This is a genomic window from Micromonospora sp. NPDC023888, from assembly GCF_040639415.1.
Taxonomy (GTDB): domain Bacteria; phylum Actinomycetota; class Actinomycetes; order Mycobacteriales; family Micromonosporaceae; genus Micromonospora.
Genome location: NZ_JBEZZW010000027.1, coordinates 1 through 103,599, shown reverse-complemented (window position 1 = coordinate 103,599; position 103,599 = coordinate 1). Strand labels below are relative to the sequence as shown.

The 103,599-nt window shown below is 71.8% G+C and carries 102 protein-coding genes, 1 tRNA gene and 1 pseudogene; 37 read left to right on the top strand and 67 right to left on the bottom strand.

All coding sequences use genetic code 11. The features are described 5' to 3' along the window. Positions 1 to 252 precede the first annotated feature (252 nt). From AB0F61_RS23180 to AB0F61_RS23170, 3 genes are all read right to left on the bottom strand, one after another. A complete protein-coding gene (locus AB0F61_RS23180; RefSeq protein WP_357812971.1) occupies positions 253 to 546 on the bottom strand; it encodes a WXG100 family type VII secretion target in 294 nt (97 codons plus the stop codon). A gap of 19 nt (positions 547 to 565) precedes the next feature. Next, positions 566 to 901: a WXG100 family type VII secretion target gene (locus AB0F61_RS23175; RefSeq protein ID WP_357080014.1), complete on the bottom strand. Its 336-nt coding sequence runs from the start codon at positions 899 to 901 to the stop codon at positions 566 to 568. 66 nt (positions 902 to 967) lie between these two features. Further along, complete coding sequence (locus tag AB0F61_RS23170; RefSeq protein WP_357812968.1) at positions 968 to 1,828, bottom strand: hypothetical protein; 861 nt, start codon at positions 1,826 to 1,828, stop codon at positions 968 to 970. 60 nt (positions 1,829 to 1,888) lie between these two features. Between AB0F61_RS23170 and AB0F61_RS23165 the strand changes: the two genes are divergently transcribed. Genes AB0F61_RS23165 through AB0F61_RS23155 form a run of 3 tightly spaced genes read left to right on the top strand, consistent with a single transcriptional unit; the run spans position 1,889 to position 3,297 of the window. Continuing rightward, positions 1,889 to 2,182, top strand: a complete 294-nt coding sequence (locus tag AB0F61_RS23165; RefSeq protein WP_357812965.1) for a hypothetical protein — start codon at positions 1,889 to 1,891, stop codon at positions 2,180 to 2,182. 9 nt (positions 2,183 to 2,191) lie between these two features. Then, positions 2,192 to 2,905: a hypothetical protein gene (locus tag AB0F61_RS23160; protein WP_357812963.1), complete on the top strand. Its 714-nt coding sequence runs from the start codon at positions 2,192 to 2,194 to the stop codon at positions 2,903 to 2,905. Positions 2,906 to 2,955: 50 nt separating this feature from the next. Continuing rightward, positions 2,956 to 3,297: a hypothetical protein gene (locus tag AB0F61_RS23155; protein ID WP_357812960.1), complete on the top strand. Its 342-nt coding sequence runs from the start codon at positions 2,956 to 2,958 to the stop codon at positions 3,295 to 3,297. A gap of 25 nt (positions 3,298 to 3,322) precedes the next feature. Here AB0F61_RS23155 and eccD read toward each other — a convergent pair whose 3' ends face one another. Beyond that, a complete protein-coding gene (gene eccD, locus AB0F61_RS23150) occupies positions 3,323 to 4,645 on the bottom strand; it encodes a type VII secretion integral membrane protein EccD (RefSeq protein ID WP_357812958.1) in 1,323 nt (440 codons plus the stop codon). Positions 4,646 to 4,761: 116 nt separating this feature from the next. Between eccD and eccCa the strand changes: the two genes are divergently transcribed. Continuing rightward, the gene (eccCa, locus tag AB0F61_RS23145) at positions 4,762 to 8,784 is read left to right on the top strand and encodes a type VII secretion protein EccCa (protein WP_357812955.1); all 4,023 of its coding nucleotides are present in this window, start codon (positions 4,762 to 4,764) and stop codon (positions 8,782 to 8,784) included. Between the two features lie 52 nt (positions 8,785 to 8,836). Here the strand turns inward: eccCa and AB0F61_RS23140 are convergent, their stop codons facing one another. Together AB0F61_RS23140 and AB0F61_RS23135 are read right to left on the bottom strand one after the other, a co-directional pair. Next, entirely contained in the window at positions 8,837 to 9,679 is an 843-nt protein-coding gene (locus AB0F61_RS23140; protein WP_357812952.1) for a hypothetical protein, read from the bottom strand. After that, positions 9,676 to 10,185: a SigE family RNA polymerase sigma factor gene (locus AB0F61_RS23135; protein WP_357812949.1), complete on the bottom strand. Its 510-nt coding sequence runs from the start codon at positions 10,183 to 10,185 to the stop codon at positions 9,676 to 9,678. Before AB0F61_RS23135 ends, AB0F61_RS23140 begins: the two co-directional genes overlap by 4 nt. A gap of 248 nt (positions 10,186 to 10,433) precedes the next feature. Here AB0F61_RS23135 and AB0F61_RS23130 point away from each other — a divergent pair, with 248 nt between their 5' ends. Further along, a complete protein-coding gene (locus AB0F61_RS23130) occupies positions 10,434 to 12,578 on the top strand; it encodes a M14 family zinc carboxypeptidase (protein WP_357812947.1) in 2,145 nt (714 codons plus the stop codon). Between the two features lie 113 nt (positions 12,579 to 12,691). Beyond that, complete coding sequence (locus tag AB0F61_RS23125) at positions 12,692 to 12,958, top strand: hypothetical protein (RefSeq protein ID WP_357812945.1); 267 nt, start codon at positions 12,692 to 12,694, stop codon at positions 12,956 to 12,958. A 184-nt stretch (positions 12,959 to 13,142) separates the two neighbouring features. On the opposite strand, the gene AB0F61_RS23120 is transcribed toward AB0F61_RS23125, so the two are convergent. Further along, a complete protein-coding gene (locus AB0F61_RS23120; protein ID WP_357812943.1) occupies positions 13,143 to 13,688 on the bottom strand; it encodes a hypothetical protein in 546 nt (181 codons plus the stop codon). Between the two features lie 140 nt (positions 13,689 to 13,828). Here AB0F61_RS23120 and AB0F61_RS23115 point away from each other — a divergent pair, with 140 nt between their 5' ends. Further along, the gene (locus AB0F61_RS23115; protein WP_357812941.1) at positions 13,829 to 14,170 is read left to right on the top strand and encodes a hypothetical protein; all 342 of its coding nucleotides are present in this window, start codon (positions 13,829 to 13,831) and stop codon (positions 14,168 to 14,170) included. 11 nt (positions 14,171 to 14,181) lie between these two features. Here AB0F61_RS23115 and AB0F61_RS23110 read toward each other — a convergent pair whose 3' ends face one another. The 4 genes from AB0F61_RS23110 to AB0F61_RS23095 all read right to left on the bottom strand — a co-directional run bounded on the left by AB0F61_RS23110 (position 14,182) and on the right by AB0F61_RS23095 (position 17,400). Then, the gene (locus AB0F61_RS23110; RefSeq protein WP_357812938.1) at positions 14,182 to 14,649 is read right to left on the bottom strand and encodes a ribose-5-phosphate isomerase; all 468 of its coding nucleotides are present in this window, start codon (positions 14,647 to 14,649) and stop codon (positions 14,182 to 14,184) included. A gap of 88 nt (positions 14,650 to 14,737) precedes the next feature. Next, on the bottom strand, positions 14,738 to 15,937 hold the full coding sequence (locus AB0F61_RS23105; RefSeq protein WP_357812936.1) for a DUF1015 family protein: 1,200 nt from the start codon (positions 15,935 to 15,937) through the stop codon (positions 14,738 to 14,740). A gap of 78 nt (positions 15,938 to 16,015) precedes the next feature. Continuing rightward, the gene (locus AB0F61_RS23100) at positions 16,016 to 16,675 is read right to left on the bottom strand and encodes a hypothetical protein (RefSeq protein ID WP_357812934.1); all 660 of its coding nucleotides are present in this window, start codon (positions 16,673 to 16,675) and stop codon (positions 16,016 to 16,018) included. A 98-nt stretch (positions 16,676 to 16,773) separates the two neighbouring features. Further along, positions 16,774 to 17,400, bottom strand: a complete 627-nt coding sequence (locus AB0F61_RS23095) for a disulfide bond formation protein DsbA (protein ID WP_357812931.1) — start codon at positions 17,398 to 17,400, stop codon at positions 16,774 to 16,776. Between the two features lie 220 nt (positions 17,401 to 17,620). On the opposite strand from AB0F61_RS23095, the gene pepN reads away from it, so the two are divergent. Then, a complete protein-coding gene (gene pepN / locus AB0F61_RS23090; protein ID WP_357812928.1) occupies positions 17,621 to 20,170 on the top strand; it encodes an aminopeptidase N in 2,550 nt (849 codons plus the stop codon). An 85-nt stretch (positions 20,171 to 20,255) separates the two neighbouring features. After that, positions 20,256 to 20,819 carry a Uma2 family endonuclease gene (locus tag AB0F61_RS23085; protein WP_357812925.1) on the top strand — a complete coding sequence of 188 codons (564 nt, stop codon included), beginning with the start codon at positions 20,256 to 20,258 and terminating at the stop codon, positions 20,817 to 20,819. A 52-nt stretch (positions 20,820 to 20,871) separates the two neighbouring features. Here the strand turns inward: AB0F61_RS23085 and AB0F61_RS23080 are convergent, their stop codons facing one another. The 16 genes from AB0F61_RS23080 to AB0F61_RS23005 form a co-directional block, all read right to left on the bottom strand. Continuing rightward, positions 20,872 to 21,279, bottom strand: a complete 408-nt coding sequence (locus AB0F61_RS23080) for a DUF5130 family protein (RefSeq protein ID WP_357812922.1) — start codon at positions 21,277 to 21,279, stop codon at positions 20,872 to 20,874. After that, complete coding sequence (locus AB0F61_RS23075) at positions 21,266 to 21,562, bottom strand: hypothetical protein (protein WP_355032334.1); 297 nt, start codon at positions 21,560 to 21,562, stop codon at positions 21,266 to 21,268. Before AB0F61_RS23075 ends, AB0F61_RS23080 begins: the two co-directional genes overlap by 14 nt. Before the next feature lie 75 nt (positions 21,563 to 21,637). Beyond that, positions 21,638 to 23,101: an amidase gene (locus tag AB0F61_RS23070; RefSeq protein WP_357812919.1), complete on the bottom strand. Its 1,464-nt coding sequence runs from the start codon at positions 23,099 to 23,101 to the stop codon at positions 21,638 to 21,640. Positions 23,102 to 23,150: 49 nt separating this feature from the next. Next, positions 23,151 to 23,585, bottom strand: coding sequence for a PIN domain-containing protein (locus tag AB0F61_RS23065; protein WP_357812916.1), 435 nt, complete (start codon positions 23,583 to 23,585; stop codon positions 23,151 to 23,153). Further along, positions 23,582 to 23,806 carry a type II toxin-antitoxin system VapB family antitoxin gene (locus AB0F61_RS23060; protein WP_357812913.1) on the bottom strand — a complete coding sequence of 75 codons (225 nt, stop codon included), beginning with the start codon at positions 23,804 to 23,806 and terminating at the stop codon, positions 23,582 to 23,584. The genes AB0F61_RS23065 and AB0F61_RS23060 overlap by 4 nt, the downstream gene beginning before the upstream one ends. Positions 23,807 to 23,834: 28 nt before the next feature. Continuing rightward, positions 23,835 to 24,845: an amidohydrolase family protein gene (locus AB0F61_RS23055; protein ID WP_357812911.1), complete on the bottom strand. Its 1,011-nt coding sequence runs from the start codon at positions 24,843 to 24,845 to the stop codon at positions 23,835 to 23,837. Beyond that, positions 24,845 to 25,369: a 3-hydroxyanthranilate 3,4-dioxygenase gene (locus AB0F61_RS23050; RefSeq protein WP_357812908.1), complete on the bottom strand. Its 525-nt coding sequence runs from the start codon at positions 25,367 to 25,369 to the stop codon at positions 24,845 to 24,847. Before AB0F61_RS23050 ends, AB0F61_RS23055 begins: the two co-directional genes overlap by 1 nt. Next, positions 25,366 to 25,791 (bottom strand): RidA family protein, encoded by a 426-nt coding sequence (locus AB0F61_RS23045; RefSeq protein ID WP_357812905.1) that lies wholly within the window; start codon positions 25,789 to 25,791, stop codon positions 25,366 to 25,368. The genes AB0F61_RS23050 and AB0F61_RS23045 overlap by 4 nt, the downstream gene beginning before the upstream one ends. Next, complete coding sequence (locus AB0F61_RS23040; RefSeq protein ID WP_357812902.1) at positions 25,788 to 26,561, bottom strand: fumarylacetoacetate hydrolase family protein; 774 nt, start codon at positions 26,559 to 26,561, stop codon at positions 25,788 to 25,790. The genes AB0F61_RS23045 and AB0F61_RS23040 overlap by 4 nt, the downstream gene beginning before the upstream one ends. 58 nt (positions 26,562 to 26,619) lie before the next feature. Next, positions 26,620 to 27,681 (bottom strand): 4-hydroxy-2-oxovalerate aldolase, encoded by a 1,062-nt coding sequence (dmpG, locus tag AB0F61_RS23035; protein WP_357812899.1) that lies wholly within the window; start codon positions 27,679 to 27,681, stop codon positions 26,620 to 26,622. Next, positions 27,678 to 28,613, bottom strand: coding sequence for an acetaldehyde dehydrogenase (acetylating) (locus AB0F61_RS23030; protein ID WP_357812897.1), 936 nt, complete (start codon positions 28,611 to 28,613; stop codon positions 27,678 to 27,680). Before AB0F61_RS23030 ends, dmpG begins: the two co-directional genes overlap by 4 nt. Positions 28,614 to 28,689: 76 nt before the next feature. Next, a complete protein-coding gene (locus tag AB0F61_RS23025) occupies positions 28,690 to 29,487 on the bottom strand; it encodes a fumarylacetoacetate hydrolase family protein (RefSeq protein WP_357812894.1) in 798 nt (265 codons plus the stop codon). 20 nt (positions 29,488 to 29,507) lie between these two features. Further along, positions 29,508 to 30,989, bottom strand: coding sequence for a 2-hydroxymuconic semialdehyde dehydrogenase (locus tag AB0F61_RS23020; RefSeq protein WP_357813001.1), 1,482 nt, complete (start codon positions 30,987 to 30,989; stop codon positions 29,508 to 29,510). A 23-nt stretch (positions 30,990 to 31,012) separates the two neighbouring features. Further along, on the bottom strand, positions 31,013 to 32,341 hold the full coding sequence (locus tag AB0F61_RS23015; RefSeq protein ID WP_357812890.1) for an NAD(P)/FAD-dependent oxidoreductase: 1,329 nt from the start codon (positions 32,339 to 32,341) through the stop codon (positions 31,013 to 31,015). After that, positions 32,338 to 33,615, bottom strand: a complete 1,278-nt coding sequence (gene kynU / locus AB0F61_RS23010; protein ID WP_357812887.1) for a kynureninase — start codon at positions 33,613 to 33,615, stop codon at positions 32,338 to 32,340. Before kynU ends, AB0F61_RS23015 begins: the two co-directional genes overlap by 4 nt. 14 nt (positions 33,616 to 33,629) lie before the next feature. Beyond that, positions 33,630 to 34,532 (bottom strand): tryptophan 2,3-dioxygenase family protein, encoded by a 903-nt coding sequence (locus AB0F61_RS23005; protein ID WP_357812884.1) that lies wholly within the window; start codon positions 34,530 to 34,532, stop codon positions 33,630 to 33,632. Between the two features lie 147 nt (positions 34,533 to 34,679). On the opposite strand from AB0F61_RS23005, the gene AB0F61_RS23000 reads away from it, so the two are divergent. The 3 genes from AB0F61_RS23000 (at position 34,680) to AB0F61_RS22990 (ending at position 36,647) form a co-directional block, all read left to right on the top strand. After that, positions 34,680 to 35,132 (top strand): Lrp/AsnC family transcriptional regulator, encoded by a 453-nt coding sequence (locus AB0F61_RS23000; RefSeq protein ID WP_357812881.1) that lies wholly within the window; start codon positions 34,680 to 34,682, stop codon positions 35,130 to 35,132. 189 nt (positions 35,133 to 35,321) lie between these two features. Beyond that, entirely contained in the window at positions 35,322 to 35,798 is a 477-nt protein-coding gene (locus tag AB0F61_RS22995; RefSeq protein ID WP_357812999.1) for a hypothetical protein, read from the top strand. Between the two features lie 75 nt (positions 35,799 to 35,873). Next, positions 35,874 to 36,647 (top strand): class F sortase, encoded by a 774-nt coding sequence (locus tag AB0F61_RS22990; RefSeq protein WP_357812996.1) that lies wholly within the window; start codon positions 35,874 to 35,876, stop codon positions 36,645 to 36,647. Here AB0F61_RS22990 and AB0F61_RS22985 read toward each other — a convergent pair. Continuing rightward, entirely contained in the window at positions 36,590 to 37,336 is a 747-nt protein-coding gene (locus AB0F61_RS22985; protein WP_357812879.1) for a MerR family transcriptional regulator, read from the bottom strand. The two genes, AB0F61_RS22990 and AB0F61_RS22985, sit on opposite strands and share 58 nt — an antisense overlap. A gap of 82 nt (positions 37,337 to 37,418) precedes the next feature. Here AB0F61_RS22985 and AB0F61_RS22980 point away from each other — a divergent pair, with 82 nt between their 5' ends. Further along, positions 37,419 to 39,011, top strand: coding sequence for a DUF6194 family protein (locus tag AB0F61_RS22980; protein WP_357812876.1), 1,593 nt, complete (start codon positions 37,419 to 37,421; stop codon positions 39,009 to 39,011). 15 nt (positions 39,012 to 39,026) lie between these two features. On the opposite strand, the gene AB0F61_RS22975 is transcribed toward AB0F61_RS22980, so the two are convergent. Next, a complete protein-coding gene (locus tag AB0F61_RS22975; RefSeq protein ID WP_030333470.1) occupies positions 39,027 to 39,563 on the bottom strand; it encodes an HNH endonuclease in 537 nt (178 codons plus the stop codon). Between the two features lie 186 nt (positions 39,564 to 39,749). On the opposite strand from AB0F61_RS22975, the gene AB0F61_RS22970 reads away from it, so the two are divergent. From AB0F61_RS22970 to AB0F61_RS22960, 3 genes are all read left to right on the top strand, one after another. Continuing rightward, a complete protein-coding gene (locus AB0F61_RS22970) occupies positions 39,750 to 40,889 on the top strand; it encodes a mechanosensitive ion channel family protein (protein ID WP_357812874.1) in 1,140 nt (379 codons plus the stop codon). A gap of 234 nt (positions 40,890 to 41,123) precedes the next feature. After that, the gene (locus AB0F61_RS22965) at positions 41,124 to 42,509 is read left to right on the top strand and encodes an MFS transporter (RefSeq protein ID WP_357812870.1); all 1,386 of its coding nucleotides are present in this window, start codon (positions 41,124 to 41,126) and stop codon (positions 42,507 to 42,509) included. Between the two features lie 113 nt (positions 42,510 to 42,622). Beyond that, on the top strand, positions 42,623 to 43,051 hold the full coding sequence (locus AB0F61_RS22960) for a globin (protein ID WP_357812867.1): 429 nt from the start codon (positions 42,623 to 42,625) through the stop codon (positions 43,049 to 43,051). Positions 43,052 to 43,070: 19 nt separating this feature from the next. On the opposite strand, the gene AB0F61_RS22955 is transcribed toward AB0F61_RS22960, so the two are convergent. The 4 genes from AB0F61_RS22955 to ettA all read right to left on the bottom strand — a co-directional run bounded on the left by AB0F61_RS22955 (position 43,071) and on the right by ettA (position 46,650). Beyond that, positions 43,071 to 43,655 carry a YbjN domain-containing protein gene (locus AB0F61_RS22955; RefSeq protein WP_357812864.1) on the bottom strand — a complete coding sequence of 195 codons (585 nt, stop codon included), beginning with the start codon at positions 43,653 to 43,655 and terminating at the stop codon, positions 43,071 to 43,073. 131 nt (positions 43,656 to 43,786) lie between these two features. Further along, positions 43,787 to 44,518, bottom strand: a complete 732-nt coding sequence (locus AB0F61_RS22950) for a hypothetical protein (protein ID WP_357812861.1) — start codon at positions 44,516 to 44,518, stop codon at positions 43,787 to 43,789. After that, the gene (locus tag AB0F61_RS22945) at positions 44,515 to 44,961 is read right to left on the bottom strand and encodes a thioesterase family protein (protein WP_355029006.1); all 447 of its coding nucleotides are present in this window, start codon (positions 44,959 to 44,961) and stop codon (positions 44,515 to 44,517) included. Before AB0F61_RS22945 ends, AB0F61_RS22950 begins: the two co-directional genes overlap by 4 nt. Positions 44,962 to 44,973: 12 nt before the next feature. Further along, entirely contained in the window at positions 44,974 to 46,650 is a 1,677-nt protein-coding gene (gene ettA, locus AB0F61_RS22940) for an energy-dependent translational throttle protein EttA (protein WP_357812857.1), read from the bottom strand. Positions 46,651 to 46,860: 210 nt separating this feature from the next. Between ettA and AB0F61_RS22935 the strand changes: the two genes are divergently transcribed. From AB0F61_RS22935 to otsB, 4 genes are all read left to right on the top strand, one after another. Beyond that, positions 46,861 to 47,145: a hypothetical protein gene (locus AB0F61_RS22935; RefSeq protein ID WP_357812854.1), complete on the top strand. Its 285-nt coding sequence runs from the start codon at positions 46,861 to 46,863 to the stop codon at positions 47,143 to 47,145. Further along, positions 47,138 to 47,524, top strand: a complete 387-nt coding sequence (locus tag AB0F61_RS22930; RefSeq protein WP_357812851.1) for a hypothetical protein — start codon at positions 47,138 to 47,140, stop codon at positions 47,522 to 47,524. The genes AB0F61_RS22935 and AB0F61_RS22930 overlap by 8 nt, the downstream gene beginning before the upstream one ends. 143 nt (positions 47,525 to 47,667) lie before the next feature. Next, a complete protein-coding gene (locus tag AB0F61_RS22925; protein WP_357812849.1) occupies positions 47,668 to 49,068 on the top strand; it encodes a trehalose-6-phosphate synthase in 1,401 nt (466 codons plus the stop codon). A gap of 26 nt (positions 49,069 to 49,094) precedes the next feature. Further along, complete coding sequence (otsB, locus tag AB0F61_RS22920; RefSeq protein ID WP_357812993.1) at positions 49,095 to 51,674, top strand: trehalose-phosphatase; 2,580 nt, start codon at positions 49,095 to 49,097, stop codon at positions 51,672 to 51,674. 75 nt (positions 51,675 to 51,749) lie between these two features. On the opposite strand, the gene AB0F61_RS22915 is transcribed toward otsB, so the two are convergent. The 4 genes from AB0F61_RS22915 to cobC all read right to left on the bottom strand — a co-directional run bounded on the left by AB0F61_RS22915 (position 51,750) and on the right by cobC (position 56,739). Next, complete coding sequence (locus tag AB0F61_RS22915; protein WP_357812847.1) at positions 51,750 to 53,036, bottom strand: hypothetical protein; 1,287 nt, start codon at positions 53,034 to 53,036, stop codon at positions 51,750 to 51,752. Between the two features lie 115 nt (positions 53,037 to 53,151). After that, positions 53,152 to 54,468, bottom strand: coding sequence for a uroporphyrinogen-III C-methyltransferase (gene cobA, locus AB0F61_RS22910; RefSeq protein WP_357812845.1), 1,317 nt, complete (start codon positions 54,466 to 54,468; stop codon positions 53,152 to 53,154). Positions 54,469 to 54,508: 40 nt separating this feature from the next. Beyond that, the gene (locus tag AB0F61_RS22905) at positions 54,509 to 55,654 is read right to left on the bottom strand and encodes a nicotinate-nucleotide--dimethylbenzimidazole phosphoribosyltransferase (protein WP_357812990.1); all 1,146 of its coding nucleotides are present in this window, start codon (positions 55,652 to 55,654) and stop codon (positions 54,509 to 54,511) included. Next, a complete protein-coding gene (gene cobC / locus AB0F61_RS22900; protein WP_357812843.1) occupies positions 55,654 to 56,739 on the bottom strand; it encodes an Rv2231c family pyridoxal phosphate-dependent protein CobC in 1,086 nt (361 codons plus the stop codon). Before cobC ends, AB0F61_RS22905 begins: the two co-directional genes overlap by 1 nt. 121 nt (positions 56,740 to 56,860) lie before the next feature. Between cobC and AB0F61_RS22895 the strand changes: the two genes are divergently transcribed. Further along, entirely contained in the window at positions 56,861 to 58,990 is a 2,130-nt protein-coding gene (locus AB0F61_RS22895; RefSeq protein WP_357812840.1) for a transglycosylase domain-containing protein, read from the top strand. A gap of 89 nt (positions 58,991 to 59,079) precedes the next feature. Here the strand turns inward: AB0F61_RS22895 and AB0F61_RS22890 are convergent, their stop codons facing one another. Further along, positions 59,080 to 60,483 carry a cobyrinate a,c-diamide synthase gene (locus tag AB0F61_RS22890; protein ID WP_357812837.1) on the bottom strand — a complete coding sequence of 468 codons (1,404 nt, stop codon included), beginning with the start codon at positions 60,481 to 60,483 and terminating at the stop codon, positions 59,080 to 59,082. 182 nt (positions 60,484 to 60,665) lie between these two features. Here AB0F61_RS22890 and AB0F61_RS22885 point away from each other — a divergent pair, with 182 nt between their 5' ends. Continuing rightward, positions 60,666 to 61,487 (top strand): SURF1 family protein, encoded by an 822-nt coding sequence (locus tag AB0F61_RS22885; RefSeq protein ID WP_357812834.1) that lies wholly within the window; start codon positions 60,666 to 60,668, stop codon positions 61,485 to 61,487. Between the two features lie 10 nt (positions 61,488 to 61,497). On the opposite strand, the gene AB0F61_RS22880 is transcribed toward AB0F61_RS22885, so the two are convergent. The 5 genes from AB0F61_RS22880 to AB0F61_RS22860 all read right to left on the bottom strand — a co-directional run bounded on the left by AB0F61_RS22880 (position 61,498) and on the right by AB0F61_RS22860 (position 66,919). Continuing rightward, entirely contained in the window at positions 61,498 to 63,090 is a 1,593-nt protein-coding gene (locus AB0F61_RS22880; RefSeq protein WP_357812988.1) for an ATP-dependent DNA ligase, read from the bottom strand. Positions 63,091 to 63,294: 204 nt separating this feature from the next. Then, on the bottom strand, positions 63,295 to 63,501 hold the full coding sequence (locus AB0F61_RS22875; RefSeq protein WP_030333429.1) for a hypothetical protein: 207 nt from the start codon (positions 63,499 to 63,501) through the stop codon (positions 63,295 to 63,297). A 77-nt stretch (positions 63,502 to 63,578) separates the two neighbouring features. Next, complete coding sequence (locus AB0F61_RS22870; RefSeq protein WP_357812985.1) at positions 63,579 to 64,922, bottom strand: dipeptidase; 1,344 nt, start codon at positions 64,920 to 64,922, stop codon at positions 63,579 to 63,581. A 36-nt stretch (positions 64,923 to 64,958) separates the two neighbouring features. Next, positions 64,959 to 66,092 carry a M48 family metallopeptidase gene (locus tag AB0F61_RS22865; protein WP_357812832.1) on the bottom strand — a complete coding sequence of 378 codons (1,134 nt, stop codon included), beginning with the start codon at positions 66,090 to 66,092 and terminating at the stop codon, positions 64,959 to 64,961. A gap of 143 nt (positions 66,093 to 66,235) precedes the next feature. Then, positions 66,236 to 66,919 carry a hypothetical protein gene (locus AB0F61_RS22860; RefSeq protein ID WP_357812983.1) on the bottom strand — a complete coding sequence of 228 codons (684 nt, stop codon included), beginning with the start codon at positions 66,917 to 66,919 and terminating at the stop codon, positions 66,236 to 66,238. Positions 66,920 to 67,313: 394 nt separating this feature from the next. On the opposite strand from AB0F61_RS22860, the gene AB0F61_RS22855 reads away from it, so the two are divergent. After that, positions 67,314 to 67,715 carry a rhodanese-like domain-containing protein gene (locus tag AB0F61_RS22855; RefSeq protein ID WP_088949799.1) on the top strand — a complete coding sequence of 134 codons (402 nt, stop codon included), beginning with the start codon at positions 67,314 to 67,316 and terminating at the stop codon, positions 67,713 to 67,715. Between the two features lie 97 nt (positions 67,716 to 67,812). Here the strand turns inward: AB0F61_RS22855 and AB0F61_RS22850 are convergent, their stop codons facing one another. From AB0F61_RS22850 to AB0F61_RS22840, 3 genes are all read right to left on the bottom strand, one after another. After that, positions 67,813 to 69,354: a cobyric acid synthase gene (locus AB0F61_RS22850; RefSeq protein ID WP_357812830.1), complete on the bottom strand. Its 1,542-nt coding sequence runs from the start codon at positions 69,352 to 69,354 to the stop codon at positions 67,813 to 67,815. Further along, a complete protein-coding gene (locus tag AB0F61_RS22845; RefSeq protein WP_357812980.1) occupies positions 69,351 to 70,466 on the bottom strand; it encodes a cobalamin biosynthesis protein in 1,116 nt (371 codons plus the stop codon). The genes AB0F61_RS22850 and AB0F61_RS22845 overlap by 4 nt, the downstream gene beginning before the upstream one ends. A gap of 301 nt (positions 70,467 to 70,767) precedes the next feature. Continuing rightward, complete coding sequence (locus AB0F61_RS22840; RefSeq protein ID WP_357812827.1) at positions 70,768 to 71,601, bottom strand: single-stranded DNA-binding protein; 834 nt, start codon at positions 71,599 to 71,601, stop codon at positions 70,768 to 70,770. 304 nt (positions 71,602 to 71,905) lie between these two features. Between AB0F61_RS22840 and AB0F61_RS22835 the strand changes: the two genes are divergently transcribed. Both AB0F61_RS22835 and AB0F61_RS22830 read left to right on the top strand, forming a co-directional pair. Further along, positions 71,906 to 72,346, top strand: coding sequence for an HPF/RaiA family ribosome-associated protein (locus AB0F61_RS22835; RefSeq protein WP_357812825.1), 441 nt, complete (start codon positions 71,906 to 71,908; stop codon positions 72,344 to 72,346). A gap of 141 nt (positions 72,347 to 72,487) precedes the next feature. After that, positions 72,488 to 73,558 (top strand): annotated as a pseudogene (locus AB0F61_RS22830) (alpha/beta hydrolase); the annotation flags it as partial. A 134-nt stretch (positions 73,559 to 73,692) separates the two neighbouring features. Here the strand turns inward: AB0F61_RS22830 and AB0F61_RS22825 are convergent. After that, positions 73,693 to 74,388 carry a hypothetical protein gene (locus tag AB0F61_RS22825; RefSeq protein ID WP_357812822.1) on the bottom strand — a complete coding sequence of 232 codons (696 nt, stop codon included), beginning with the start codon at positions 74,386 to 74,388 and terminating at the stop codon, positions 73,693 to 73,695. Between the two features lie 160 nt (positions 74,389 to 74,548). On the opposite strand from AB0F61_RS22825, the gene AB0F61_RS22820 reads away from it, so the two are divergent. The 3 genes from AB0F61_RS22820 (at position 74,549) to AB0F61_RS22810 (ending at position 76,579) form a co-directional block, all read left to right on the top strand. Next, positions 74,549 to 74,621, top strand: a tRNA-Arg gene (locus AB0F61_RS22820). A gap of 125 nt (positions 74,622 to 74,746) precedes the next feature. Continuing rightward, a complete protein-coding gene (locus tag AB0F61_RS22815) occupies positions 74,747 to 75,367 on the top strand; it encodes a hypothetical protein (protein WP_357812819.1) in 621 nt (206 codons plus the stop codon). A gap of 132 nt (positions 75,368 to 75,499) precedes the next feature. Next, complete coding sequence (locus AB0F61_RS22810) at positions 75,500 to 76,579, top strand: GTPase (RefSeq protein WP_357812815.1); 1,080 nt, start codon at positions 75,500 to 75,502, stop codon at positions 76,577 to 76,579. Positions 76,580 to 76,750: 171 nt separating this feature from the next. On the opposite strand, the gene AB0F61_RS22805 is transcribed toward AB0F61_RS22810, so the two are convergent. Together AB0F61_RS22805 and AB0F61_RS22800 are read right to left on the bottom strand one after the other, a co-directional pair. Next, positions 76,751 to 77,317, bottom strand: a complete 567-nt coding sequence (locus AB0F61_RS22805) for an AAA family ATPase (protein ID WP_357812812.1) — start codon at positions 77,315 to 77,317, stop codon at positions 76,751 to 76,753. A 183-nt stretch (positions 77,318 to 77,500) separates the two neighbouring features. Next, positions 77,501 to 78,103, bottom strand: coding sequence for an HAD family phosphatase (locus AB0F61_RS22800; RefSeq protein WP_357812810.1), 603 nt, complete (start codon positions 78,101 to 78,103; stop codon positions 77,501 to 77,503). Positions 78,104 to 78,324: 221 nt separating this feature from the next. Between AB0F61_RS22800 and AB0F61_RS22795 the strand changes: the two genes are divergently transcribed. After that, positions 78,325 to 78,705 (top strand): VOC family protein, encoded by a 381-nt coding sequence (locus AB0F61_RS22795; RefSeq protein WP_357812977.1) that lies wholly within the window; start codon positions 78,325 to 78,327, stop codon positions 78,703 to 78,705. Positions 78,706 to 78,856: 151 nt separating this feature from the next. Here the strand turns inward: AB0F61_RS22795 and AB0F61_RS22790 are convergent, their stop codons facing one another. From AB0F61_RS22790 to AB0F61_RS22770, 5 genes are all read right to left on the bottom strand, one after another. Further along, positions 78,857 to 79,159, bottom strand: coding sequence for a MerR family transcriptional regulator (locus AB0F61_RS22790; RefSeq protein WP_179780640.1), 303 nt, complete (start codon positions 79,157 to 79,159; stop codon positions 78,857 to 78,859). 678 nt (positions 79,160 to 79,837) lie between these two features. Beyond that, positions 79,838 to 80,728, bottom strand: coding sequence for a discoidin domain-containing protein (locus AB0F61_RS22785; protein WP_357812802.1), 891 nt, complete (start codon positions 80,726 to 80,728; stop codon positions 79,838 to 79,840). Between the two features lie 11 nt (positions 80,729 to 80,739). Next, entirely contained in the window at positions 80,740 to 82,338 is a 1,599-nt protein-coding gene (locus tag AB0F61_RS22780) for an alkaline phosphatase D family protein (protein ID WP_357812799.1), read from the bottom strand. A 299-nt stretch (positions 82,339 to 82,637) separates the two neighbouring features. Next, complete coding sequence (locus AB0F61_RS22775; RefSeq protein ID WP_357812796.1) at positions 82,638 to 83,087, bottom strand: STAS domain-containing protein; 450 nt, start codon at positions 83,085 to 83,087, stop codon at positions 82,638 to 82,640. A gap of 175 nt (positions 83,088 to 83,262) precedes the next feature. Then, positions 83,263 to 84,009, bottom strand: coding sequence for a GAF and ANTAR domain-containing protein (locus AB0F61_RS22770; RefSeq protein ID WP_357812793.1), 747 nt, complete (start codon positions 84,007 to 84,009; stop codon positions 83,263 to 83,265). A gap of 437 nt (positions 84,010 to 84,446) precedes the next feature. Between AB0F61_RS22770 and AB0F61_RS22765 the strand changes: the two genes are divergently transcribed. Continuing rightward, entirely contained in the window at positions 84,447 to 84,770 is a 324-nt protein-coding gene (locus AB0F61_RS22765) for a plasmid stabilization protein (protein ID WP_357812790.1), read from the top strand. A gap of 55 nt (positions 84,771 to 84,825) precedes the next feature. Here AB0F61_RS22765 and AB0F61_RS22760 read toward each other — a convergent pair whose 3' ends face one another. Both AB0F61_RS22760 and AB0F61_RS22755 read right to left on the bottom strand, forming a co-directional pair. Beyond that, a complete protein-coding gene (locus tag AB0F61_RS22760; protein ID WP_357812787.1) occupies positions 84,826 to 85,233 on the bottom strand; it encodes a four-helix bundle copper-binding protein in 408 nt (135 codons plus the stop codon). A gap of 210 nt (positions 85,234 to 85,443) precedes the next feature. Then, complete coding sequence (locus tag AB0F61_RS22755) at positions 85,444 to 86,445, bottom strand: hypothetical protein (RefSeq protein WP_357812784.1); 1,002 nt, start codon at positions 86,443 to 86,445, stop codon at positions 85,444 to 85,446. Between the two features lie 154 nt (positions 86,446 to 86,599). Between AB0F61_RS22755 and AB0F61_RS22750 the strand changes: the two genes are divergently transcribed. The 5 genes from AB0F61_RS22750 to AB0F61_RS22730 all read left to right on the top strand — a co-directional run bounded on the left by AB0F61_RS22750 (position 86,600) and on the right by AB0F61_RS22730 (position 90,967). Next, a complete protein-coding gene (locus AB0F61_RS22750; protein WP_357812781.1) occupies positions 86,600 to 86,995 on the top strand; it encodes a VOC family protein in 396 nt (131 codons plus the stop codon). Between the two features lie 117 nt (positions 86,996 to 87,112). Beyond that, positions 87,113 to 88,288 (top strand): ATP-binding protein, encoded by a 1,176-nt coding sequence (locus tag AB0F61_RS22745; protein WP_357812778.1) that lies wholly within the window; start codon positions 87,113 to 87,115, stop codon positions 88,286 to 88,288. A gap of 55 nt (positions 88,289 to 88,343) precedes the next feature. Further along, positions 88,344 to 89,486, top strand: a complete 1,143-nt coding sequence (locus AB0F61_RS22740) for a hypothetical protein (RefSeq protein ID WP_357812974.1) — start codon at positions 88,344 to 88,346, stop codon at positions 89,484 to 89,486. After that, on the top strand, positions 89,459 to 90,172 hold the full coding sequence (locus AB0F61_RS22735; RefSeq protein ID WP_357812775.1) for a response regulator transcription factor: 714 nt from the start codon (positions 89,459 to 89,461) through the stop codon (positions 90,170 to 90,172). Before AB0F61_RS22740 ends, AB0F61_RS22735 begins: the two co-directional genes overlap by 28 nt. Positions 90,173 to 90,244: 72 nt before the next feature. Beyond that, entirely contained in the window at positions 90,245 to 90,967 is a 723-nt protein-coding gene (locus AB0F61_RS22730; RefSeq protein WP_357812772.1) for a hypothetical protein, read from the top strand. On the opposite strand, the gene AB0F61_RS22725 is transcribed toward AB0F61_RS22730, so the two are convergent. The 10 genes from AB0F61_RS22725 to AB0F61_RS22680 form a co-directional block, all read right to left on the bottom strand. Further along, positions 90,849 to 91,829 (bottom strand): DJ-1/PfpI family protein, encoded by a 981-nt coding sequence (locus AB0F61_RS22725; RefSeq protein ID WP_357812769.1) that lies wholly within the window; start codon positions 91,827 to 91,829, stop codon positions 90,849 to 90,851. The genes AB0F61_RS22730 and AB0F61_RS22725 overlap by 119 nt on opposite strands. Positions 91,830 to 91,833: 4 nt before the next feature. After that, on the bottom strand, positions 91,834 to 92,442 hold the full coding sequence (locus AB0F61_RS22720) for an isochorismatase family protein (protein WP_357812767.1): 609 nt from the start codon (positions 92,440 to 92,442) through the stop codon (positions 91,834 to 91,836). Between the two features lie 79 nt (positions 92,443 to 92,521). Beyond that, positions 92,522 to 93,277 (bottom strand): lysophospholipid acyltransferase family protein, encoded by a 756-nt coding sequence (locus AB0F61_RS22715; RefSeq protein ID WP_357812765.1) that lies wholly within the window; start codon positions 93,275 to 93,277, stop codon positions 92,522 to 92,524. A gap of 84 nt (positions 93,278 to 93,361) precedes the next feature. Continuing rightward, on the bottom strand, positions 93,362 to 95,422 hold the full coding sequence (locus AB0F61_RS22710; RefSeq protein ID WP_357812763.1) for a glycogen debranching N-terminal domain-containing protein: 2,061 nt from the start codon (positions 95,420 to 95,422) through the stop codon (positions 93,362 to 93,364). Further along, positions 95,422 to 95,793 (bottom strand): SCP2 sterol-binding domain-containing protein, encoded by a 372-nt coding sequence (locus AB0F61_RS22705; protein WP_357812761.1) that lies wholly within the window; start codon positions 95,791 to 95,793, stop codon positions 95,422 to 95,424. Before AB0F61_RS22705 ends, AB0F61_RS22710 begins: the two co-directional genes overlap by 1 nt. Before the next feature lie 172 nt (positions 95,794 to 95,965). Further along, positions 95,966 to 96,382: a CBS domain-containing protein gene (locus AB0F61_RS22700; protein ID WP_357812759.1), complete on the bottom strand. Its 417-nt coding sequence runs from the start codon at positions 96,380 to 96,382 to the stop codon at positions 95,966 to 95,968. Positions 96,383 to 96,496: 114 nt separating this feature from the next. After that, complete coding sequence (locus tag AB0F61_RS22695; protein WP_357812757.1) at positions 96,497 to 96,937, bottom strand: PPOX class F420-dependent oxidoreductase; 441 nt, start codon at positions 96,935 to 96,937, stop codon at positions 96,497 to 96,499. Positions 96,938 to 97,057: 120 nt separating this feature from the next. Further along, positions 97,058 to 98,083: an aspartate-semialdehyde dehydrogenase gene (locus AB0F61_RS22690; RefSeq protein WP_357812755.1), complete on the bottom strand. Its 1,026-nt coding sequence runs from the start codon at positions 98,081 to 98,083 to the stop codon at positions 97,058 to 97,060. A gap of 226 nt (positions 98,084 to 98,309) precedes the next feature. Next, the gene (locus tag AB0F61_RS22685) at positions 98,310 to 99,647 is read right to left on the bottom strand and encodes a pitrilysin family protein (protein ID WP_357812753.1); all 1,338 of its coding nucleotides are present in this window, start codon (positions 99,645 to 99,647) and stop codon (positions 98,310 to 98,312) included. Then, on the bottom strand, positions 99,644 to 100,933 hold the full coding sequence (locus AB0F61_RS22680; RefSeq protein ID WP_357812751.1) for a pitrilysin family protein: 1,290 nt from the start codon (positions 100,931 to 100,933) through the stop codon (positions 99,644 to 99,646). The genes AB0F61_RS22685 and AB0F61_RS22680 overlap by 4 nt, the downstream gene beginning before the upstream one ends. 100 nt (positions 100,934 to 101,033) lie before the next feature. Between AB0F61_RS22680 and AB0F61_RS22675 the strand changes: the two genes are divergently transcribed. Continuing rightward, positions 101,034 to 101,777, top strand: a complete 744-nt coding sequence (locus AB0F61_RS22675) for a phosphodiesterase (RefSeq protein ID WP_357812749.1) — start codon at positions 101,034 to 101,036, stop codon at positions 101,775 to 101,777. Here the strand turns inward: AB0F61_RS22675 and AB0F61_RS22670 are convergent. Next, positions 101,744 to 101,962: a hypothetical protein gene (locus tag AB0F61_RS22670; protein WP_357812747.1), complete on the bottom strand. Its 219-nt coding sequence runs from the start codon at positions 101,960 to 101,962 to the stop codon at positions 101,744 to 101,746. The two genes, AB0F61_RS22675 and AB0F61_RS22670, sit on opposite strands and share 34 nt — an antisense overlap. Before the next feature lie 274 nt (positions 101,963 to 102,236). Between AB0F61_RS22670 and AB0F61_RS22665 the strand changes: the two genes are divergently transcribed. After that, entirely contained in the window at positions 102,237 to 103,331 is a 1,095-nt protein-coding gene (locus AB0F61_RS22665) for a 3-deoxy-7-phosphoheptulonate synthase (protein WP_357812745.1), read from the top strand. Positions 103,332 to 103,599: the final 268 nt, after the last annotated feature.

Genomic DNA, 103,599 nt, shown 5'->3' with positions numbered 1-103,599 from the left:
GATCTGCGCCGCGGCCTGCGTCGCCGCCGAACCAAACCCCTGCCAGCGCCCCGCTGACGACCGAATCGCCGACGGATCACCATCCATCCTGAACAAGTGCGCCGGAAACTCAGCCATCGCGCCGGGACCTCCCCGTGTCCACGCCAACAAGCCCGCAGCTCGACGCTGGCCAACCGTTCGCCGGCGCCACGCAGCACCACGACGACGCGCCCGGACCTCGATCGACGCCCGGACGCCGCCACACGTTTGGGATCAGCCCTGCAGAGTCCCCCGCACCTGACCGCGCATCTCCTGCACGGACGTCGTGGTCTGACCGAGAGCACCCTTGACCGAGTCGAGGATCTGCTTGACGGTGTCCGCCGCAGTGTTCCACTGCGTCTGGATGCCGTTGTAGATCTCCATCTCGTCGCCCTCCCAGTTGGCCTTGACCCGGGTGACGAAGTTGGTCAGATCGTCGAGACTTGCCTGGACCCCGTTGGCGACCGAAGCAATGTCGCCCTGCGCCGACCCGGCGGTCGACTCGTCGTAACTGAAGACGTCACCCATGATCCCCGTAACCTTCCCGTCAGCCCCGGAACTTCGCGCTGTCCCAGTTGGCCGACCCCATGGTCGACTGCAACTGGCTGGTCTGCTCCGAGTGGTAGGTGTCGTAGAGCTGGCCCGCCGAACCGACCCGGCTCGTGATGTCGGTCAATGCCTTGTTGAGATCGGCCATCGCCGTGTTCCACCGCTGGGTCAGCTGGTCCCAACTCTGGAACGCGGAACCCTTCCAGACCGCCGGCAGCGGCTCGATCGCACTGATGAACGATCGTGCCTGACTGTTCAGCGCAGCGACTGAAGTGTCTAGATTTGACGAGTGTTGGTTGACCGCATTGTCGGTGATCGAAAATTTCGCACCCATCCGGAGCCCCTCCCGTGAACTCGACCCGCAGTCATTCGAACATAGACACGCAACGACCTTTGGGCGCTACCTGAGTCGCATATCTCGCACAATCTGCGTGGCAAGGTCGAGAATGATCTCCTGCGTGCCGCTCGCGAGATCAGCCCAGCGCAGCGCGCCGGCGGTCCGCAGCGCCGGGTCGAACGGCAGAACGAAGGTCGGAAGGTCGCCGGGCGACTGCCCGGCCGCGGCAACGTCCGACTGCGGGGCCTGGCCGACAAGCACCTGGACGCCGACCCGGTCGAGCGGCTCGCGCAGCAGTGGGGCGATCCAGGACCGGCAGTCGGCAAGCAACCCGGGACCGCGCTCGTCGTTCGGGGCCACCAGCACCACGCGATCGGCCCGGGTCAGCACCGCCGGCACGACCGGATCGTCGGTCAGCGGCGGGGTGTCGACGACCCGGACGGGGAACCACCGGCTCAGGGTGGCCGAGACCGTGCCGTACTCGGCCGCCGTCACCGGGGGCTCGGCGTCGCCCGGGGGGCCGGCCAGCAGCATCGTCCGCTCGGCCAGCGCGAGGCGCTCCCGCAGCCACCGGTGACCCACGGCCGGCCGGCGACCGGCGTTGGCGCCGCGCAGGCCGAGACCGGCCAGCACCACCTCGGTTGACCCACCGGAGCGGATCGCCAGCCGGGCGTGCAGGCCGCCGCCGTGGCCGGTGTCCACGGCGAGCACCCCGGTGCCCTGGTGGCGGGCCAGCGCCGACGTCACCAGTGCCGCGACCGTCGAGCGGCCGGTGCCCGCGCCCGGCCCGACCACGGCGATCACGCCCGGTCGGAGCCGGGCGGAGAGGATTTCCCCCCGGTCCCGCTCGGCCCGCACCCGTGCGGTGAGGCGGGGGTCGAAGGCCCGCACCATCGTTCGGCCGATCTGTCGGTACTCGGTCATCGGGGTCCCCCCGTATAGACGTGAGTTGTTAGCCTTGGTGAGCGATGACGGGGAGGCGGGATGACGTACGTTCAGTATCCTTACGCGACACTGGTGAGCCTAGGTGGAAATTTGACCACCCTTGCTGATCAGTTGGAGACGGACCATCGCGGGGTGGTCGACTGCGCCGGCCTGACCGATGATCATTCTGATATCCAGGGCGCGATCTCCGATTTCCGGGACGAATGGAAGACCAGCCTGCTCGAGCTGATGAACAACATCGGCGAGTGGGGCGGGCTCTCCAGCGCGATCGGCAAGATGGTCTCCGACTTCGACACCCAGACCGCCGCCGCGCTGCGCCCCACCGAATCGTAGGGGTGGCGCGTGAGCGACGTCTCCATGCTCGATCCGCTGCCCGCGCACGACCTGAAGCTCAACCCCCACGCCCCGCACCCGGAGTTCCCGTGGTTCATCGGGGTCCCCTCAGACTGGGTGCTGCTCGACACCAATCCGGAGTCCTGGCAGCGCAGCGCGGCCCGGATGGTCGACGACCGGTTCTTCGGGCAGCGGCTGCGCGCCGGGGAGCGCCGGGCCGTTCTCCAGTTCGTCGAGCAGCTCGTCGCCGACTGTCAACGTGCCGGCGCGTCGCTGAGCCTTGTGCAACTGGGTCGGATGTCCACAGGTGCGGTCGGCAGCGCCGGGCTGCACCTGGGCTGGTTCAACTCGGCGCCCCAGCCGGCCGGCCTCGCCCTGGTCCGGCAGACGTTGCCGCGTACCGGCACGGCCGAGGAGGTCGAGACGCCGGCCGGGCCGGGGGTGCTGCACCGTGACATCGCGTCCACGGTGCCGCCGGGCGGCCTGACCCGGGTCCGTTCGACGGTGTTGCAGCTGTTCCTGCCGCTGCCCGGCACCACCTGGACGGCCGTGCTCAGCGCCGCGACACCACATCCCGAAATGGAGCAGGTGCTCAGCGACGTGATCGTCGCGGTGGCCCAGAGCATCAAGCCAGCCGACCCGGACGACGTGGCGGCCGCCCACGAGGCCAAGCGGGACAACGACGCCGCCCACGAGGCCGGGCGGGACGACGAGGATGACTGACCGCCGGGGCAGCAGACGCACCAGGACTGACGGCCGGGCTGGGCGTGGCCGTGGCTGACGGGCGGGACCGGGTGGTGGTCGAGGCGCACGCACTGCGTACCGCCACGGCCAAGGCCGCGCTGCTGCACGGGTCCCGGCGCGGCCCACGCGACCTGCGCCGCCCCTACGCCACGGTGATCGCGAGCCTGGTCGTCGGCGCCCTGCTGCTCGTCGCGGTCTGGGCGATCACCAGTATCGGCGGCCTGCTCGCCCAGCAGCGCCAGAAGCGAGGGCTGGCCCCGCCCGCCGCCACGCAGCCGGTGTCGGACGCGGCGCGTCCCTTCCTCGTGCGGTCGGCGGGGCCGGCCGACCGGTCCGAGCCGACCACACCCCGCACCACGCTGATCGGCTGATCAGCGGATGCGGTCGGCCCTCGGCTCAGCCCGCCGCCCAGTCGAAGCCACCGAAGACCGCGATCACCAGCGGCGCGAGGCTGACCACCGCGAGCACCTCGGCCAGGTCGAAGAGCTGTCGCAGTCGGGCAGCGCCGACGTCGTCCAACCGGGGACGGCCAGCCCAGAGCACCACACCCGCCACCACCAGGACACCGACCACGGCCAACCAGGCCCGCACCGCCTCGTCGGCATCGGTGAGCCGGACGGCATCGAGCACCGCCACGGTGGCCGCGGTCACCGGCGGGACGAGCATGGGCAGCACCTGACCGAAACGGGTGAAGACCCGCGACCGCAACGCGAACACCAGCCCCAGCACCGCACCGAGCAGCACGCCGACACCGTCGGGGCCGGTCAACAGCACGACGCAGGCGGCGGTTGCGGCAAGCGCGACGCCGACCACGGCACCGGACAGCACACTCTGACCTCGACGGACCGCCGCCGCGACCAGGTGCCGGCCGACCCACTGACTCTCCTCCTGCCGGCGCAGCAGATCGACGAGGCGGGCCGAGCTGAGCGCGAGCTGCGGTGCCAACCCCACCGCGAAGACGACGACGACAGACCCCACGGCCGCCGCCTGCCGCGGATCGAGCCCGGCGGCGAGCAGCGCGGTGCCGAGCCCGCCGAGCACCGTCACCGCGAGCCCGCCGGCCGCGACGCCGTACCAACGCTCACCCGCCAGGACGAACAGGGCGGCGCCCAGGCCGGCACCGAGAGCACCTGCGGTGAACCAGGCCGGCTCGGGCCAATTGGCCGCCCTGCCCACCGCGACGCCGGCGACCAGCCAGGCCGGCACGGCAGCGGTGATCAGGAGTGTGCCGCCGGGCGGGCCGAGCACCCGACCGGCCAGCACCGCCAACGCGGCCACCGTGAACAGCATGGCCGGTGCCGCGGCCACCGGCACCGGCATGGTGGTGAGCGCGTACGTGAGGGTCAGCACCACGACACCGGCCAGTGCGGCACTGCCTGTCATCCGGGCGGCGTCACGCCACTCGCTGCCGTCACCGTCCAGGGTGGTCTGCACCTCGTCCACCACGTCGTCGACGAACGGCGGCAGGGGCGCCTGCTCGGGCGGCGTCAGGTAGAGCGTCTCGGCGTCGATGATGCCGGCCTCGTCCAGGGAGCGGCGTGGGTCCAACCCGCCGGCGGCCACCGTGGACAGTTTCCAGCGCCCGGCGGCCTCGGGCGTGAGCGAGAGCAGCTCGCACATCTGCGGCACGAACTCCAGCACCGGTCGGGCCGCCGGCAGGCTGATGTCGAGGCTTCGCCCGCCGGCTACCACTGTCACTCGGGTGAATCGGGTTGCCATGACCCTCCGTCCCCGCACGGTCGGCTCAGTGTGTCGACCGGTACTACTCTAGGCAGTCGGAGCACTACCGGTAACCCGGCCGAGGCACTGATCGGTTCGGCCCGGAAGGGGTCGCGATGACGCAGCGGGTGATCCACCGACCGGCCCGGGTCCCACCACCGGAGCCGGAGCCGACCGCGCTCGACGTGGTCTCACCACCGGCGGTGCCCGACGGCGGCGGCGGTTTCGCGGGCGTCATGCAGGTCTTCCTCCCGATCATGGGTGGGGCCGGCATGTTGCTCATGATGATGGCCAACCAAAACCCGATCATGATGATCGCCGGGCTCGGCATGCTTGTCGCCACTGTGTTCGGTGGGATCGCCGCGTACATCACCCAGCGCACCGGCGCAGCCCGCCGCTTCGCCCGACAACGGCAGCGGTACCTGGAGTACATCGACCGGATCCGCGACCAGATCCGCGCGGACGCGGTCACCCAGCGGGCCGCGGCCCAACACCGGCACCCCGCCCCGGAGGTGCTGCCGGACCTGCTCCGTGACCCGCACCGGCGGTGGGAGCGACGGCTGGCCGACCCGGATTTCCTGGTGCTGCGGGTCGGGCACGGGCAGGATCGCCTCTGGCGGCGGGTCACCCTCCAGGCCGACGAGAACAACCCGATGGTCGACCTGGACCCGGTCACCCTGGCCGCCGCCCGGTTGGTGGTGGACCGGGACCGACTGCTCGACGGCATGCCGGTCGCGGTGCCGGTCACCGGTGTGGTCTCGGTGGTCGGCAGCCCGGCCGCGACCCGCAATCTGGTGCGGGTGCTGGTGGCGCAGCTCGCCACCCTGCACGCTCCGGACGACGTACGCCTCGCGTGGCTGCTCGGCGGCACCGCCGGGCCGGAGTTCGACTGGCTGAAGTGGCTTCCCCACTGCCTGCACCCGAGCGAGTACGACGGGCCGGCCCCGCAGCGGCTGGTGGCCTCCGAGCCGATGGCACTGGCGTCGCTGCTCACCGCGGAGCTGTCCCGGCGCGTCGGTGAGGTCAACCGGGCCCGACGACTGGGCGATCCGCAGCACCGGTTCCGGGGCAGCCGGTTGGTCGTCGTGGTCGACCAGATCTCCGCCGGGCGGGCTGACCCGCTCGGTCACCTCGAAGCCGGTCTCAACCCCGACGACCTGGGCATGGCGGTGGTGGTGCTTGTCGACGACCAGCAGCACGAGCCGTCCCACGTGGACGTGCGGGTGCTCTGCGAGGACGACCGGGTCACCGTGCAGGATCTGCGCAAGGTCACCGACACTCGGGCGCAGGCGATCCTGGCCGAGCGTGAGCGGTTGCGCGGCGCGCCCGCCGGGACGGTCGACCAGCTCGACCTGGCCGAGATGGAGCTGCTGGCCCGGCGGGTCTCGCCGCTGCGGCTGGTGGCCGACACGGTGGACGACGCCCCGCTGGAGGCGACGGTCGACCTGCGTGGGCTGCTCGGCATCGTCGACGAGGCCAGCTACGACGTGCGTTCACTGTGGACGCCCCGGATGCTCCCGGACTTCCTCACTGTGCCGTTCGGGGTGGGCACGGACGGCAACCCGGTGCACCTGGACATCAAGGAGGCCGCGTTGGGCGGTATGGGCCCACACGGCCTCTGCGTCGGCGCGACCGGCTCCGGCAAGTCCGAGGTCCTGCGGACCATGGTGCTCACCCTGGCGATGACCCACCCGCCCGAGCGGCTGAGCCTGGTACTTGTCGACTACAAGGGCGGCGCGACCTTCGCCGGGTTGGAACATCTGCCGCACACCTCGGCGATGATCTCGAACCTGTCCGACGACGCCGGCCTGGTCGACCGGCTGCACGACGCGATCCAGGGGGAGATGAAGCGCCGTCAGCAGATTCTGCTCGACGCCGGTCAACTGGCGAACATCACCGAGTACAACAGGCGACGTGACGCGGGCCGGCCGTTGCCACCGCTGCCCAACCTGATGGTGATCATCGACGAGTTCAGTGAGCTGCTGACCGCCAAACCCGACTTCATCGAGCTGTTCATCGCCATCGGCCGGATCGGCCGGTCGATCGGGATCCACCAGTTGCTCGCCTCGCAGCGGCTGGAGGAGGGCCGACTGCGTGGGCTGGAGTCGTTCCTGTCGTACCGGCTGGGGTTGCGCACCTTCAACGAGCAGGAGAGCCGCACCGTGCTGGGGGTGCCCGACGCGTACCGGCTGCCGCCGCTGCCCGGATCGGGCTACCTGAAGGTCGACACCACCGTCTTCGAGCGGTTCAAGGCGGCGTACGTGTCCGGCACGTACCGGCCGCCGGCCGGCGAGGAGGTGGTGGACGCCGCACCCGACCCGACTGTCTTCCTGATGTACAACGTGGCCCGGCACCTGCCGAAGCCGTTGACGACCGAGGAGTCGGCGGAGGCCGACGAGAGCGTCTCGGCGCCGAGCACCCTGGACGTCGTGGTCGACCGCTTGCGCGAGCACGGGCGGCAGGCGCACCGGATCTGGCTGCCGCCGCTGCCGGCCGCGCTGCCGCTCGACTCCATCGTCGGCCCGCTGGAGACCGACCCGGCGTACGGCCTGGTGGCTCCTGTGGAACGGCGCGGGCGGCTGCGGATCCCCCTCGGCCTGCTCGATCGGCCCACCGAGCAGAAACAGGAACCGTTCGTGCTCGACATCTCCGGCGCGGGTGGGCACGTCTGTGTGCTCGGCGCGCCGCAGACCGGCAAGTCGACGCTGCTGCGCAGCCTGGTGGCCGGTGCCGCGCTGACCCACACCCCGCAGGACATCGCGTTCTACTGCGTCGATGTCGGTGGCGGCGCGCTGAACGCGCTGGCCGGGCTGCCACACGTCGGTGGGGTGGCCGGCCGGCTGGACCCGGACCGGATCCGCCGGACGGTGACCGAGGTCAGCATGCTGATGGCCGAACGGGAGGAGCTTTTCGCCGCACACGGCATCGACTCGATCGACACGATGCGCCGGATGCACCGGGAGGGCCGGCTGCCCGAGTTGGCCGCCGCGGACGTCGTGCTCGTGATCGACAACTATCCGGTGCTGAAGTCGGAGTTCGAGGATCTCGCCGATCTCGTCCAGGACATCGGCTCCCGGGGGCTCGGGTACGCCGTACACCTGGTGTTGACCGCCGGTCGATGGTCGGACCTGCGGATGCAGCTCCAGGCGGTGATCGGCTCGAAGGTCGAGTTCCGGTTGAACGACCCGCTGGACTCGACGATCAAGCGGCAGGCCGCCGAGAACCTACGCGCCGACACCCCGGGCCGTTGCCTGACCCAGGACGCCCTGACCGCGCACATCGCGCTGCCCCGAATCGACGGCAGCGACGACGTGACCACCCTGCCGAAGGGGCTGGACGACCTGGTGTCCCGGGTGGCGACGGCCTGGACCGGCCCGTCGGCCCCGGCCATCCGGATGCTACCCACCATGATCGGGTACGGGGAGGTAGCCACCGGGCTCCCCGCCGACGGTCGGGTCCGACTCGGGCTGGACGAGGCCGAGCTGCGACCCACCATGCTCGACCTGTTCGGCACCGACCCGCACCTGCTCGTCTTCGGTGACTCGGCAAGCGGCAAGACCTCGCTGCTGCGCCTGCTGGTCCGGGATCTGACCGCGCAGTTCACCGACGAGGAATTGGTCTTCGCGGTCATCGACCTGCGGCGCACCATGCTGGACGCGGTGCCCGACGACTATCTGGCCGCGTACGCCGGCACCGCCACCGCCGCCCAGGGGCTGGTGCAGGGCGTCGCCGCCGAGATCCGCAACCGGCTACCTCCGGACACCCTGACCGTCGAGCAGCTCCGCAACCGGTCGTGGTGGAAAGGACCGGAAGTCGTGGTGCTCTGCGACGACTACGACCTGCTCTCCGGTGGCGGCGCCGGTCCGTTGGCACCGTTTCTGGAGTTCCTGCCGCAGTCGAAGGACCTCGGCTTCCACCTGGTGTTGGCGCGGCGCAGCGGCGGCGCCGGCCGGGCCGTCCACGAGCCGGTGCCGCAGCGGATGAAGGAGGTCGGTTGCGCCGGGCTGCTGCTCTCCGGCGAGCGGCAGGAGGGTCAGCTCTGGCCGCAGGCCCACCTCTCCGTCCAACCACCCGGCCGGGGGCGGCTGGTGCGTCGTGGCCGTCGCACCACTCTCGTGCAGTTGGCATACGTCGAGTAGGACGCGGCGAGCGGTCGTCCCCGCCCGGGTGAGGAACCCGGGCGGGGACCGATCACCGCAGGTGGAACCGTTCGTCGACCGCGAGGGCGGCCAACTGCGGCACGGTGAACGGCAACCTCTTCAACCCAGGGCGGGTGTCGTCCAGCTTCGCGCCCTGCGCCAGGTAGACCACCACGCCGTCCGGGTGCCGGTACGCCGACCACTGGTCGAGCCGGTCGTCGTCGCCCGGTCGGACCACCACGCCGACCTGCACCGCTCCGACCGTTTCCACCTGGCATTCGCCCTGCATGCCCCAGAAGTCGCGGGCGAGGGCGCACGGCTCGGTCGGCAACTGGTTGCCGGCGTCGTGCACCTCGGCGATCACGCGCCCGACGCGGTCGCCCTGTGCCACGGCGACCGAGGAGAGGTAACTCCACCTGTCGACGCCGTTCACCTTCTCCTCGAACTGCGCCTGGTGGGTCCGCAACGTCCGCTGGTCGGCGGGCTGGTTCGCCGGGTCCTCCGGCGCGGTGTAGCCGGCGGGCACCACGGAGACGACCTCGTTGAGCAACTGGACCCCCCGGTCGTGCTGGGACCCGGCCCGCGCGGTCCGGTCCTCCTGCGGTTGACCGTCCGGCCCGGTCGGCCACGGCTCCTTGGTGTCCCCCGACCCGTCCGGAGAGGCCAGTGGCCCCTGACCCGCCGGTTGGTAGACGTGGTCGTCCGGAGTGGCGACGGCCGCGAAGCCGCTCACCGCCAGCACGACAGCCGCCGAGCCGAGCGACGCCCACAGCGCGCGACGACGGACGTGTGCCCGCCGTGCCGCTCCGAGCGTGGCTTCCGTACTCAACGGTGGCGGCGGGGTGGTGCTCGCCATCTCCTTGCGCAACGCGTCGCGCAACTCTTCTCCGTTCATCGCTCCCCCATCTCGATCCCGCTGTAGGTGGGTGCCAGGAGGCCGCGCAACGTGTCGAGCCCGCGGGCCGCCTGGCTCTTCACCGTCCCTGGAGAGCACTCCAGCAGCGCCGCGACGTCTTCGATCGACTGGTCCTCCCAGTAGCGGAGAACCAGCACCGCCCGCTGGCGCGGCGCGACCCGGGCCAGGGCTTGGAGCAGCACCAGCCGACTCTCCGGCGAGTCGGGAGCGATCACCTGCTCGGCGTCCTCGCCCCCCACCCGTTCGCGCCGCCACCAGCCGCGACGCCGCTCGTCGAGGAACGTCCGGACCAGGATCTGCCGGACGTAGCTGTCGAGCACCTCGTGCCGCGAGATCCGGTGCCAGACCCGGTAGAGCTTGACGAACGTGGTCTGCACCAGGTCTTCGGCCCGGTGCCAGTCGCCGCACAGCAGGTACGCCGTGGCGCGCATGGCAGCGGACCGTGCCGCGAAGTACTCGGCGAACGCGTCGTCGCGGTCGCTCATTCAGGCCTCCGATCCCCGTTTCGAGATAGTCACGCGGGGTCTGCCCCAGCGGGTTGCTCCGAAGTTCGCGTGCGTCTCACCGGATCAACGCCGAACGGCGTCCGGAGGCGACAGTCCCGGCGACGGGCAGGCGGCGAAACCCGCTTCGGCTTCGCCGCGAAGACGCGAGGCGCGCTTCTTATCTTGACAGGTGTCGATCTATGGACTGGTGTAAGGACCAGGTACACCGATGTCCGTCAGGAGGGCACATGATCGTCCGACGACGGTGGACAGCTGCCGCCAGCACAGCGATCCTGTTCAGCGCAGTGTTGTCCCACCCAGGCCAGGGAAGCGCGGCACCCGCCGATCCCGCTCCACCGATCACAGTGAACGCCACCGAAACCGCAGTGGTCCGCGTACAGCTCCGCGACCAGGCACAACTCGACCGGCTGGTCGCCGCCGGCGCTGATCTCGCCAACCGACCCCGGGCCCGGGACGGTCGGATCCTCGCCGACCTGGTGCTCACCGGCACCCAGCTCGCCGAGCTGACCGCGCAGGGTGCGACCGCTGTGCAGGTCGTGCAGCGCGCCGGGGACGGCAGCCGGCACCACGCCGAGAGCGTCCGCGCGGCGCAGGCGCGCACCGCGGCCGGGCTCCGCGCTCCGGCGGCCGGCCAGCGGACCACCACCGCCACCGCGGTGGACACCCTCCAGGTGCAGCAGGCGTACTGGTGGACCACGGGTGGGCAGACCTTCCTCCAGGCCCAGGTGGCGACCACCGCCACCGACGACCCGGATGTGGAGATCACCGTCAGTTGGCGGACGGCGGACGGCGCCACCGGGTCGTTCCCGCTGTTCCGGTTCGAGGACTCCGGTGAGTACCAGTACCACTACGCGCTCCCCCAGCCGGTGCCGGGCCGGCCGGTGCAGCTGAGCGCCACCTCCAGCCTCGGTGGGGTGAGCCGGGTGATCACCCCGACGCTCTGGCCCAACGCCACGCCGCCGCCCCTGCCGGCCGGCTACCAGAAGGACTTCATCGACGCGTACCTGACGCCTGTCGACATCCAGGCGCGGATCAAGCGGTTGGCCCGCCAGTACCGGGACCTGGTGGACGTGATCGACCTGCCGAACAAGACCCAGGGGTACCGGCGCAACGCCGTCGCGTACCTGGGGGACCCGGCGGTGGCGGCCGTGGTGGTCGAGTCGGTCCGCTTCGGCGACCAGGGCATGAACGGCGTGCAGGTGCGCACCGTCGACCCGGGTCGGCCGAACCGGCCGCTGACCGTCGGCTACCGCGACCGCGTCCTCACCGTGTCACTTGCCACCGACACCGCCGGCAAGACGGTGAGCACCACCGACGAGGTCGCGGCAGCGATCAACGCCCGCCAGCCGAACCGGTTCCGGGCCACCGTCGAGGACGGCTCGGCCGGGCTGCCCATGGCGGTCGCCGGCCCGGCCCGACTGGACGACGGCTTGCAGGGCACCGAGGTGCCGGCCCGGCCGTGGACGGTGCAGGCGCTGCGCCTCGGCGTGCACCGGGACGGCTCCCGGGTCGGCGTGCTCGCGTACTCCCAGGAGCACGCCCGGGAGTGGGCCACGCCGCTTGTGACCCTTGAGTTCGCCGAGCGGATGCTGGCGAACTCCCGGACCGACCCGGCCACCCGTGAGCTGCTGGAACAGGTCGACATCTTCGTCATCCCGACGGTCAACCCGGATGGCGCGAACTACTCGTTCAACGACTTCAACATGCAGCGCAAGAACCTGGTCAACCACTGCGTCGGAGCGGCCCGCGACCCGAAGAACCGCACCTCGTGGGGTGTCGACGTCAACCGCAACTACACCGTCGGGTCCTACTTCGACGGGTACGTGGGCGCCAGCGCCAACTGCCTGTCCGGCACCTACGCGGGCACGGCCGAGCTGTCCGAGGCGGAGAGCGGCAACGTGATCGCGCTCGCCCGGACCCACCCGAACATCAGGTTCGCGATGAACGTGCACTCCTACGGCGGGTACTTCATGTGGCCGCCGGGGGCGTACCGGGCCGACGGCAGGATCACCCTGCCCCGGCCGTCGATCGACGAGTCGACGCTGTTCCTCGGCAGCGCCCGACGGATCGTCGGCGCCATCGCACAGGAACGCGGCACCGTCACCTGGCCGTCGCAGACCGGTCCGGTCGCCGACGTGCTGTACTCCGCCGCCGGCAACTCGGCTGACCAGCTCTACTACGAGCTGGGCATCTTCGCCTGGGACTTCGAGGTCGGCAACGACAGGTGGAACCCGGCGACCGGCGAGTGGGAGGGCGTCGGCTTCCAACCGCCGTTCGACGAGGCGCACGGCGAGTCCCAGGAGTACGCGGGCGGGCTTGTGGAACTGGTCCGGGTGGCCCGCGACTACGCGGCTGCCCAGCCCGCCCCCTGATCCTCCGGCGGTGCCGTGCCCGCGCCGGGCACGGCACCGCGCCGGGAGCCATCGGAGAGCGCGGCGACATTTCATCTGTTTCCGCCCAGCGGCCCGCGGGTAGGGCCTAGTCCATGGACACGAACACGACAGCCCACCTGATTGGCGGCCCCCGCGACGGCAGCACCCACGACACTGGCGGCGACGCCCTCGTCGAGGTGGAGATCGACGGCATGATGCACCGCTACATCAAGACCACCAAGCAGCACGACGACGGCCGACCGCTGTACAACTACGACGGGATGGTGGCCCCCGACGGCGGCGAGCCCGGCGTCGAGGACCCGGCCGCCCGGGTCGTCTCGCCCCGCGCGGACGCCGAGGGGCACGGCGGCGGCCACTGACGCCACCGCCGTCTTCCCACGGCCCCGAACGGGGTGACAGTCGGATCGGCCGGCCACGGATGAACCGTGGCCGGCCGGGTAAGCAGCAGCCTTGCCTGGTGGGGAGACGACCGGTGTCGCGGCGTGCCGCGACCGGGCGTACGGGCGGGCGGCTGCGAGCCGGCCCGCCCGTACGCGGCCACGATCAGTTCGAGGAGATCCAGTTCCAGGCCGAGACGACCCACTCGGTCTGCTGGAGCCACGCCACGCCCAGGCCGACGAGGAACACCGCCGTCGCCAGGTGGGCGCCACGGGCGCTGCGCCGCACCCGTCCGAGCTGCCGCTCCCACACCACCCGGCCGACCAGCCGGGACAGGGCGAACAGGCCGATCGCCACCAGCAGGCTGAGCACCAGCACCAGCAGCGGGCCGCTCAGGTCACCCTGACCGGAGAGTGCCCAGATCCCCCAGCACACGAACGCGAAGAACCCAGCCGCCGCGCTCCACTCACCGCCGCGCCGTAGCTGCGCCAGCCGCCAGCTCAGCGGCCGACGCGGGGCCGGCTCACCGGGCCAGCCGGTGCCGGTCGGCTCCTGCTCGACCACCGGGAACGGTTCGGTCCGCGGGCTGCGCGGCTGACCCACCGCAGCCACGCCCCGGCGGAACCCGTCGCGCTGCGGCGGCACCCCGACGCCGGCCTGCGGTGGCACCTCCACGGTCCGCTCCGCCCACGGCTGCGTCTGGTCTGCCATCTCGTCCTCCCCCTGACCGACGACATCACCGCCGCCTGAATCCGAGGGTAACCAGCCGACAAACAGGTCGCCGACCCCGCCCGGGACGCGGACCGGCACGACAGTGTCGAATCACCCGCCGGGCAGGGTACGGTCGGCTGATGGGTGACCCCGAGCGACGACGGCGACGGCTGCGCCACCACCCCGACCAGGAGCTGGCCGCTCGGAGCACCGACAGCCCGGCAGCCAGCACCACGGGCGTGCACGACGGCGACGACCCGCCCCCGCGCCGCCGGAACTCCGGCGGCGACGAGCGCGACGGCGAGCGGGGGCTGCGCGGGTTGGTTGGTTCCGGTTCGTCCCAGGTGGGGCTCAGCGCCGCGCTACGGGCCCGGGACGCGGCCCGGCCCACCGACGACGACCTGGCCGAGGCGGAGGCCCGGGTGGTGGTCGTCCGACGCAACTGGGTGCCCCGCGAGGAGCTGCCCCGCTCGCCGCGCTGAACGCCGCACGGTCAGGGCAGGTCGGGCAGCTTCCGGGTCTTCTCGTACTCGGCCACCTGGGTGATCCGACGGGCATGCCGCTCGTTACCGGAGAACGGCGTGTTCAAGAACGCCTCGACGATGCCTGTGGCGTCGTCGAGCGTGTGCTGGCGGGCGCCGATCGCGACCACGTTCGCGTCGTTGTGCTGGCGGGCCAACTGGGCCGTCTCCACGCTCCAGGCCAGCGCGGCGCGGACCCCGGCGACCTTGTTCGCGGCGATCTGCTCACCGTTGCCGGACCCACCGATGACCACACCGAGGCCCGTCTCGTCGGCCACCACCTGGTCGCCGGTGTGCAGGCAGAACGTCGGGTAGTCGTCGTCCGGGTCATAGCTGTGCGGGCCGACGTCGACCACGTCGTACCCCTGCTTGGCCAGGTGGTTGGCCAGGTGCACCTTCAACTCGAAACCGGCGTGATCGGATCCCAGGTAGACGCGCATACCGCGCAGTCTCTCAGGCCGCGCTCTCCGACGCCGCACCGGCGGCGTCGGAGAGCCGGGTTCGTCACACGGTCGGGTGCGCGACCGCTCAGCGCGGCAGCTCCGCGACGACCAGACCGCCGCGCGCCTTCGGGGTGAACCAGGTGCTCTTGCGGGGCATCTTCTCCCGGGCCAGGTTCACCGCGACGAAGTCCGCCACGGTCACCGGCGCGATCAGGATCGCCAGCTCGGCCCGGCCGGCATCGACCTCACCGGTGAGCCAGCTCGCCGGGTAGTCACCGCCGACGTAGGTGATCCGCTTGTCGCCCGGATCCAGACCGAGCGCGTCGCGCAGCAGCAGTCGTTCGACCAGGGCGTGGTCCAGGTTCTCCAGGTCGCCGGAGGCCGTGGCGGGCAGCCGCACCGCGTACCCCTGGTCGCCGAGGCGGAGATGCACGGTGCCGCCGGCCGCCGGGACCTCGACCGGGCCGTCGATCGGCTCGACCTCGGCTCCCGCCGCGCGCAGCCGGTCGAGCAGCTCGGCCGGCGTGGTGGTCAACTCGCTGACCAGCCGGTTGTAGGGCTGGATGGCCACCGACGCGGGCGTGGTGACCACGGCCAGGAAGCGCGGCAGCCCGCCGGTCTGCGCGGCCAGGCTGCGGTGGTTACCGTCGGCGACGACCAGCTCCCCACCGCCGGCGAGGGCGGTGAGGGTGGCCTGCTCCGGGCCGGGGCCGAGCAGCCAGATGGCATGCGTGCGGCCCGCCTGGTCGGTGTCCGTCGCGGCGGGCGCGCCGGCCGTCTCGGTCGCCGCCGCGAGGGCGGCGTGCAGCTCGTCGCCACGCCCGGTCTGCAGCAGGAGTACGGGTGAGAGCAGGTGGCCGAGCGCCTCGGCCAACGCCACCCGCTCGCGCACCTTGGCGATGAAGACGTCCTCGTTGCGGATGACCAGGCCCGGCTCGTCGGCCCGGGTGGAGATCTGGTCGGTGTCCACCATCGCGAACAGCCCGTACGCCGACTCCTCGCCGGGCGCGCTGATCCGGTAGAGCACCACCACCTGCTCGGCGGGGGTGTAGCTGCCGTCGGCCTTCGCCTCGGCGAGGCGGGCCACCGCGTCCGGCAGCGCGTCGAGGAACGACTTGCCCAGGCTCTGCGGGGCACGATGCGGCATCTCGATGCCGAGAGCACTGTGCGGGTTCGCCTCGATGATCGCGGTGATCTCCGCGTCGTCGGCGAACTCGTCGTAGTTTTGCGCGCCGGTGCCACCAGTGGTGACCCACGCCCGGGAGATCGGATGCACGACCGTCATGCCCACTGACGCTACCGGCGGCGGTGTCGCCGCCGACGGGGACCCGCGCGGGGTCCACCAGTTGAAAGTGCCGAGCGGTCAGCTGGCGCGGTCGGATGCGCCCCGGCGGTGCCTGCCGGCGGCCGCCGGTCCGGCGTTGCCCCGTCGACCGGACGCGGCCGGCCCGGTGTTCACCGCGCGGCGGGGCGACGCGGGCGGCGTCGGCACCGGACGCTCGGGAGGCGGGGCCGGGACGGGACGCGGGCTCAGCGGCGGCGTCGGCACCGGACGCGGGGCGGCGGGTGCCGGCGGGGGCGGCGCGGGTTCGGCCGGCGCGGCAGCCGACGACCGGACCGGAGCCGACGCGACGGCGGCAGCCACCACCGCAACCGGCGGTAGGGGCTCGTGAGCCGGTGCCACCGGCGGCGCGGAATCGGCAAGCGGTGCCGCCGGCTCGGCCGGGGTCAGCCGGGAGGTCACCGGGACCCGGGCGACGCCGACCACGATGGGCGGGGCGAGCAGGTCCGCCACGTGGGCGGGAAGGTCGGGGTGGACCGCCGGCCAGCGGGAGTCGTCGACCGACCAGTAGGCCGCGCCGGGAGTCTCGATCACCTCCGGTCGGGTCAGTTGATCGTCACCGGACGCACGGTGCTTGGCCATCGGGAATGCCTCCACGAACTGCGGGGTGCGGCCCTGCGGGTCGCTGCGGCGGACATGCAGGCCAACGACCAGGCAGTCGCCCGGTGACGGGGCGGGCACCGCCGACCCACGACACGCCGAGCGAACACGGCGCGGTGCCGCGCCGCTCGCGGGGCTGCCCCGTCCACGCAGTTGTGGACAGGGCGGCCCCGCGCCGCTCAGTCGAAGATCGGGCCCTGCTCCCGGGTGCGCTTGAGCTCGTAGAAGCCCGGAGTGCCGGCGACCAGCAGGACGCCGTCCCACAGCCGGCCGGCGGCCTCCCCCTTCGGGGCCGGGGTGATCACCGGGCCGAAGAACGCGACAGGGCTGCCGTCCGGGCCGGGCGCGTGGACGACCGGGGTGCCGACGTCCTGCCCGACCGGGCGCATGCCGGCCTCGTGGCTGGCCCGCAGCGCCTCGTCGTAGTCGTTGCTCTCGGCGGCCGCCGCCAGCGCCGGGTCCAGGCCGGCGTCGGTCAGCGCGGCGACGTACAGCTCGTGCCCCCGCTCCTCCTTGCCGAGGTGGATCCGGGTGCCGAGCGCGGTGTAGAGCGGGCGCAGGGCGTCGTTGCCGTACCGCTGCTCGGCGGCGATGCAGACCCGCACCGGACCCCAGGCGGTCTTCAGGAACTCCTTGTACTCCTCGGGCAGCTCGTCCCGGCCGTCGTTGAGCACGGCGAGGCTCATCACGTGGAAGCGGAAGTCCACGTCACGGACCTGCTCAACCTCCAGCAGCCAGCGGGACGTGATCCACGCCCACGGGCAGGCCGGGTCGAACCACATGTCGGCGGTGACACGATCGGTCACGGTGAGGTCCCTTCGCGACGGGGGCGCCGGCCGTCCGGCGTCTCAGGGAAATCCTCACCCCACAGCACGTCGTGCGGCACCGGAATGAGAGCGTGACCTCGGCCACCGCGGGCTGCCCGTACATGGAAGACTCGGATCGGGCTGGCCGCCACGAGCGGTTGGCGAACGGGCGCCGCCGGGCGTACGGCGAGATGTGGGATGGAGACAAACAGTGCCGGGAGTGCGCAACCTGACGCAGGTCGAGGCGACCGAGCGGGCCCGCCTGCTCAACGTGACGGGGTACGACATCAGTCTGGACCTGTCGAGCGCCGTACTGGCGGCCGATGGCCGCACGTTCCGGTCGACGACCGAGGTCCGGTTCCGCTGCGCCGAGCCCGGCGCGAGCACGTTCATCGAGCTGGCCGCCGAGTCGGTGCGGTCCGCGACGCTGAACGGCACGCCTGTCGACCTCTCCGACTGGTCGGCCGAGAAGGGCCTGGTCCTGTCCGCGTTGGACAGCGACAACACCCTGGTGGTCGACGCCGACTTCGGTTACTCGAACAGCGGGCAGGGTCTGCACCGGACGGTCGACCCGGTGGACGGCGAGACGTACCTCTACAGCCAGTTCGAGACGGCCGACGCTCAGCGGGTGTTCGCCTGCTTCGACCAGCCCGACCTGAAGAGCGTCTACACCTGGCACGCCACGGTTCCGGCGCACTGGCGGGCGGTGTCGAACATGCCGGTGCAGCGGGAGGAGCCAGCGGGTGAGGGGCTCAAGACGCTGCACTTCACCGAGTCGCCCCGGATGAGCACCTACATCACGGCACTGTGCGCCGGGCCGTACCACGAGGTGCGCGACAGCCACGACGGCATCGACCTGGGAGCGTTCTGCCGGGCCTCGATGGCACCGTACCTGGACTCCGACGACCTGTTCCTGATCACCAAGCAGGGCTTCGACTTCTTCCACGAGAAGTTCGGCGTGCGCTACCCGCTGCCGAAGTACGACCAGCTCTGGGTGCCCGACTTCAACGCCGGCGCGATGGAGAACTTCGGCTGCGTGACGCACGCCGAGTCGCACTACCTGTTCCGCTCGCAGGTCACCGACTTCGAGTACGAGCAGCGGGCCAACACGATCCTGCACGAGCTGGCCCACATGTGGTTCGGCGACCTGGTCACCATGCGCTGGTGGAACGACCTGTGGCTGAACGAGTCGTTCGCCGAGTGGGCCAGCCACTGGTGCAACACCAACGCCACCCGGTTCACCGAGGCGTGGACGACGTTCCTGTCCATCCGGAAGAACTGGGGCTACCGGCAGGACCAGCTCTCCTCCACCCACCCGGTCTACACCGAGATGCCGGACATGGAGGCCGTCGAGGTCAACTTCGACGGCATCACCTACGCCAAGGGCGCGAGCGTGCTCAAGCAGCTCGTCGCGTACGTGGGCGAGGAGCCGTTCGTGGCCGGGTTGCGGGCCTACTTCGGCAAGCACGCCTGGGGTAACGCCACCTTCGACGACCTGCTCACCGAGTTGGAGGCCGCGTCCGGCCGGGAGCTGCGCAAGTTCGCCGCGCAGTGGCTGGAGACCGCGCAGGTCAACACGCTGCGCCCGGAGGTGACCATCGGCGCGGACGGCACGTACGAGCAGGTGGCGGTCCGGCAGGAGGCGCCGACCGCGTACCCGACGCTGCGGACGCACCGGATCGGCGTGGGCCTGTACGACCTGACCGACGGGCGGCTGGTGCGCCGCGAGCGGCACGAGGTGGACGTGACGGGCGAGCGGACGGACCTCGCCGAGCTGCGCGGCGTCCGGGCCGCCGACGTGCTGCTGCTCAACGACGACGACCTGAGCTACACCAAGCTGCGCCTCGACGACCGGTCGATGGCGACAGTGGTGCAGCACATCGGTGGCTTCGAGTCGTCGCTGGCGCGGGCACTGTGCTGGACGGCAGCCTGGGACATGATCCGCGACGCCGAGCTGTCGGCCCGCGACTACGTCGCGCTGGCGCTGACCGGGCTGCCCGCGGAGACCGACATCAACCTGGTCACCGCGACCCTGCGACAGGCGACCACCGCGATCACCCTCTACGCCGATCCGGCCTGGGCACCGACCGGTTGGGCCGAGCTGGCCCGTACCGCCCGGGACGCGCTCAGCGCCGCCGAGCCCGGCAGCGGGTTCCAGTTGGCCTGGGCTCGTGCGTTCACCTCGGCGGCCCGCTCCGACGAGGACCTGGCGACGCTGCGCGGCTGGCTGGACGGCACCGGCGCGCCGGCCGGGTTGACCGTGGACACCGAGCTGCGCTGGTCGGTCCTCGCGGCGCTTGTCGCCAACGGCGCTGCCGGTGCCGCCGAGATCGAGGCGGAACTGGCCGGCGACCGCACCGCCAGCGGCGAACGGGAGGCGGCGTACGCGCACGCGCTGGTGCCGACGGCGGAGAACAAGGCGGCCGTCTGGGCGCTGCTGACCGGCCCGGACGCCCTGCCCAACTGGCGGCACCGGGCGCTGTTGCAGGGCCTCGCCCACCCGGCGCAGGTGGACCTGATCGCGCCCTACCGGGAGCGGTACTTCGCGGCGGTCGGCCAGGTGTGGGCCACCCGGGACAGCGAGCCGGCGCAGGAGTTCGCGCAGCTCGCGTACCCGATCTACCTGGTGGAGGACGACACGGTGGCGGCCACCGACGCGTGGCTGGCCGGTGACGGGCATCCCGGCCCGTTGCGCCGGCTGGTGGCCGAGGGCCGCGACGGCGTGGTGCGGGCGCTCAAGGCCCGCGCGAAGGACGCTCAGCAGAGCTGATCAGGCAGTACGCGGCCCGGTGCCGGCGTGGACGCGAGTCCTCGCCAGCACCGGGCCATTATGGTTGCGAGAGGAGGTGGACGTGATGGCACAGCCGACCTACGAGTGGCGGCCCCCGGATCGGGGCTGGCGCGAGCAGGATCTGTTCGACCTGCCTGCCGACGGTAACCGCTACGAGATCATCGACGGGAGCCTGCACGTGACGCCTCCAGCCGGACCAGAGCACCATGAGCTGGCGGACGAGATTCGGATGGCGATTCGCCAGTCGGCCCCCGCCGGTTGGCGGGTGATCCGGGAGATCGGGGTGCAGGTCCCCGGCGGCAATCTCATCCCCGATCTGACGGTGTTGCTACCAAGCGCACCGCGCGGGCGGATGTGGGCCGAACCCAAGAACATCGCGCTCGTGCTGGAAGTCGAGTCGACGGGAAGCCGTCGCCACGATCGCTTCACCAAACCCGCCCTCTACGCTGAGGCAGGCATCCCCCATTACTGGCGGGTGGAACGGGGTGACCTCGGCCCGGTCATCTACCGCTATCGGCTCGGCGAGGGCGACCATTACGAGCTGTTGGGCACCGTCGGTCCGGACGACGCGGTGACCGTGGACGAGCCGTGGACGATGAGGTTGGATCCGAGCGCCTGGCCCCGTTGAGACACGAAAGCCCGGCCCGCTGGAACGCGGACCGGGCTTCGTCGCGTGTGGCTCAGCCCTTGCCGGCGTGGCTGGCGAGCTGGTCGAGGCCGTTGATGATGCCGCCGGCCAGGTCCCCGCCGCTGAACGCGCCAGCCATGGAGAGCGCGGCCAGTTTGGCGTACGTGTCGGGGATGCGCTTGCGCGCGTAGCGTCCGGTGATGATCTCCAACTGGCGCTGGTTGGGTGACACGGCGATCAGCACCGACTTGTCGGGGTCGGCGAGCTGGCGGTGCAGCCGCTGGGCGTGCTCCCGGGTCGGCTCGTCGAGACCGCCCACGAAGACCGAGAAGACCAGGCCGGTGCCCTTGTCGGCCAGGCGCAGCGCCTCGTCGATGCGCAGTAGCTGGCGGGTCGAGAAGGGCCCGTCCAGCACCTCGGGCGGATTTTCCGACCCGGTCTGCTTCTCACCAACGGTCACTTGCGCCTCCGGTTCCACCGGCCGGCGCGTCGACGCTGGCCTGCTCAAGCTTGTGGCTGGTCAGCGCGGGCGCCTGCGCCCCCGCCGTCAGCGCGGTGCCGGCCGAGTCGGCCAGCTGCTCCGGGCGGCCCAGGAACCAGACCGGAGTGAAGTCGAAGGGCCGGCCCGGCCGGTAGCGCTTCGCGCCACCGCCACCGCCGGTGGCACCCCCACGGCTACCGGCGTACGACAGGCCGGCGATGACCAGCACCGCGGCCAACGGGATGCCGACGAAGACCAGCAACGTCTCGGTAACAGACAATCCCAACGCCCCCAGGCGGAAGAAGGACGACCTCGAACAACCGGGTCGGATGGACGATCATGATGTCGACCGCCCGACTCCGTCGCCATTCACGTTAGCGGAGTCGACGGCTCGCCAGATTGCGGGGTGCCGATCCCATCCGTCACTGGACTTCTCCAGTTGCGCAGCGGTAGCGATGAGCCGCGCGTCGTCGCCGTACCGGCCGGTGAGCAGCACCCCGACGGGCAGGCCGTCGGTCGTGACGCCCACCGGCAGCGAGACGGAGGGATCGCCTGTGACGTTGAAGATGGCGCAGTAGGGCGAGAAGCGGCGTTGCCTGTCGAAATCGGCAGCCGGGTCGCCATCGGCGGTGAACCAGCCGACGGGTGCCTGCGGGGCCGCGAGGGTGGGACAGAGCAGCAGGTCGTATCCGGCGGTGCGCCGGGCACCGAGACGGACCTGCGCCTGCAACTCGCCGAGGGTGGCGGCCAGGGTGCCGGCGGAGATCTCGGCGCCGCGGGCCCGCAGCAACCGGGTCAGCGGCAGCAGCTCCGCCTCCCGCTGGGCCGGCACCGGGGCGAGCGCCAGCACGTACCAGAGGATTTCGAACAGCGGCCACGCCGCCGGCCCGAGCGGCGGCGGCACCTCGACCACCTCGTGGCCGGCCGCGGTGAGCAGCGCGGCGGCCCGGTCCACGGCGGCCACGCAGTCGGGGTGCACCGGCTCGTCGGCGAGCATCGGCGTGGTGAACCGGCCGATCCGCAGCGGGCCGGGCGCGGCGCGGCGCGCGGCGGCCAGGTAGCCGCCCGGCGGCGCGGTCGGCGGCAGGTAGGGCTCGCCGGGGACCGGCACGGCCATGACGTCGAGCAGCGCCGCGACGTCGGTGACGGTCCGCCCGAGCGGGCCGCTGGTGGGCAGGCCGAACGCGCCGGAGCCGACCGGCCCGCCGGAGACGAGGCCGCGGCTGGGCTTGTAGCCGACGAGGCCGCAGAGCGACGCCGGGATGCGCAGCGAGCCGCCGCCGTCGGACCCCTGGGCGACCGGGACCAGCCCGGCCGCGACCGCCGCCGCCGCGCCGCCGCTGGACCCGCCCGCGGTGTACGCCAACTGCCACGGATTGCGGGCCGGGGGCGCGACCCGACCTTCCGAGTAGAGCGAGCAGCCCAACTCGGAGGTGGTGGTCTTGCCGAGGCTGACCAGGCCGGCGGCCTTGATGAACCGGACCACGTCGGCGTCGACCGGCGGGACGAAGTCGATGAACGCGGCCGAGCCGAAGGTGGTGCGGACCCCGGCGGTGAGCGTCAGGTCCTTGATCGCGGTCGGCACACCGTGCAGCGGGCCGCGCGCCTCGGTGGGCGCGGCGTCGGCGGCGCGGGCGGCCTGCCGGGCGAGGTCCTCGGTGACGGTGACGAACGCGCCAACGGTGTCGCCGAGGGCGGCCACCCGGCGTAGGTGGTGCTCGACCAGGTCGACGCTGGACAGCTCACCGCTGGCGATCGCGGCGGCCTGCTCCAACGCGGTCAGGTCGTGCGGCTCGGCCATCCCGTCATCCTGCCGGCTGCAAGCGGCCGCGAGGTGCAGACACGGCGACTCACAGCCGGTCCAGCGTGCCCGCAGGTGCCACCCATTCACTGCGCGGTCCGCCGATGTCACTGATCAGGTCGAAATCGCGGTCGTAGTGCAGGACGATTGCGGAGTATTCGGCGGCGGCCGCCGCGACCAGGACGTCGACGGGACTGGCCGCCCGATGGTGGCCACGGACTGTCAGCGCCAGTTGCAGGTCGCGCGCCCTAGTCGCCAGGGCCGGAGTGATCGGAAGGTCGATCATCAGCTCTGCACGGCGTGCCCGCACCGTCATGGCGTCACTAAAGTCGCGAGCGCTTCGCCCGTTCTCGAGATCAAGCGGAACGCAGGTCGCCGCGAGCCGTTCCTCGAGAATGGTCGTGATCCGCTTAGCCACCGCCGGCTGGCGGAGGCGACTCCAGGCCGACGTGTCGATGAGGTAGAGCCCGGCCGGTGGGATCACGCGGCGTCCTGCTCGCCGCGCGGCGTCTTGTCGTCTTCGACCAAGCCGGTCCAGTCCTGTTCGATAGAGATCGAAATCAGCTCCCGGATGGCCTCCATCCGTTCGCTGCGCTCCGCGACGAGCCGGAGCGCAGCGTGGATCGTGTCCTTCTTGCTCTTGGTGCCCAGCTCGCGGCGGGCACGTTCGAGCAGCTCATCATCAAGGTCGATAACTGTCTTCATGCCCCGAGTATATATTCGGAGACGAGCTTTATATATGTGACATGCCGAGGAAGCGCCGGGCGTTTGTGGACAACAGCTTGTCGCGTTGGTCGTCGCTGAGGAAGTCGGCCTCGTGGACCACCGCGCCGGCCGGGCGTTCGCCCAACGGGTACGGGTAGTCGCTGCCGACCAGCACCCGGTCCTCCCCCATCGTGTCGACGAGCAGCCGCAGCGCGGGCGGCGCGAAGACCACCGAGTCGACGCTGAACCGGTCGACGTAGCTGCTGGGCGGGGCTGCGGACGCGCCACGGACCAGGTCGCCCCGGCGGTGCCAGGCGTTGTCGGCGCGGCCGAGCCAGAACGGGAAGCTGCCGCCACCGTGCGCGAAGCAGATCCGCAACGTCTCGGGTACCCGGTCGAAGACGCCGCCCAGGATCATCGCCAGCACCGACAGGTGCGTCTCGGCGGGCATCCCGGTGAGCCACCGGGCCATCCAGCGGTCCAGGCGCGGACCGGCCGCCATGTCCCACGGGTGGACGAACACGGGCGCGCCCACCTCGGCACAGTGCTGGAGGAAGGTGACCACCCCCGCGTCGTCCAGGTCCCGGTCGCCGACGTGGTTGCCGATCTCCACGCCCACGTGCCCGGCGGCCAGGCTGCGATCCAGCTCGGCGCACGCGGCGTCCGGGTCCTGGAGGGGCACCTGGCAGAACGGCACCAGTCGGTCGCCGCCGGCCGCGGTGACCTCCAGGGTCAGGTCGTTGAAGATCCGAGCGACCTTGACCGCCTGGTCGGCCGGACGGTCGTAGCTGAAGAACACCGGTGTCGGCGAGACCACCTGCACGTCCACGCCGTCGGCGTCCATGTCCGCAAGCCGGCGCGACGCGTCCCAGCACTCGGCGCCGACCGGGCGGAACTCCGTCTCCCCCACCATGATCATGGCGGCGCGCTCGGAGTCGACCCGCAGCCACGGCCAACCGGACCCGCCGCACGCCGCGCCGAGGTCCGGCCACCCCTTCGGTACGACGTGCGTGTGCACGTCGACCACGCCTACGGGCATCAGCCCCTGCCCGGGTGCAGGGTGCCGCAGTTGGCGCAGGTACGGGCGGCCTCGTCGGCGTAGAACGCCTGGAACACCGGCGGCAGGTCGGCCGCGATGTCGCGGACCTGCAACTCCACCTCGTGCACCTTGTTGCCGCACTCGGGGCAGTACCACTGGAAGGTCTCCAGGGTGCCCTCCTCGCGGACCCGCTCCACGACCATGCCGATCGAGCCGGCCTCCGGCCGCTGCGGCGAGTGCGGGGTGTTGCGCGGCAGCATCCACATCTGCCCCTCGCGCACGTGCACCGTACGCGGCCCCTCCGGGGTCATCAGGTTGATGTGCATGTTGCCCTTGACCTGGTAGAAGAACTCCTCGTACGGATCCACGTGGAAGTCGGTGCGCTGGTTGGGCCCGCCCACCACCATCACGATGAAGTCGTCCCCGCCGGGGAACATCTCCTTGTTGCCCACCGGCGGCTTCAACAGGTGCTTGTTGTCAGCGATCCATCCCGGGAAGCTGAACGGCTCGGCGATCTCACTCACGACTGACCTCCGGAGGACGGCAGAACGGCCACGGCCTGGATCTCGATGAGCAGGTGCGGGTGCGGCAACTGGTGCACGGCCACCGTGGTGCGGGTCGGACCGGACGCGTCGAAGAACTCCGCCCACACCTCGTTGTAGCCGCCGAAGTCGTTCATGTTGACCAGGTACGTGCTCACCTGGACGAGGTCGGTGAGGTCCGCGCCGACCGAGCGCAGCAGATCGCCGATGTTCTCGATCACCGCCCGGGTCTGCACCCGGATGTCGAGGTTCGTCGTACCGAACTCGTCGACCGACACGCCCGCGAAGCTGTTGTCCGGCCGCCGCGACGACGTACCGGAGACGAAGACGAACCCACCCGCCACCCTGACGTGCGGAAAAGCCCCCCGCGGCGTGGCCTTGCCGGCCACCACCCGCGCGGTCACGACGACGCCCGCAGAGACGCGGTGCCGAGCTTCTCCACGACGGCACGGACGTGTGCGCCGGGACGCAGCGGGACGGCGGCGGTGGCCGCGCCGGCCAGGAACACCCAGCCGGACTCCAACCGCACCCCGTGCCGGCCGGCCAACCGGATGCCCTCGTCGAGGGCCCGGCGCGGATCGCCGAGGATCGCCGCAGTCGAACCGACCTGCGCCACCCGACCGTCGACCTCCAGCAGCACGCCCAGGTTGTCCAGCCCCGCCGGCACCGGCGACCACGGCCCGATCACGAACGCGGCGGCCGAGGTGTTGTCGGCGACCACGTCCGGAAGCGAGAAGCGGAAGTCCGCGTACCGGGAGTCGATCAGCTCGATGGCCGGCGCGACCGCGCGGACGGCAGTGGCGAAGTCGCCGACCGGCTCGCCCGGCTCGGGCAGCCGGTCCAGCAGGAACGCCACCTCCGGCTCCACCCGGGGATGGATGTACGCGGCCGGGTCCACCACACCACCGTCGGGCACCCGCATCGCGTTGGTGAGCCGCCCCCAGATCACCTCGTCCACCCCGACCTGGGCCATCTTCGCCCTGCTGGTCAGCCCCATCTTCAGCCCGACCAGCCGCTCGCCGGCGTCGAGGCGGCGCTGGAGCAGCGCGGCCTGCACGGCGTACGCGGTGTCCACGTCGAGGCCGGTCTCGGCGGCGAGCTGCGGGATCGCGGTGGCCGTGTCGGCCGCCGCGCCCAGCTTCTCGGCGATCCCGACGATGTCTACGCCGATCATGCTGCGTCACCTTCCGTTCGCGACTGCGGGGCTCGCAAACCCGGCTCACTCCTCGCGCTCACAGCTGCTCCTTGTCGGCCAGGTCGAGTGCGACGTCCACGATCATGTCCTCCTGACCGCCGACCATCCGCCGCCGGCCCAGCTCGACCAGGATCGAGCGGACGTCCACGCCGTACTTCGCGGAGGCCCGCTCGGCGTGCCGCAGGAAGCTGGAGTAGACCCCGGCGTACCCCAGGGAGAGCGTTTCGCGGTCCACCTGGACCGGTCGGTCCTGCAACGGGCGGACGATGTCGTCGGCGGCGTCCATGAGCGCGAACACGTCGCAGCCGTGCTTCCAGCCGTGCAGCTCCGCGACCGCCACGAAGACCTCAAGCGGCGCGTTGCCGGCACCCGCGCCCATGCCGGCGAGGGAGGCGTCGACGCGGACGGTCCGGCCGTGGGGCGCGTCCGGGCCGACCGGCGCGGACCCGGTGACCCGGCCGTGCTCGACGGCGAGCACGCTGTTCGCCACCCCGAGGGACAGGTTGTGGTGCGCGTGGATGCCGATCTGCGTCTCCGGGGCGAGGACCTGCCGGTACGCGTCGACCCGTTGCGCCACGTCGGACATCAGCAGCCGACCGCCGGAGTCGGTCACGTAGACGCAGTGCGCCCCGTACGACTCCATGAGCTTGGCCTGCCCGGCGAGCCCGGCCGGATCGTTCATGTGCGACATCATCAGGAACCCGGCCACGTCCATGCCGTTCTCCCGGGCCCAGGAGATGTGCTGGGCGGAGATGTCCGCCTCGGTGCAGTGGGTGGCGATCCGCACACTTGTCACCCCGAGCGCCTTCGCGGCCTTCAGGTCGGCGATGGTGCCGATGCCGGGCAGCAGCAGGGTGGTCAGCTTCGCCGTGGTCAGCACCTCGGCCGCTGCGGAGATCCACTCGGCGTCGCTTGCCGCGCCGTGGCCGTAGTTGACGCTGGAACCGGCGAGCCCGTCGCCGTGCGCCACCTCAATGGCGGCCACCCCGGCGGCGTCCAGCGCGGCGGCGATGGTGCGGACCTGCTCGACCGTGTACTGGTGGGCGATGGCGTGCATGCCGTCGCGCAGCGTCACGTCCTGGATGTACAGCTCGGTCATGGCGCGGCCACCTCCGGAGAACGCAGGGCCACCAGCCGCTCGGCGGTGCGCAGCGCGGCGGAGGTCATGATGTCGAGGTTGCCGGCGTACGCGGGCAGGTAGTGCCCGGCTCCGGAGACCTCCAGGAAGACCGACACCTGAAGAGCGGTGAGCCGCCGCCCGAGCGTCGGCAGGTACGCCTCGACCCGGTCGAACTGCACGTCCTGCTTGAGCCGGTAGCCGGGGACGTACTCCTGCACCGTCGCCACCATGTCCGCCACCGAGGCGGCGATGGCGTCGGTGTCCGCGTCGGCGTCCGGGCAGAGGCAGTAGACGGTGTCGCGCATCAGCAGCGGCGGGTCCGCCGGGTTCAGCACGATGATCGCCTTGCCCCGTTCGGCCCCACCGACCACCTCGATGGCCCGCGCCGTGGTCTCGGTGAACTCGTCGATGTTGGCCCGGGTCCCCGGCCCGGCGGACTTCGACGCGATCGACGCGACGATCTCCCCGTACGCCACCGGGGTGACCCGGCGGACGGCGGCGACGATCGGCACTGTGGCCTGCCCGCCGCAGGTCACCATGTTGACGTTGCGCTCGTGCAGGTGCTCGTCGAGGTTGACCGGCGGCACCACGTACGGGCCGAGCGCGGCCGGGGTCAGGTCGACCACGGTCCGGCCGTGCGCGCGCAGCACCTCGTCGTGGTGCCGGTGCGCGCCGGCCGAGGTGGCGTCGAAGACCAGCTCGACGTCGGCGAACTCGGGCATCGCCACCAGCCCGCCCACGCCGTCGGCGGTGGTGGCGACGCCGAGCCGGCGGGCGCGCGCCAGCCCGTCGGAGGCCGGGTCGATGCCGGCCATCGCCACCATCCGCAGGCTGTCACTCAGCCGCAGCACTTTGATCATCAGGTCGGTGCCGATGTTTCCCGATCCCAGCACCGCCACTCCGACGCTCATGCCGACACTCCGCTTCGCTCCGTGCCGCCCTGAGCGCCCACAACCCTGCGCCGATGATTCGCTCGCTGACGCTCGCTCATTGGCCGCCCCTGTCGCTGAAGGATGTGCGTACCGAACCGAGCCCGGAGATCCGCGCCTCGTACGCGGCTCCCGGGGTGACCGGCACCATCGGGCCGAGCGCCCCGGAGAGCACCACGTCCCCGGCGCGCAGCGGGTCACCGGCGCGCGCGAGGGTGCCGGCCAGCCAGTGCAGGGCGTGCAGCGGGTTGCCCAGGCAGGCCGCGCCCGCGCCCACCGAGACCGGCTCACCGGCGTGTTCCAGCACCATCCCGCACAGCCGCAGGTCGACGTCGGCGAGGCGGCGCGGCGTGGTGCCGAGCACGAAGAGCCCGCTGGAGGCGTTGTCGGCGACGGTGTCCACGATGGAGATGTCCCAGGCGGCGATCCGCGAGTCGACGATCTCGATGGCCGGCAGCAGGTGGTCGACCGCGCGGATCAGGTCGACGGTGGTGAGCTGCGGGTCCGGCAGATCCTTGTCGAGCACGAACGCGATCTCCGCCTCGACCCGGGGCTGGAGCAGCCGGTCGGAGGGCACCTCGACCCCGTCGCCGACCGCCATGGCGTCGGTGAGCATGCCGAAGTCCGGTTGGAACACCCCGAAGGTCTCCTGCACCGCCCGGGAGGTCAGCCCGATCTTCGCGCCGACCCGGCGTTCGCCGCGGCCCTGCCAGGCCCGCGCCTGGAGTTGCTGCACCCGGTACGCGGACTCGACGTCCCCCTCCGGCAGCAGCCGCCCTCGCAGCGGCGGGCACGGCTTGCCGGTGCTGCGGGCGTCGGCCAACTCCCGGTTGGCGGCCTCGATGTCAGCTTCCATGCCCGCTCCCTCGCCACGGCTCACGACAGGTCCACGCAGACGTTCGTCAGTTCGGAGTAGAAGTTCAACGAGTGCACGCCGCCCTCGCGGCCGATGCCGGACGCCTTCACCCCGCCGAACGGGGTCCGCAGGTCACGCAGGAACCAGGTGTTGACCCAGACGATGCCCGCGTCCAGCCGGGCACCGGCGCGGTGCGCGACGCCCACGTCCCGGGTCCACACGGTCGCCGCGAGACCGTACTCGGTGCCGTTCGCGAGGGCGTACGCCTCCTCCTCGGTGTCGAACGGGGCGACGTGCACCACCGGGCCGAAGATCTCCTCCCGGTTGGTGCGGGCATCCGGGCCGAGCCCGGTGAGCACTGTCGGCTGCACGTACGACCCGCCGTCGCGGGCGTCGCCGAAGGTGGGCGTGCCGCCGCCGGTGAGCACCTCGGCGCCCTCGGTGCGGGCCAGGTCGTACGCGCCGAGCACCTTCGACCGGTGCTGGTGGGAGATCAGCGGCATGGTGGCGGTGGCCTCGTCGGTCGGCCAGCCGTACGCCAACTCACCGGCCCGCTTCGCCAGCCGGTCGGTGAACTCCTCGAAGACTCCGCGCTGCACGTAGATGCGTTCGGTGCAGAGGCACACCTGCCCGCCATTGGTGAAGCTGGAGCGCACCGAGCCGGCCACCGCGGCGTCCAGGTCGGCGTCGGCGAAGACCAGGCCGGCGTTCTTGCCGCCCAGCTCGAAGCTGACCGCCTTCACCCCGTCGGCGGCGGCCCGCATGATCGCGCCGCCGGTGGCCGACTCGCCGGTGAAGGTGATCGCGTCGACCCCGGGGTGGCGGGTGAGGTGCTCGCCGGCCGAGTCGGGCCCGAACCCGTGCACCAGGTTGAACACCCCGGCCGGTACGCCCGCGGCGGCCATCACCTCGGCGAGCACCGTCGCCGAGGCGGGCGTCTCCTCACTGGGCTTGACCACCACGGCGTTGCCACAGGCCAGCGCCGGGGCGACCTTCCAGGTGAGCAGCAGCAGCGGCAGGTTCCACGGCACGATGACCGCGACCACGCCGACCGGCTTGCGCAGCGCGTAGTTGAGCGCCCGGCCGCCGGTCGGGGTCACGGTGGTGAACGACTCGGTGGGTGCGGTCGCCACGATCTCCGCGAACGCCCGGAAGTTCGCCGCGCCACGTGGGATGTCGAGCGTCCGGGCCTGCGCGATGGACTTGCCGGTGTCGGCGACCTCGGCGGTGACCAGATCGTCGAAGCGGCGCTCCAACTCGTCGGCGACCCGGCGCAGCACCTCGGCGCGTTCCCGCTCGCCCATCCGGCCCCACGGGCCGCGCAACGCGGCCCGCGCGGCGGCCACCGCGTCGTCCACGGTGGACCGCGACGCCTCGACCACCTCGAAGACCTGCTCCCCGGTCACCGGGCTGGCCTTGGCGAACGTCGGGCCACCGTCGACGAACTCGCCACCGACGAAGTTGCGCAACCGCTGCGGCCCGGCCGACGGGTGGCCGGCCATCAGCAGCGGATCCCAGTTGGCGGTCATCCGCGCCTCCCTCGACCGAGTGTCGCGCCGACCAGCAGCAGCACCGCCCCGCCGACGACCGCGCCGAGCACCCGGTGCTGCCGGCGCACCCGGCGGCGCACCTCCGCGTACGGGGTGGTGGAGAAGGACACCAGCTCGTACTGGGAAACGTACCGGCCGGGCAGGGCACGTTCCAGAGCGTGCTCGATCCGGCGGCGGAGCTGGAAGACCGGGGAGGCGACCTTGTCCCGCATCTCCACGAAGTTGGTGAGCGCCATCGTGGCGATCGCCTCGGCGTTCTCCTGGCGGCGTCGCTGGAACAGCGGCAGCGCCGCCAACCAGTCGTCGGCGCACTCGTCCAGGCAGCGGTCCAGCTCGACCACGTCCTCGAACGCGCAGTTGGCGCCCTGGCCGTAGAACGGCACGATCGCGTGCGCCGCGTCGCCGAGCAGCCCGACCTTGCCGAAGACCTGCCACGGGGTGCAGCGGACCGTGCCGAGCACGCCCACCGGGTTGTGCTGGTAGTCGTCGACCAGGTTCGGCGTCAACGGGATGACGTCCGGGTAGTGCGTGGCGAAGTGCTCCTCGATCGCCGCCGGATCGGCAAGGGCCGCGAAGCTCCCGGCCCCTTCGTTGGGCCAGAACAGCGTGCAGGTGAAGGAGCGGTCCGGGTTGGGCAGCGCGATCATCATCGAGGTGCCGCGCGGCCAGATGTGCAGCGCGTCCGGGTCGAGCGCGAAGTCCCCGCCCAGCGGCGGGATCGTCAGCTCCTTGTAGCCGTAGTCGAGGAAGTCCACGCTCTCGTCCAGCAGCCCGTACGCGAGCAACTGCCCGCGCACCGCGGAGCCGGCGCCGTCGGCGCCCAGCACGACCGACGCCTTGGCGGCGACCGGGCCCTGCGGGGTTTCGAAGCTCAGGGTCCCGTCGGTCGGGTCGAGCCCGACCAGCCGGTGGTCGAAGACGACCCGTACTCCGGGCAGCGCGGCGGCCTCGTCCAGCAGGGCGTTGTTCAGGGCGCCCCGGCTGATCGAGTTGATCGCCCGGTCACCGGTCGCGCTGTACGACTGGAACTGCTGCTCGCCCTCGACCGGGTGGATCATCCGGCCGCGCATCGGCAGCGCGTCGGTGAGTACCTGCTCGGCCAGGCCGATGCGGCGCAACGCGTCCAACCCGCGCTCGGAGAGCGCCAGGTTGATCGAGCGACCGCGCTCGGCCGTGCCGGCCCGCGGGTCGGACCGGCGCTCGTAGAGGGCCACCGGGTAGCCGCGCCGGGCCAGGAAGCAGGCGGCCAGGCAGCCGGCCAGCCCAGCACCGATGACCGCGATCTCGTCCCGCCGGGCGGTCATGAGGTCGCCCCCACCGTCGCCGCCAGCGCCGCGGCGGCCCGCCAACAGTCGTGGTACGTGGAGTAGAGCGGCACCGGGGCGAACCGGACGACGTCCGGCTCACGGGCGTCGGCGATGACGCCGTGCTCGTACCGCAGGCGTTTGGTCAGTTCGGCGGCGCTGCCGGCGCCGATGCGGACCGAGAGTTGGCAGCCCCGCCGGGCCGGGTCGCGGGGGGTGATCACGCGCAGCGGCCGGTCGGCGACGACCTCGTCCAGCAGTGACTCCAGCCAGCCGGTGAGTCGTTGGCTGCGGGCGCGCAACGCGGGCATGCCGACCGCGTCGAACAGCTCCAGCGAGGTGCGCACCGGACCCATCGCGAAGATCGGCGGGTTGGAGATCTGCCAGGCCTCCACAGTGGCCGGTGGCCGGGAGACCGGGGTCATCTCGAACCGGGTGGCCGCAGCGGTGCTCCACCAGCCCTCGAAGCGGGGCAGGTCGGGGTCGCCGAGGTGCCGTTCGTGCACGAAGACGCCAGCCAGCGCGCCGGGGCCCGAGTTCAGGTACTTGTAGGAGCACCAGGCCGCGAAGTCGACGTCCCAGTCGTGCAGGGCCAGCGGCACGTTGCCGACCGCGTGGGCCAGGTCCCAGCCGACCACGGCTCCGGCCGCCCGGCCGGCGGCCGTGATCGCCGCGATGTCCAACAGCTCGCCGGTCAGGTAGTTGACCCCGCCGAGCAGCACCAGCGCCACCCGGTCACCCTCGGCGGCCAGGTAGTCGGTCACGTCCTCGGTGCGCAGGGCGTCCTCGCCGGCACGCGGACGCAACCGGACCACCGTCTCGTCCGGGTCCAGGCCGTGGAACCGGGCCTGACTGCGCACCGCGTAGCTGTCCGAGGGGAACGCGGCGTCCTCGATGACGATGCGGGTGCGGGTGCCGGTCGGGCGGTAGAAACTCACCATCAGCAGGTGCAGGTTGACAGTGAGCGAGTTCATCACCACGGTCTCCGCGGGCCGGCCGCCGACCAGTCGGGCGGCCGGCGCGGTCAACAGCTCGTGGTACGGCAGCCAGGCGCGCTCCGCCTCCAGGTGCCCCTCGACGCCGAGCCGCCCCCAGGCGTCCAGGTCGGCCAGGAGTTCGTCGCGGGTGGCCCGGGGTTGCAGGCCGAGCGAGTTGCCGGCCAGGTACGCCGACTCGGGGTGGTCGCCGCCGTCGGCCGGCGGCACGTGGAACAGGTGCCGGTGCCCGGGGTCGGCCTCGTCGAGGCGGCGTGCCTCATGTTCAGGGGTGCACATGTCTCGCTCTCCGGTCACATCGCGGTACGGGCCGACCACAGCTCCGGGAAGACCACCCGGGACATGCTGCGCTGCAACCACGCCAGACCGGCGGAGCCGCCGCTGCCGACCTTGGCGCCCATCGTCCGCTGCACCGCCTTGACGTGGTTCCAGCGCCAGTCACCGAACTCCTCGGCGACGCCGCTGAGTGCCTCGCCGAGCAGGCGCAGGTGGTTGTCCGGGCCGGTGTCGGCGTAGATCCGTACCCAGGCCGCCTCGACCGACGGCTGCGGGTCGTGCTCCACCGCGACGTCCCGGTCGAGCAGCTCGGCGGGGAGGTCGAAGCCACGCCGGGCGAGCAGCGCGACCACGTCGTCCCAGAGGCTCGGGGCGGCCAGCGCGGCGCTCAGCGCGGCGTGCACCTCGGTCTGCCGGCGGAAGGGCCGGATCAGCGCCGGGTCGCGCAGCCCGAGCAGGAATTCCAGGTGGCGGTACATCGCCGACTGGAAGCCGGAGCCCTCGCCGAGCAGGTTGCGGAACCTGTTGAAGTCGGCAGGCGTCATCCAGCGCAGCCCCTGCCAGGCGGCGTTGAGCCCCTCCAGGTGCAGGGTGGCGCGGCGCAGCGGGGCCACCGCGTTCCAGACCTGGTCGGCGCGCAGCAGGCGCTGGGTCTCCCGTAGCTCGTGGCAGGTCAGCCCGAAGTACAACTCCATGATCTGGCTGACCATCAGGAAGGACATCTCGCCGGGGTCGTCGCTGAGGGGCTGCTGCAGCTTGTGCAGCGCGCTGGCCCGCACGTACGCGTCGTAGGGCACCAGGTCGGCGAATTCCAGGGTGGGCTCGCCACCGTTGCGCGCGGCACGGGCGGCCCGCTGTCGTGGGGTCACCGGCCGCACCGAGGCGGGGCGGTTCGGCGCCCGCCGTTCCGTCTGATCCACCAGTCGTCTCCCTCCCCCGGACGTGTCGACGTCATGATCTCGCGGTCGGATCGACCTACGGAATGCCGGATCAACGGCTCTCGCCGCGATGTCTTGACGAACCGAAGGCAACTAGGCGAATCTGCTTCACGAAAGTAAGGTCTGAGCGTGGACGACATGGACTGGGCGCTGCTGCGCGAGTTGCAGGCCGACGCACGGCTCTCCTTCAGCGAGCTGTCCCGGCGGGTGCACCTGTCCCCACCGGCCGTCGCCGAGCGGGTTCGCCGGCTGGAGGAGGCCGGGGTCGTCACCGGCTACCACGCCCACGTCGACCTGACCCGGGCCGGCCGCACAGTGGTCGCGCTGATCCGGATGTCCTGCTACGGCGCGCGCTGCATCCTGCACGACCCGGCGGTGGCCGGCTGGCCGGAGATCCTGGAGATCCACCGCATCACCGGCGACGCGTGCAGCATGCTCAAGGTGGCCGCCGGCTCGATCGGCGACTTCGAGGCGGTCATCGACCGGCTCGCCCCGTACGGCCAGCCGTCGAGCACGATGGTCCTCTCCTCCCCGCTCGACTGGCAACCGATCACTGCCCTCCCCTCCCCCCGCCGCGGCTGAGGCGGGTTTGGCCCCGAGCCAGCGGGAAAGCAGCGCCGTGCCCAGGGGACGCCCTTCCCTCCGTCCGGAGTGCCGCCTCGCGGCGCGGAGGCGGAATGAGGGGCGGAGGTTCCGGCGGTCGTCGCCGGTTGGGGGGAAATCATGCAGGGAATCCGCACGATCAACCGTGCGCTCTCGTCCGCACTGACACTGGTTGCGCTGGTCGGGGCGTTCGTCCTGATGTCGGTGGCGCCGGCGCGCGCCGGCGAGAACATCTTCGTCGAGGTGACGCCGAACAGCGCCCAGGCTGGCAGCCGGGTCAGCATCAAGGCGAGCTGCGACAACGACAACAACAACCGCCAGTCCACCGTGCGCTCCGACGCGTTCGGGAACGTGATGCTCAGACCGGACAAAGGCTTCCTGACCGGGCAGGCCACCATCCCGCGCGACAAGCCGGCCGGCGACTACCCGGTCGACCTGCGTTGCGAGAACGGCCAGACGGCCTCGACCACGCTCACCGTGCTGAACATGGCCTCACCCAGCAAGGGACCGGCGACCGGGGGCGGCGGGACGGCCGGCGGTCGTGGCACCGGCTCGTTGCTGGTGCTCGGCGGCGTGGCGCTTGTCGCCACCGCTGTCGCACTCGGAATGGCGGGCGGCCGACGTCGGACCGGAGCCGGCTCCTGAGCCGGGTGACCAATGACCCGCAGATCCGCGCGTGCGCGGCCGGACCGCCGCGCCCGCTTCCGGGCCGGGCCGCTGCTGCGCGCCTCCGGCCGGCTGGTGGCCCGCGCCTCCGGCCGGCTGGGTCGGGTCGCCGGGCAGGCCGGGTCGGCAAGCGTCGCCACCCCGGATCCGGCCGTCGCCCCGCTGCCGCCGCGCCCGGCCGGATCACGGTCGTTCCGACCCCGTTTCGGTACGGGACCGGGGCTTCCGGTGCTGGCCATCGCCGCGGTGATGGTGCTGATCGTGGCGATGCTCGGCGTCGAGCAGGTGACCGGGATGAGCCTGCTACCCGACCGGCTCAGCGCCGGCTTCCGACCGCCGCCGAAGAAGTTCCCGGTGCTGACGGCCAGCCGCCCGACCGGCCTCGCCATCGAGAAGATCGACCTGCGGGCGCCCGTGCACGACGTGGGCATCGCACCGGACGGCACCATCGCCGTGCCGGACGCGGCCCGCGCCCAGGAGGCCGGCTGGTACGACAAGGGGCCAACCCCCGGCCAGTACGGCCCGGCGGTGATTGTCGGGCACGTCGACACCACGAGCGGGCCGGCGGTCTTCCACCAGCTCCGCGAACTGCGCGACGGCGACCAGATCGAGGTCACCCGCACCGACCGCAGCGTGGCGGTCTTCGAGGTGAACTCGGTGGAGAAGTTCGACAAGGGCCGACTGCCGGTGGACGAGGTGTACGGCGACTTCAGCCACCCGAGCCTTCGACTGATCACCTGCGGCGGCCAGTGGGTCGGCGGCGAGACCGGCTACTCCGACAACGTGGTGGTGTTCGCCTCGTTGATCAAGGCGCGCGATGGTGGTTGACCGTCGTCCAGGTAGTCGGCGAGGCGGGCGGCCCCGGTGAGCATGGCCCGGCCGCGCTCGGTGAGCCGTTCCCGCCACCGGCCCAGCGACGCGGCGAGCGGTTCGGCGCCGCCCGCGCCACGCACCTGACGCAGCACGCCGGCGATGTGGTCGAGCCGGTAACCGCCGCGGCGCAACAGGTGGGCGAGTTCGGCGTCGCGGACGTCGTCCGGGAGGTAGACCCGGTAGTGGGTCGCCGGATCGCGCACCGGCCGCAGCACCCCGGCCCGCTCCCACTTGCGCAGCGTGGCGGGCCCAACGCCGAGGCGGTGGGCCAGCACGCTGACGGACACGGCTTTGCGGGTCGGCGGTTGCGGCCGCGTGGCGGTGAGCGTCGCCACCGCCGTCTCGACCGCGTCCAGGGTCTCCCGGTCGCGCTGGAGCAGGGCATGACCGTCGTCGATGGTGCGCAACGCCGTGTCGATCTCGCCCCGGTTGACGGCCCGCATGATCGTCCCGCTTGCCGCGTAGCCGTGCCCCGCGATCAACGCGAGATAGGCACTCAACGCCCTGGCGTGCACATCGGTGAACCGGCGGTAGCCGTTCGCCGTGCGCTGGGCGGGCGGCAGGACGCCGTCCCGTTCGTAGTTGCGCACGGCCTGCGCGGAGAGACCGTGGGCACGCGCGAGGTCGATCGGACGGCGTACCACCGGGTTTGAGGGTTGTGAGGCTGTCACCCGTGCTCCATCGCTGCTGAGTCTCAACCGCTGGTTCAACGATACGGTTTATGGAATGCCAGCTTTTCTCGACCTGCTCGCGGTATCCCCGGACCTGCTCGCGCTCGGCGAGCCGACGCACGGCGAGTCCGCCTTCCTCCAACTCCGCAACGACGCCCTCATGTCGCTTGCGGAGCACGGCTACCGGTCGATCGCTGTGGAGAGCGACCGGGCGGCCGGGCTGATCGCCGACGAGTTCGTGCAGGGTGGCGCCGTGCCGCTCGACCGGGCGCTCTCCGAAGGGTTCAGCCACGGGTTCGGCGCCCTCCCGGCCAACCGCGACCTCCTGCTGCGGATGCGCGAGTGGAACGTGCGACGGCCGGCCGCCGAACGCCTGACGTTCCACGGCTTCGACGCCCCGTTGGAGCTTGCGAACGCCCCGAGCCCACGGCGGCACCTCACCCGGGTCTGTGACTTCCTCGGCCTCGACCGATCCGCCGAGATCGACGACCTGGTCGGGGACGAGACGCGGTGGAGTGACACGGCCGCGATCTGGGAACCGGGCCGGTCGGTGGGGCGCTCGACCGACGCCCAACGACTGCGGGTGCTCGCCGACGACCTGCTTACCGAGTTGTACCTGCGGGCACCCTGGAAGTCCGCGGGCTGGCCGGCGGCGCTCGTGCACGCCACGTCCGCGGTCGCGGTGCTGCGCTACCACGCGGCGGCCGCCGCCCCGCTTGCGCAGGAGGAACGCTTCGTCCGCTTGGCCGCGGTCCGGGGCGCGCTGATGGCCGAGAACCTGCTCGCGATCCGATCGGCCGAGGCACACCGTGGGCCCACGCTGGTCTTCGGGCACAACACGCACATCCAGCGCCACCCGAGCACGATGACGCTTGCCGGCGCGGAGGTGTCGTGGGCCGGCGCCGGCGCGATCGTCGCGTCACTGCTGGGCGACCGGTACGCGGTGATCGTCGGCAGCCTCGGCGCGAGCCCGGCGCTCGGCATCGGGGCGCCCGCCGCGTCGACCTACGAGGGCAGACTCCAACAGGAGACCGGCATCCCCCGGTACGTGCCGGCGTCCGACATCGAGCCGGCCGAGCAGCGGACGCACGACCACCGCTACTTCCCGCTGGACCGGGCCACCATCGAACACGCAGACGCGGTACTGCACATCCCGACCGGTGTCGACGCGGCAGTGCTCGCCGACCGGATCACCGCGCTGCCCGGCGTCGAGCAGGTCGTGGCGAGCGAGGAGAACGGCTCACCCGAGGCGGCCTGGGGCGACCGGTTCTTCTTCGTCGGCCCGGAGCGCCGTCAGCCGTTCGCCACCATCGTCGAGCACGACGTGCCCGGCTTCGACGAGGCCGCACGGCTGGACCGCCCCGGTGTCTTCCGCCTCAACCTGGACCTGGGCCGAGACGAGTTCGAGCGACTCTTCGGCTTCCCGCCCAAGTCATTCGAGGAGCACCGCGACGTTTTCGACTTCGCCCGGCTCGACACCCTCACGCCGCACCCTGGCTACGCGCTCCACGGCTTCGCCAGCATCGTCATGCCCGGCCCGCAACTGCTGCCCGAGATCGACCGGCTGCTGGCGGTCGCGCACGGTCGAGCAGTCGACCGCCACGAGCGCGCCACACGCCGGGCGACCCACCCGCAACCCGGAGCCTGACCGCGTCGTTCGCCGTCAGGCGGCGGCTTCCGGCTCCCGCAGGTCGAGCCAGTCGGCCCAGCGGGGGTCGGGGGCGCGGTGCCCGAGCACCCGCCAGGCGGTGCCCTTCGGCGCGGCGGGCAGCGCGTGCAACCGCCACCCCATCTCGGCGGGCGTCTTGTCGCCCTTGGTGTGGTTGCACCTGGCACACGCGGCGACCACGTTCTCCCAGGCGTGCCGGCCACCCCGGCTGCGAGGAAAGACATGGTCGATGGTCTCGGCCGGCCCGCGACAGTAGGCGCACCGCCACCCGTCCCGGGCGAAGATCGCCCGCCGGGACAACCCGACGTGCGTCCGGTACGGCACGCGGACGAAGCGGGTCAGCCGGACCACCGATGGCACCGGGAGCGCGTCGCGAGCGCTGTGCAGGATGCCATCGCCGTCGGCGACGCAGACCGCCTTGGCGGAGAGCACGAGGATCGCGGCGCGGCGCACCGACACGACACACAGCGGCTCGTAGGTGGCGTTGAGGACCAACGCGCCGGAGCCCACCGTGGGTCGTATGTCAGGCATCGCGATCACCCTCCCGGTTCAGCGGCTGCTGCGTACCGCCGTCGACCGAGGTCGGGGCATGACCACCCACACGGTCGACGCCGGGCCGATCACCGACGTCCGTTGCGCCAATAGTCCCTGATCGGACCCCGGATTGCACGTACTAATCCAGGGCCGGGTACGAAGCTCTCTCCCGCACCTGTCACGATGGCCGGTTCGCCCCGATCCGGCCACGCCCTCGGCGGCAGGTCACCCGGCCGGTGGGTCGCCCGTGGGCACCCGGGCTCCTTGCGGTACGAAGACAGGGTGAGTGCCGCAAGCGTGACGCCCCTTGCCCTGTCCACCGTCGGGTCGGTGAACTGCCAGGGCAGTTCCTCGTGCGAGTTCCTGTTCAGAATGACCAAATCGGCCTGGTTCGCCGAGGGCAGTTACTGGATCCTGCTCAAGCCGCTACGGGTGCTGCTGATCCTGGCGCTGGCGATGGTGGCCCGCTGGGCGGTGCACCGCACGATCAACCGGTTGGTCCGGACGACGACCGACGGCGCGGTGCCGACGATGCTGCGGCCGCTGCGCGAGCGGGTGCCCAGCGCGGCCGTCGATCCGACCGAGTTCGTGCCCGAGCGGCGACGGCAGCGGGCCGAGGCGATCGGCTCGGTGTTGCGCAGCCTGACCACCGCGTTCGTCTTCGGCATCGCGCTGCTGATGATCCTGCGTGAGTTCAGCTTCGACCTGGCCCCGCTGCTGGCCAGCGCGGGGATTGCCGGCGTCGCGCTCGGTTTCGGCGCACAGAGCCTGGTCAAGGACCTGATCGCCGGCCTGTTCATGCTCATCGAGGATCAGTACGGCGTGGGCGACAACGTCGACCTGGGCGAGGCGATGGGCGTGGTCGAGGCGGTCGGGCTACGGGTGACCACAGTGCGCGACGGTCGCGGAGTGCTCTGGTACATCCGCAACGGCGAGATCATCCGGGTGGGCAACAAGAGCCAGGGCTGGGCACTCGTGGTGGTGGACCTGCCGATCGGGTTCAACAGCACCGAGGAGGCCACCGCCGTCCTGCGGACCGCGGCCGCCTCGGTCGCGATGGACCCGGAGCTGTCACCGGAGATCGTCGAGGCGCCGGAGGTGCTCGGTGTCGAGCAGGTGACGGTGGACGGTGCGGTCATCCGGACGGTGGTGAAGACGACCGCGGACGGGCAGTTCGCGGTGGGCCGGGAATTGCGTCGGCGACTGGCGGAGGCGCTGGAGAACTCGGGGATCACCGCGCAGATCGCCGCGGCCCGCATCTTTCCCGGGCTTCCCACCCGACCCCTGCCGGACGGTGAAACTGGTCAGGGCGGTGCCACCTGACCCACCCGTCATTGTCCTCGGATTCAGGGGTCGCGAGCCGCCCGGCCCCTCAGGTATCGTCCGTTCGTTCAGTCGGGGAAGCGACGAATGACCCGTTCGACCTAGCTAGTTGTCAGACGATCGGGCAGAATCCGGAGCACGCGTTCCCGCCAAAGCGTGATCACAACCTCGCTGATCCGTAGATCTGACGAGCGCTTCCGGCCGGGCTGCCACGAGCGGTCGACCCGGAGGCCGATGGAGGCGACGGTGCCCGACGAGCGACCTTCCGCGGAAGGCCCAGCTACTTTTCGCGAAGTGTTCGCCCAGCACGAGTTCCGCGCCGTCTTCATGGCGGGCGCTCTCTCCTGGGTCGGCGATTACGTCGCGAAGGCCGCCGTCACCCTGCTCGTCTACCAGAAGACCGAATCGGTCGGGCTCTCCGCGGCTGCCTTCGCTGTCAGTTTCCTGCCCTGGCTGCTCGGTGGTCCGGTGCTCGCCGCACTCGCGGAGCGGTACCCGTACCGGCGGGTGATGGTGGCGTGTGACCTCATCCGGATGGCGCTGATGCTGCTCATCGCCATCCCGCAACTGCCGTACCAGGCGGTGCTGGTGCTCATCTTCGCCGCCACCCTGGCCAACCCGCCGAGCCAGGCGGCGAAGTCCGCGTTGATGCCGCAGATGCTCGCCGGGGATCGGCTGGTGCTCGGGCTGTCGCTGAACAGCAGTGTGGGGCAGGCGGCCCAGATCGTCGGGTACGTGCTCGGTGCCGCGGTCGCCTCGATCGACCCGCAGGTCGCGCTGCTGTTCAACGCGGCCACGTTCGGCGTCTCGGCGCTGCTGGTCCGCCTCGGCGTGCGCAACCGCTCGGCGGTGCCGAACCCGGGGCAGCGCAGCCACCTGCTCCAGGAGACCCGCCAGGGCTTCACCATCGTGTTCGGCACGCCGGTGCTGCGGGCGATCGCGGTGCTGGTGTTCAGCGCGATGCTCTTCTCGATCCTCCCCGAAGGGTTGGCCGTGGGGTGGGCCAACGAGGAGGGCCACGGCGACATGAGCGCGAGCACGGCCCAAGCAGTGATCATGGTGGCCAGCCCTGTCGGTTTCATCCTCGGCGGGTTGCTGGTGAGCCGCCTGTTCGGGCCGGCCCGCCGGCTCAAGCTGATGCGGCCGCTCGCGGTGCTCGCCCCACTGGTGCTGGTGCCGACGTTGCTCGATCCGCCCCCGCTGGCGGTGGCACTGCTTGCCGCTCTCTGCGGGTTCGCGGTCGCCGGCATGCTGCCGATGGCAAACGGGCTCTTCGTCCAGGCCCTGCCCAACGGCTTCCGGGCCCGCGCCTTCGGGGTGATGGCGACCGGTGTCCAGGTCATTCAAGGTTTGGCGGTGCTGGCCACCGGGTTGATCGCCGACCACTTCGACAACATCCCCTTCGTGGTGGGGCTGTGGAGCGCCGCCGGCGTGGTGCTGATGGCGGTGGCCGCGCTGCGCTGGCCGGATCGGCAGGCGTTCAACGAAGCGATCGCGGCGGCCACGGCGGCCAACGCCGAGCCGCCCGAGCAAACCGACGACGAGACCACCGGCGGCACGGCGGCAGGCCCGCCCGAGCCGCGTACCGAGGACGGCCACCGCCGGCACGCGGTCACCTGACCGGCACACCCGTCCGGACCCGGGCGGGCTGGGCGCACGGCATCGGCCCGGCGTGATCCGACGCACGGTGCTCGGGTCGGTCTGGCGCACGACGCACCTGGCAGGATGGAACGGTGAACCCCGCAGGTGAATCCGAGCGTCCCGGTGCTTCGACGACCCTCTTCGAAGCGGTCGGCGGCGAGCCCACCTTCCGCAGGCTGGTCGACGAGTTCTATGCCGGCGTCGCCACCGATCCTCTGCTGCGGCCGATGTACCCGGAGGAGGACCTGGGCCCGGCCGCGGATCGGATGACCCTGTTCCTGATGCAGTACTGGGGTGGACCGAACACGTACTCCGCCCAGCGCGGCCACCCGCGACTGCGGATGCGGCACGCGCCGTTCCGGATCGGCGCGGCCGAGCGGGACGCCTGGCTACGGAACATGCGCCGCGCCGTGGACCGGCTCGACCTCGAACCGGAGATCGCCACCACGCTCTGGGACTACCTGGAGCGGGCCGCGTACTTCATGGTCAACGCCGAGGAGGACCCGGCCATCGGCGGCTGATCACCGGGCCGAGGCAGCGTCAGAGCAACGCACCCTCGTCGTGCAGCCAGTCCACGAAGCTCGTGGCGACCGCCGCGCCGCAGTCGAGCATCTCGACAAGCAGCGCGTCGTGGGTGCCGGCGCCGAGTGGCACCTGAAGCTCCGCGTAGATCGGCAGTTGCCCGCGCTCCGTCGGGTCGCCGATGTACGCCTTGCAGAACCGGCGGGTGTGGTTCCACTCGTTGACCACCCGGTAGGCCCGGTCGGCCCAGTCCGGCGGGACCGTGGCGTGCGGGCGTGCCCGCATGACCAGGATCTCGTCCTCTGGCCCTTCGAGGGTGACAAGCACTGCGTGCCGCTCCCACATGGCCAGCAGGTTGCCGTCGCCGTCGGCCAGGTAGCGCACGTCGAGCAGGTCGAGTGCGTCGCAGACGCGGCGCAGACTCACCGGCTCCACGGTGGCCAGCATCTCGGTCAGCACCGGTCGCTCGTTGGAAGGGCAGTCGTCCCCCGGCTGCCGAGGGTTGGGCGGTCCGACCCGGACCGCGCTCTCCACTGTGATCCCGCTTCGGGTTTCCGGATCGCCGCCGTCGGCGGGACCGGGGCGCCATGACCACCACGGCATCGCTCGCGCACCTCACTCCCCAGCGGATCCAGTCGCCTACGGTGCGTTGGATCCGAGCATGGACGGTACCCGGACAGCCGAGTTGAAGCACCCCCCCAACGACCGCCCCAGCCCAGAAGAATGAGCAGGGGTCATCCGTTCGGACGAGTACCGAGGGGTGTCACCGCAAGATCCGTGGCCGTCTGCAACCAAGCCGCTCCGTATGGTCCCACCAGGCCAACCCAACGTCCGGCCACCCGGACCTGAACGGTCGCCCCGCCGTGGCCGGTGGCCGGACCGTCGGCGGCACCGAGGAAGCCCATCCGGACCAACCCCTGCACCAGCCGTTGCGACACCTCGACCGGCTGGGCGGGCGACCCGTCCGGCGTGACGAGCACCGCCACGTGGTCGAGCAGCGCGTCCCGCAGCGCCCGCTGACCCACCGCGCGGCCGGCCACACCCTGCTCGCTCGCCGTACGCAGGGTGCCCGCCGCCGCGTCCGCGATCCGCCGCAGCTCGGCGACGGGCAGCGCCTCCACCGTCCGGCTACGCGCCGGGGGCAGCGGCCACCGCCACTGCGCGTCCCGGCGGACCGGCCGCGCCGGACCACCGCGTTCCAGCTCGGCGAGCAGCTCAGCGGCGGCCACCGTGACGTCCTCGGCGCTGCCGTCGGCCGGCTCGGCGGCCACCGTCCGGACCACCAGGACCTGCCACGGCAGACGGGCCCACAGGGCGATCCGACCGGGCACATTGGCCCCCCGCAACCGGACCGGCGCGACCGGATCCAGCCGGACCAGCCGGGCCAGGAAGGCACCCGCGTCGGCCACCCCGGCCACCCCGTGCGGCGGCGACGACGCCGCCCGTCCCGTGCCCGGCCGGGTCATGCCAGGCCGCCCTGCGGTGCGTAGGTGAGCAGGAAGTCCCGTTCCTCCGGGGTGATCCGGCGAGGCACCTGGCGGGTCAGGTCGAACGGCACCAGCACCGAGCGGGCCCGGCTGGCCAGCACCTCGCCGTCGTACAGCTCGTAGGCGACGGTGAACCGGGAGGCCCGGATCTCCTCCACCCACAGCTCGATACGGACGGTGGGCGCCGCCTCCGCGGTGGCCCGACCGAGCGCGTAGTCGACCGGGCGCAGGTAGTCGACCTCGTGCCGGCGGATCACCACCCCGTCGGCGAACGAGCCGACCCCCCACGCCCGGCCACCGGCGAACATCAACGCCACCCGCGCCTCCTCGTACAGGGTGAGGAAGCGCGAGTTGTTGATGTGCCCGTACGCGTCCAGGTCGGACCAGCGCAGGGTGCAGTGGTAGACGAAGCGGTCAGACACCTTCTCGGCCGGTCAGTCGCGGGTCAGCTTGCGGTAGGTCACCCGGTGCGGCCGGGCAGCCTCCGCGCCGAGGCGGTCGATCTTGTTCTTCTCGTACGCCTCGAAGTTGCCCTCGAACCAGAACCACCGGGACGGGTCCTGGTCGTCGCCCTCCCAGGCCAGGATGTGCGTGGCGACCCGGTCCAGGAACATCCGGTCGTGCGAGATGACCACGGCGCAGCCGGGGAACTCGAGCAGCGCGTTCTCGAGGCTGGACAGCGTCTCCACGTCCAGGTCGTTCGTCGGCTCGTCGAGCAGGATCACGTTGCCGCCGATCTTCAGGGTCAGCGCCAGGTTGAGCCGGTTGCGCTCACCGCCGGAGAGCACCTTGGTCGGCTTCTGCTGGTCCGGTCCCTTGAAGCCGAACGCGGCGATGTACGCCCGCGACGGCATCTCGACCTTGCCCACCATCAGGTAGTCAAGCCCGTCGGAGACGACCTCCCAGACGGTCTTGTCGCCGTTGAGGCCCTCGCGGTTCTGGTCGACGTACGACAGCGAGACCGTCTCGCCGACCCGCACCGACCCGCCGGTCGGCTGCTCCAGCCCGACGATGGTCTTGAACAGGGTGGTCTTGCCGACGCCGTTGGGGCCGATGATGCCGACGATGCCGTTGCGCGGCAGCGAGAACGACAGGTTGTCGATCAACAGCCGGTCGCCGAAGCCCTTGCTGAGGTTGACCGCCTCGATCACCGTGCTGCCCAGGCGCGGGCCCGGCGGGATCTGGATCTCCTCGAAGTCGAGCTTGCGGGTCTTCTCCGCCTCGTTGGCCATCTCGTCGTACCGGTCCAGGCGGGCCTTGGACTTGGTCTGCCGGGCCTTGGCGTTGGAGCGGACCCACTCCAGCTCCTCGGTGAGGCGCTTCTTCATCTTGGCGTCGCGGCGACCCTCGACGGCCAGCCGGGCGGCCTTCTTCTCCAGGTAGGTGGAGTAGTTGCCCTCGTAGCCGATCGCCCGGCCGCGGTCCAGCTCCAGGATCCAGCCGGCCACGTTGTCGAGGAAGTACCGGTCGTGGGTGATCGCCATGACGGTGCCGGCGTACTTGGCGAGGTGCTGCTCCAGCCAGGAGACGCTCTCCGCGTCCAGGTGGTTGGTGGGCTCGTCGAGCAGCAGCAGGTCGGGCGCTTCCAGCAGCAGCTTGCAGAGCGCGACCCGGCGACGCTCACCACCGGAGAGCTGGGTCACGTCGGCGTCCGGCGGCGGGCAGCGCAGGGCGTCCATGGCCAGTTCGAGCTTGGAGTCGACGTCCCAGGCGTCGAGGTGGTCCAGCTCCTCCTGGAGCTTGCCCATCTCCTCCATCAGTTCGTCGGAGTAGTCGGTCGCCATCTGCTCGGCGATCTTGTTGAACCGCTCCAGCTTGGCCTTGGTCTCGGCAACCGCCTCCTCGACGTTGCCGAGCACGGTCTTGGCCTCGTTGAGCGGGGGCTCCTGGGCGAGCATGCCGACGGTGTAGCCGGGCATGAGCCGGGCCTCGCCGTTGCTCGGCTTGTCCAGTCCTGCCATGATCTTGAGGAGGCTGGACTTACCGGCGCCGTTCGGACCGAGCACACCGATCTTGGCTCCCGGCAGGAAGCTCAACGTCACGTTGTCGAGCACGACCTTGTCGCCGTGCGCCTTGCGGGCCTTTTCCAGGACGTAGATGTACTGGGCCACGGTGCGGGCTACCTCCGTCGGTTGCTGTCGCTGATCGGCGGCGCGGCGCGGGCTGCGACTACCGCCCGCCGCCGCCGGCCGGGAGCCGGCCACGCGCACGCCATCGTCAATCCTGACAGGTACGCCGCGCTTCGCCCACATCACCCCGCCCCAGGAGTACGCGGGCGCGCCGCGTTGCCGACCGTGGTATCACCCGCTAGCGTCCTTGGTATGACCAAGAAGATCGCCATCAGCGTGCCGGATGACGTGGCTGAGCGGCTGGCCGAGGAATCCAACGTCTCCGCCTTCATCACCGACTCCGTTCGTCAGCGGATGGCTGGCGAGCGCACGCGGCGGGCGCTCCGACAGGTGGGCTTCCAACTCACGGACGAAGGCCTTGCCGAGGCAGGCAGAAAGCTCGACGAGGCGCGCGCGAAGATCACCCCGGAGCTGCGGGCCAAGGCAGCAGCCCTGCTGGGTGAGGCCTCTCGCGGGCGGATGACTATTCGTGACTGAGGCCGGCCTCGTCCTCGACACAGGATGCCTCCTCGGCTACTCCGAAGGCATGGAGGCGGTCGGTGAGCAGATCGCGAAAGTCGCGGACAAGGGGCAGAGTGTGATCGTCCCGGCGCTCTGCCTGGCAGCCGCGTATCGCCAGGTGTCCAGCGACGGCTGGCCACTGCTCGACATCGTCGGCGATTTGGATCAGGTCATGGTCACGCCCGTCGAGCACGACATGTGCGCCATTCTCGGCGGCTGGTCGCGAACCCTCGGCGGCATGGACCTGGCCCAGGCTGCGATGGAGGCGGCTCGGGCGATCACGCCGATCATGACCGACCGGCGGGAGTTGCTCGGCGAGGTGCTGCCCAAGGAATGGCCGATCATCGACCTCTGATCGGCGGGCTGTCGACAAGATCACCCGCAGGATTTCGAGGAGTACGGGGCGGGTAGGAGACTCCGGCACGGGGCACAAGACGCCGCAGCTACGCTCAGTACGCTCATCGCGGTGGACCCGTCAGTACCCGGAGGTGGCCGATCGTGACCGTCCGTAGCTCCTTTGTCGTAGTGGCGAACCGTCTGCCGGTCGACGAGGTGAGCACTCCCGAGGGCCGACAGTGGCGACGCAGCCCTGGCGGGCTGGTCACCGCGCTGCACCCAGTGCTCGCCGAACACCAGGGCACCTGGGTCGGCTGGGCCGGTGGCACCGGCGCCGCCCCCGAGCCGTTCGACCTGGAGGGGATCCGGCTGCACCCGGTCCCGCTGAGCGCCGAGGAGCTGGAGCGCTACTACGAGGGCCAGTCCAACGCGACGATCTGGCCGCTCTACCACGACGCGGTCGAGACACCGGCCTACAAGCGCCGCTGGCGGGAGGCGTACCGCCTGGTCAACGCGCGGTTCGCGGAGGCCGCCGCGGACGTGGCGGCCGAGGGCGCGACGGTCTGGGTGCAGGACTACCAGTTGCAGTTGGTTCCGGCGATGCTCCGTGAGCTGCGCCCGGACCTCCGGATCGGGTTCTTCCTGCACATCCCGTTCCCGCCGATCGAGCTGTTCATGCAGATGCCGTTCCGCACCGAGATCCTGCGCGGCCTGCTCGGCGCCGACCTGGTCGGCTTCCAGCAGCGGCTGGCCGCGCAGAACTTCGTCCGGCTGGCCCGGCACCTGCTCGGGCTGCGCTACGAGGGGCAGATGATCCAGGTCGACGGTCGGCAGGTGAAGGCGGGCGCCTTCCCCATCTCGATCGACACCCAGGAGATGGAGCGGATGGCCGCCGACCCGGCGATCCAGGCTCGGGCCAAGCAGATCCGCGCCGAGTTGGGCGACCCGAAGACGATAATCCTGGGCGTGGACCGGCTTGATTACACCAAGGGCATCGAGTTGCGGCTCAAGGCCTTCCGCGAGTTGCTCTCTGACGGAAAGTTGACAGTTCCCGACGCGGTTATGGTGCAGGTGGCCACGCCCAGTCGCGAGCGGGTCGAGCACTACCAGGCACTTCGGGTCAAGGTCGAGCGCGAGGTTGGCCGGATTAATGGTGAATTCGGCCGGGTCGGCGTGCCGGCCGTGCATTACCTGCATCAGTCGTACAGTCGCAGTGAACTGGCCGCGATGTACGTTGCCGCCGACGTGATGATGGTGACACCGCTACGCGACGGCATGAACCTGGTAGCCAAGGAGTACGTGGCGTCGCGCGCCGACCAGGGTGGCGCGCTCGTGCTCAGTGAGTTCGCTGGCGCCGCAACGGAGCTGCGTCAGGCATTTCTGTGTAACCCGCACGACCCGGACGCGGTCAAGGACGCCCTGCTCCGGGCCGTGCACGTGGAGAAAACCGAGGCACGCCGCCGGATGCGGACAATGCAACGTCACCTGCGTACCCACGACGTGGGCCACTGGGCCAAGTCTTTCCTCTCCGAGCTTGGAGTTCCCGAGGCGGAGGCCGAGTGAACACGACCGTCAACGATGGAGCGGCGATGGCCACCGGGGTGATGGACCCCGAGCTGCGCTCCGCCATCGGCCGGATCGCCCGCGTTCCCCAGCTCCTGGTCGCCTGCGACTATGACGGCACACTGGCGCCGATCGTGGAGGACCCGAGCACAGCCGTCCCGCTGCCCGAGTCGGTAGCCGCGGTCCGCGCGCTCGCCGCGCTGCCACAGACCACAGTTGCGGTCGTCTCCGGCCGGGCGCTGCGTGACCTGGCCGCGCTGTCCCGGCTGCCCAGCGAGGTGCACCTCGTCGGCAGCCACGGCTCCGAGTTCGACATCGGCTTCGTCGAGCGGCTCTCCCCCGAGCTGGTCGCGGTGCGCCAGCGGGTCCGCAACGCGCTTCGCGAGATCGCCGCCGAGCACCAGGGCATCCGGCTGGAACGCAAACCGGCAAGCGTGGCCATGCACACCCGTGGGGTCGACCCGCAGGTCGCCGCCGCCGCCATCGAGGCGGTCCGCAACGGCCCGGCGACCTTCGACGGTGTCACAGTGACCCAGGGCAAGGAGGTCATCGAGCTCTCCGTCGTGGCCACCCACAAGGGCACCGCACTCGACCAGCTCCGGACCCAGCTCGCCGCCAGCGCGGTGCTGTTCATCGGCGACGACATCACCGACGAGAACGCGTTCGGTCACCTGCACGGTCCCGACCTCGGCATCAAGATCGGCCCCGGGGACACCCAGGCCAGCTACCGGGTGGCCGACCCGTTGGAGGCAGCCCGCGCGCTGGCGCTGCTGCTGGAGACCCGGCGGCACTGGCTGTTCGGCGAGCGGGCGGTGCCCATCGAGCGGCACTCCATGCTCGCCAACGGTCGTACCGTCGCTCTGCTCACCCCCGAAGCCAAGGTGAGCTGGCTCTGCCACCCCAAACCAGACTCGGCGGCGATCTTCGCCGACCTGGTGGGTGGCAGCCCGGCCGGTCACTTCAGCGTCGCCCCGGAACGCGGCGGCATCCCCCTGGGCCAGCGCTACCGCTCCGGCACGATGACAGTGGAGACCCGGTGGTCCGGGCTCACCGTCACCGACTGGCTGGACAAGCCGGCCCGGGAGACCACCCCGGGCGACAGCCCGGCGGTCATCACCGGCGACTCGACCCTGATCCGGGTGCTCACCGGCAGTGGCAAGGCCCGGGTGGAGTTCGCGCCGAGGCCCGAGTTCGGTCAGGTGGCCGTGCAGTTGCAGCCACTCGGCGACGGCCTGCTGGTGCTCGGCTCCAACGAACCGGTCGCGCTCTACGCCCCCGGCGTGGAGTGGGAGGTCGGCAACGACGGCGGGTACGAGACCGCCAAGGCGATCGTCGACCTGTCCGCCGCCGGCGGGCAGGTGGTGCTGGAACTGCGCTTCGGCACGCACAGCCTGGAACACCACCGGGTGCCGATCCACGAGCGGCAGGCCGCCGCCGAGCAGCCGTGGAAGGACTGGGTGGCCTCGCTGCGGTTGCCGTCCACCGCCCGCGACCTGGTCGCCCGCAGCGCGCTCACCCTGCGCGGGCTCTGTCACGAGGCCACCGGCTCGATCCTGGCCGCGGCGACCACCTCGCTCCCCGAGGAGCTGGGCGGGGTCCGCAACTGGGACTACCGCTACTGCTGGCTGCGCGACGCCGCGCTCACCGCCCGCGCACTTGTCGACCTGGGCTCCGTCGAGGAGGCCGAGGCGCTGCTGCGCTGGGTGGACGGCTGCATCGAGCGCACCGGCGGCCACCCGGAACGTCTGCACCCGCTCTACACCATCGACGGGTACGAGCTGGGCGCCGAAGCGGTGATCGACACGCTGCCCGGGTACGCCGGCTCCCGGCCGGTCCGGGTCGGCAACCTCGCCAACCACCAGCTCCAGCTCGACGTCTTCGGCCCGATCGCCGACCTGATCGCGGCCGTCGCCGACGCCCGCGGCTCGGTCCGCGAGGACGAGTGGCGGGTCCTGGAGAACATGGTCGAGGCGGTCCGCCGCCGGTGGCACGAGCCCGACCACGGCATCTGGGAGGCGCGGCTGCCACCACGGCACCACGTCTTCTCCAAGGTGATGTGCTGGATGACAGTCGACCGGGCGCTACACGTGATGCGCGAGCACGGCGGCGAGGACCGGCCCGAGTGGAAGGACCTGCGCGACCGGATCGGCGCCAACGTCCTGGAGCAGGGCTGGCACTCCGACGTCGAGGCGTACAGCGTCGCGTACGGGGACGAGGACATGGACGCCTCGTCACTCTGGATCGGGCTCTCCGGCCTGCTCCCGGGTGACGACCCGCGCTTCCTGTCCACAGTCCTGCGCATCGAGGCCGACCTGCGCAGCGGTCCGGTCGTCTACCGCTACCACTGGGACGACGGCCTGCCCGGCCGTGAGGGCGGCTTCCACATCTGCACGGCGTGGCTGATCGAGGCGTACCTGCGCACCGGCCGCCGCACCGACGCCGAGGAGCTGTTCGCACAGATGGTGCTCACCGCCGGTCCGACCGGGCTGCTCCCCGAGCAGTACGACCCGCTCGCCGAGCGCGGCCTGGGCAACCACCCGCAGGCGTACAGCCACCTCGGGTTGATCCGCTGCGCCCTGCTGCTGGACAACATGCTCAAGCAGTAGTTTTTCCGCACGTGAGACGGGGCCGGAGCGCATGCTCCGGCCCCGTCGTGTCGCCGCCGCGCCGACAGACGTCGGTCAGTCCGGGTACGGCAGGCTCGGTTGCCACCCGTACAGGCGGGCGCCGAGGTCGGTGGGCACCGTCCAGTGCGCGTACGGCAGCACCGCGCTGCTGCCGCTGTGGATCAGGCACAGCAGCGGGGCGTCGCCGGTGTGGTCGAGCGCGAGCTTCGGCTTACGGGCCGCGCCGACGCCGCCGAGGCCGAACAGGACAACCGGATCCCGGACCGGCAGCCCCTGTGCCTGCCGGCCGTCACGCCACCCTCGGTACGCCGCGTCCAGCCGCCAGGGCGCGAGGTCGGCGAGACCGCGGTACAGGTTCGCCACCCAGGTGGGGGTGAGTTCGGCGTCGGAGAGCCGGTACGGCACCCCGGCCAGCAACGCGTCGAGTTCCGGATCCGTCTCCACCCCGGCGTTGGTCAGCGCCTCGGGCAACGCGCCACGGCGGACGGCCGCGACCGCAGCGGAGGCCTGCTCGACCCGATCGACCTGCCAGCGAAGCCCTGCCGGGGTGTCCGCCTGTCGGCGGTCCCACAGCCAGCGGGCGCTGTCCCAGCGGTGCCGCTGGTTGGCCGGGATCAGGTCGTCGACGCCGATGACCAACTCGTCGCCCTCGACCCGTGCGGTGAGCCACCGGCCCCGCAGGTGCGGCCGCTGCTCGCCGTAGCCGGCCAGTGCGACCACTGCGGACCGCAGGTAGGCACCGGTGTTCCCGCGCGGGAAGTGCCAGCACAAAGCGGACCTGTCGATGGCGTCGAGGTCGGCGGCGGCCTCGTCGGACACCACGCCGATCCGGACCAGCGGCGATGCCGCGCTGGCCTGGCGATTGTCGAACTGGCGACGGTCCCGGCGCTGCCGTATCTCGGCCCGCTCGACCGACGGGCTGACCGAGTACGCCGCCTTCTTCCCAGCCCACCGCAGCACCTCCGCCCCGGCCTCCTGCGGGTCGCCGAAGAGCCGGAACGCCAGCAGCTCGTCCTCGTCGGAGCCGTCGTCCTCGGTCACCTGTAGCTCGTACACCAGGTCGCCGGGTGAGTCCAGGTCGTAGCCGGTGTGCGGGTCACGCCGGAACTCGTTGCCGACGAGCGAGTCGCCCGGCTGTTGGCGACAGCCCCGGACCACCGTGACCAGGACGGCCCAGGAGCCGTCCTGGTCCGTGCATCTCAGCGTGCGGACCGGAGCATCGCGCCATGGCGAGGGGAGGTCCTCGAAGGTGGTGGTGAGGCCGGGGCCTCCGCACCGCAGCGCGACGGGGGTGAGCAGGTCCGTCCGCCACGTCTCGTGAGGATCCTTCACGGTGAGCATGAGCGACATTGTGTCCACAGCCACCGACAACCAGTGCCCGTGCCGGATCAACCATCGGTGACGACGAGATGAGGCGGGCTAACGGAAACTGTCCAAGATCTACTCTGCCGGCCTGTCAGCGGTCGAGCGCGTTCACCACGTCTCCCACCACCACGACGGCGGGCGGCCGTAGGTCGGCGGCGAGCGCGTCGGCGGCCACCTCGCCCAGCGTGGACCGCAGCACCCGCTGGGTGCCCGTCGTGGCCTCCTGGACGACGGCGGCCGGCGTCTGCGGCGACCGGCCGTGGGCGATCAGGGTGGCGGTGATCGCGGCGAGGTTCTTGAGCCCCATCAGGATCACCAGAGTGCCGCGCAGACCGGCGAGGGCCTCCCAGCGCACCAGCGAGGCCGGCGAGTCGGGTGCCACGTGGCCGGAGACCACTGTGAACTCGTGCGCCACCCCCCGGTGGGTCACCGGAATCCCGGCCGCGGCCGGTGCGGCGATCGAGCTGGTCACCCCCGGCACGACGGTCACCGGTACGCCGGCCTCGGCGCACGCCAGCAACTCCTCGCCGCCCCGACCGAAGACGTACGGGTCGCCGCCCTTGAGCCGCACCACTGTCGCACCAGCCAGCGCCCGGTCGACCAGGATCTGGTTGATCTCCTCCTGCGCCCGGGACGGCCCATAGGGGATCTTCGAGGCGTCCACCAGCTCGACGTCGGGGCGCAGTTCGTCCAGGAGCAGGCCGGGCACCAGCCGGTCGGCGACCACCACGTCGGCCTCGGTGAGCAGCCGCCAACCCCGCACGGTGATCAATTCCGGGTCCCCCGGCCCCGCCCCGACCAGCGCCACCCGCCCGGTCGGCCGCCCACCGGCCGCACGGGCCGCTCCGGCGGCACCGGCAGCACCGGCAGCACCGGCGGCACCGGCAGCACCGGCAGCACCGGCAGCACCGGCAGCACCGGCAGCAGCATCGGGCCGGCTCTGCGCCGGTGCCAGGCGGACCGCCAGGAGGTCGCGGATCGCGTCGCGGACGGTCATCGCCCGGCGGGGGTCACCGCCGCCGAGCACCGCCACGGTGACCGGGCCGTGCCGGGTCACCGCCGGGGTCCAGGCGGTGGCGGCCGTCCGGTCGTCGGCCCGGACGCAGAAGATCCGCCGCTCGGCGGCGACGGCGCTCACCGAGGCGGCCGCTATCGGGTCGTCGATCGCCACCTGGACCAGCCACGCGCCGTCCAGGTCCTCGGGGGCGAACCGGCGCGGCACCCAGTGCAACCGCCCCGCGTCGACCCGGGCGCGCAGCGCCGGGGTCAGCTCCGGTGCCACAACCAGGACGTCCGCGCCCGCGTCAAGCAGCGCGGGCACCCGCCGGGTGGCGACCGCGCCGCCGCCCACCACGACCACCCGCCGCCCGTCGAGCCGCAAACCAAGGGGGTACGGATTGGAGGTCACGCCGCACCACCGGGGCGGACGGTTCGCTCGCTGTGCCTTGTCACTTCTCGGCCACCCCGGCGGAATCGAAGGTGGCCACCTCGTGCAACACCCGGACGGCGCCGGTGACCACGGGCAACGCCAGCAGCGCGCCGGTGCCCTCGCCGAGGCGCAGCCCCAGGTCGATCAGCGGGTCGAGGCCGAGGTGCCGCAGTGCCACGGTCGCACCCGGCTCGGCCGAACGGTGCCCGGCGACCATGGCGCAGACCGCGTCCGGGGCGAACGCGGCGGCGGCGAGCGCTGCGGAGACCGCGATCACGCCGTCCAGCAGCACCGGCGTACGACGGGCGGCGGCACCCAGGATCAGCCCGGCCAGCGCGGCGTGCTCCAGGCCGCCGACGGCGGCCAGCACACCCAGCGGATCGGTCGGGTCGGGCGCGTGCCGGGTCAGCGCGGCGCGTACCACGGCAACCTTGTGCGCGTAGGTCGGGTCGTCGATGCCGGTGCCCCGACCGGTGGCGTCGAGCGGGTCGGCACCGGTGAACGCGGCGATCAGCGCGGCGGCCGGGGTGGTGTTGCCGATGCCCATGTCGCCGGTGAGCAGGATGCGGGCTCCGGCGTCGATCAGCTCGTCGGCGATCCGGATGCCGGTCCGCACCGCCGCCAGCGCCTCGTCCCGGGTGAGCGCGGCGGTCACCGTGAAGTCGCGGGTGCCCCGGCGGACCGACGCGACAACCAGCCGGGGCAGGGCCGGATCGAGCACGGTCGGGCCGGGCCTAGTCGGATCGGGCGCAGCCGGGCCGGACACAGCCGGATCGGGCACGGAGTCGTCGGCCACCGGTCCGACGGGCAGCGGGTTGGCCACCCCGACGTCGACCACGGTGACCGACGCGCCGGCCTGCCGGGCGAACGCGTTGACCACCGCCCCGCCGGCCAGGAAGTTGCCGATCATCTGCCCGGTGACCTCCTGCGGCCAGGGGCTCACCCCCTGGGCGTGCACCCCGTGGTCACCCGCGAAGATCGCGACCGCGGCCGGCTCGGGCAGCGGTGGCGGGCAGGCCCCGGCCAGGCCGGCGAGGCGTACCGACAGCTCCTCCAGCGCGCCAAGCGAGCCCGCCGGCTTGGTCAGCCGGCTGTGCAGCTCACGGGCGGCGGCCATGGCCGCTTCGTCCGCCGGTCGGATCGCCGCGATCGTGGTCTCCAGCATCATGCCTCCATGGTCTCGCGCAGCACCTCGATGAACGCGTCTGTCGTGTTTCGGTCGCGTACCGCCACCCGCAGCCAGTCCGGGCCGAGGCCGGGGAACGTGTCGCCCCGGCGCACCGCCCAGCCGCGCTCGCGCAGGGCGGCCCGGACCGCTGTCGCGCCCGGCAGGTGCAGCAGGACGAACGCGCTTGCCGGACGGCCGACGACGCGTACACCGGGCAGGTCGGCGAGGCGGGCGACCAGGTGGTCGCGGTCGGCGGCGAGATCGGCGGCGATGGCGCGCTCGGCCCGGACGGCGACGTCGGTGGCGCAGGCCGACGCGGCGGCCAGCGCGGGCGTGGAGACGGCCCAGAGCGGCTGGACGGCGGCCAGCCGGGTCAGCAGGTCCGCGGCGCCGAGCAGGTAGCCGATCCGGAGGCCGGCCAGGCCCCACGTCTTGGTGAGGCTGCGCAGCACGAGCAGACCGGGCAGGTCGCGCCGTTGCGCCAGCGACTCCGGTTCGCCGGGGTGCCCGCTGGCGATTGTGGTGTCGGCGAACGCCTCGTCGACCACCAGCACCCGGCCGGGCCGGGCCAGCGCGGCCACCGTCTGGGCGGGGTGCAGCACCGAGGTCGGGTTCGTCGGGTTGCCGATCATCACCAGGTCGGCGTCGGCGGGCACCCGGGACGGGTCGAGCCGGAAATCGTCGGCGGCGTCCAGCAGCACCCGCTCGACCGGGTGGCCGGCGGCCCGCAGCGCCGCCTCCGGCTCGGTGAACTGGGGGTGCACCACCACCGGTCGGCGCACCCCGCGCAGCGCCTGTGCGATAAGCACGAACCCCTCCGCGGCGCCGGCGGTGAGCAGCACCTCGTTCGGGTGACGGCCGTGTCGGGCGGCGACCGCCGCCCGGGCCGGCGTCGGGTCCGGGTAGTGGGCCAGATCGGTCAGGGTCGCGGCGATCGGGTCGGCCAACCAGGGGGGAGCCGGTGCCTGCCGGACGTTGACGGCGAGATCGACAAGCCCGTCGCCGACCTCCGCGTCGCCGTGGTGCGCGAGGTCCGGCTCGACCCCGGCGGTGGCGACCATCCCACTCGGCTGATCAGACATGTCCGCGATCCTGCCGGGAAGGCGGCCGGTGGGACAGCCGATCTCGGCGTAAGCCGCGTCACCACTCGCCGGTTTAAGAGTTCTTCTCAGGTACGAATCGGAAATGTCATAACTTGGCAATGTGAGTAACCGACCCCTTGCTGCCGCTGGTCGACTCGTTCCGCTCCTCCGCGCCGGACTGATCGCCGGAATCGTGATCGCCGCCGCCGCGTACCCACTTGTCGCCCTCACCGGGCTCGGCGCGAAGGCCACCGCGCACGCCGTGGAGCAGAAAACCAGAGTGCTGACCACCGCCCTGCCCGCCGAGACCTCCTACGTCTACGCCCCGGACGGCAAGACCGTGCTGACCATGTTCTACGAGGAGTACCGGCAGTACACCAAGCTGTCGGACATGTCGCCGAACATCCAGCAGGCGATCGTCGCCGCCGAGGACTCCCGCTTCTACAAGCACCACGGCGTCGACCCGAAGGGCGTGGCCCGCGCCTTCGTGTCCAACGCCCGCTCCGGCGGCTCCCAGGGTGCGTCGACGCTGACCATGCAGTACGTCCGGATGGCCCTGCGGGACAGCGCGACCACGCCCAAGGAGGTCCAGGAAGCCACCCAGCAGACCAGCCTGCGCAAGGTCAAGGAAATGCGGATGGCGCTGGACCTGGAGAAGGAGCTGAGCAAGGAGCAGATCCTGGAGCGCTACCTCAACTCGGCGTACTTCGGGCACCGCGCGTACGGCATCTACGCGGCCAGCGAGATCTTCTTCTCCAAGACCCCGAAGGACCTCACCCCGGTCGAGGCCGCCACCCTCGCCGGGCTGGTCAAGTCCCCGTCCGAGTACGACCCGGCCGACTCCGACCAGAAGGAGGCCACCGGACGGCGGGACTACGTGCTGGACCGGATGAGCCAGCTCGGTTACCTCTCCCCCGACTCGGCCGTCGCCGCGAAGTCCGAGCCGATCCGGCTGAAGCTGACCACCCCGCCGCACGACTGCGCCGCGGTGGCGGAGAAGTACAACAGTTGGGGCTTCGCCTGCGACTACCTGAAGAACTGGTGGAGCGCGCAGCCCGCCTTCGGCGCGAACCCGCTGGAACGAATGGACAAGCTGCGCCGGGGCGGCTACCGGATCGTGCTCAGCCTCGACCCGAAGGTCCAGGCGGCGGCGGAGCAGAACGTCGGCAGCAAGGAGGCCACCGGCAGCCCGTTCGCCAACGGGATCGTGGTCTCCGAGCCGGGCACCGGCCGGGTGAAGGCGATGGCGGTGAACCGGACGTACTCGCTGGATCTCAGCGAGAACCCGCAGAGTTCCAACCCCGAGGCGGGGCCGAAGGTGAAGGCCAACTACCCGAACACGGTGGCGCCGCTGCTCGGCGGCGGTGAGCTGGCGGGCTATCAGGCCGGGTCGACGTTCAAGATGTTCCCGATGCTTGCCGCGCTGGACTCGGGGATGACGCTCTCCACCTCGTTCAACGCCCCCTACCGTTACAAGTCGTCCGTCTACGACGGTTGGGCGCCCTCCAACGCCAGCGCCGCCATGACCGGCCAGCAGACCATGTGGTCCGGCTTCGGCAAATCGGTGAACACGTACTTCGTGTGGCTGGAGGAGAAGGTCGGCGCGGACCGGGCGGTCCGGTTGGCCGAGCAGCTCGGACTGCGGTGGCGCACCGACGTCGACCGGGAACAGGCGTCCCCGACCAAGGTGAAGAAGTGGGGTGCGTTCACCCTGGGCGTCTCCGACGCCACCCCGCTGGAGATGGCGAACGCCTACGCCGCCATCGCCGCCGACGGGCGCTACTGCGAGGCGATCCCGGTACAGTCGATCATGAACCGGGACGGCACGCCCACCACGTACACCACTCCGGGCGGCATCCACCGCGAGGTAGCCAAGCCCCGTTGCCGGCAGGTGGTCAGCGCGGACGCCGCTCGGGCAGCCACCGACGCCGCCCGCTGCCCGACCGGAGACACCCCGGCGCGCGGAAGCTGCGGCGGCTGGTCCACCGCCGACAGCGTGCGGGGCACTGTCGGACGCCCGGTGGCCGGCAAGACCGGTACCACCGACAGCACCCGGTCCGCCTGGTTCGTCGGCTACACCCCGGAGCTGGCCGCGGCGAGCTTCATCTCCGACCCGGACAACCCGTTCAACGCCGTCGGTGACGGGCAGTCCCAGATCCCGATCAAGGCGGTTGCGGAGACCCTCCGCGACGGCCTGAAGGGCACACCGACCCGCCAGTTCACCCCACCATCGGACGCGATCGTCGGCTGACCAGGCGACGGCGGCGCACCGCCGCCCGAGCGATCAGGCCGGCACCCCGCCGCCCGAGCGATCAGGCCGGCACCCCGCCGCCCGAGCGATCAGGCCGGCACCCCGCCGGACTCGGCGGGTACCACCTCGGCCGTCGGGTCGGCCGCCGCCGCGGCGACCAACCGGGCGGCCGTGGCCGGATGACCGGCCCAGTGCAGGGTGAGCTGCGAGGCGTGCACGTTGCGCCAGACGAAGCCCTCCGGCGTGCCACCCTCCCAGCTCCACGCGGGGCGCTGACCAGCGCGGGGGGTGAGCACCGCACGGTGCGCCTTGTGGCCGACCAGCACCGTGCCGTGGGCGGCGACCACGCTGTCGGTCTGGGCGGTAGCCTCCCGGTAGCCGGCCACCAGGCCGTCCCGACTGACACCTACCGCGTCGAGGACCCCGCACATCGGCAGCCCGTCCAACTCGCGGGCCAACCAGAGCAACCCGGCGCCCTCGGCGATCACCGGACGCCCGGTCCGCGCCAACTCGGCCACCGCGATGCAGAGCCGCCGGTTGGCGGACAACTGCTCGGCGTACGCCTCGGGCAACGCGCCCCCGACGACAAGGGCGCGGGTACCGACCGGAAGCGCCTCGTCGCGCAGCGGATCGACGGTGACGACCTCGGCGCCGGCGGCCCGCAGCAGCTCGGCGGTCTCCGGGTGGCTGAAGCTGCCGCCCGGCCCACCGGCAAGTGCCACAAGCGGGCGGTCCGCCGGGGCGGTGAACCCGCCGAGGACCTCCTCGGCAGACCAGGCCGGCGCCGGCAGCGGCGGGGCCGAGCGGGCCAGCCCGAGCAGCCGTTCCAGATCGACAGTGGCGGCGACGGCCTCGCCCAACCGGCGAACCGCTCGGACGGCGTCGGCCGACCCGTCGACCACCGGCGCCACCCCGTGCCGCCGCGACGGCAGCACCGCCGGCAGGTCGTGCCGGCGCAGCGCACCGTAGACCGGCACGCCCACGTCGTCCAACGCCTCGCGCAGCATGCCCTCGTGCCGGGAGGAGGCCACCCGGTTGAGGATCACCCCGCCGAGCCACAACTGCTCGTCGTACGAGCGGAAACCGTGCACCAGGGCCGCCACCGACTGACCCATCGCGGCCACGTCGACGACGAGCACCACCGGGCTGCGCAGAGCGGCGGCCGCGGCGGCGGTGGACTCCTGCTCGGGGCGGCCACCGACCGAGTCGTACAGGCCCATGCTGCCCTGCACCACGGCGAGCCCGGCACCGGCCGCGCCGTGCGCCACAAGCGGGGCGAGCCGGTCGGTGCCGACCAGCCGGGGATCGATCACCCGACCTGGCCGGCCGGCGGCCAGACCGAGGTACGCGGCGTCGACGTGGTCCGGCCCGAGCTTGAACCCGGCGACGTCGACCCCGCGCTCGGCAAGGGCGGCGAGCAGCCCGATCGCCAGCGCGTTCTTACCGTGCCCGGAGGACGGCGCGCTGAGCACCAGGCGCGGCACGACGGTCATCATCGACTCCTCGCGAGCGGCGGCGGGTACGCGACGGGGACGACCGCGGCCGATCCGTCGGCGTGACGATACCCGCCCGCCGCGAGACGCGAGCACCGCCAACCGGGGCCGGCGGCACGCTCCCGGCCCGGTCCCGGCCCGGTCCAGGTCAGTGGCGCCGGTCATACGGGTAGCCTCGTGCTGTGTACCGGTTCCTGCTGAGCCCACGCTGGCTGGGCGCTCTCGCGCTGACCCTGGTCGCCGCCGCCGTGATGGTGTTCCTCGGCAACTGGCAGTTGGACCGCTACCGGGGGCGTACCGAGGTCAACGAGCGGATCGACGCGGGCCAGCGGATGGCCGCGGCGCCGCTGGCCGAGGCCCTGCGTGCCCCCACCGGCGGCGCGGGGACGGTCGGCCCCGCCCCGGCCGAGGAGAAGGTCTGGACCCGGGTCACCGTCACCGGCCGGTACGACCCGACGAACATCGTGCTGGTCCGTGGCCGGACGGTGGACAGCCGGGTCGGCTTCGAGGTGCTCACCCCGCTGGTGCTCGCGGACGGCACCGCGCTGCTCGTGGATCGGGGTTGGATCCCGCCGGCGCCCGGTGGGGCGACCGCCCAGCCGTCGGTGCCCGCCGTGCCGACCGGCGACGTGACGGTGGTCGGCCGGGTGCACGAGACCGAGTCCGGCGCGGGCGCGGTGGCGCGACGCGACGGACGACTGGAGATCCGGCGGATCGGCGTGTCGCGACTCGCCGGCGAGCTGCCCTACCCCGTCTACGGCGCCTACCTGCTGCTCGACGAGCAGACCCCGGCGGCCGACCCGGTGTTCAAGGCGGTGCCCGTCGGGCACGCCAACAACTGGCAGAACTTCGGCTACGTCGTGCAGTGGTGGCTCTTCGCGGTGATGTCCCTGTTCGGTTACGGCTGGGTGGCGCGCCGGGAGGCCCGCCGCGCCGCCGGGATCGGCGTCACCGCGGCCCCACTGGACCGGGCCGCCGAGCCGACGCCGAGCGCGACCGCCTGACCTCGCCCCGTCAGCCGCTCACGCGGCCGGCGTGGATGGCGCGGACCGCGTCGATGGTGTCCGCCTCGGCGGCGGACTTGTCGTCGCGATAGCGCACCACCCGGGCGAACCGCAGCGCCATCCCCCCGGGATAGCGCGAACTGGTCTGCACCCCGTCGAAGGCGATCTCCACCACCTGCTCGGGGCGAACCCGCACCACCCAGTCGCCGCGCTCCACGGCGAGGTCGAGGAAGCGCTCGGTCTGCCAGCGCAGCACCTCGTCGGTGAGCCCCTTGAACGTCTTGCCGAGCATGACGAAACCACCCGTGTGCGGGTCACGCGCACCCAGGTGCAGGTTGGACAGCCAGCCCTTACGCCGACCACTGCCCCACTCGACGGCGAGCACCACCAGGTCGAGGGTGTGCCGGGGCTTGACCTTGACCCAGGCGGCACCACGGCGACCGGCGTCGTAGGGGGCGTCCGGTGCCTTGACCACCACGCCCTCCTGCCCGGCGTCGAGCGCGGCGGCGAACGCGGCGGCGGCCTGCTCCGGGCCGTCGACCTCCATCCGCCCGACCAGCAGCGACGAATCCACCGAACCGGCGAGGGCGGCCCACCGCTCCCGGCCGGGCAGGTCGATCAGATCCTGACCGTCGAGGTGCAGCAGGTCGAAGAAGTACGGGGTGAGCACCGTCGCGCCCGTGCTGGCGGCCGCCGCGAGCACCGCCGGGGCGACCGGGGTGCGCCCGGTGGTGCTCGGGGTGGTGCGTCGGGCGGCCCGGCTCGACGTCTGCTGGAACGGCAGTGGTCGCCCCGTCTCGTCGAGGCCGATCGCCTCGCCGTCGAGCACCAACTCCCGCCCCGGCAGGGCCCGGACCGCGGCGACCACCTCGGGCACCCGGCCGGTGATCTCGTCGAGGCTGCGGGTGAAGACGGCGATGTCCGCGCCGGAGCGGTGCACCTGGATGCGGATGCCGTCGAGCTTCACGTCGACCACCGCCGGCGTGCCCGTCGCGGCGAGCGCCTCGTCGACCGAGGGCGCGCTCTGCGCGAGCATCGGCGCCAACGGTCGGCCGACCCGCAGGCCGAAACCGGCCAGCTCGGCGGCCCCTCCGGCCAGCGCGGCCACCGCCACGGCGCGCAGGTCACCGGCGAGCAGCAGTGCCCGGCGGACCGCCGCCACCGGCACGTCGGCAGCCCGCGCCACCGCGTCGGCGAGAAGACCGGCCTGGGCGCCCTGCCGCAGCTCACCGCTGAACAGACCGGTGAGCAGACGCTGCTCGTCGGCCGTCGCCGCCGCGTAGAGGGCACCGAGCAGCGCCCGACGTCGGGCCTGCGAACCCGCGCCGTGCACGGCGGCGATCTGCTCGACTGCGGCGTCGACGGCGGCCACCGTCAGCGTCGGCTCGACGGCCGGTGGCGGCAGGTCACGAAGGCTCGCATAGCCCACCCCGGTCTGCCGTTGGCGCAGCTCACCCGCGAGGTAGCCGGCGCCGGGCTCGACCTCGGGCGGGTCGAGCCGGCGCAACGCGTCAGCGAGCAGCTCCACCTTGGCGCGCCGGCCGCTCGTGGCGCCGACGGCCGCGGACGTCGCTGCCAGGTCGAGGAACCGCACGCCGCCCATCCTGCCAGTCACCTCCGACACCGCCCGGGCATTGCCGTGCCCGGGCGGTGTCGGCAGGGTGCCGCCCGCTCACGCGGACGACGGATCAGGGCTGTCTTCTGAGGGCGGGTCGAGCCGAGGCGGAGCCCGGCGGCGATCCGGCAGGGCAACCCCGCCGGCCGTCCGGGCCCGCCGCAGGCCGGCCAGCCCTCAGGAGACAGGCCCCTAGGCGGAGACGGGCTCCTCGATGCGCAACCCCCGCGCGCGGACCTCGCCGGCGACCCGGGAGAGCACCGAGTCGAGGGCGACCAGAGCGGCGGAGAGCTCACCGAGCTGTTCGTTGAGCGTGTCCTCAGACCACGCGGAGACGTCGACATCTCCCAGTGCGCTGACAGCGGCCCCCAACCGGGCCATCACCTCGTTCGTACTCATGTACGAAAGGCTATAACAGCTGACCATCCGACACGCCGTAAACTCCCAGATCAGGCCCAAAATCGCCGTTCCGTGACCTAACTGCCGGCAGCGGCCACCTTGCCCAGCAGCAGCGCCTCGGCGAGACACACCTTGGCGAACTCCCCCAGGTGCAGGCTCTCGTTCGGGCCGTGCGCCCGGGCGTGCGGGTCCTCCACGCCGGTCACCAGGATCGCCGCCTTCGGGAACATCTCCTGAAAGGTGGCGATGAACGGGATCGAACCTCCGACGCCGATGTCCACCGGGTCCGTACCGTCCCAGGCGGCCCGGAAGGCCGAACGGGCGGCGTCGAACATCGGCCCGGACGCGTCGATCACACACGGGTCGCCGTCGTGCTCGAAACTGACAGTCACCTGGGCGCCCCACGGGGCGTGCTGCTCCAGGTGCGCGCGCACCGCCGCGTACGCCCGCTTGGGGTCGTCGCCCGGGGCGAGCCGGATGCTGAGCTTCGCCTTCGCGGCCGGCACCAGGGCGTTCGGTGCCTCGCCGGTGGCCGGGGCGTCGATGCCGAGCACCGCAAGCGCCGGCTTGGTCCAGAGGCGGTCGGTGATCCGGCCGGTGCCGATGAACTGCACACCCTCGGCCAATCCGGCCTCGGCCCGGACCCGGTCCTCCGGATAGTCGACGGTGGCGCCCTCCCGGCCGACCAGCCCGGCCACCGCCACGTCGCCGGCGTCGTCGTGCAGCGTCGCCAGCAACCGGACCAGCGCGGTGAGCGCGTCCGGCACCGCGCCACCGAACATGCCGCTGTGCACCGCGTGGTCGAGCGTGCGCACCTCGACGAAGCAGTTGACGATGCCGCGCAGCGAGGTGGTCAACGCCGGTACGCCGATGTCCCAGTTGCCGGAGTCGGCGATCACGATGACGTCCGAGGCGATCTCGTCACGGTGCTCGGCGAGCAGCCGCTCAAGCGAGTCGGAGCCGTACTCCTCCTCGCCCTCGACGAAGAGCACCACACCCACCGGCAGCGCGTCCCCGTACGCCCGCAGCGCTGCGATGTGCGCCATGATGCCCGCCTTGTCGTCGGCCGCACCCCGGGCGTAGAGCCGGCCGTCCCGTTCCACCGGCTCGAACGGGTCGGACTCCCACAGCGACCGGTCGCCGACCGGCTGGACGTCATGGTGGGCGTAGAGCAGCACGGTGGGCGCACCGGGCGGGGCGGCCCGACGGCCGATCACCGCCGGCTGACCGCCGGAACGCACGATGTCGACGTCCAGCCCACAGTCGCGCAGCAACTCGGCGACCGCCTCGGCGGAGCGTTCCACGTGCGAGTGGTCGAAGCCGTCGAAGGCGATGCCGGGGATGCGGACGAGGCGTTCCAGGTCGGCCCGGACGCCGGGCATCTCCCGCTCGACGGCGGCCCGCACCTCGGACTCGGACATGATCGGTGAGGTCATGACCGGAATCGTATGCCGGCCTTACCGGGGCGTGCCGGCGGAGCCCGTACCGTCACCGCCGTCCGCCGGGGCGGCACCCGGGGCGGCCCGACCGGCGCGCTGCGCGCGGCCCGCCGCCTCGGTGGCGGCATCCACCCACGAGCGGGCCCGACCGGCGGTGCCGCCGACCCACTCGCCGACGTCACTCGCGCCGTCGCCGAACCGGCGCAGCAACCCGACAAGCGGGTCGGTGGAGCGGCTGAACTCCTCCCGGTACGAGTCGGCAGCCGCCTTGATCTCCTCGGAGACGCTTGCCGAGCTGTCGTCGTCACGGCGCGGATAGTCCCCGGCCAGCACCCGCCCGTAGGCCCCGGAGTCGATCCACTGGCGCAGTTGCGCGGCTCGCGCCACCGGCGCGGGATGGGTGCTCCACGCCGTCATCCGGATCTTGTGCAGGCTGTCGCGCAGGTCCCCGCCCCCGGCGTACTCGGCGGCCTGCTCCAGGAACGCGGTGGTGTCGATCTGGGACAGGTCACCGCCGCCGGCGAGCTTCATCAGCAGCCGCAGCGCGGCGGCCGGGTCCTGCCCGGCGAGCAGACCGGCCCGATCGGCGGACAGCTCCGCCTTGCGCCACCACTCGAGCATCGCCGCGATGATCGCCCGCAGCGCGATCGCTCCCACCGGCAACCAGCTCAGGTTGGCCGCCCACCGGGTGAGGATCATGAGCATGGTCTTGTAGACGGCGTGCCCGCTGCCCACGTGCCCCAACTCGTGGCCGAGCAGGCAGCGCAGTTCGTCCTCGTCGAGTTGCTGCACACACGCGGAGTTCAGCACGATGAACGGCCGCTCCAGGCCGACCGCCTCGGCACCCAGCCAGGGCGACTGGGTCACGTACAGCTCGGGCAGCTCCGCCATGTCGAGCACCGCCGCCGCCTCGGTGTAGCGCTGCCACACGGCCGGGTACTGCCGGTGGTCGACCCGGATCCCCGAGGCCAGCACGGACAGCCGGAACCCGCGCTCGTTCCACATGCCGAAAAACGACCGCACCACGTCGTCGAACCCGCGCAGCTCCCGCAACGCGACAAGGGCACCCCGGTCGGCCGGGTGCTCCCAGGCCCGGGAGCTGATCCCGGTGAGCGTGATCCGACGCCGCGCGGGCGGGTCCGTTGCCGACATGATGAGTCCCCCGTTCGCCGCACCCTGAGCGCTCTCGCGTCGTGCCGATCGCCGCGGGCCGTGCTCGCCTCGTCGCGGCCGTCTCGCGTCGTCGCGGCCTTCTCGCATCGTGCCGTAGCCGACGACGGCCGTCCACTGCCCGCTCAGCGGATGCGCACGTAGTACCGGTCCGCGTCGTACGGCAGCGTTGGCGCGCCATCCACCAGCAGGTCCACGCGGGCGGCCGTGTCGTCGGCGGCGAAGTGCGCCCGCTCCCCGGCATGCCAGCGGCGCAGCTCGGGCAGGATCTCCGGCCCGTCCCGAGCGACCGCGCGGGCCAGCCGCAGCGACGCGGGCGCGGTGACGAACACCGCAAGCGTCAACTCCGGGCGGACCGCCGCGCGGGCGGCGCTGACCCCCTCCACCACCAGCACCGGTGCCACCGGCACCAGCACCGGCCGGGCCAGGAAGCGCTGCCGCACCCAGCTGTAGCGCCGGTAGGCACCCGATTTGCCTTCGCGCAGCGGGGCGAGCACCCCCTCGTCGAGCCGGGGCCAGAAGGTGACCTGGTCGTCCCAACCGTCGAGGAGGTCGTCGGTGTGCACCACGGGCGGGCGGTCACCGCCGAGCAGCGCCGCCAGGGCATCCGCGAGGTGCGCGGCAAACCGGCTCTTGCCCGCGCCGCTCGGCCCGTCGACCGCGACCAGCCGGGTCCGCCCCAACCGCGCCGGGCCCGCGAGCACCCGACGAGCCAGTTCGGCGTACGCCTCGACAACCACCACGCCCAGCCCGCCAGCCCGACGGCCACCCACCTCCCCAACCTCGCCGACCCGGTCGGTGTCCCCGATCAAGCCGGCCCGGTCGGCAGGCCCGGCCTCGTCGGTCGGGGGTCCGGGGAGGTACCGGGCGTCGCGGCCCGGCACCGGGCGGCCGGTGTCGGGACTCAGCAGAGCCTCCCCTGGTGCATGACCGAAGTATGCCGCCGTGACACAGTCCAAGGATGATCGACTCCAGTTCATTGATGTCGCGGTGTCCCGCTATCGGGACACCGCGACATCCCTAAAGCCGAGTGGATCAAGCTGCGGCAGTGGTCGGCGACGTCCGTGCTGACACGTCCGGCTGAGCACCCTGGCCGGGTGCCGTCACGTCCGGGGGAATTGGGGCGGCGACGGGTGACGGGCGGCCCGTTCGCCGCCCGGGGCGCCACCAAATCGGCATGATCGGGTGGTGCTCCGAGACGTGATGAGCCCCGGCATCGACGCCCTACTCGAACAGGCCCGCGCCGGGCTGCACCGACTGACTCCGCAGCAGACCGTCGAGGCGGTCCGCGGCGGTGCGCTGCTGGTCGACACCCGCACCGATCTGCAGCGCCGTGAACAGGGCGACCTGCCGGGCGCGGTCGTCATCGACCGGACCGTGCTGGAATGGCGGCTCGATCCGGCCAGCGCCTGGCGGATCCCGGAAGCCACCGGATACGACCGGGAGATCGTGCTGGTGTGCCGGCAGGGCTACAGCTCCAGCCTCGCCGCCGCCAGCCTGCAGACCCTCGGTCTACGCCGGGCGACCGACATGATCGGCGGTGTGGACGCCTGGCTCGCCGCCGGCCTCCCGACAACCGACCGCCCCGCCGACATCCGCCCCTGAATCCCACCGCCTCGCCGGCTCGCCACCGACCCGGTTCAAGATCGCGCTCGATCCAGGAACGGGCCCCTCCCATCGTCCACGAGGGACGGTGGGAGGGTCAGGACGGCGGGGAGCCGGGGGGAATGAAGGGCAGGCCGACGGGTGGGCCGGCTTCGATGAGCCGCCAGAGGGCAGTGGTGTCCAGGTGCTCCTCGACCAGGTCGCCGAGCAGGTCGAGGGAACGCTCCCGGGCGGCGGCGAAACTCGTCGTCGGCGCGACCCGGAACCCGCTGCGCCCGGCCAGGCGAGCCGCCTCGGTGAGGAACCACCGGCGGAACCCGTCGGACTCGAACGCCCCGTGCCAGTGCGTGCCGTGCACCGCGCCGAGCACGGCTCCCTCGCCGACACCGTCGTCGCCGGTCAGCAACGGGGCCAGGGTGGGGTCGGTGTGCGAGACGTACCCGTGGTGGATCTCGTAGCCGCGCACCGCGACGTCGCCGTGGGCGGTGCCCGCCGACTGCCGGACGGTCTTGCGGGGATCGAAGGTGATCTCGATGGGCAGCAGGCCGAGCCCCGGTACGCTGCCCCGTCGGCTCTCCACCGTGTCGTGGATGGCGCGGCCGAGCATCTGGAAACCGCCGCAGAGGCCGAGCAGTGGCTTACCGGCCGCCACGTGGGTGGTCACCGCGTCGGCGAGGCCCGTCTCGCGCAGCCAGGCCAGGTCGGCGACGGTGGACTTGGAGCCGGGCAGGACGACCAGGTCGGCGGCGGCCAACTCGGCCGGCTCGATGGTGAGACGTACGCGAACGCCCGGCTCGGTGGCGAGCGCCTCCACGTCGGTGGCGTTGCTGATCCGGGGTAGGCGGACGACCGCCACGTCCAACCATTCGGTGCCGTGCGGGGCCGCGGGGCGGCCGAGCACCCGGCCGTAGGCGAGGGAGTCCTCCGCGTCGAGCCACAGGTCCAGTGCCCAGGGCAGCACCCCGTACGTGGGGCGGCCCGTGACGTGACGCAGCATGTCCAACCCCGGCTGGAGCAGCCCAAGGTCACCCCGGAACTTGTTGATCACGAAGCCGGCGACAAGCGCCTGGTCGGCCGGGTCCAGGAGGGCCACGGTGCCGAACATCGAGGCGAAGACGCCGCCACGGTCGATGTCGCCGACCACGATGGTGGGCAGGTTGGCGTGCCGGGCCAGCCCCATGTTGACGTAGTCACCGGCCCGTAGGTTGATCTCCGCGGGACTGCCTGCGCCCTCGCAGATCACCACGTCGTACGCGTCGCGCAGCTCGGCGAGTGCCGCGTACGCGGTTTCGGCGAGCCGGGGGCGCAGGTGCCGGAACGTGCCCGCGGTGATCGTGTCGACCGCCTCGCCGAGCAGGACCACCTGACTGGCCAGGTCGCTGCCCGGCTTGAGCAGGACCGGGTTGAACCGCAGGTCGGGTGCGAGGCCACAGGCGGCGGCCTGCATGGCCTGGGCCCGTCCGATCTCGCCGCCGCGCCCGTCCGGCCCGACGACCACCGCCGAGTTGTTCGACATGTTCTGTGCCTTGTACGGCGCCACCTTCACGCCCTGGCGGTGCAGCCAGCGGCAGATGCCGGCGGTGAGCACGCTCTTGCCGGCGTCGGAGGTCGTGCCGGCGACCAGCAGCCCGCCGCTCATTGCCCGCTCGCCTGTCGCGCTCCGCCAGCTCGCAGCCCGCGCCCACCGACACCGACACCGACACCGACACCGACCAGCCTGCGCCCGCCGCCCGCGTCGACGGGACCGAGCCCGCCGACCAGGGCGCCCAACCCTCGCCCTCCGGTCACCGCGGACAGCCCACGCCGACCCACGGCACCGACCAGGCGGCCGAAGGTCACCGGGTAGGCGGCGGCCAGCCCGACCGCGGCCAGCCCGACCGCGCCGGAGATCCGGGCGGCCCGCTTGAGGTGGCGCGCCTCCGGGCGAGGGCCGTCACCGAGGAACGGCCGCACCTCGGAGCGCCCGAAGTAGACGTTGCGCCCGCCGAGGCGGACGCCGAGCGCGCCAGCCATCGCCGCCTCGCACTGGCCGGCGTTGGGGCTCGGGTGGTCGTTGCGGTCACGCCGCCACACCCGCCAGGCCTGTTGCCGATCCCCGTACGCGACCGGCGCGACGGCGATGGTGAGCAGCCCGGTCACCCTCGACGGCACCAGGTTGAGGAGGTCATCCAACCGCGCGGCCGGTGTGCCGAACCGGGCGTAGCGCGCCGACCGGTGCCCGACCATCGCGTCGAGGGTGTTCGCCGCCCGGTAGCCCAGCAGGCCGGGCAGGCCGGCGACCGCACCCCAGAGCAGCGGGGCGACGACCGCATCGGAGGTGTTCTCGGCGACCGACTCGACGGTGGCGCGGGCCAACTCCGACTCGCCCAACGTCGACGGGTCCCGCCCGCAGAGGTGGCCGAGGCGGCGCCGGGCAGCGGGCAGGTCACCGGCACGCAGCGTCCGACCCATGGCGGTGGCCTCGTGGCGCAGCGTGCGACCACCCAGCACGGTCCACGTGCCGGCGGCCACCAGCACCGCCCGGGTCACCGGCCGGTGCCGGGTAGCCGCGGCGGCGACCGCCCCGAGCAGCACCGGCGCACCCACGGCCAGCGTGGTGAACGCCGCGCCCGCCGTCCGGTCCGGGCGGTAGAGGCGGCGCTCCAGCGCACCCGCGGCCTGCCCGAAGCCGGCCACCGGGTGCCACCGGCGCGGATCACCGAGCAGCCTGTCCAGCGCGTAGCCGGCCAGCAGCCCCACCGCGTTCGCCACCGGCGCGGTCCCTCGCACGTGCACCACCTCCAGGCCGGCCAGCCTAGACGAGCGTCCCGGAACCCAGCCCGACCCACGGCACGCCCGGGCGGCAAGCGGGTCGTGGCGGCCGCAGCCGACGCTCCCCGCTGACCCCGCCACTGCCGTCACGCGGGGTGACGACGCTTGTCGCGTCGCCACCCCACCCCCGTCGTGCCAGGCCAGGTGAGCCCGTCCTGTCACGATCAGCACCGGACCTCGTACCGCTCGACTGCCGCAAGGTTCACGATCGTCGAACCGCCGCGATCGTCGAACCGACCGGTCAGGCCGGTTGCGGGATCCGACCCCGACCGCGCCGCCCTCGCCCGGACGGCGCCGGCTCCGGCTGCCCCTCGTCCGGCACCGGCCCCAACTCGTCGTCCAGGTCGCGGTCGGTGCTGTCGTCATTCGCCTCGGGCGGGAGCCCCAACTCGTCGTCGAGATCGGCCGGACCACTGCCCGGCCCGATAGGTCCGCTGGTCGGGGAGACCCTGCCGCCCGAGGGACGCTCGCCGAACGAGGAACCATCGTCGGGTGGGCCGGCCTCGCCGATCGGGGGTGCGACGTCGCCTGTCGGGTCGTCGACGAACGGGCTGGTTCGCAGTGCGGCGTAGTCGGGCAGCTCGAAGTCGTCGTCCAGCGGGCGATCGTCCGGCAGCACAGGCTCGTGCCCGGCCGGAACCGGCTCGGTGGGCTCGCCGTGCACCCGACTCTCGGCCTCGCCGTCCTCCACCGTGCTGGTGGTCATGCTCGGTCGGTTGCGCAGGAAGCGGGCCCGACCCCGGGACAGGTCGTGGCCGACGGCAACCGCCTCCAACTCGTAGAGGGTGCGGTGGTTGCCGGCGTCGTCGGTCCAGTCGCGGGTGTAGAGCCGCCCGCAGACCACCACCGGATCCCCGACCATCACCGAGGCCGCCACGCCTTCGGCGAGCTTGCGCCAGCAGTTGACGCGTACGCGGAGCGAGTTGCCGTCGACCCACCGGCCGCTGTCCCGGTCGAGTCGGCGGGCGGTGGAGGCGACCTTGAAGTTGGCCACAAGCGTGTTGCTCTGGGTGGTGCGTCGCCATTCGGGCGCACTCAGCACATTGCCGACAATTGTTACGTGGGTGTCGAACATCGTCCCTCCAGGGGGATCGGGGCCTGCCAGCGCGAGTCGACTCGACACCGAGCCTCGACGCCGTGGGCGAGCACCGCCAGCGCCCGGTCCGAACCTGTGGACGACGAACCCACCTGTGGACAACGCCCTGATCACGCCCTGATGTGGTACGGCCGACCCACCCGGCCGGGCGTCGGCGGTTTCCGAGACCAACCACAGTGGGTAAGCACTTGATCAACGCACCACCGACAGCTCCACGTCGACGAGAGGTCAGCGCCATGATGATCACCAAGACCGGCTCCGCGATCGCTTCCGAGGCGCGGCGATGAGCGCCGCGGCGAACCCGGCCACCGTCGCCGAGTGCCTGCGGGTGGGCGCGGGGTTCTCCCAGGGCGACCGCAACTGGATCGCCGAGCAGTTCGCCACGCTCGACGCCCGGCTGGCCGGCTTCCACGCCGACGCCACCGAGCTGGAGGTGTCGGTGAAGGACCGGGAAGCGCGTGGTCAGAAGGTCACCCTGGAGTGCTGGATCGCTGGCCGGCAGAAGATCGTCACCACCTCCGCGGAGGAGGACCTGCACGCCGCGCTCAACGACGTGCGCGACGACCTGCGCCGCCGGCTCAACGACGCCAAGACCCGCCAGGAGCCCCGGCACAACAAGCACCTGCGCGACATCCCACAGCCCCAGGGCGAGTCGGACCCCACCGACGGCCAGGAGCAACTGCCCGCCGCCGACCCGAGTCGCGCCGACGCGGAAACGGTCTGACCCACGCCCCGTCCCCGCGATCCTGCACCTCCCGTCCGCACATGGCTGTCACGGGCTGTGCCAGGGCAACAGGAGCAGGATCGCGGGGCAGGCCGGAGCGCGGGCTACCGCTGGGTAGGTTGGCGGCGTAGCGTCGCGTTCGTGGAACCGGACGTGTTGGGGCCGCCGTACGAGCGGCAGACGATCGACCTGGGCACCGACGACGAGGGGCCGGTCGTCGCGACACTGGTCCGGCGGAGGGCCGAGCGTCCCACCGGGCGGGCCGTCCTCTACGTGCACGGGTTCGTCGACTACTTCTTCCAGACCCACCTGGCCGACTTCTTCGCCGAGCGCGGCTGGGATTTCTACGCGCTGGACCTGCGCAAGTACGGTCGCAGTCTGCTCCCGGGCCAGACCCCGAACTTCTGCCGCGACATCAGCGACTACTTCCCCGAGCTGGACGCCGCCGCCGAGATCATCCGCTCCGACGACGGGCACGACACCCTGCTGGCGATGGGCCACTCCACCGGCGGTCTGATCATCTCGCTCTGGGCGGACGCCCGCCGCGACACCGGCACCGTCGACGGCCTGGTGCTCAACAGCCCCTTCTTCGACCTGAACGCCCCCTGGGCGGTGCGCCGACCCCTCGCGGCCGCCGTCTCCCGGCTGGGCCGCAGAGCGCCGCACCGCATCCTGCCGTTCGGCCTGGGCACGGTGTACGGCGAGAGCATCCACTCCGACCACCGCGGCGAGTGGACCTATGACCTGGCGTGGAAGCCGCTGGCCGGGTTCCCGGTCCGGGCCGGCTGGCTGAACGCGATCCGCACCGGCCAGCGCCGGCTGCGCGCCGGCCTGGACATCCAGGTGCCGGTGCTGCTGGCCTGCTCGACCCGCTCCTTCCGGGGCACCAGGTGGCACGACAACGCCACACTGGCCGACGCCGTGCTGGACGTCGAGCACATGGTCCGGTATGCGCCCCGCCTCGGTCGCCACGTCACAGTGGCCCGCTTCGACGGCGGGTTGCACGACCTCACGCTCTCCGGTCCGGCCGTGCGCGAGAAGGTCTTCGAGGAGGTCGGCCGCTGGGCCGAGGCGTTCCTCGCCGCCGGCCCCACCGCGCCGGCCGACCAGGTCACCGCCGACCCTGCGCCGACAGCCACCCCGGCTGCCGCCGACCGCGCGCCAGCCGACCGCACGCCAGCCGATCCTGCGCCAGCCAACGCGCCTTCGGCAGTCGAAGCCTCGACCAGCGCCGACTCGGCCGTCGGCGGGGCCGGGCTCCCGCAGAGCCGAGGTTCGACTACCGAAGCGGCAGGTGCGGCGACAACCGGCGGCTGACCGGCCCGAAGACCGACGCGGCTAGCAGCTCAGACGTCACCGGACGACGCCGGGAGAACGGCACGGATCCGGTCGAAGGTCGCCACCTGGTGCTCTCCGACGCCGGGCAACACCAGACCCAGGCAGTACGGCGACAACTCCCCCGTGGCGTCGGGCTGGACGACGAAGACCGGCGCGCCGACGTACCCCTGCGGCAGTTCGGTGGTGATCCGCACGGCGTCCCCGTCGCGGACCACCCGCTCGATCGCGACCTCCAGCGGACGCGACCCGTCTTCGCGTACCCCGTGGGCCAGCACGAAAGCGGAGCCGGCGTCGGCGGTGAGGCGGGCGACCACCTCGGGCTCGGCGGCGATCCCCGCGGGCACCGGCTGGACCCGCCACCGCCAGCCGCCGTCCCCGGCGTACCGGTGCAGACCCGCGGTCGGCAGCACCGCGACGCCGTCGCCGGGGAAGCGGGACCAGCCGGGCACGATCTCGACCGCGGGAACGGCGGCCGGGGCGACCCCGGCCGGCTCGGTGACGCTCGCCCGCAGCCCCAGCTCACCACCCGGCGCGCCGACCAGGTCGGCTGCCGTCAGCAGCGACTCCCCCACCGGGTCCTCGCCGCCCTGGAAGAAGAACGCGGTGCCGAAATCGTCGCCCGACCGGTACGGCAGGATGGCACGACCGACGATCTGGCACAGCTCGTAGGCGACGTCGTTCTCCACGTCGGGATCCAGCAGCACCAGCCAAAGGTACGGTCCGAGGCCAGGTCGGTCCGTGGGAACCCGGATGCCCGCCGCGCGGTCGACGTGAGACCCTGCTCGGCGACGCGGACGCGGGCACCCTTTTCGCCGCCGGGCAGCAGGGCGGCGGTACCCTCTGGGCGCGACATCCACGCCACACGCGCCCGTAGCTCAGCGGATAGAGCAGGGGACTTCTAATCCCAAGGCCGCAGGTTCGAATCCTGCCGGGCGCACCCTGAAGAAGCAGGCTTGACCTGCCACTTCTTGCCCTTCTCGTGATCTGTGTGATTGCTACTCATTGATCTTGGCTAAGCGATATCTCGTAGTGGCTGCGGTGCCGCCGGGGCTACGATCGGCCGTGCAGATCGTCGGCCCGGAGTTGGGTGGGGCCGCAGCCCTGGAGGCTGCCTTCCCACGTCATCTAGGTGATGACGTGCGGAAGGCCTTGGCAGTCCTACCGCCGGCGCCGCACGCGCGAACGTCGCCATTCCGTGTGCTGGTCGACGGCGAGCCGGTCCTGATTCCATCCCGGATCTACCTCGACGAACCGTCCGTCGCCGCGGAGGCGGCGCTGTCTGCCACCCACCGTGCGGTGCTGGATTGCCTGTACACCCGGCACCACGACGGCCGGGTAAGGCAGCGGCGGCTGGAGCGGGTGGTCGGCTTGTTCCAACCGTGGGTGGCGCCGTTCGTGGTGCAGTTGGTGGGCGAATACGTGGACGAGATTCTGCTGGTCATTTGGCGGGCACTCGCGCCGGAGCTGGTTGTTCCACACAGCCCCGCGGACGCCGTCTACGGGCGATTTGCCGCCGAGAACCCGGCGTTCGTGGCGCTCACCGACAAGCGGATCACCAGCTACTGGGACTGTTACCACCGCGGGCGCTACCCCACGCTTGTCGACTACCCAGGGCACGCCATGACGGCGGCGCTGCGGGCGTCGGCGGAGCGGCACGATGCATCGGACGGTGATGCGCGATAGCCGCCTTCCCGCGCCTCACCGCGATGTCGCACGTAGCCGTCATCGACGATGATCGCGAGTAGGACTGTCGGGCTTGACGCGGTGTGGAACGCTCACCGTTAGTAGGGATCCGGTTGCGAAGACAGGAGCCTGGTGAGCAAGAAACCCTCCAAGCAGCGCTCGACCCGGATCCTGGTGGTGGGCCGGACCGGCGTGGGCAAGTCGAGCATCATCAACTCGGTTGTCGGCGCCTCGGTGGCCCAGACGGGAAAATACCGACCGACGACTGCCAAGATCGAGCGGTACGACGCCGAATATCGCGAGTCGACGATGGTGCTCATCGACACGCCCGGGTTCGGTGACGCCGGGTGGGACCGGTCCAACGACGAGCGCTATCTGGCGCTGATCGAGCAGGAGGCCGGCGAAATCGATCTTGTCCTGTTCGTTACCAAGCTCGACGACACCCGGGTCGAGCGCAGCGAATACGACACGCTCAGGGCGCTTACTACCAAGTTCGGCCACGGCCTGTGGGACCGTGCGGTCGTTGTGCTCACCCGTGCGGACAAGTTCACCCGCCTCGATTACCCCGACGAACTGGCCCAGCGAAGCGCGGCGCTGCGCGAAGCAATGGAGACAGTGGTGGGCGACCGCGCCCACCGGATCCCCTTCGTCCCGGTGACAAACACTCGCGAACGCACACCTGATCGACGACTCTGGATGGCAAGGCTCTGGCTCGCCATGTTGGAGCGCGTGAGCGCTCCTGGGTTCGACGCGTTCGTGCTGTCGACCATCTTGCGGGTCACCAGCGAGGACGCCTCCGAGGAGGACGACCCTGACCCGCCGCGGCAGTCCACCCCGACACCTCCCCAACCCCGGCGCCGCAAAGGCGCCGCAGTCGCCCCGGCACCCGCTCCGGCTCCAGCTCCGCGACGGGCGACCACGCCGACTGTCGCGACGCCGGCCTCCGTTGACCGACCCGCCGGTCGGCGCCCGACGTCCACCCCACCCACGACGACCCACTCATATGTCTCCGACGGGGTGCCCGTCCAACAAACAACGATCAACGTCGGGGCTGGCATCGCCAATATCACCGTGAACTCTCAGCAGATCAACAACACCGAGGCCGTGATGGCCATGAGAGCGTCGACCGGTCTGTTGGACAGACTGAAGGCTGCCGGCTCCTGGATTGTTTCTGGAATTGTGGCCGGGGTCTTCAAGATCCTGGGACAGTAGCGGTCCTCCTGAATCCCATCGATCCCGAAGCCGCTCCGCCGTTCACCCGTCCGATGGCGGACGTCAAAACGCGCTCCGGCGAAACACCATGACCAGCCACATCACGGCCGACCGAAGGTCGCGCACTCACAGGAAGCAGCGGAAACAGGCTCGCGGAGGCGCAACTCCCGGCTACCGGTGAACTGCACCGAGCACGCCTGCCAGGACAGTGCCTGAGCTACCCCCGGTAGCTCGGAGGACGATCTGCTGGGCTGCTTGGGCGGGCGTGAGGTGCGTGGTGTCAACGACCTCGGCCTCGGCATGCAGCCACGTGCGGGCCGCCTCGGCGTAGGGCTCAAGGTACTTGAGGCGGAACGGGGAGGGGACGGGGTGTTCCCCCTCGATACGCCTACGGAGGGTGTCTTGGTCAGCGTGGAGGACGAAGTGCCTTACCGGTATGGCGTGTTGGGCGAGGCCCCCGCTGATTTCGCGCCAGTACTGCTCCACCAGGACGGTCATGGGCATCACCAGAGTGCCGCCGGTGTAGTCGAGCACGCGGCGGGCGGTCTCGACGACGAGCTGCCGCCACGGCGGCCAGTGCTGGAAGTTGTCCGTCTCGGGCAGCCCCGGCGTGATGTCCATGAGTGTCTCGCCGACCTTCTCGGCGTCGAATACCCGTGAATCCGGGATCAGTTGTTGCACGAGCGCGCTGGTCGTCGTCTTGCCCGCGCCGTGGGTGCCGTTGAGCCATACGATCACGGGGCACATTAACGCGGGTGAGCAAGCGGGCGGCGTTATGGACGGGGTCCTGAGGCGGGACGATCGCCGTCGGGGTTGCTGGCCGTCGAGGGCGGGGCGATGGCTGCCGCGCGTGCCGCAGGTCGTTGCAGCCGCAGCCAGTCGAGTCCGGCCGCCGCCCGGGTCGCCCGGCGTCGTCCGCGTTCACGGGGCCAGGAGCCTGTCCAGCGCAGCGCCCAACTCAGCGGGCCCGCTGAACCGTATCGCGGTGATGCCCAACTCCTGTGCGGCGGCAACGTTCGCGGCCTTGTCGTCGATGAACACCGCCTCGCTCGGGGCGCTGCCCATCAGGTCAAGTGCCCGGTTGAACACGTCCGGGTCGGGCTTGGTAGCTCCAAGCTGACAAGAAAAGAGCAGGGCATCGAAGCGGGAGGCAACGTGGGGAAGCACATCCGGGAGCGCATCCAGAAGCAGCGGATCATTGTCCGTGAGCAGGGCTGTTCGCAGCGGGCGCAGGCCCTCCACCAGTTCCAGCACCTGCGGATCCGGCTCGAAGGCACGGCACCAGATCTGGTGGAGCGTCGTGCGATCGCCCCGGTATCCCAGACCCTCCCGAACTGCGCGGTGGATCTCCGCCGACGAGCCGAGGCCGCGATCCCACCGTTCGATGAGCCCGGACGCGTACAGCACGCTCTCGACCTGGTCGGCGCTTACCCCACACGCCTCCCCGAGAGCGGCCAGTCGCCGCTCTGGGCGGAACCGGCAGACCACACCTCCGAGGTCGAAGAAGATCACCTTTGACGGCATGCGCTGACGATAGCCGCCCCGCCGACATGCGAGGAGCGGGCGGCGACCAGGACGTCGGGGGTGCTGCCGATCCGCCCCGGAGTGGTCTTGGGAGTCAACGGATCAGACGGTCAGCGCCGGCCGGTCGCACAGCCGTCCGTGCTCGACGCCATGGGCTGGCGTACTCACCCAACCGGAACCTGACCAGCCTGCCGTCGCGCTGCTAGCGTCGTCGCGTGTCGATGTTCCGCACCCCTCAGGTGATCCTCTTTACTGAGGACGTGCCGCGCGCCGCCGAGTTCTACGCCGGTCTTGGCTTCACCGAAACCTTCCGCGTGCCGACCGAAGGCGAGCCCATCCACATCGACCTCGTGCTCGACGGCTACAAGATCGGCATTGCCTCGGCGACCTCCACCCGAGACGATCACGGGCTCGACCCCGTGTCCCAGGGCCAGCGGGCGGCGGTGATCCTGTGGACCGACGACACCGCCGGCGCGTACGCCGAACTGACGGCGAACGGCGCACCCGCGCTGGCCGCACCGCACCGGTGGCTCGATCGTCTGCTGATCGCCTGGACGGCCGACCCGGACGGCAACCCGGTCCAGCTCGTCCAGCACCTCTGAACCGCGCCGAACCCGCTCGACACCGGCAGCCGAATTGCTGGGCGGCACCCGACCGAGGCGCTCCGCAGACGACGAACGGTCCCTGCCCTGGTGGGAGGGACCGTGTGGCGGTCGGCTTCACCTGTGCGGGAGGCCGCAGCGTGGGGTGTGTTCAGCCCTGCTGGTAGCGCTCGTTGCGTCGAAGGGCCTCTTCGAGTTGGTCCTCAAGAATGATGATCCGGCAGGCCGAGGCGATGTCGGTGCCCTGGTCGCACATCTCCCGGGCTCGCGCGGCAAGACGTAGCTGATAGCGGGAGTAGCGGCGGTGCCCGCCGCTGGAGCGCTGCGGGTCGATCAGTTTGGCGTCGCCGAGCCGGCGTAGGAAGTCCTGCGAGCAGCCGATGATCTCGGCGGCACGGCCCATGGTGTAGGCGGGGTAGTCCTCGTCGTCGAGCATGTCGTCGGATTGGGTCATGAAACCTCCATCACGAGGGCCCCGGTGCTCGAAAGCACCGGGGCCCAAGGGTTGTGGGTCAGGAACACCATCTGCCGACTGAACGTCGGCTTGTCTTGTCCGCACCGGCCGTCAACAACGGCATCGGGTGCGAGGATCGCATATGCGTGACCGGAGACCACCTTTCGTTCGATGGAAACTGCGGTGTCCGCCCAGCCCACGAATGTGGCTGACAGCGGGCGATCCAACGGTGTTACGCCCTCCCTTGCCTCTGATTTCCTCTGTCGTTCCTCGTTCTGTCCGCCGGTGTCCGAGCCCCACGCGACTTCCTGGCCCTGACACGTACGACGAACCCTGCTTACCTCGGGTGAAGCCCTGAACGAGCGTCGGCCTCACCCGCTACCTCTCCGAGCGGGCCCGCGTTGCTGGCCCCACTCCTTCGCCCTCGGATGGGGCGGTCACGTCAGCGTCTTTACTTGCTCCGTCTTCGACTTCAGGAACGTTAGCTCACGGCGGCAAGAATATCTAGCGTTTCGCGCAGAGATTTCCTCTGCCGGCGCGAGCAGTCCCGCCGGCCGTGCAGCACCGAACCCCGCCGGCGGGTCGGCAGACGCTGCGCAGCCGACTGGAAACACCTGCCGGGGGCGCATCTCCCGGGCGCGCCCGGGCCTGATGACGTCGGCCCGGGCGCGACGTGCATCAGGAGGCGTACGCCTCGAGTTCCACCACCCGCGAATAGCCGGCGGTCTCGTTGCTGGTCAGCGTGACGACCCGGAACGCGGTCGCGGTCAGCGGTGTGAAAGTCGAGCTGACCTGACCGGCGACGTTGCCGCGCACCTGGGCGACGGTCTGCCAGGTCTCGCCGACCCGCACCTGGACGTCCCAGTCGCGCAGCCCGTACTTCGCGGCCGGGTACTTGGTGGAGTCGAGCGTGTAGACGTCGACCCGGCCGACGGTCTGCGGACCGTCGAACGTCACCTGGAGCCAGTCGGGAAAGGCGCCCTTGTTCGCGTCGTTCCAGCCGGTGGTGGTTGCCCAGTGGTTCGAGTCGCGGTCGCCGTCCACCGCGCCGCAGGCCGGGTAGTTGGGCAGGTTCTCCGAGGAGGCCGTCACCGGCACGTACCTGGCGAGGTTGCCGGTGGTCTCGACCGGCCCCGGGGTCACCTCCACCGGCACCGAGAGCCGACGCTCACCGGACCGGACGGTGATCGTGTACCGGCTGCCGGGCGTGGTGTCCCGAGGTGCGGTGACGGTGATCGGCACCTTGAGCGTGTAGCCGGCGGGCAGGTAGCTGGAGACGAGGGTCCTGGACAGCTTCAGCGGCGCGGTCACCTCAAGGAACGCGTCGGCGTACACGGCCGCACGGCCGGTGTTGCCGAACTGGAGCTGGAAACCCTGGTTCGCGCAGGGTATCGGGTTGACCTGCACCAGGCTGACGTCGGAGGCGAGGCTCAGCCGGGTCGGGTCGGGCCGGCCGGCGACCGCGGGGGCCGTGCCGCCGATCGCCACCAGGGCGATGACGGCACCGGCGACGGCGGCCTTTCGGCCACGGGACAGGCCGGCGAGCCGGCGCCAGAGAGTACGTGTCATGGCTTTACCTCTCATGCCGGGTGCAGGCCGGGGTTGCCGGCCTCGACGGCGAAGGAACTGATGGTCTCGACGGGCGCGTCGTTCCGGTCGACGTACGGCACCGCCCGGTAGTCGGCCCGCAGCTCCCGCTCCGTGAGCCGGACCCGGAGATAGCCGCGCCGCTCGTTGACGAGCTTCAGGTGCGGATTGCTGTCCAGGAACTTCTGCCCGGCGGCGGAGATCTCACTGCCGTTGCCGCCGCTGCTGATCGACGTTCCCACCAGCTCCACCCCGTACGTCTGCGAGTCGGGGTTGGTGAAGTCGCGCTTCATGTCGAACGCGTAGGCGGCGTGCACGTCGCCGGTGAGTACGACCGGGTTGCGTCCGCGCAGCATGGCGAGGCCGTCGAGGGTGACCTTCTGCTCGGCGGCGTAGCCGTCCCAGGCATCCATGTTGTACAGGTCGCCGGCCGTCGGGTCCTGGTCCATCCGGCTCATGATCACCTGGTTGGCGAGCAGATTCCAGGTCGCGTGCGAGGTGCGCACACCGTCCAACAGCCAGCGCTGCTGCTGTGCGCCGGCCAGGGCGCGCGCCGGATCGCGGCGCTGCTCCGAGTCGACCTTCCAGCCGTCCCCCGATGCCTGGTCGGCGCGGTACTGGCGGGTGTCGAGCACGTTCAGCTCGGCCAGTCGTCCGAAGGTGAACCGGCGGTAGAGCATGTAGTTCGGTCCCTGTGGGGCCGGTGAGCGCAGCGGCATGTGCTCCCAGTACGCCCGGTAAGCGCTGGCCCGCCGGACCAGGAAGTCCTCGACCGGGGCGTTGGTCTTGGAGGTGAGGCCCGCGTAGTTGTCCTGCACCTCGTGGTCGTCCCAGGTGGGGATCCAGGGTGCGGCCTGGTGCGCGGCGCGCAGGTCGGGGTCGGATTTGTAGAGCGCGTACTGGAGGCGGTAGCGGTCGAGCGTGTCGGCCTCGGTGCGGAACTGGCTCGGCACCGGCTCGGCGAGGTTACGCAGTCCGCCGGAGGCGGAGACGCCGTACTCGTAGATGTAGTCGCCGAGGAACACCACGGCGTCGACATCCTCGGCGGCGATGTGCCGGTGAGCCGTGTAGTAGCCGTCCAGGAAGGACTGACACGAGGCGACGGCGAAGGTGAGGTGGTCGACCCGCTGCCCGGGTGCCGGGGTGGTCCGGGTACGACCGACCGGGCTGAGGTGCCGGCCGACCTTGAAGCGGTACCAGTAGCGACGGCTCGGTTGCAGGCCGCGCACGTCCACATGCACGCTGTAGCTGTACTCGGGTCGCGCGGTCGCGCGTCCGGACCTGACGATTCGCCGGAACCGCTCGTCGGTCGCCACCTGCCACTCCACCTCGGCCGCGTGGTACGGCATACCGCCCAACGGCTCGTACGGTCGCGGTGCCAACCGGGTCCAGATCACCACCGCTTCGGGCAGCGGGTCACCGGAGGCGACGCCGAGGGTGAACGGGTCGTCGTCCAGGGTGCTGGTGGCGGCGGCACTCGACTGGCCCGGCAGGTTCGTCGCGAAGGCGAGCGCCGTCGCGGCACCGGTGACGGTCAGGAACCGCCGGCGCGCCAGACGGGCGGCCGGTCTGGGGTCTTCCACTGGGATCACTCGCAGGGCTCCTCTCGAAGGGGGCACGACTTGTCCCGCAGTCGTTGATCATTAAGTGGGAGCCAGTTGGCCGCCCGGTGGCGAGCCGGTGATCATGGCGTGGACCGGGTCCGACATCCGCTCGTCAGGAACGAGGCGCTAGCAGGTCAGAACGCCGCTGGGTGATCGTGGTCGCCGCCGGACAGCGGCACGGCACCGAGACCCGGGCGGTGACAGCGAGAAGCCCCGGACCCCTGTACGGGGTCCGGGGCTTTCCGAAAACTACCCACAGTTTGGTGGTCGGCCGCGCCGCACCCTCATCAGGGGTCGAGGAGCAGAGGAGCCACCCCGGTGATCCGCAGCACCCGCAGGGTGACTCCGCCGGCGCCTCGGACCGAGAAGCGGGAACCGACCCGGTCCGCCCGGTCTCGTGCCAGCAGAAGTGCGTGCACACCCGCGGCGCTGAAGAAACTGACGCCGGTGAGGTCGCAACAGACTTCCGGATGGCTGTCGACCGCGTTGAACAGTGCCGTCGCCAGGCGCGGCGCGGTGTCCATGTCGACGTACCCGACCGGGGCGACGACCGTCCGGTCGGCGGAGATGGTCGCGGTCAGGTCGGTGGGCTCGGTGTAGCGAGTCACCTGGAACGACAGCTCGGCCGAGCCGGCCGCCTGGTGGATGCCGAGTGCCGCCGGTGTGACCCGCCCAGGGCTGATTGCCGCAGAGGAACGAGCGAAGTGGGTCTGAAGAAGTGACTGATGTTCAATCATAGGCTCGCGCCCCTGTCATGATCCGTAACAGGATGGGCGCGTGGCTTGACCCGAACTCCACCGTAATCGGAGGGACCGCCGACCGCCAGTCGACTTTTTCCCTGGTGCCGAACCCAGCCGGACTACGGCTGCCGAGCCGTCACCCCCGTCGGCACGGCAAGCCGTTGTCGAGCGTTCACGGTAGGGAGCCGGACTCGCCGCGATCACGCTTGAGGCTCGACGGTCGGGCGGCCCTTTCGACAAGCGCGGCGGCGACGTCCCGCAGTTTGCGGTTGGAGTCCTGGGACACCTTCGCGAGGACGGCGAACGCCTCGTCCGGAGTGCAGCGGCGTTCACCCATGATGATGCCCTTCGCCTGCTCGATGACGGCGCGGCTCTGCATGGCCGACTGCATCTGCGCGGCCAGGGTGACGGTGGTGTCGTACAGGTGCGCGTTGGCGAGGGCGACGGCGGCGTACCCGGCGAACGTCTTCGCGAGGGTGACCGCGTCCTCGTCGAACGCGCCCGATTCGATCCCGTAGATGTTCAGCGCGCCGAGCACTGTCTCCTGGATGGGAAAACCGATCGACAGCGAGCTGAGAGCGCCGTCCTGCGCGGCTCGGGCCGCCCACTCCGGCCAGCGAGCCTCTTCGGACATGTCCGGAACGGACACGACCGTGGCTTCTCTGGCCGCCTCCAGGCACGGGCCCTGGTCGTACTCGTACTGCAGTTCGTCGAGGCGGAGCGCCATCTCGCCGCTGAACGCGGCGGTGTGCGCCCCCTCCTGCTTCAACAACGTCACCGACACCTCCTCCGCGCCGGGGATCGTCCGCCGCGCCAGCTCGGAGACCTGGGTCAACACTCCGGACAGGTCGGTCTCGCCGAACTTGATCTGGCCGAGTTCGAAGATCGCCGCATTGGGATCAATGGGCTGCTGTGCCATGACTTCAAGGTCCTCGGTGCCCGGGGCGCGTACCAGTTGCAGGAAGGCGACGGCAGCGCGCGCGTGGTGATGGCGCACCGCGAGCACGGGGCGCCGCACGGGCTCGCCAACCGAGCCCCGGCGCCCGCTGCTGGACGCTGACCGGCCGACGCCCAAGCGCCGGCTGCGGCAACAACTATACGACGCCACCCGGAGCGGCCGGGAAGGTGCAGCCCGTTCGTGCCCAGCGCGGGGTGCCGGGACGACGAGTCGTGTGGACGGCTCACGGCGTGCCGATCGGGCAGGTGGGTTCGCGGTAGTCGTTTGGCCCCTGTGGCGACTGGGCATCGTGGCCGGAGAAGCGTGAGCGCGACGCCCCGGCCTGGGATGTCTCGATCGCACCGCGGGTGTGCGAGCCGGGTCTCGACCTCACCCGACAGCGGTTGCGGGAGGCACCGATGCCAGCAGGATCAAGCCCCAAGAGGGAGCGGCAGTACGAGCACATCAAGGAGAGCGCGCAGGAGCGGGGCGCCTCCACCGGGCGGGCCAAGGAGATCGCCGCCCGCACGGTGAACAAGGAACGGGCCCGCTCGGGTGAGGCGCGCACGTCGAGCCGGTCGTCGCGGAACGACGTGTCGTCCGGGCATCGCGGCGGTAAGCGCTCCCACAGCGGCGCCAAGGGTCGCACCAAGGAGCAGTTGTACAACGAGGCGAAGCAGCGCGGCATCAAGGGGCGCTCGTCGATGTCGAAGGCGGAGCTGGAGCGCGCCCTGTCGAGGTAGCGAGCTTCCGGGTGGGCGGTCGCGGCGCACCTCGGGTGCCGGCGCCGCCCGGCGGTCAACTCATCGTGGCCAGCAGATCCCGGCAGGCCCGCTCGCAGGCCCGGCAGACGTCCGCGCAGACCCGGCAGTGCTCGTGCATCTCGGCGTGCCGGGCACACTCGTCACCGCACGACCGGCACGCCGTGGCGCACGCCTCCAGCAGACTCCGGCTGAGGCCCGCGTCGTAGCCGGTGTGCCGGGACAGGACTCGGGCCGTGGTGGTGCAGATGTCCGCGCAGTCCAAGTTTGTCCGGATGCACTTGGTCAACTCGGCGACCCCGTCGTCGCTGAGGCAGGCGTCCGCGCACGCGGTGCACACCTGGGCGCAGTTGTTGAGGGCGTCGATCGTCGCCGCCAACGTCGCCCGGTCCAGGTTGATCGACTTCGGGTACGTCTCCAGCATCCGCATCGTGGTGCTCGGCATCGGGAAATCCTCTCGTCGGGTTTCCCCGGCCCTACCCGAAGTACCGGCCCGCACACCTGCGGGCGCGGCCGCGCTGGTCGTCAGGCCCCGGGTGTCCCGGCCGCCCTGTCGACCAGGGCCTGGGCGACGATCGACACCGAACTGCCCACGCCCTGCTTCCGCCCCCGGTCGGCCCACTCGGGCCACCGGTCCTCGCTGTCGACGTCCGGCTCAGACGGGCCCGAGCAGGGCGGCCAGTGTGTCGTCGCCCTGGCCGACCTGCCCGCCACCGGTCGACGCCGCGATCAGGAAGCGTCGACAGCCGTCGAGTTCCACGTACCGGTCGGGGCCGGCGCCGCCGTCGAGTGGGCGCAGCACCGCGAAGCGGGACGCCGGGGTGGCGCAGTCGGCCACCGCCCGGCGATTCGCCAGCGCCCGCAGCACACCCGCCTGGCGCTCGGCCGGCAGTGGCCCGCCGTACACGAAATCGCCTGCCGGTTTGCCACCGCCCCGCTCCGCCGGGGGCACCTGGTAGACGCAGAGGCGCAGCGGCCCGGCGGCCGGCGAGGTGGCCGGCGCGGGTGGCCCGGGGCGGCCGTTGCTGGTCTCCACCCACACCAGGTCCGTCCACCGCTGCGCGCATCCGGCGGCCTCGGCGGCGGGGCCTTCGACCTGCCCGACGACACGGCTGTCCACAAGGGTCGTGGACAGCTCGGCCAGCGCCTTCCGCACCTCCGCGCGCGGCTTGCCGCAGGCGTCCGTCGGCAGGTACGGCCGCAGCCAGCGGCCCTGGTCGTCGAGCAGGGCCAGCCACGGTGGGACGAGCATTTCCAGGCTGCAGGCGACGCCCCGGTCGGATTCCTGGTCGGGCAGGCGCAGCGCGGCGAGCAGCGGTGCCAGCTGCGTGGCGCGCCGCTCGGTGGCGACCTGGTCCCGCCCTCCGCCGGGGCCCGGACGGATCTCCCGCCCGCAGAGCACCGCCGCGACCGGGGTGAACGCGGGGTCGACGCGCCCGATCCTCGGGTCGACCCCGGCCGGTGTCGGCGCCCCGGTCTTCGGCACGGACAGGATCGCGCCAGCCTGTGGTGCCGCTTCGGCGCAGGAGGTCCACATCTCGACGATCTGCGCCGGGCCGGGCTCGTCGCCCCCGCCCGACCCGGTGCCCGAGGCACCGCAGCCACCAAGCGCCACGCCGAGCAGTGCCACCGCCAGTGCCGTTCGACCCGAGCGCATCCGGCTCACCACCTTTCCACCCGAGGATGGGACGAGCGCCGGGCCCGCTCGGTTCCGACCGGATGGTCGGGACGCCGGGCCGTCGGGCGTGATGCGGGTGACCGGCGGGTACGCCGCCGGGCCGACCCGCGACGCCCGCCGGCATGATGACCGGATGGCACATCTGGGACTTGTCGCGCTGCTGGTCAGGGAGTACGAAGAGGCGATCGACTTCTATGTCGGAGACCTCGGGTTCGAGTTGCTTGAGGACACCGCCCGACCGGACGGTTCCCGCTGGGTGGTGGTCCGCCCGGCGGGTGCCCGGGAGACGGCGTTGCTGCTGGCCCGAGCGAGCACTCCCGAGCAGCGGGCCCGGGTCGGCGACCAGACCGGCGGCCGGGTCGGGTTGTTCCTCCACACCGAGGACTTCGCGCGCGACCACGCCCGGATGGTGGCCGCCGGGGTGCGCTTCCTGGAGGAGCCGCGGCACGAGGCGTACGGCTCGGTCGCGGTCTTCACCGACCTCTACGGCAACCGGTGGGACCTGCTGCAACCCCGCAGCACGCCGTGACGCATCGGCGACATTGCACGTACAGTGGGTTACAGTCACCGTCGCTCATGCTATTCTCCGATGTCGATCTCTGCCGCGCGGACCCCTACCGGGTCGTTGTCGGAAGGACACTTCCCGATGCCGGCCGTTGCCGCCCCCACCGCGCCGCCCACGCTGGACAATCCGGCTGGTGGCGCGTTCGGCCTCATCTTCACCACGACGCCGGCGTTGCTGCGCCTGACCTGCGGTGTGATCGGTGGGGCGGTGGCGCTGTCGGTGCAGGCCCCACCGGTCGAGCCAGCCGTGTTGCTACCCGTGGTGGCCACGCTCACCGGCTGGTCCCTCTGGTACGCCTACCGGGCGATACGGCACGGCATCACAGCGAACCTGACCGCCGCTGACGCCGCGCTCACCGCGGTGGCCTGCCTTCTCATCCCCGTGCTTGTCGCACCCGACGTGCTGCCCGGCGAGGGCAGTTGGATCGCCGTGCTGGCCAGCACAACGGTGATCAGCGCACAGGCCAGCACCCCGGCGCGCCTGTCGATCCCGGCCGGGCTACTCGTCACCGCCGCGTACGTGACGGGCGCACAGTCGGCCGGTAATCCCACCGAGGCTCGGGCGCACGCGGCCACTCTGCTGGTGCAGACCGCCTGCACGGCGACGATGACGGCGGTGATGCGTCGACGCATCGGTCGTGCCGACCGCGCGTTCGCCGAGCACCAGCGGCTGACCCGGGAGGCTCTGGTCGCGCGCGCCGCCCGTGACGCCGAACGCCAACAGAACCGCGACCTGCACGACACGGTGCTCGGCACCCTCACCATGGTGGGGCTCGGCGCGGTGACCGGGTCCTCGGCCACCTTCCGCGAGCGGTGCGGCGGCGACCTGCGTACCCTCGTCGCGCTCAGCGACGTCGACCCGGTGGCCGGCGACGGCCCGGTGCCGCTGGACGAGCGGTTGCGGGCGGTGGCGGGCCGCGTGCCCGAGCTTTCCGCGCAGCTGGACCTGGCGCCGTGCGCGGTTCCCGCAGGTGTGGCCGACGCGATAAGCGAGAGCGCCTACTCGGCGCTGTCCAACGTGGTCCGGCACGCGCCGGGCGCGCGTGTCACACTGCGGCTGAGCCGGGACGCGATAGGCGTCGCGGTCGAGGTCGCCGACGACGGCCCCGGCTTCGACCCGGCCACCGTCCCACCCCACCGGTACGGGTTGCGCGAGTCGATCCACGGCCGGATGGCATCGGTCGGCGGGCGGGCCGACGTGCGATCGGCGCCCGGGGCCGGCACCCGAGTCCGACTGGAGTGGCCCGGTGTCGGCTGATCTCAGCGCTCCGGCGCCCCACACCGTTACGACGGAGGCACCCGGCCGGACCAGCGTGCCCGCAGCCCGGGAGCCGGCGTCCACGGCGAGGCTCGCCGCGCCGGCTGCCGTGGCGCAGGCGTCCGACCGGAGTGCCCGGATCGTCATCGTGGCCATCCCACTGGCCTGGCACGCCGCCATCGGGCTGCCGGCGGTGCTGGCCGCCCGCGCGGAGTTCACCGCGCCGGCGGTGGTGCTCGGCGCCTGGGCGGTGGCCGCGGTGGCCGGCGCGGTGGCCGGCGTGCGGCTGCTGCGCGGCAAGCCGCTGCCACCGTGGCCGCTGGCCGGGCTGCTGCTGACCGTCGACGTGGCCGTCTTCGCCGCGGTCGGCGAGGACCAGTTGTTCACAGCGGCCAACTGGGTGTGGAGCACGCTCGGTTGGTTCTTCCTGCTGGCGCTCTGGGGCCGGCGGGTCGTGGGGGTGATCGCGCTGCTGAGCACGCACGCGGCGATCGCGCTGCTCGCGGTGCTCGCGCACGGCCCCGACCCGGCCGACGTGGCCCGCTACGTGATGTACGTCTACGGCACGTTCTCCCTGCCGGTGGCGGTGTTCGTGGGTGGCGCGACGATCGTCAGCCTGGCTCGCGAGCGGGCCGCCGTCTCCGCTGCCGGCCACGTGATAGCGGCGGAGCGCGATGCCGCCGAGCGTGGTCGTCGGGACCGCCGGGACCGGCTCGCCCTGGTCAGCTCCACAGCCGGGCGCGTGCTCGGGGAGTTGGCCGCGGGCCAGGCCGACCCGGACGACCCGGAGGTGCAGCGGCGCTGCGTGCTTGCCGCCGCCCGGCTGCGCCGACTGATCGCCGAGTCCGACGACGTGCCCGACCCGCTGCTGCACGAGTTGCGGGCGGCAGCCGACCTCGCCGAACGCAGCGGCCTGCCGATCGACCTGGTCACCATCGGCACGCCGCCGCCGCTGCCGGTGGAGATCCGACGTCGGCTCGCCGACCCGCTCACCGGCGTTCTCGCCGACGCCCGAGACTGGGCCCGGCTGACCGTGGTCTCCGGTCCGGACGAGGTGGTGGTCAGCCTGGTCACACCGGACCGGGAGGGTCCCGACGCCACCGGCCCACCCCCCGTGGAGCACGACGACGGGCAGGTGGAGCACCTCTACGAACGGGACGGAAGCATCAGATGGGCGCAGACCCAGTGGCGGCGGTGACCGGTGACCGGCCGATCGGGGTGGCGATCGTCGACGACCACCCGGTGGTGGTCGAAGGGGTCCGCGCCTGGCTCGCCACCGAGCCGCGGCTTACCGTACTGGCCACCGGGGACGACCCCGACGAGGTGCTGCGGACGGCACCGGACGCCGACGTCGTCCTGCTCGACCTGCGGCTGCACGGACGGATGGCGCTGGACAAGCTGACCGAGCTGAGCGCCGCCGGGCGACGGGTGGTGGTCTATTCGGAGCACACCGATCCGCCGACCATGCTCGCCGCGCTGGACGCCGGGGCGGTGGCATTCCTGGCCAAGCACGAGGGGCGGGAGCACTGCGTGGCGACAGTGCTGGCCGCCGCGAGCGACCGCCCGTACGTGCCGCCCGCACTGGCCGGGGCGATGGTCGGCGACCCACGGCCGGACCGGCCGATGCTGTCCGACAAGGAGCGTGAGGCGCTGCTGCTCTGGTTCCAGTCGATGTCCAAGGCGTCGGTGGCCCGCCGCATGCAGATCAGCGAGCACACAGTGAAGCAGTACGTCGACCGGGCGCGGATCAAGTACACCCGGGCGGGTCGACCAGCCGCCACGAAGTCGGCCCTGCTCGCCCGCGCGATCGAGGACGGCCTCGTCCGCCCGGAGGAGATCGGCATCTACCGGTCACACGCGACACACGACCGGCCGACCCCCTAACAGGCGTCATGACAGCGCCCCTCCGATCCGCCAGGCTGCATGCACAAGCCAGCTGACCGGAAGGTCGTGACGATGCACGCCGACACGTCCCCCTTCTTCATCGGTCCCCACCGGTTCGACGCTCCGGACGACGACGTGGGGCCGACCCTGGACCGCCGATACAACCTGCGCCCCGCCGCCGGTGAGCGGGTGCTCGGGCGGTACCGGCTGCTGGTCGCCGGCTACCTGCTCGGGCCGAGCGAGGCACGGCGCCGCTGGCAGCTACCCGGGCCGGTCTCGGTGACCGTCACCGACCAGCGGATCTGTTGGGTGGGCAGCGGCGCGCAGTTGTCGCTTGTCGTCGACGACACGCCCCGGGCCCGGCCGCCCGCTCGGCTGAACGGCCTGATGAGCGGGCAGATCCGCTGGCAGTGGCCGTCCCGGTTGGAGGTGCCGGCTGGCGAGCGGGACCCGGCGACGCAGTTGTTGATCGTCTGCGACGCGTTGCGCACCATCCAGCAGCCGGCGCTGGCCCTGGGCGGCCCGTCCGCCGCGGTGACGGCGCTGGCCCGGCAGGTCCGCCGGGCGGTGGCCGAGTTCCGGCTCACCCGCCCCCAACTGGTCGACCTCTCGGCTCAGGAGCGCGACGTGCTGCTGCTGCGGGCCGGCCCCAGCCTGCTCGCCGGGGACACCCGGGTCACGCTGCCCGGCTCGCTGCCGGTGGAGTTCCACTCCCGGGACGACTACTACCGCTCGGGGCCGGGGCCGACCCCGTGGAGCGGGCTCGCAGGCGGCGCAGCATCCGGGCATCGGTGAAGCCGGCGGCCCGCGCGGCGGCTTCCACAGTCGCGCCGTGCCCGATCAGGTGCTCGGCCCGCTCCACCCGTAGCTGCTGCTGGTAGCCGAGTGGGGTGAGCCCGGTCATGGCACGGAACAGCCGGGTCAGCGTGCGTTCGGCCACGCCCCCGGCGGCGGCCAGCTCGGCCAGTGGCAGTGGCTCGGCGTACCGACTGTCGATCAGGTCCTGCACCCGGTGCACCGAGTCGGACAGGTGGGACCGGTGCCGCATCAGCGCGCTGGCCTGCTGCTCGTGCCCGTTGCGGCGGGCGTGGACGACAAGGGTGCGGGCGATCTGCGCCGCGACCGCCGGGCCGTGCCGGGTGGCCACCAGGTGCAGCGCCACGTCGATGCCGCTGGCGATGCCGGCCGAGGTGACCACCCGGTCGTCGACCACGTACAGCACGTCGCGGATGACCCGGGCCGCCGGATGACGGCGGGCCAGGTCGTCCTGCACCTCGTGATGGGTGGTGCACCGTCTGCCGTCGAGCAGCCCGGCCCGCCCGAGGGCGTACGCCCCGGCGCAGACGCTGGCCACGGTGCCGCCCGCCGCGTGGTGCTCGGCCAGCCGCCGCAGGTCGACGGGCGACACCGGCCCCTGGGGGCCGTGCGCAGCCGGCCGCCAACCGGGCACGATCACCAGGTCGTCCGGGGCCAGCTCGGGCCACCGGGTGTCGGCGACCAGGGGTACGCCCTGCACGGTGGGCACCTGTTCCCGCTCGGCGACGTAGTGAAGCTGGTAGTCGTACCCGAGGTCGGCGGCGCTGGAGAAGACCTGGGCCGGCCCGGCGAGGTCCAGCAGGTGGAGCTGTGGGACCAGCAGGAACACGACCCGGGTCATCGGGTCAGCCCCGGATGCCGGCGAGGGTCGCGCCGGTCACCTCGTCGACCGTACGGACGGTCGCGAAGCGACCGGCCAACGCGTACTCCGTGCGGGTGACGATCTCCTCGGTGCTGAGGGTGCGCGGGTCGGCGAGGATCTCCGCGACGGACGCGGTCTCCGGCAGGTCCCGGTGCGGGATGGGAAAGGTGAGCGTGGCGTCGGTGACGAAGGTCATCCGGTAGCCGAGGTCCGCGCCGAGCCGGGTGGTGGTCTCCACGCACTGCTCGGTACGGATGCCGCAGACCGTGATGTCGTGGACGCCGGCCTGGGTGAGCAACTGTTGGAGATTGGTGGTGGTGAAGGCGTTGTGCGCGGTCTTGACGAGCGTCGGCTCGTCCCCGGCCGGCACCAGCCCGTCGATCAGCCGCACGTGCCCGACGGCGGGGTCGAACGGCCCGCCCGTGCCGGGCTCGGAGTGCAGCACCCAGACCACCAGGTCGCCGCGCTCCCGGGCGGCGGCGACCAGCCGTTCGACCTGCCGGACCAGGTCGGGGTTGGAGCCGTACGCCCAGATCGGGCGCTGCCGGAAGGATTCCTGGACGTCGATCACGACGAGGGCTGCTCTGCTCATGTGAAGATCCTGACCGGACGGCGTCCGCACCGGCAGACATCATCATGCCCGGGTGCGGAACGATCCGGCCAACCCGACGTCAGACGCTCGGCGCACGTTGCTGCTCCTCGGCGGCGTCCAGGGCGGCGGCCTCCTCCGGGGTGGGGGCGCTGCCGCCCAGGTGCGCGGGCAGCCACCAGGTGTCGTCCGGGCCGGCCGGCGCGTCCGGGTATTCCCGCTGGGCCCGGTCGACGAGCGCGCTGAGCCTGGTGTTCAGCTCGGCGGCCAGCAGGTTCGGGTCCGGGAAGTCCGCCGGGTTGATCGGCTCGCCGATCAGGATGGTGATCGGCGTGTGCCGGCGGGTGAGGGTCCGCGGGCGGCCCTTGGTCCAGAGCCGCTGGGTCCCCCACAGCGCGACCGGCAACACCGGGACCTTCGCCGAGCGGGCCATCCGGACCGTGCCGCTCTTCAACTCCTTGACGGTGAACGACTGACTGATCGTCGCCTCCGGGAAGACGCCGACGATCTCGCCGCGCTTGAGGGCGGCGACGGCGGTGCGGAACGAGGCCGCGCCGGCGTCCCGGTCCACCTCGATGTGCCGCATCCCGCGCATCAGCGGGCCGGAGATCTTGTGGGTGAAGACCGACTTCTTGGCCATGAACCGAACCCGCCGACCCGACTCGGTCGCGCCCAGGCCGGCGAAGATGAAGTCGAGGTAGCTGATGTGGTTGCCGGCCAGCACCGCCCCGCCGGTACGAGGTACGTGATGGGCGCCCTCGATGGTGATCTTCAGATCGAGAAGACGAAACATCGTCTTGGCAGCGGCGATAACGGGCGGGTACACGAGCTCCGGCATCCGGAGAATCTACCCTGCCAGGCTGGATGGCGAGCCGGCGGCGGCGCCTGTCGCGCGCCGCCGCCGGCTCGGCGGTCGGGTCGGTCAGTCGGCGAGCTTGTCCAGGTCGAGTCGGCCCCGGGCGAACGCGTCCACCCGCCCCCAGCGACCCGGGATGTCCAGCACCTCGATGCGACCCATGCCCACCGGCAGTCGTGGTTCGACCGCCAGGTGGCCGTCGTGCGGCTCCAGACCGAGCATGGTGCGCAGCAACAGCAGCGGCGTACCCGTCGACCAGGCCTGCGGGCTGCACGCGGTCGGGTACTCGACCGGGAACTTGGTCAGCTCCCGTGGGTAGCCGCCGAACGCCTCCGGCAACCGGCCGTCGAAGTACGTGGCCGCGTCCAGGATGCCGTTGGCGATGGTCGCGGCCTCCTCGGCGAAGCCGTACCGGCGCAGACCCCAGGCGATGAACGAGTTGTCGAACGGCCAGATCGTGCCGTTGTGGTAGCCGATGGGGTTGTACCGGGCCTCCCCCTCGGCGAGCGTGCGCACCCCCCACCCGGAGAAGAGCCGCGGCCCGACCAGGTGCTGGGCGATCTTCTCCGCCCGCTCGGGTTCGACGATCCCACTCCACAGCAGGTGGCCGATGTTGGAGCTGAGGATGTCGCACTGGCGGCCGTCCGGGTCCAGGGCCAGGGCGTAGAACTCGCCGTCGGCCACCCACCAGTCCCGGTTGAACCGCTCCTTCAGCGCTGCCGCCTCCCGCTCCAACGAGTCGGCGAACTCCGGATCGCCCCAGAACTGGCGGGCCATCCGGGCCGCGCGGATCTTCGCGTCGTAGGCGTACCCCTGCACCTCGCAGGTGGCCCGCGGGAACGGCGGCAGCGTGCCGTCGGAGTAGGAGATGGAGTCCCAGGAGTCCTTCCAGCACTGGTTCTCCAGGCCGGTATCGGTGTTGCGGCGTTCGTACCAGATGTAGCCGTTGCCGACCAGGTCGGCGTAGTTGTCGATCCACCGCAGCGCCGCGCGGGCCTCCTGCTCCAACTCCCTGACAAGAGCAACGTCCCCGGTCCACCGCTCGTACTCGTCGAGCAGCACGACGAACAGCGGGGTCGCGTCCACCGAGCCGTAGTACGGCGAGTGCGGCTGCTCCTCGAAGGCCGCGGTCTCGCCGTACCGCATCTCGTGCAGGATGCGCCCCGGGTCCTCGTCCCGGAAGTCGTCGAACCGGCTGCCCTGCAACGAGGCGAGGACGCGCAGCGTCGTCTTCGACAACTGTGGGGTGAACGGCAGCGTCTGCAGGCAGGTGAGGATGCTGTCCCGACCGAACATGGTCATGAACCAGGGCAGGCCGGCGGCCGGCAGGGTGGCGCCGCCCAGCGACAGGGGCGAGAAGCGCAGCGCGGCCAGGTCGATGAGGCTGCGCCGGTAGGTGCTGGACACCCGGCCGTGCTCACTGTTGACCTTCGGAGCGTCGGCGATCCACCGTTCCAGGTCGTGCTGGAGGGCGAGCCGCTCGTTGCCGTGCACGCGCAGCCCGAACCGCAGGTCCCGGCCGCCGGGCCCGACCGCGTGCGTCCGGACGTCGATCGAGGCTTCCCACTGCTCGTTCGGTTCCAGGTGGACGGTGTACGCGAAACCCTCGCGGTCGTACCGGGCCGACATCGACGAGGAGATGACCGTCTCCCGCCGGAAGTTGCCCCGGCGATAGCCCAGCCGGAGCCGGTCCGACTCGACCTCGGTGTAGATCTCGCCCTTCTTGTTCAGGATCTCGTCCTTGACCTGGAACAGGTCGGCGAAGTCCGACGCCGCGTCCATCCGGACTTCCAGATCGACAGGCTTCTCGTCGTGGTTGAGGATGGTGAGCTGCTCCTGGAAGCTGCCGCCCACCGTCCGCTCTCGGATGATCGACAGCTTCGCGTCGACGTAGTGCGTGGCCATGCCCGGGACCAGGAAGAACCGGGACTCGAAGTACTGGAGATCGTCGTAGGAGAGCGAGTTGAGCCGCTCACCGTTGACGGTCAGCACCCAGGTGGACAGAAACCGGGTGTCGATGGAGAAGAGCCCGGTCGGCTCACTCGGAGTCGCCTCGATGTCGCCGGTGTCCTCGCAGACGACGAACGTGTTGCCGTCCAGGATCCGGACCGTGTTGGACTGCCCCATCAGTACCCCTCCCCCGCGAAGCGTCGACGGGGCCCCCGGGCGTCCGGCGAACTCGGGAAGATCCGCTCCAGCTGCACCACCAGCCGGGCGTCACCGGTCACCGTCATGTCCCCGCGCAACAACGCGGCGAGGCCGTGCTCGCGCCCCGCGGCGATGTCGTCGAAGAGGACGGGGCTCGCACCGATGACGGTGTCGGCCTCCCGATCCTCCTGGCTCACGTTGAGCCGGCCGTGGTCGATCATCAGCAGCCAGTGCCGGGTCTGCGCCCCCTCGTGCAGGTCGATACGCACTGTCCCGGAGGTCTTCGCCAGCAGGGGTTCGTACCCCCGCCGGTCCAGGTCCTCGAAGAACCTCGTGGTCGCGTCCACCATCGGGTCCACTCCTCCCAGTTGCCGGCCGGCCGGCGTTGCACGTCCCCGCACGGGTCCCCGTCGGCTCTCCGGTCAACCTCGCCCGGATCGGGTGAGCGGCGGCGTCGTCCCGGCAGCGCAGCGCCGGCCCTCCCCCGCAGGGGGAGAGCCGGCGCGCGTCCGCGGCGGACGGTCAGTTGTTCGGATCGTCGGCGCTGATGTCCGCGAGCACCGACTGCGGTTCGCGCTCGACCGCGAGGTCACCCATCGAGATCAGGCCGACCAGGCGCCCGTCGTCGATGACCGGAAGCCGGCGTACGGCGTACGTGCGCATCAGGTCCGCGGCGGCCACCACGTCGTCGTACTGACTCACGGTGATCACATCGCGGGTGGTGATCTGGCTCAGTTGGGTCGAGCCCGGATCCATGTTCTCCGCGACACCACGCACCGTGATGTCCCGGTCCGTGACGATGCCGACCACATTGCTGCCGTCGGTCACCACCACATCACCAATCGCACTGTCACGCATCTCCTGCGCTGCAGCGATGAGCGTCTCGTTGCCGTCCATCGTCACCAACCGGGTCGTCATGAACTCTCCGACCGTTGTCATGGTGCTCCCCTCTCGGTGTCGGCACGGCCCGTCTACCCGCCACCCGGGAGGGGGTAACGCCAACCGCCGGCTGGCTATCCGTGGGAATGCCGCAGGCGCCACCGGGCGAGCGGGTCAGCTCCGGGGCGGCGCTCCGTAGACGCGCTCCACGTGCAGCCGCAACACCAGCCGCCCTTCGTCGACCATGGCCTGGCGGTACTCGTCCCAGTCCGGGTGCTCGCCGCGCAGCGAACGGTAGAGCGCCACCAGCTCCTCCACCGTCTCGTCGCCGGGCTCGGCCGCTGGCGCGGTCAGCTCGGCGCGGCCCTCGACAACCGCGTACGCCCAGCCGTCCTCACTGCCGACGTGGAAGCTGGCGCGCGGGTCCCGGCGCAGGTTCGCGGTCTTGGCCCGACCGGCGGTGACCGAGACCCGGATCAGGCCCGCGACCGGGTCGAAGGAGTAGACCACAGTGGACATCTGTGGCCGCCCATCCCGCTTGATCGTCGCCAGCACGCCCATCGAACGGCCCGAGATCAGGTCGGTCAACGCCTGCTGGGTGTGGTCATCCGGCACGGTTTCCTCCTCCAGGGTCGGTTTCGTCCCATCCAAGCACGCCCGCCCGACCGCCGCGTCGCCCCGGACGCGACCGAGCCCCCGCCGGTCGTCGGCGAGGGCTCGGGGTGACGGCGACGGTCAGCGGCGCTCGGCGGCGACCAACTCGGCGAGCTGCACCGCGTTGAGCGCGGCACCCTTGCGGAGGTTGTCGTTTGAGCAGAACAGGGCCAGCCCGTACTCCGCGGTCTCGTCGGCGCGGATCCGGCCCACGTAGGTCGGGTCCTGCCCGGCGGCCCGCAACGGCGTCGGCACGTCGGTAAGCGCCACCCCCGGCGCGTCGGCCAGCAGCTCGTGGGCACGCTGCGGGGTGAGCGGCCTGGCGAACCGGGCGTTGATCTGCAACGAGTGGCCGGTGAAGACCGGCACCCGGACGCAGGTCCCGGAGACCAGCAGGTCGGGGATCTCCAGGATCTTCCGGCTCTCGTTGCGCAGCTTCTGTTCCTCGTCGGTCTCGAACGAGCCGTCGTCGACGATCGAACCCGCCAGCGGGAGAACGTTGAAGGCGATCGGCTCGGCGAACGAGCGCGGCGTGGGGAACTCCACGGCCGACCCGTCGAAGGCCAGCCCGGCGGCGTGCTCGGCGACCTTGCGGACCTGCTCGTCCAGCTCGGCGACGCCGGCCAGCCCGGCACCCGAGACCGCCTGGTACGTGGAGACGACCAGGCCGACCAGCCCCGCCTCGGCGTGCAGCGGGCGCAGCACCGGCATCGCGGCCATGGTGGTGCAGTTGGGGTTGGCGATGATGCCCTTCGGGCGGTCGAGGGCCGCGTGCGGGTTGACCTCGGCGACCACCAACGGCACCTGCGGGTCCATCCGGAACGCCGAGGAATTGTCGATCACCACGGCGCCGGCCTCGGCGACCCGGGGGGCCAGCTCCCGGGCGGTGCCCTTGCCGGCCGAGAAGAGCACGATGTCCAGCCCGGAATAGTCGGCGGTCGCGGCGTCCTCGACTGTCACCTCGCCGTCGCGCCACGGCAGCGCACGCCCGGCGGACCGCGCCGAGGCGAACAACCGCACCTGCTCCGCCGGGAACTCCCGCTCCGCCAGCACCTGCCGCATCACGCCACCGACCTGGCCGGTGGCCCCCACAATGCCGATCCTCATGCCCGCGAGGCTACCGACCCCACCCCCGAACCCGGGAGCCCTTTCCCACCCCCCGGCCGCACATCACACAGACCCAAACCCAGACCCAAACCCCCCACCCCCACCCCGGGCCCGGTGATCATGAAGTTGACGGGCGATTTGGTGATCGAAGTACCCGTCAACCCCATGATCGACCCGGGAAGGCCCCAGGGACAGGTCGAGGGGGGAGGCCCAGCCAGGGGGCGGGTTAGGGAAGCAGGTCGCCGAGGGCCGCCGCGGTCAGGTCGTCGCGGATGACGGCGGCGTCGCCTTCGACGACCAGGGTCAGCGCGTCCGGGTGCAGGTGGGTGGCCGCCGCCGCGGAGACCTGCTCCACGTCCGCGGCGAGCAGCGACTCCCGCAGCCGGGCGTGGTAGTCGTCCGGCAGGTCGTGCACCACGAGCGTGGTCAACGCGGACGCGATCGCCCGAGGGCTCTGCAACTCGACCGAGAGCTGCCCGGCCCGCCAGGACCGGGCCACCGCCAGCTCGTCCTCGGTCACCCCACCGGCGCGGGTACGGCTGATCTCACCCACCGCCTCGACCAGGGCCGGCACGGTGACCGCGGTCTGCACCCCGGAGCTGACCCCGAACCGACCGAAGCGGCGGGACGAGGCGAAGTCACCCCGGACGCCGTAGGTGTAGCCGTGCACCTCGCGGAGCAGGTGGTTGAGGCGGGAGGTGAACGCCCCGCCGAGGACCGTGCCGGCGAGCGTCATCGGCACGTGGTCGGGGTGCGCCCGGTGCGGCGACGGGTGGCCCAGCCGCAGCGTGGACTGCACCGAGCCGGGCCGGTCCACCAGGATGATCCGCCGTCCGGCGTGCAGCGGCACCTCGATCGGGCCACCCCGCTCGGCCGGGCCGCCACCGGTGCCGGCGAACGCCGCGGCGGCAAGCGCGTCCAGGTCGATCCGGTCCAGGTCGCCGGCGACGATCAGGGTGCCGGGACGCAGGAACCACTCGGAGTGGAAGACCGTCACGTCCTCCACGTCCAGTCCGGCTACCGACTCCGGGTCGCCGTGCATCGGCCGACCCCAGCGGTTCTGTGCGCCGAACAGGTCACCGCGCAGCGCGGCGTCGGCCCGAGGGCCCGGGTTGGCCCAGTCCATCCGCAGCGCGGTCGCCTCGTCGTCCCGGACCCGGCGTACGTCGGCGGGGTCGAGCCGGGGCGTCCGGACCGCTTCGGCGAGCAACTCCACGGCGGCGCTGAGCCGGTCCACCGGGATCACCACGCTGGCCTGGAACGAGTCCCAGTCCAGCCCGGTCGACAACGCGGTGCCGAGCCCTTCGACGGCGAGCGCGTACGCGGCGGCGTCCCGCTGCGCGGTGCCCTCCTCCAACGCCTTGGCCAGCACGCCGGAGAGGCCCTCCTTGCCGACCGGCTCCCGGCCCGCGCCCACGTCGAGCAGCAACAGGGCCACGGCGAGGTTCTGCCCGGGCAGGTGCGCGGCGACGACCTGACCACCGGCCACGGTGCGGCGAACCACAGGCGGGAACCGGTACGGGCGGGCGGCGCCCGGCCCGGGACGGTCGGCGATCAGCGTCATCGGGTCTCCTCGGGCAGGTAGGTCAGCAGCACCCGGTCGGTGGCGAGCACCTCGGCGGCGGCCTTGGCGATCTGCTCGGCGGTGACCGCGAGCAGACCCGGCAACTGGTCGGCGACGCGGGCCGGGTCACCGAACTGGGTGGCGTACCGGCCGAGCAGGTCCGCGCGGCCATCCACCGTGGACAGTTGACGCCACCAACCGGTGCTGAGCAAAGCCTTGGCCCGATCCAGCTCGGAGGCGGTGACCGGCACTGTGGCCACCTCGTCGACGACCTCGGCCAGCCCTTCGGCCAGCCGCTCGGCGCTCACTCCGGGGCGCGCGGTGGCGGTGGCGATGAGCGGCGCCGGGGCGTGCGCGAGGTCCACCCCGTACGCCCCGACCAGGTCCGGTTGGGCGATCCGTTCACCGTCGGCGAGCCGCTGGTAGAGCCGGCTGCCCCGGCCGCTGCCGAGGACTGTGGCGAGCACGGTGACCACGTGGTACTCCGGGCTGCCGAACGGGTAGGTGCGGTGGGCGATGTACACCCGCGGCGCCGGCACGTCGGCGCTCACCGACTCGACCGCCGTCTGCCCGGTCGCCGGGACGTTGCGCCCGTCCGGGGCGGCCGGGATGTCGTCGCGGGCCGGCAGCGCGCCGAAGTACTTGTCGGCGAGCGCGAACACGTCGGACGCGGTGGCGTCACCGACCACGGTGAGCACCGCGTTGTTCGGCGCGTAGTAGGTCTGGTGGAACGCCTGGAACGTGGCGAGGTCGGCGGCGTTCAGGTCGGCCATCGAGCCGATCGTCGCGTGATGGTACGGGTGCCCCGGCGGGTAGAGCAGCGGCAGCAGACGCAGCCAGGCGTCCCCGTACGGGACGTTCTCGTAGCGCTGCCGGCGCTCGTTCTTGACCACGTCCCGTTGGTTGTCGAGCGTCTCCTGGGTGAGCGCGGGGACCAGGCCGCCCATCCGGTCGGCCTCCAACCAGAGCGCCAACTCCAGGTGCTCGACCGGGACCGTTTCGAAGTAGTTGGTCCGGTCCGGGTTGGTGGTGGCGTTCAGCGATCCGCCGGAGCCCTGGATCAGCTTCATGTGCTCGGTCTTCGCCACGTTCACCGAGCCCTCGAACATCAGATGCTCGAAGAGATGGGCGAAGCCGGTCTGCCCGGTCGGCTCGTGCCGGGAGCCGACGTCGTACCAGAGGTTGACGGCCACGGCGGGCGCGGTGCGGTCCTCGCTCACCACCACGCGTAGGCCGTTGTCCAGTCGGGACGTCTCGATGGGCCAGGGGTAACCGCTGTCGGGCATACCCCGACGCTATCCGATCTCGCGGGCGGAAAGGTGACGTGTGGTCGGTCAGCGAGCCGTCCCCGGGCATCGGGGCCGCCGCTCGGGGTACGGGAGGGCAATGACCGTCACCCGGCCCCCGTCCCGCTCCGCCGCCGCCATCGTCGTCGAACGTGCCAGCGCCGCGCTCGGCCGGCTGCGCCACGGCCGGCTGCTGCATCCGGCCGGTCGCTCGTTCGCCGGCGAGGTGGTGATCTGGGGTACGCCCGGACCACCCACCGGGGTCGGCCTGCTTGACGACCCCGGCCGGTATCGGGCCACCGTCCGGCTCTCCAAGGGCACCCCCACGCCCAGCGGTTGGCCGGACGTGCTGGGTGTCGCGCTGCGCCTGCACCGTGACACTGGTCGACCGTTCGACCTGCTGGTCAGCTCCAGCGGCGCGGCCCCGCTGGTGCGGCAGCTGCCGCTGCCCCGACGGTGCTTCACCGGGACGTACAGCACGATCGTGGGTTACCGGGTCGGCCCGCGTCGACTCTGGCTGGCCGCACTCGCCGATCCCGACTCCGTCAGTCTCGGACGCAGCCTGAGCACGGTGGTCGCCGCGACCCGGGCGGACACGCCGTGCCTGGTGCTCGCGGTCGCGTCCGCCGTCGGGCCGTGGCGGCCGGTGGGCCAGGTCGGCATCGGCGCTCCGCTCAGCGCCGAGGAGGACGCCGCGCTCGCGTTCGACCCGGTGCGGAACCTGCCCCCCGAACTGCGGGCGGCTGGTCCGCTGGCCTGGCTGCGGGAGCACACCTACCGGGGATCCCGCCGGGCACGTGGGGCCACCGCTCAGTCCGGCGGCTCGACCGCGACCACTGTCTGATCCGAGGTACGCCGTTCCAGGACGGTGTCGGGCGCGGCATTCTGGTCCGCCTCCCGGATGTCCGATTCGGCGAGGATGGCCTCGGCCTGCGCCTCGGGGTCGTCGCTGCCCACCGCGGCCTCCTCGGGCAGGAGGTGGTGGGCTCGGGATTCCACCCGCTCCTGATCGTTCTGCTCGTCAGTCATGGCACCCCTGTTACCCAGACCTCGCCCCCGGCACGCGGTCTCCGCCCCGCATCTTGGGACGACGGGCCGGAGGTTCCCGCGGGGTCGGGTAGGCTGGCCCCCGTGACGCGTTCCTATCAATGGTTTAGGCAGCCGGCTCGCACGCCGGTGACTTCACCATGAACTGACGTCACCACGGACCGAGCCGGCTGGGCAGGAGCTGTCGTTCCTGCCCTTTTGCGTACGAGCAGCCGGCTCGTCCCGGGCACCGGCCCCGGGCACGGTCGGCGGAAGGATGCCCACCGTGACGACCCCGGAGACCGATCGGGTAAGCGATCAGCGGATCGACCGTGTCGTGCCGTTGACCACGCCCGCCCTGCTGCACCACGAGTTACCCCTGGACGCCTCGCTCGCGTCGGCCGTGCTGACCGGCCGTCGCGCGGTGGGTCGCGTGCTTGATCGCGAGGACGACCGCCTGCTGGTGGTGGTCGGCCCCTGCTCGGTGCACGACCCGGCCGCCGCCCTGGACTACGCGCACCGTCTGCGGACGGCGGCCGACCGGCTGGCCGACGACCTGCTGATCGTCATGCGTGTCTACTTCGAGAAGCCACGCTCCACGGTCGGCTGGAAGGGCCTGATCAACGACCCCGGCCTGGACGGCAGCGGGGACGTCAACACCGGTCTGCGGCTGGCCCGGGCGCTGCTGCTCGACGTGCTGCGCGTCGGGCTGCCGGTGGGCTGCGAGTTCCTCGACCCGATCACGCCGCAGTACATCGCGGACACGGTGGCCTGGGGCGCGATCGGCGCCCGCACCGTGGAGAGTCAGGTGCACCGCCAGCTCGCCTCGGGTCTGTCCATGCCGATCGGCATGAAGAACCGCCCGGACGGCAGCATCGGCACCGCCGTGGACGCGATCCGCGCCGCCGGGGTGCCGCACGTCTTCCCCGGCATCGACTTCTCCGGCACCCCGGCGATCATGCACACCCGGGGCAACACCGACGGTCATCTGGTGCTGCGCGGTGGAGGCGGCCGGCCCAACTACGACGCGGATTCGGTCGCCGGGGCGCTCGACCTGCTCCGCGCGGCCGACCTGCCGGAGCGGCTGGTGATCGACGCCAGCCACGCCAACAGCGGCAAGGACCACCGCAACCAGCCGCGGGTCGCCGCCGACGTGGCCGCCCAGTTGGCCGCCGGCCAGCGCGGGATCACCGGCGTGATGTTGGAGTCGTTCCTGCTGCCGGGCCGGCAGGATCTCGACCCGACCCGGAAGCTGGAGTACGGCCGGTCGGTCACCGACGCCTGCCTCGGCTGGGACGACACCGTCGAGGTGCTCGACCACCTGGCCTCCGCGGTGCGGGCCCGGCGGGCCACCCTGCCTGCGACGGTGTGACCGTCGACACCGCGGCGCACGGAACAGGGGCCGGGGTCGGCTCGTTGACTGGGGTGTCGGTGTGTCATGTGTCCCCGGGCCTCACCTAAATAGCCTTCGCGGAATACCGTTCGGCTGGAGCCGCGTAGCGCCACTCGCCGAGAGGCGACCTGCACACCGACACCAGCGCCGCCCCCGGCCCACAAGGCCGGGGCACCGAACGGCTCACCCTCTGGCAGCGCGGCCGGGAGAGCACCGTCGCCGCCGAGCTGGAACCCACCGAGGGGCT

Coding starts and splice junctions, on each gene's coding strand:
- AB0F61_RS23180 (WP_357812971.1), bottom strand. CDS start 546: ATGGGTGACGTCTTCAGTTACGACGAGTCGACCGCCGGGTCGGCGCAG.
- AB0F61_RS23175 (WP_357080014.1), bottom strand. CDS start 901: ATGGGTGCGAAATTTTCGATCACCGACAATGCGGTCAACCAACACTCG.
- AB0F61_RS23170 (WP_357812968.1), bottom strand. CDS start 1,828: ATGACCGAGTACCGACAGATCGGCCGAACGATGGTGCGGGCCTTCGAC.
- AB0F61_RS23165 (WP_357812965.1), top strand. CDS start 1,889: ATGACGTACGTTCAGTATCCTTACGCGACACTGGTGAGCCTAGGTGGA.
- eccD (WP_357812958.1), bottom strand. CDS start 4,645: ATGGCAACCCGATTCACCCGAGTGACAGTGGTAGCCGGCGGGCGAAGC.
- eccCa (WP_357812955.1), top strand. CDS start 4,762: ATGACGCAGCGGGTGATCCACCGACCGGCCCGGGTCCCACCACCGGAG.
- AB0F61_RS23140 (WP_357812952.1), bottom strand. CDS start 9,679: ATGAACGGAGAAGAGTTGCGCGACGCGTTGCGCAAGGAGATGGCGAGC.
- AB0F61_RS23135 (WP_357812949.1), bottom strand. CDS start 10,185: ATGAGCGACCGCGACGACGCGTTCGCCGAGTACTTCGCGGCACGGTCC.
- AB0F61_RS23130 (WP_357812947.1), top strand. CDS start 10,434: ATGATCGTCCGACGACGGTGGACAGCTGCCGCCAGCACAGCGATCCTG.
- AB0F61_RS23125 (WP_357812945.1), top strand. CDS start 12,692: ATGGACACGAACACGACAGCCCACCTGATTGGCGGCCCCCGCGACGGC.
- AB0F61_RS23120 (WP_357812943.1), bottom strand. CDS start 13,688: ATGGCAGACCAGACGCAGCCGTGGGCGGAGCGGACCGTGGAGGTGCCA.
- AB0F61_RS23115 (WP_357812941.1), top strand. CDS start 13,829: ATGGGTGACCCCGAGCGACGACGGCGACGGCTGCGCCACCACCCCGAC.
- AB0F61_RS23110 (WP_357812938.1), bottom strand. CDS start 14,649: ATGCGCGTCTACCTGGGATCCGATCACGCCGGTTTCGAGTTGAAGGTG.
- AB0F61_RS23105 (WP_357812936.1), bottom strand. CDS start 15,937: ATGACGGTCGTGCATCCGATCTCCCGGGCGTGGGTCACCACTGGTGGC.
- AB0F61_RS23085 (WP_357812925.1), top strand. CDS start 20,256: ATGGCACAGCCGACCTACGAGTGGCGGCCCCCGGATCGGGGCTGGCGC.
- AB0F61_RS23070 (WP_357812919.1), bottom strand. CDS start 23,101: ATGGCCGAGCCGCACGACCTGACCGCGTTGGAGCAGGCCGCCGCGATC.
- AB0F61_RS23060 (WP_357812913.1), bottom strand. CDS start 23,806: ATGAAGACAGTTATCGACCTTGATGATGAGCTGCTCGAACGTGCCCGC.
- AB0F61_RS23055 (WP_357812911.1), bottom strand. CDS start 24,845: ATGCCCGTAGGCGTGGTCGACGTGCACACGCACGTCGTACCGAAGGGG.
- AB0F61_RS23040 (WP_357812902.1), bottom strand. CDS start 26,561: ATGATCGGCGTAGACATCGTCGGGATCGCCGAGAAGCTGGGCGCGGCG.
- dmpG (WP_357812899.1), bottom strand. CDS start 27,681: ATGACCGAGCTGTACATCCAGGACGTGACGCTGCGCGACGGCATGCAC.
- AB0F61_RS23030 (WP_357812897.1), bottom strand. CDS start 28,613: ATGAGCGTCGGAGTGGCGGTGCTGGGATCGGGAAACATCGGCACCGAC.
- AB0F61_RS23025 (WP_357812894.1), bottom strand. CDS start 29,487: ATGGAAGCTGACATCGAGGCCGCCAACCGGGAGTTGGCCGACGCCCGC.
- AB0F61_RS23020 (WP_357813001.1), bottom strand. CDS start 30,989: ATGGCCGGCCACCCGTCGGCCGGGCCGCAGCGGTTGCGCAACTTCGTC.
- AB0F61_RS23015 (WP_357812890.1), bottom strand. CDS start 32,341: ATGACCGCCCGGCGGGACGAGATCGCGGTCATCGGTGCTGGGCTGGCC.
- kynU (WP_357812887.1), bottom strand. CDS start 33,615: ATGTGCACCCCTGAACATGAGGCACGCCGCCTCGACGAGGCCGACCCC.
- AB0F61_RS22980 (WP_357812876.1), top strand. CDS start 37,419: ATGCCAGCTTTTCTCGACCTGCTCGCGGTATCCCCGGACCTGCTCGCG.
- AB0F61_RS22975 (WP_030333470.1), bottom strand. CDS start 39,563: ATGCCTGACATACGACCCACGGTGGGCTCCGGCGCGTTGGTCCTCAAC.
- AB0F61_RS22970 (WP_357812874.1), top strand. CDS start 39,750: ATGGCCGGTTCGCCCCGATCCGGCCACGCCCTCGGCGGCAGGTCACCC.
- AB0F61_RS22965 (WP_357812870.1), top strand. CDS start 41,124: ATGGAGGCGACGGTGCCCGACGAGCGACCTTCCGCGGAAGGCCCAGCT.
- AB0F61_RS22955 (WP_357812864.1), bottom strand. CDS start 43,655: ATGCCGTGGTGGTCATGGCGCCCCGGTCCCGCCGACGGCGGCGATCCG.
- AB0F61_RS22950 (WP_357812861.1), bottom strand. CDS start 44,518: ATGACCCGGCCGGGCACGGGACGGGCGGCGTCGTCGCCGCCGCACGGG.
- AB0F61_RS22935 (WP_357812854.1), top strand. CDS start 46,861: ATGACCAAGAAGATCGCCATCAGCGTGCCGGATGACGTGGCTGAGCGG.
- otsB (WP_357812993.1), top strand. CDS start 49,095: ATGGCCACCGGGGTGATGGACCCCGAGCTGCGCTCCGCCATCGGCCGG.
- AB0F61_RS22915 (WP_357812847.1), bottom strand. CDS start 53,036: ATGCTCACCGTGAAGGATCCTCACGAGACGTGGCGGACGGACCTGCTC.
- AB0F61_RS22905 (WP_357812990.1), bottom strand. CDS start 55,654: ATGCTGGAGACCACGATCGCGGCGATCCGACCGGCGGACGAAGCGGCC.
- cobC (WP_357812843.1), bottom strand. CDS start 56,739: ATGTCTGATCAGCCGAGTGGGATGGTCGCCACCGCCGGGGTCGAGCCG.
- AB0F61_RS22890 (WP_357812837.1), bottom strand. CDS start 60,483: ATGACCGTCGTGCCGCGCCTGGTGCTCAGCGCGCCGTCCTCCGGGCAC.
- AB0F61_RS22880 (WP_357812988.1), bottom strand. CDS start 63,090: ATGGGCGGCGTGCGGTTCCTCGACCTGGCAGCGACGTCCGCGGCCGTC.
- AB0F61_RS22875 (WP_030333429.1), bottom strand. CDS start 63,501: ATGAGTACGAACGAGGTGATGGCCCGGTTGGGGGCCGCTGTCAGCGCA.
- AB0F61_RS22870 (WP_357812985.1), bottom strand. CDS start 64,922: ATGTCCGAGTCCGAGGTGCGGGCCGCCGTCGAGCGGGAGATGCCCGGC.
- AB0F61_RS22865 (WP_357812832.1), bottom strand. CDS start 66,092: ATGTCGGCAACGGACCCGCCCGCGCGGCGTCGGATCACGCTCACCGGG.
- AB0F61_RS22855 (WP_088949799.1), top strand. CDS start 67,314: ATGAGCCCCGGCATCGACGCCCTACTCGAACAGGCCCGCGCCGGGCTG.
- AB0F61_RS22850 (WP_357812830.1), bottom strand. CDS start 69,354: ATGAGCGGCGGGCTGCTGGTCGCCGGCACGACCTCCGACGCCGGCAAG.
- AB0F61_RS22840 (WP_357812827.1), bottom strand. CDS start 71,601: ATGTTCGACACCCACGTAACAATTGTCGGCAATGTGCTGAGTGCGCCC.
- AB0F61_RS22835 (WP_357812825.1), top strand. CDS start 71,906: ATGAGCGCCGCGGCGAACCCGGCCACCGTCGCCGAGTGCCTGCGGGTG.
- AB0F61_RS22800 (WP_357812810.1), bottom strand. CDS start 78,103: ATGCCGTCAAAGGTGATCTTCTTCGACCTCGGAGGTGTGGTCTGCCGG.
- AB0F61_RS22795 (WP_357812977.1), top strand. CDS start 78,325: ATGTTCCGCACCCCTCAGGTGATCCTCTTTACTGAGGACGTGCCGCGC.
- AB0F61_RS22790 (WP_179780640.1), bottom strand. CDS start 79,159: ATGACCCAATCCGACGACATGCTCGACGACGAGGACTACCCCGCCTAC.
- AB0F61_RS22785 (WP_357812802.1), bottom strand. CDS start 80,728: ATGACACGTACTCTCTGGCGCCGGCTCGCCGGCCTGTCCCGTGGCCGA.
- AB0F61_RS22775 (WP_357812796.1), bottom strand. CDS start 83,087: ATGATTGAACATCAGTCACTTCTTCAGACCCACTTCGCTCGTTCCTCT.
- AB0F61_RS22770 (WP_357812793.1), bottom strand. CDS start 84,009: ATGGCACAGCAGCCCATTGATCCCAATGCGGCGATCTTCGAACTCGGC.
- AB0F61_RS22765 (WP_357812790.1), top strand. CDS start 84,447: ATGCCAGCAGGATCAAGCCCCAAGAGGGAGCGGCAGTACGAGCACATC.
- AB0F61_RS22760 (WP_357812787.1), bottom strand. CDS start 85,233: ATGCCGAGCACCACGATGCGGATGCTGGAGACGTACCCGAAGTCGATC.
- AB0F61_RS22755 (WP_357812784.1), bottom strand. CDS start 86,445: ATGCGCTCGGGTCGAACGGCACTGGCGGTGGCACTGCTCGGCGTGGCG.
- AB0F61_RS22750 (WP_357812781.1), top strand. CDS start 86,600: ATGGCACATCTGGGACTTGTCGCGCTGCTGGTCAGGGAGTACGAAGAG.
- AB0F61_RS22745 (WP_357812778.1), top strand. CDS start 87,113: ATGCCGGCCGTTGCCGCCCCCACCGCGCCGCCCACGCTGGACAATCCG.
- AB0F61_RS22735 (WP_357812775.1), top strand. CDS start 89,459: ATGGGCGCAGACCCAGTGGCGGCGGTGACCGGTGACCGGCCGATCGGG.
- AB0F61_RS22730 (WP_357812772.1), top strand. CDS start 90,245: ATGCACGCCGACACGTCCCCCTTCTTCATCGGTCCCCACCGGTTCGAC.
- AB0F61_RS22725 (WP_357812769.1), bottom strand. CDS start 91,829: ATGACCCGGGTCGTGTTCCTGCTGGTCCCACAGCTCCACCTGCTGGAC.
- AB0F61_RS22720 (WP_357812767.1), bottom strand. CDS start 92,442: ATGAGCAGAGCAGCCCTCGTCGTGATCGACGTCCAGGAATCCTTCCGG.
- AB0F61_RS22715 (WP_357812765.1), bottom strand. CDS start 93,277: ATGCCGGAGCTCGTGTACCCGCCCGTTATCGCCGCTGCCAAGACGATG.
- AB0F61_RS22710 (WP_357812763.1), bottom strand. CDS start 95,422: ATGGGGCAGTCCAACACGGTCCGGATCCTGGACGGCAACACGTTCGTC.
- AB0F61_RS22705 (WP_357812761.1), bottom strand. CDS start 95,793: ATGGTGGACGCGACCACGAGGTTCTTCGAGGACCTGGACCGGCGGGGG.
- AB0F61_RS22700 (WP_357812759.1), bottom strand. CDS start 96,382: ATGACAACGGTCGGAGAGTTCATGACGACCCGGTTGGTGACGATGGAC.
- AB0F61_RS22690 (WP_357812755.1), bottom strand. CDS start 98,083: ATGAGGATCGGCATTGTGGGGGCCACCGGCCAGGTCGGTGGCGTGATG.
- AB0F61_RS22685 (WP_357812753.1), bottom strand. CDS start 99,647: ATGACGCTGATCGCCGACCGTCCCGGGCCGGGCGCCGCCCGCCCGTAC.
- AB0F61_RS22680 (WP_357812751.1), bottom strand. CDS start 100,933: ATGCCCGACAGCGGTTACCCCTGGCCCATCGAGACGTCCCGACTGGAC.
- AB0F61_RS22675 (WP_357812749.1), top strand. CDS start 101,034: ATGACCGTCACCCGGCCCCCGTCCCGCTCCGCCGCCGCCATCGTCGTC.
- AB0F61_RS22670 (WP_357812747.1), bottom strand. CDS start 101,962: ATGACTGACGAGCAGAACGATCAGGAGCGGGTGGAATCCCGAGCCCAC.
- AB0F61_RS22665 (WP_357812745.1), top strand. CDS start 102,237: ATGCCCACCGTGACGACCCCGGAGACCGATCGGGTAAGCGATCAGCGG.